This is a genomic window from Bradyrhizobium sp. 159, from assembly GCF_023073795.1.
Lineage (GTDB): Bacteria > Pseudomonadota > Alphaproteobacteria > Rhizobiales > Xanthobacteraceae > Bradyrhizobium.
Genome location: NZ_JADPKE010000096.1, coordinates 1 through 115,343, shown reverse-complemented (window position 1 = coordinate 115,343; position 115,343 = coordinate 1). Strand labels below are relative to the sequence as shown.

The window sequence follows — 115,343 nt, the reverse complement described above, 5'->3', positions numbered from 1 at the left end:
GTCGAGGAACTCGGCGGCCTGGACATCCTCGTCAACAATGCCGCTCATCAGGCCACGTTCAAGGACATCGCCGACATCAGCGACGAGGAATGGCAGCGGACCTTCGAGACCAACATCCACGCGATGTTCTATCTGACCAAGGCCGCTGTCCCGCATATGCGCCCGGGCGCCGCGATCGTGAACACGGCCTCGGTGAACTCCGACATGCCGAACCCCAGCCTGCTCGCCTATGCCACCACCAAGGGAGCCATCCAGAATTTCACCGGCGGACTTGCCCAGATGCTGGCGGAGAAGGGCATTCGGGTCAACGCCGTCGCCCCGGGTCCGATCTGGACGCCGCTCATTCCCTCGACGATGCCGGAGGATAGGGTCAAGAACTTCGGCAAGCAGGTTCCGATGCAGCGCGCCGGCCAGCCGGCCGAGCTCGCCACCGCCTACGTCATGCTCGCCGATCCGCTCTCGAGCTACACATCAGGGGCGACCCTGGCCGTCACGGGCGGCAAGCCGTTTATCTGACCGGCGACGTCAATGATTGCAATGACGAGGTTGAGAGCGCATGGCTGCTCTCCTCTCGTGCCCCGGACGCAGCCCCATTTCAGCGATGCGCTGCAGAGCCGGGGCCCATCTTGCCGCATCGTATTGTCCGCCTTCTAGGTCCCAGCTCTGCGCTACAACGCTCAAAGCGTTGCAGCTTGTCCGGGACACGCGAGTGAGCGGCGACGATGTTGTTTTCGCGCTCACCCGCGCTCCCGTTAGCTGCGATACCACGCCCCCAGATTCCACGTTATGGTGTCCCACCCCGAGATGTCGACCATGAGGTTGTTGACGCCGGCGTTGACGATGTTGCGCGAGAGCAGCGGCAGGAACACGTTGGCTTCACAGAAGATCTCGTCGACCTTGATCAGCAGTGCGGCGCGCTTGACCGGATCGAGCTCGTTCTGCGCGGCCTTATAAGCCTTGTCGGCCTCGGGATCGGAGTAGCGCGAGTTGTTGCGGCCGAGCCATTTGTTGTCCTTGCTGGCGATCTCCCAGGAGACGCACTGGTTCAAGAACCGCTCCGGATCGGGCTGCGGCTGCGTCGTGTTGTACATCTCCATATCGGCATAGAATTTCGAGTAGGTGTCGGGGTTGCCGACGTCGGAGGAAAAGAACACCGATGCGGTGACCGATTTGAGCTCGATCTCGATGCCGGCCTTCTGGCAGGCCTGCTTGATGATGGCCTGGGTCTTCTGGCGCGGAGCGTTGGTCGAGGTCTGGAAGACGTATTTGAGCTTCTTGCCGTCCTTCTCGCGGATGCCGTCCGCGCCCTTCTTCCAGCCGGCCTCGTCCAAGATCTTGTTCGCCTTGTCGACATCGAACTCGTATTTGAGCTTGCTGGACTTGAACTGCGGAGGCTGGTTGACGAAGCTCGCGGTCGCGATGCCGCCGCGGCCGTAGATGAATTTCTGGATCGACTCGCGGTCAATCAGCAAGTTGATCGCGCGGCGCACGGCCGGATCGGACAGCGTCGGGTGCTTGGTCTTGACGCTGGAGCGCTCGCCGTCGACCTCGGTCCACGGGTCGGTCGTGTTGAGGATGATGAACTCGACATTGCCCGACACGGTGACGTCGACCTTGCCTTTGCCGCTCGCCTCCATGCGCTTGAGCACCTCCTCCTCCACCTGCATGTTCCAGGCATAGTCGTATTCGCCGGTCTGCAGCACCGCGCGTGCCGCGGACACCGCGTCGCCGCCGCCCTTGACCTCGAGCGTGTCGAAATGCGGCTGGTTCTTGACGTGATAGTCGGGATTGCGTTCGGCGCGGATCATGTCGCCCGGCTTGAACTCCACGAATTTGTAGGGGCCGGTGCCGACCGGCTTCAGATTGCCGGGCGCTTCGCGCGACTTGGCGCCGGCATAGTCGCCGAAGTGATGCTTTGGCAGGATCTGACCGACCGAGCCGACGAACGGGTCGGCCCAGAACGGCGTCGGCGCCTTGAAGGTCACCTTGACCGCATGGTCGTCGATCTTCTCGACCTTGATGTCCTTGTAGGAGCCCGTGGTGTAGGCGGCGGTTGCGAGATCCGCGGCGTACTGCCAGGTGAAGACGACGTCGTCGGCGGTGAAGGGCTTGCCGTCATGCCATTGGACGCCCTGCTTGAGCTTCCAAATCACGCTCATGCCATCCGCCGCGAGGCCGCCGTTCGCCTTGGTCGGAACCTCGGCGGCAAGGCAGGGGATGAGATTGCCGTCCTTGTCCCAGCCGGCGAGCGGCTCAAAGAAGACGCGTGAGGCGATCTGGTCCTTGGTGCCGCTCGCGAAATGCGGATTGAGCAAAGTGGGAGCCTGCCAGAGCAGGAGCTTGAGCGGGCCGCCGCCGCCCGCCTTCGTTGGCTTGTACGGCAGCGTGGCATCCGCCATCGCCACATCGTGCCAGACCAGGATTTGGCTCGCGATCGGCGCTGTGATTCCGATCGCGGCTACCCTTTGGATGAACGAGCGTCGCGACAGCGTGCCTTGCTTCACCTCCGCGATCAGATTGCGGATTTCATTCTCGTTCATCGGATGCTCCCCACTCGTCCCAAGAAAAAAGTCGTCACCAGAAGTGACGCAGTCTAGCTCAGGAGGTGAGCGTGCGGGAGTCGAAGATGTCGCAGTGGTTTGGTCCGAGCAACGCGACCTTGGCGGCTCCGAGGCGGAGCCGCCAACGCGTCGTCAAGCGGCGTTGGAGGCCTTGGCATTGACGCCCTTGCGCAGCGCCACCGTGTTGAGCTTGGTGTTCGCGGCCTTTTCCTCGTTCAGATTGGTGGTGAGGAAGCGCACGATCTCGTCGTGGCCGAGCTCTTCGGCCCATGCGATCAGCGTGCCGTAGCGGCACATCTCGTAGTGCTCGACAGCTTGCGCGTTCGCGACGATGGCGGCGTCCAGCACGGCCTTGTCCTCGATCTCCCCGGCGGTCTCGTCGGCCTCCTTGATGAGACCGTCGATCCCCGGGCAGTGGGTTCCGCTCGGCTCCTTGCCGAGCTTCGCGAAGACCTTGTCGAGCCGCTCGACCTGCTTGCGCGTCTCTTCCAGATGGGCCTTCAGGCCGGCGACGAGGTCCCTGTTGGTGGCCTTCTCGATCATCGTCGGCAGCGATTTCAGGATCTGCTGCTCGGCATAATAGATATCCTGGAGACCATGGATCAGCAGGTCCTCCATCGATTTGATGTCCTTGGTGAAGAAACCCATAAAAGACTCCTCTTTAACAATGATGGCAGGGGAACGCCGCAGCGGGCCGGCTGTTCCCGCCTGGCTCACCAAGACGAGAGTCGGGATGAGCGGCGAAAGAGCGCGGGCGCATTCGTTCCCCACATCGGATCGAAAGGAGAAACCTTCTCCGCATCAGCCGGCCAAAAAGGATTTCAATTTCATTGATTTCGCGCGGCGGAGAAGCGAATACGGTTCCAATCGTTGCCGCAAGACCATGGAGACCAAGATGTCGTTTCGCCTGCCCCTGATTCTCTCGACCGTGCTCGCCGCCTGGTCGGCGGCGGCTGCCGCCGAGACCATCAAGATCGGCGTGACGCCGGGACCGCACGCGCAGATCTTGGAAGCGGTAAAGCCGATCGCCGCCAAGCAGGGCCTCGACATCCAATTGATCGAGTTCTCCGACTATGTCGTGCCGAACGCGGCGCTCGATGCCGGCGAGATCCAGGCCAATTCATTCCAGAACCAGCCTTACCTCGACAACCAGAAGGCCGACCGCGGCTACAAGATCGAGGCCGTCGCGCTCACCGTGAACTTCCCGATCGGCGTGTACTCGAAGAAGCACAAGGCCTTCTCCGATATTCCCGACGGCGGCAAGATCTCGATTCCGAACGATCCAACCAATGGTGGTCGCGTGCTGCTGCTGCTGCGCGACAAGGGCGTCATCAAGCTGAAAGAGGGCACCGGCTTCAAGCCGACCGTGCTCGATATCACCGACAATCCCAAGAAGCTGAAATTCATCGAGGTCGATGCAGCGCAGGCGCCGCGCGCACTCGACGACGTCGACGCTGCCGCGATCAACACCAATTATGCAACTCAGGCGGGCCTCGATCCCGTCAAGGATCCGATCCTGCGCGAGGACCCGAAGGGGCCCTATGTCAACCTGATCGCCGTCCGCAGCGCGGACAAGGCCAAGCCTTGGGTCAAGACCCTCGTCGACAGCTACCACACGCCGGAGGTCAAGGAGTTCGTCCTGACCAAGTTCAAGGGCGCGGTGCTGCCGAGTTGGTAGGCAACCTGCTCAGCAATAATCCCACGCAGCGGTGATCCCGGCGGGCAGCCCTGCGCAATGCCCGCTTGTCTGGAGCTGCGGCAACCGACATCATCGGCTCGTGGCCATCCTCGCCCGACAGGGGTCGTATGAAACGCTTTGCAAACCCGAAACGACTGGGATTTTTCACGCGGCTGCTCGATGAGGCTCCGCCGGCCGAGCGATATCGCTACGCGGCCGAGCAGATCGTGCGCGCGGAAAAGGCGGGGCTCGATTCCGCCTGGATTGCCCAGCATCATTTTCACGAGCGCGAAGGCGGCCTGCCGTCGCCCTTCGCCTTCCTCGGCTACGTCGCCGCGCAGACCTCGCGCATCCGTCTCGGCACCGGCATCGTGACATTGCCGCTGGAGAATGCGGTGCGGGTGGCGGAGGATGCCGCGGTGCTCGATCTCCTCTGCAATGGCCGTTTCGAGCTCGGCGTCGGCACCGGCGGCAACCCGTCGGCCTTCGCGGCCTTCGGTCTCGACAGTGCGCAGCGCAACGAGATCTTTGCCCGCAATCTGGAGGTCGTCCGCGCGGCGTTGGTCGGCAATCCTCTTGATGGCGGGGACACGCTCTATCCGCAACGGCCGGAATTGGACAAGCGCATCTGGCAGGCCACATTCTCGGCCGCGGGCGGCGCCCGGGCAGGCAGGGCGGGCGATGGCCTATTGCTGTCGCGCACCCAGCCGCGGACCAAGGAGGCGCCGAAGGCCACGCTGGCCGAGATCCAGAATCCGATCATTGATGCCTATCTCGAAGCGCTGCCGCCAGGATGCGAGCCGCGCATCATGGCCTCGCGCAGCGTCTTCGTCGCCGACGACCGGGCTGAGGCGATGCGCCTTGCCGATATCGGGCTGCGGCGCGCGCTGCCGCAATTTCTCAAGGGCGGCCACGCCAGGCCCGGCGAAACTCTGGAGGAGATGATCACCGCGTTCGACACTCATGTCGGCGCAGCCGACGACGTCATCGCCTCGCTGCGCAGCGATGCCACGCTGGAACGAGTGACCGATCTGGTGTTCCAGGCGCATTCGGTCGATGCGCCGCATCCCTATATCCTGCGCTCGATCGAGCTGGTCGCGGAAAAGGTCGCGCCGGCACTGGGCTGGACCCGGGCGGCGCCCGCTGTGGCCATGGCGGGCTGATTGGAATCAACGGAAATCACGTCGCAAGGTTTGAATGATGGGAACGCAAGATATCATCGACACGCTCGCCGGCATCGAACCGGAATCAGCTCTGGATGCCATCCGCGCACGCCGCCTTCAGGCCCGCGAGAACGCGCAGAAGAGCTATCTCGCGCTGTTCGAGCCGATCGATGCGAGCGAGTTCTCGCTTGCCGAGCGTGCCGCGGTCGCGGCCTTCGTGACCGGACTTCATGACGAGTCTCCCGTCGCAGCGTTCTATCGCGAGAAGCTTGCGGCGAATGCGGAAGGCGCGCCTTTGCTCGACGCGATCAAGGCCGAGATCGAACGCGGCAAGACCTCAGGCCCGTATGGGGCGTATCCAGCCGGACCATTGTCAGTCGAGAACACGGCCGGGTTGATCTACCGCGTGAGCGCCGAGGGCAAGCCCGTCCTTGGCGCCCGGCTCGTTGCGGCGCTCGAGCATGCGCATCTGTTGGTGTTCCGTCCGCGCGATGCCGCCTCGGCCGACATGAAGGCGCTGCTCGTCGCCGGCTGGTCGAACACCGGCATCGTCACCTTCTCTCAGCTTGTTGCGTTCCTGTCGTTCCAGGTGCGCGTCGTCACCGGCCTGCGCGTGCTCGGCGCTTCGCTCGGGCCTACCGCGGCCGGAGCGTAAGGAGACTGCACATGAGCGCTGCAAACACTGTCAATCCGCCCGTCGTCTTCACCCAGGACGAGCTCGGCTGGGTGTCGTGGATCGATCCGCTGCCCGAGGGCGAGCTGACCGAGCGGCATTTCGCTGGCCTCGTCGATCGCGCCCGCGCCAAGTCGGAATATTTTCGCCTGCTGGTGCGCGACCCTGAGGTGCTCGAAGCCCGCACCAAGACCGACAAGGACATTTTCTACAACGTCGCCGACGGCCTGCCGCGCGCCGAGCGCGAGCTCGCGGCGGCTGCGACGTCGCGCTACAATGGTTGCATCTATTGCGCATCCGTGCATGCGCGGTTTGCCAGCACCTATTCCAAGCGCCGCGACGACGTGCAGCGCCTGCTTGAGGAAGGGGTTAAGGCCGACCTCGGCGAGCGCTGGAATGCCGTGGTCAAGGCGTCGGTGGCGCTGAGCGCAACGCCGATCGCGTTCGGCCCCGACAACGTTGAGGAGCTGCGCCGCGCCGGTCTCGACGATGCCGAGATCGTCGATGTCATCAACGGCGCGTCGTTCTTCAACTGGGCGAACCGGCTGATGCTGTCGCTCGGCGAGCCCACTAAATAAGCAGGGTCACTGGCACATAAATTGCCGCTTGTTCGTAACACCTGAATGGATGGAGCCGTGCATGAGCAACATCGATCGTAGGTCCCTGGTCAAGGGCTCGCTTGCCGTCATGATGGCGGGAGCCGCCATCTCGCGCAGCGCATTCGCCCAGTCGTCCGAGCCGATCCTGCTCGGCGTCAGCGGTCCCCTGACTGGGCCTAACGCCCAATACGGCGCGCAGTGGAAGCAGGGCTTTGATCTCGCGCTCGACGAGATCCACGCCGCCGGCGGCATCAACGGCCGTAAGCTCGCCTACCAGTTCGAGGACAGCCAGAGCGATCCGCGCCAGTCGGTGGCGATCGCGCAGAAGTTCGTCTCCGATCCCCGCATCGTCATGGAGCTCGGCGATTTCTCGAGCCCGGCCTCGATGGCGGCCTCGCCGATCTATCAGCGCGGCGGCCTGGTGCAGTTCGGCTTCACCAACTCGCATCCCGATTTCACCAAGGGCGGTGACTTCATGTGGAGCACGTCCGTAAGCCAGGCCGACGAGCAGCCGCTGCTGGCATCCTATGCCGTGAAGCGGCTCGGCTTGAAGAAGCTGGCGGTGCTGCACCTCAACACCGATTGGGGCCGCACCAGCCGCGATCATTTCGTCAAGGCGGCCAAGGAATACGGCGCCGAAATCGCGGTCACCGAAGGCTATATCGCGGAGGAGCGTGATTTTCGCTCCACCCTGGTGCGCGTGCGCGACGCCAATCCCGACGGGCTGATCCTGATCTCCTATTATTCCGACGGCGCGCTGATCGCGCGCCAGGCGCGCCAGGTCGGCCTGAAGCAGACCATCTGCGCGGCGAGCTCGGTCTACTCGCCGAAATTCCTGGAGCTCGGCGGCGAGGCGGTCGAGGACGTCCATCTCGGCACGCGCTATTTCCCGGAAGACCCGCGGCCCGAGGTGAAGAAATTCATCGCGGGCTTCAAGGCCAAGTACAACGGGCAGGAGCCCGACGCCTTCAACGCCTATTCCTATGACGCGATGAACATGGCCGCTGCCGTCCTCAGGATCGGCGGCACCGATCGCCGCGCCATCCGCGACGCTTTCGCCAAGGTGAGAGACGTCTCCAGCGTCATTTTCGGCTCGGCGACGTTCGACGTCGAGAGCCGCCGCGTCAAGGGCGCCATGAATGCCGAGCTGGTCGTGCGCAACGGCAAGTTCGCACTCTGGGACGGCAAGCCAACCTGATAATGATGGCCGGAGCGATCGCTCCGGTCCCCTTCCTCTGATTGGAAATGCTGCGTGGCTTCCTGGCTCGACTACACGATCAATGGTCTGATCGTCGGCAATGTCTACGCCCTCGTTGCGGTCGGGCTCGCGCTGATCTTCGGCGTCAGCCGGCTGATCAACTTTGCGCAAGGCTCGATCTATCTCGTCGGCGCCTATATCGGCTGGGTCGCGGTGGTGCAGCTGCATACTCCGCTGCCGCTCACCATCATCGTGGTCGCGGTCGCGGCCGCGATCGTCGGGTTGATCATCGAGCGGTTCGGCCTCCGTCCGCTGCAGAACTCGGTACGTATCGCGCCGCTGTTGGCGACGATCGGCATCAGCTTCGTGCTCGACCAGCTGGTGATGCTGACCTTCTCGCCCAACCCGCGCGCGCTCCCGAGCCAGCTGCCGGACGTCCGCTTCCAGGTCGGCAACGGCACGATCGGGCCGCTGGATCTACTCATCGCCGGCGTCGGCGTCACCAGCGCGCTGCTGCTGTTCGTCTTCCTGCGCTACACCAAGCTCGGCTGGGCGGTGCGCGCTACCGCGCAGGACCGTGACGCCGCCATGCAGATGGGCGTCGACGTCAACCGCGTCAATCAGGCCGTATTCGGCATTGCAGCGGCGCTCGGCGGGGTCTCCGGCATGCTGGTCGGCATGTACTACAATCAGATCGATACCGCGATGAGCCTTCAGGCCACGCTCAAGGGCGTGGTCGCGGAAGTCGTCGGCGGCGCCGGCAACGTGCCAGGCGCGGTGGTCGGTAGCCTGCTGCTGGGATTGGTCGAGAGCTACGGCGTCGCCGTGTTCGGTACCAGCTATCGCAATCTGTTCGCGTTCCTGTTGTTGGTCGTCGTGCTCGTGCTGCGGCCGAACGGGCTGTTCGCCAGTGCGCGGCAGGCCCCGCCGGAGCCGCTCACCGGCACCTTCATCGCGCCGAGCCGTCCTGTGCGCATTCCGCGCTGGGCCTTGGTGGTTGCAGTCGGTGGGTTCGCGATCCTGCCGCTGTTGCCGGTGTCGTTCTACGTGCTCCAGACGCTGATCAATGCCTGGCTGCTCGGCATGCTCGCGCTCAGCCTGACGCTGGTTGCGGGGACGGTGGGTCAGGTCTCGCTCGGCCATGCCGCGCTGCTGGCGATCGGCGCCTACACCGCCGCGCTGCTGTCGCTGACCTTCTCTGTGCCGGTCGGCCTCGCCATCATCGGTGGTGGCCTGATGAGCGCTGCGCTCGGTACGCTCCTGATCTCGCCGTCGTTCCGCCTGCGCGGGCACTACGTGTCGATCGCAACGCTCGCCATCGGCGAGATCGTGTCGCTGGTGATCCTGAACTGGGAGAGCGTCACGCGCGGCCCGATCGGCATCTCCGGCATTCCGCCGCTATCGCTGTTCGGCTACGACCTGATCAGCCCATCGTCGGTCTATTGGTTCAGCCTTGCGGTGATGGTCGTTCTGGCGCTGCTGCAGGGGCGTCTGCTGACCTCGCATCTCGGCCGCAGTTTTCGTGCCATCCGCGACGACGACATCGCCGCGCGCGCCTATGGCCTCAGCCTCAACCGCTACAAATCGCTCGCCTTCATCTTTGGCGGCTTCGCTGCCGGTGTCAGCGGCGGCATCGCCGCGCATCTCTATTCCTACATCAACCACGAGACCTTCAACACGCAGCAATCCATTCTGGCGCTGACCGTCGTGATCCTCGGCGGCCTCGGCAATGTCGTCGGCGCAATTCTCGGATCGGTGGCGCTGGTTGGGCTGCCCGAGGTCTTCCGGATCGCGGCGGAGTATCGAATCCTGATCTACGGCATCGTGCTGCTGCTGCTCGTGCGGTTCAGGCCGCAGGGGCTGCTGGGGACGATCTGATGGCGGAGCAGCACCTGCCCATGTTGTCCCTGCGCGGGCTGACCCGTCGCTTCGGAGGTCTCACAGCAGTCGATGCCATCGATCTCGATCTCGCCAGAGGCGAGCTGATCAGCATCATCGGCCCGAACGGCGCCGGCAAGACGACGCTGTTCAATCTCGTGACCGGTCTCGATCGGCCCGACGCCGGTACTGTCAGCTTCGCAGGGCAGGACATCACCGGCCTGTCGCCGGAGCGGCTCGCAGGCCACGGCATCGCGCGCACGTTCCAGCTCGGTCGCGTCTTCGGCAATCTCAGCGTGATGGACAACGTCCTGATCGGCGCGCATACGCGGCTGCGTGCGGTGAAGCCGGCCGTGCCGGTGATCGGCCCGCTGCTGGAGCTGGGCCTTGCGCTGCTGCGGCCCTCCAGCGTCAAAGCGGAGGAGGAGCGGCTGCGCGAAGAGGTGAAGACCATTCTCGCCCGCTTCGGCGAACGGCTGCTGCCGCGGATCGAACAGCGGGCCTATAGCCTCTCTTACGCCAACCGCCGCCGCATCGAGATCGCGCGTGCGCTGGCGCTGAAGCCGCGGCTGCTGCTGCTGGACGAGCCGACCGCCGGCATGAACCCAACTGAAACTGCGGAGATGCAGGCCCTCGTCGCCGAGCTCAAGGCGGAGGGGCTGACCATCCTCCTGATCGAGCACAAGCTGGAAATGGTGATGCGCCTGTCGGACCGCGTCATTGTCATGGACGAGGGCAAGAAGATCGCGGAAGGTCCGGGCGAACAGGTGCGGAGCGATCCCAAGGTGATCGAGGCCTATCTCGGCCATGGTCTCTCCGGAAAGGCGGAGCAGGAGAGCGCGGCATGACGAACTCTTCGATGGAGCCGTTGCTGGCATTGTCCGATGTCAACACCTTCTACGGCCAGGCGCAGGTGCATTTCGACCTCTCGATATCGGTCCCGCGCGGTCACATCGTCTGCCTGCTCGGCGGCAATGCCAGCGGCAAGTCCACGACAATGAAGATCATTCTGGGCTTGGTGAAGCCGCGCTCCGGTGATGTGACGTTCGACGGTGCCTCGCTCATCGGGCTGACCACGCCGCAGATCGTCCGTCGCGGCATCGCCTCGGTGCCGGAGGCGCGGCGGCTGTTCGCGGACATGAGCGTGCGCGAGAACATCCTGATGGGCGCCTTCGTGCGCAACGACCGCGATGTCGTGGCCCAGGATCTCGACAGGATGCTCACGCTGTTCCCGAAGCTCGGCCAGCGGCTGTCGCAGCGCGCCGGCTCGCTCTCCGGCGGCGAGCAGCAGATGGTGGCGATGGCGCGGGCGCTGATGAGCCGTCCCCGCATGATCGTGATGGACGAGCCGACCATGGGTCTGTCGCCGCTCTATGTCGATCGCGTGCTTGAGCTGATCCGTACCATCAACCAGGACGGCGTCTCAGTGTTCATGGTCGAACAGAATGCCAGCCTTGCGCTCGAGATCGCACATGAAGCCTACGTGCTCCAGACCGGCAAGATCGTGCTCTCCGGCCCGGCGCGGACACTGAAAGACGATCCTCGCATCCGCGACGCCTATCTAGGCGGTTCCGAGGCGGCGTAGAGCGAGCCCGATCTCATGGTTCGAGACGGCCGCTATGGCGGGCTCCTCACCATGAGGACCCAGGGCTTGGTCGCAAAACAAGGACCTCATCCTGAGGGCCGCGCGAGCGGGCGTCTCGAAGGATGGCTGCAAGCACTGCTGCAGAACCGTGTCGCCCCTCGGGGATTGCACTGGTCAGTGTGATCATCTTGTGAAAAGATCATACCGGTGGCGCGACGGGGCGTGCAACGGACGGAATGGTTGTCGTGACGAAATGGTCTTTGCGGGCGGTCGAGCCCGGAGCTGCGCTGCTGTTCGGCGGGCTCATCGCCGCCAACATCGCCGCGTGGACCTGGGCCTTCGCGCTGTTCGGCGACCGGCCGACGGTGATGGCGACCGCGCTGCTGGCCTGGGTCTTCGGGCTCCGCCACGCCGTCGATGCCGACCACATCGCCGCCATTGATAACGTCGTGCGCAAGCTGATGCAGGCGGGCGGCGCGCCGCGTAGCGTCGGCCTCTATTTCGCGGTGGGCCATTCCACAGTCGTGGTGGTCGCGACCATGCTGCTCGCGCTCGGCGTGGTGAGCCTTGGCGGTGACAGCCTGCTCAAGGAAATCGGCGGCCTGATCGGCACGTCGATCTCGGCGCTGTTCCTGCTCGTGATCGCGGCCATCAATCTCGCGATCTTCGCAGGCTTGTGGCGGACGTTTCGCCTGGCGCGCGAACGGGGCGTTCACGACGCCGCGGGCCTCGATGCGCTGCTCGCCAATCGCGGCATCCTGGCGCGGCTGCTTGGCCCGATGTTCCGCCTGGTGACGAAACCCTGGCACATGTATCCGCTCGGCTTTCTGTTCGGCCTCGGCTTCGATACCGCGACCGAGATCGGCCTGCTCAGCATTTCCGCCAGCGAAGCCGCGCGTGGTACCTCGCTCGCCGATGTCCTGGTCTTCCCGGCGCTGTTCGCCGCCGGCATGGCGTTGGTCGACACTGCCGACTCCACGCTGATGGTGAGTGCCTATCGCTGGGCCTTCGTCGATCCCTTGCGCAAGCTCTGGTACAATCTCACGATCACGGGGGCTTCGGTCGCGATCGCACTGTTGATCGGCGGCATCGAAGCGCTTGGCCTGATCAGCGATCGTCTCGGCTTGTCCGGCCGCGTGTGGGCGGTGGTCGATGGTCTCAACGAGTCGCTGGCGAATGTCGGCTTCGTCGTGATCGCGCTGTTCGCGGTCGCCTGGCTCGTCTCCGCTTTGCTCTATCGCCGCATGTTCGCGGAGGACGGGCGCAATGCGGCGCGCGGCTTCGATGCGGCCGAGGCAGCGTCGGTGATGAGACGCTAATCCGGGCTTAGAGCGCGGCCGCGGTTTGCGCCGGCGCCGCCGGCAAATCATCGCCGTTGGGATTGCCCGGCGCCGTCGCCCAGGCGAGCTCCACCAGCGTCACGATCCGGCGTCCGGCGCCGTCGAGCTGGCAGACGATCAGGCCTTGTTCCTCCATATAGCTGAGCAGGCGCTGCGCGCGGCGCAGTGAATGCGAGCCATAGGCGCGCGCGATCGCGGCATCGCCGGGACACGGCCAGCCTTCCTTCGCCGCCCTCGCGATCATCATGAACACGCCCTGCATGTCGTCGGGCAGGATCGAGGCGCGCAGCGACACGTCCTGCCAGGCGTCGTCCTCAGCCAAATCGGTGCCGAGCCCGGCGCGCGCGTGCGTCAGCATGCGGCGGAATTCGTTGAGGTCAGGCACCGCCGCGCCGAGCCCCTCGATGCGGCAGCGGACCACGAATTCCTGATAGAGCACGCCGATGGCGCGGAAGCCGGCATCGGGCCCGGCGAGCACGGCACGAAGGGTACGATCCACGCGCTCGCGCCGTTCAGCGAGCTCTTCAGCGCTGACCGGCAGCGCGATCGGTTCCGCACGCGATTCCGGCGTAGCTGCCGCTTTCGCGGCGCGGAGCTGCTCGAGCAGATCCGGCGCCGGCCGGCGCTGCGGCCGGCTGGCGTCGGGCGGCGGCGCGGCCAGGATCACGGCGCGCGCGTCTTCCAGCATCGCTTCCGGCAGCGGCATCAGCCGCGGCGTGGAATTGCGCGGACAGGTAGCGGTCGGGCCGATGTTCAAACGCAGGGGACGGCGCGATAGCGCAGGTCCCAGCGCCATGAACTGGCCACGCTCGAGATCGCGAAAAGCTTCGGCCTGCCGCCGCTCCATGCCGAGCAGGTCGGCGGCGCGCGCCATGTCGATGTCGAGGAAGGTCCGGCCCATCAGGAAGTTGGAGGCTTCCGCCGCGACGTTCTTGGCAAGCTTCGCCAGCCGCTGGGTCGCGATGATGCCGGCGAGCCCGCGCTTGCGGCCGCGGCACATCAGATTGGTCATCGCGCCGAGCGACAGTTTGCGCGCTTCGTCCGAGACCTCGCCCGCAACCGCCGGCGCAAACAGCTGTGCCTCGTCGACAACCACCAGCATCGGGTACCAATGGTCACGATTGACGTCGAACAGCCCGCCGAGGAACGCCGCGGCGCGCCGCATCTGGTTCTCGGCATCGAGCCCCTCGAGATTGAGCACGGTGGAGACACGATGCAACCGCGCGCGCTCGCCGGCGACCTGAAGGCCACGCTCGGTGTGATCTTCGGCCTCGATCACCAGATGGCCGAAGCGGCCGGCCAGCGTGACGAAGTCGCCCTCGGGATCGATAATGGCCTGCTGCACCCAGGGCGCGCTCTGTTCCAAGAGCCGCCGCAACAGATGTGATTTGCCGGAGCCCGAATTGCCTTGCACCAGGAGGCGGGTCGCCAGCAGCTCCTCGAGGTCCATGGCCGCCGCGGCGCCTGCCGTGGTCTGCCCCATCTCGATCGCAACCGTCATGTCCCCGACTCAAGTCCCGTCATTCGCGGACACGGGCTTATCAACCCCGCCGGGGCGCGTCGAGCGCTACCGCGCGAATCAGGCCGCGTTGCCCACGGCGGAGTTCAGGCGTGATGCGACAACCGTAAAAGCGCGGGCCGATAGGGCGGATGCGGATCGTCGTCCTCGTTCTCGGGAATGGCGCAGGAGCCGAATTCCTGCCTGATCCGGTCGATCTCGGCGATGCGCTCATGCAGCCGCTGCAAATGCTCGGGCGACGTCGCCCGCCAGAATCGGAAGGTGTCGGCGGTGAGCGGAAGGAACGCGGTGCCGAACAGCGTCGGATCCGGAACAATGGTGCGTCCGAGCAGCAGGAACCGCTCGGTGCCGGACACGACGAGGGTCGCATAGCCGCGGTTTCCGATCCGCCTGACGCCGTTCAGCGACCATTCGGCAAGCTTGCTGAAATACGGCTCCTCGCGCCAGCGGTCGGGACAATCGTTGTCCACCGTGACGTTGACGGCGTCGTGGCTGAAATGCACCACGATGCCCGACTTCGCCGGAAACCAGTCGTCGTCGAGATGGCCCTGCAGCCAGGCACAGACGAACGACCGGCACATTTGCGGGCGGCGATCGTAGATGGTGCATCCGGTGCCGGCCTGCCAATGTTTGCAGAGCTGGTTCACCGGCTTGTCGACCCCGGCGACTTCGAGGATATCGCAGCAGGCGTTGCACGATCCGCATTGCCGGGCAGGGCGCGCCGCCTTCGGCAGGCCGGTCGCGCGAAAGCCCTGGCCGTCGCGCACCAGCAGCTTCTGCTTCTCCAGTGCGGTCAACGCCCGCTCGATCTTGAGACGAGACAGTCGGGTTGCGTCGATCACGCCCTTCATCGTCGTCGCGCCTGCCTCGACCGCGCGGACGACGCTCAGCATCGCCTGATCCATTGTTGTTCTTGTTCTGGTTCTCTCAGCCGCGCATTGCGATTGCGCCGGACAACAGTCCGGCAAACAGGTCAACACTTGACCTAAAAGATATGTTGCTCATCTCTCTGTCGGCTGGGCAATAAGCCGAGCCTGTCCCGCGTGCATGCAACGTCTGCGCGAATGACGGGCCAGCACGTAAAGGAGAGCTCATTCGCGTCGAATCGGCTCGCTTTGCTCGCGAAGTGCCGGGGTATGACGGGCGGCATGCCGTCGTCTCACGCAGTCGTGATGTCAGCGGCCTGCGCGTCGGCGCGATGTGAAGGCGACCGGATCGCGTGACAATCGAGATGCGACGACTGTCGTTGAGTTTGCGCCACACCGGAACAGTGCCGTACGCCGAACCTGTAGTGATGCTGGTTCAGATTCCACGGCGGGCGCGGCGTGGGTGACGTTTGGTGCAACGCTCGGCCGTGGCGCCCGTCGTCTTGGGCATCCCGACCTGGTCACGCGCACCGGCGCGATCACGCTGGTCGCGGTGACCGGCCTGATCTGGATTCGATTCGCTCGCAGCGCGTGAGGGCCGGTGTCGCTGGAAGCGGCGCTCCTACTGCGCGCCGGATCCGCCCTGCACGATCTTCTCGTTGAGCTTCTGGTCCACGGTGTCGACCGTGCGGTCGATCTCGGCATTGGGCACACCGAGCTGATGCGAGATCAGCTTCACCAGCAAGTCGACGCGCTCGATGAACGGCGCGCCGCTCGCGACCGCGCGGGCGGCCGACGATGGCTTGAGCAGGCTTTCGGCGGCCTTGGCATATTTCGCGAACGGCACCTGGTCCTGCGGGTCGGCGCCGAGGCGGCGGGCGATGGCATCGACATGATCGTAGATCGTCTGCGACCGCGCGAGATCGCCATGCACTGCGTCGCGGATCGACTGCGGCTCATTCGGCGTGATGCAGCGGTAATTGCCAGTCAGCAGCATCGACCATTTCGCCAGCGGCACGAACAACGAGTCGAACACCTTCAGCTTCACCGGCACGTCGTGGCCCTCGAGGGTCACCGCGTCGATGTCGCCTTCGAGCTCGCGCAGCAGCTTGTTGTGCTTCTCGTCTGCGAATACCGATGCCTTGAAATTCGTGGGCAGGCCGACATGGAGCACGTTCGCCGCCTCTTCCGGCGGACGGAACGCCTGCGGGTCGGGCGAGCACAGCGTCACCAGCCCCGGCTCGAAGCGCTCCCACACCTGCGCATTGGTGTAGGCCTCCTCGAGATCCATGTCTGCGAGCGCCGGAATCCGCTTCAGATAGGGCAGCGGCGGCATGTTCATGATCGACAGGCACGGCAGCTTCGCCGCGGCGATCTTGACCATGAGAACGCGCACCGTGTGGTTGGTGTATTGCGGCTCCTGCATCGCGAGGCCGACCAGGTCGTAGCGGGAGAGGTCGACATTGGCCGGCGTCACCGCGTCGAGCTTGCCGGGCAAGTCACGCGAGAAGATCGCCCGGTGCACCGCCTCGTCGCGCAACTTGATGCGCACCTCGGTACCGTCCCGATTGATCAGCTCCGCGGTCTTGGCGCGACACACCAGGGTCACGTTATGCCCAGCCATCAAGAGCTTCGTGCCCAGCAGGGAGCCGTAAGAAGCTCCGAGAATCAGGATGTTACGCGCCATATTTCGTCCCTTGGCAATCGTGCAGCTTTTGTCCCCTCCGCCGTCCGGAGGGCGAATTGCGGGCATGTAAAGCGAAGTGCGTGGGGATGGCAACTGGGATAATGCATACAAGAAGGCACCGATAGACCGGATGGCGCGAAAGCGAATCCGGAGGCGCTCGCCCGGGCGGGCACCTTCTATCGCCGCATATCCCGGCTCAACCGAGAGGGGCGATCATGTGTCGCGATGAGCGCAAGACGTACGGCGTCCCGAGCTGACGTTAGATGCTAAAGGGCGGCCCGTTCGGCCGCCATTTAGATTTCCGAGCGCCGATCTCACTTCACCATCGCGCCGTAAACGATGTCCTGGACCTGTTCGCGATAATATTTCCTGAGCTCGCCCGGCGCCGCCGTTCCCACGACGACGACGAGACGCTCCTTGGGATCGCAGACGAACTGCGTCCCGAAGGCGCCATTCCAGGTGAACTCGCCGGGATTGCCGGGGACCGACGACAGGCCTTCGCTGGTGCGGACCGCAACCGAAAGGCCAAAGCCGAAGCCGCCGCGATGCGGCTCGATGTTCGCTACGTTGTTCTTGATCTCGGGACCGAGCTGGTTGGCCGTCATGTGATGCACGGTCTTGGGGGAGAGAATGCGCTGGCCGTCCAGCTCGCCACCATTGAGCAGCATCTGCCCGAAACGGGCATAGTCACCGATCGTTGCGAACGCGCAGGCACCGCCACAGTCGAATTTAGTCGGCGTGTCCAATAGCTTGATCGCCTGGGGCTTGCCGGTCAGCGGATCATTGGCGAACGGGCGGGCGAGGCGAGCGCGCTGTGCGTCCGTCGGGTGGAAGGTCGCGTGCTTCATTGCGAGCGGCTGCCAGACGTTGGCAGCGAGATAGTCGCCGAGCTTCTGCTCGCTCACCTTCTCGACCACAGCACCAAGCACATCGATCGAAAAACCGTATTCGAACTCAGTCGAGGGCTGATGCGCCAGTGGCAGTTTTGTGATGCGATCGATGAAGGCCTGGGTGTCGCCTTCGATCGCAGGCGCTATGCCATCGGGATCTTGCCGCGCCACCGGACTGGAGCTGTCGGGGCGGCCGCCATACATCAGCCCGGACGTATGCCGGTAGAAATCATGGATGAAGATCGGCGAGGCCTGCGGCTCGAGCTTGAGTGATCCGTCTGCCTGATGCACGCCGACCTTCATGTCGGCAAAGGCCGGATAGTAGTCGGACAGCTTGGCCTGAAGCGGCAACTGGCCTTTTTCCATCAGCGTCAGGCCCGCGACCGCTGCCATCGGCTTGGTCATCGAGGCCAGCGCGAAGATCGCGTCGACAGGCATCGGCGTGCTCTTGTCTGGATCAAGCATGCCATAAGCTTTGTAGTGCACGAGCTTGCCGTCCCGCGCCACCGCGACGACCGCGCCGGGTACGCGCTTGGCGGCGATCTCGCGCGCGAAGAAACTGTCGAGGCGTGCAAGGCCCTGTTTGGAGAAGCCGACATCGTCGGGATTGGCTTCGGGTAGCGGCGCGGCATTGGCCGTACCGAACGCGATGGCGGCAGCCGCCGCCGCGATCATTGTGATCGTCTTGTTCATCGCGTCCTCCCAAAGGCGCGAGCTCGTTATGCAGGGACTGGCGGAATGCCGAGATCACACGTCCGCGAATGAGCGGAGTCAGGCGCGGGCAGAACATGTCTGGAACGCGCCGGAGATGCCGGAACCTATCGTCCTTCGCCGGCGCGCCACAGCGCATCGAGGCCGTGCCGGTAGGTCGGGTGAGCAAGCGTGACGCCGAGCTCGCGCTTAAGTTTCGCGTTGGAGACCCGGGCGCTGCTGGCATAGAAGCTGCGGGCCATCGCCGACATCTCGGCTGTCGCGAACGCTTCCTCGGGCGGCGGTGCAACGCCCATCAGCTGCGCGGCGTAGGCGATCACGTCCTGCGGCGGCGCGGGCTCGTCGTCGCACACGTTCCAGGTGCCGCCGTTCGGGTGACGGACAGCGGCCATGATCGCGCTCGCGATGTCGTCGACGTGAATGCGGTTGAAGACCTGTCCCGGCTTGATGATGCGCCGGGCCTTTCCCGCACGCAAGGTCACGAGCGCATTGCGGCCGGGGCCATAGATGCCCGCAAGCCTGAGGATCGCGGCAGCGCCGCCTGTTGCATCCGTCCAGGCTTGCTCCGCCGCGAGCCGCATCCGCGTGCGTTCGAACATCGCGTGTGGCGGCGTGCTCTCGTCGAGCCATCCGCCGCCCTGATCGCCATACACGCCGATGGTCGAGAGATAGACGACCTTGCGGCGACCTGCCGCCACTACGTCCGCAAGGCCGGTGACTGCGGGATCGCCGGAGCTGCCGGGCGGGATCGATATGAGAAGGACGTCGGCGTCGCTGATGCGTTCGACCGTGGTGCGATCCAGATCACTTCCGGAAAAGGCTTGCACCTCGATGCCGGCGAGATCATCCCGCTGCCCGGGATCGCGCACGGTACCGGCGACGTGCGAGAAGGCGCCGCCGAACCTGCGGACGAAGTGCCTGGCGCTATAGCCGATGCCAAGAATGAAGAGCCGCATGCCTCTGCCGTGCTGGTCGGAGTTCCCGTCGCGCTAGCTGCGCGCCTCTCCGCTCATAAGAGATTTTTGGGGCCGGCAAAAGATATTGCAATTTGTCTCATCTGCGGCCGCGGGCGATGGTCACCCGGGCGATAGGAGAAATCATCGATCATGCAGGCAGAAGCATCCGCCACGCCGTTAGCATGCAATGCTGCCGACCTGATCCGGCGCGCCGCCGCGCTCATCTTCGATGTCGACGGCACGCTTGCCGAAACGGAGGAGCTGCACCGGCAGGCGTTCAATCATGCCTTCTCGCGCCACGGGCTCGGCTGGGAATGGGATCGCGCCATCTACAAGGACCTGCTGCGGGTGACCGGGGGCAAGGAACGTATGCGCGCCTACCATGCAAGGCTGCGGACCGCCCAACCATTGGCGGACGAGGACATCGCGGAGCTTCATCGCATCAAGACCGCTCATTATGCCGAGTTGGTCGAGACCGGCTGCTGTCCGTTGCGGCCAGGCGTGGCGGAGCTGCTCGCCGCGGCGAGGGCGCGCGGCCAGCGGCTCGCGATCGCGACCACCACTTCTCACGGCAATATCGACGCACTGCTCTCGCAGGCGCTGGGGCTGGGCTGGGCCAGGGTTTTCGACGCGATCGTTGCCGGCGACGACGTGCGGCACAAGAAGCCTGCACCGGACGTCTATCTCGAGGTCCTGGCACGGCTGAAGCTGACTGCGCACGACTGTGTGGCGATCGAAGACTCCGCTAATGGCCTGATCGCGGCCTCACGAGCCGGCATACCGGTTCTGATCACGCGCAGCATGTTCTTCCGGGACGATGATTTCAGCGCTGCGCGGGCCGTGCTGGACGATCTGTCGAGGCTTGGATGAGGTGCTAAACAAAAAACTCGCAAAACAACCCCATGCACAGTAGATCACGCCGGCGTGATCATCGTCTTCAATGGACGCGGTGGCTCGGGCTATCCTCTTCGGCCTGCTCGACAATCTGCGCGATCGGGCTCGATTGGTGATGCACCAGGCGCCAGCCGTCGCCGACGCGGCGGAAATGGTTCGCCGCGGCCAAAGCGGTGCCGTCGACGATCTCGATGCAGAGCACGCGCGCGCTGTCGCCGTCGACGATGGCCTGCGGTTCGGCGCACACGATCTGCGGCCGCTCCGGGTTCTGCAGGATGTCGCGCCAGCTTCCGATCACGGTGGCCCGCCCGATAATGGCCGGCCAGCCGGGATGGATGCAGGAAATGGCGTCATCATCCGCCCACATTCGCTCCATTTCGTCGAAATTGCCGGTCGAAAAGGCGGCGTAGAAGGCCGCGTTCGCGGCGATGACCTTGCTGTCTTTTGCCATGCCTCCCGGGTGCGGCAATGGCAGGCAAAAATCAAGCGCGACTTCCGTCGGCTTTGACCGCGGTGCAGCATTCAAGATGCTGCGCTTTGTGGTCACGCCGAAACGTGCGCCGCCACCGCCCGCCGTGCGCCATCTTGATAGAGACGGCCGAGCGCCGCAGTCACGGCCTCGCGCAGGCGCGGCTCTGCGCCAAGAGGTCCGAACACCTTCGCGACCCCGAGCATTGCGGGCGCGAGCCGCTCGGCGATGGGACCTGCCTCGCGCGCCAGTGCGGCGAATTCGCCGGCGAGCGGATCGCGCACGTCAATCGCGCGGCCCTGCTCGTCGAGCCCGGTGACGTAGCGCATCCAGCCGGCCACCGCGAGCGCATGGGTTGCGATCGGCAAATCCTTGCGCAGGCGATCCTGCATCGCGCCGAGCAGGCGCTGTGGGAGCTTTTGCGAGCCGTCCATCGCGATCTGCCAGGTGCGGTGGTGAAGTGCAGGATTTGCGAAGCGCTTGAGCAGCGAGGCGCGATAGGCGGCGAGGTCCGTGCCTGAAGGCATTGTCAGCGTCACCGCGGCCTCTTCCATCACCTGCGCGGCAAGACGGGCGAAATGCGGGTCCTGCATGGTGTCGGCGATGGTCTCGTAGCCTGAGAGATAGCCGAGATAGGCCAGCGCCGAATGGCTGGCGTTGAGCAGCCGCAGCTTCATCAGCTCGAACGGCTTGACGTCGCTGACGAGCTCGACGCCTGCGGCGGCGAGATCGGGCCGGCCCGCGGTGAAGCGGTCCTCGACCACCCATTGCGTGAACGGCTCGGTCATCACGGGCCATGCGTCGTGAAAGCCCAGCGCGGATGACACCGCATGCCGGTCGGCATCCGTGGTTTCCGGCACGATGCGGTCGACCATCGTGCAGGGGAAAGCGACTGCATCCGCGATCCACTTGCCGAGCTCCTTCGACCGCAGCGCGGCGAACTGCGTCACGATCCGCTGCACGGTTTGGCCGTTGGCAGCGAGGTTGTCGCAGCACAGCACGGTGAAGGGTCGAAGACCCTGCGCCCGCCGGCGCGCCAACGCGGCCACAATGAAGCCCGGAGCCGAGCGCGGTGCGTCGACATTGTTGAGATCGTGCACGATGTCGGGATGCCGCTCGTCGAGATCGCCGGTTTGCGGCGTGTGGCAATAGCCCTTCTCAGTGACGGTCAGGGACACGATGCGAATGGCGGGATCGACCATCCGCCCGACCAGCCGTGCCGGATCCTCGCGAGCGACGACGCTGTCGAGCAGCGCGCCAATGACGCGGTGCTCGGTGCCTTCGGCCGATCGTATGGCAACGGTGTAGAGGTGATCCTGTGGGGCGAGGGCGTCGCGCGTGTCCGGGCTGCGCAGGCTCGCGCCGACGATACCCCAGGACGCGCTGCCGGCGGCAAGGCAGTCGTCGATAACGACGGCCTGGTGTGCACGCTGAAACGCTCCCAAGCCCAGATGCACGACGCCCGGCGTGACGCGCGAACGGTCATAGGCCGGGCGGCGGATGCCGGGCGGCAGCCGCTCGAGATTGGTGCGGCCAAGGCGCGTTGAACGAAGGCGCATGGACGTCTCCCCTTTGCTTTGCCGCTGCTTGACATGGCGCCTGTCCTCGGTCAATGCTCCGGTCAATTGGTAAGACCAATTTTCCAAAATTGGCCAGTCGCGGGTCCACGAGGTGACTCGCGACCCGTTCGGGAGGACCAGCGTGCCGCTGGAAGCTGTGGAGGCGAGACGGCTCTATCGCCAGGTCGCCGATCAATTGCGAAGCCTGATCGACAGCGGCGAGTACGCCGTCGGCAGCCGCTTGCCGACCGAGCGCGAGCTCGCCGAGCAGCTCAGGGTATCGCGGCCGACGGTGCGCGAAGCTTTGATCGCGCTCGAGGTCGAAGGCCGCCTCCGCATCCGGGTCGGGTCCGGCATCTACGTGATCGAGCCCGCCGCCGTTGCGGCACCAGCACCCGCATCCGTCATCGAGGGCCCGTTTGAGCTGCTGCGCGCCCGCGAATTCCTGGAAAGCGCCGTCGCCGAAGAGGCCGCGCGCGTGGCGACCAAGGACGACATCGCCCACATCGATGCGTCCCTTGTCTCGATGGAGAATGTCGAGCATCCCGGCGAAGCCTCGATGGTCCATGATCGCGCGTTTCACATCGCGATCGCCGGGAGCCTCGGCAATGCCGTTCTGGTGCGCGTGGTCGGCGAGCTGTTCGACCAGCGCCTCAATCCCTATTTCGCTCAGCTTGCGCATTATTTCGAGAGTCCAGGCACGTGGCGCACGGCGCTCGACGAACATCGCGCGGTGCGCGATGCAATCGCGGCGCATGATCCGCAGGCCGCGCGCGATGCCATGCGCAATCATCTGGCGCGCTCCCAGGAACGCTTCGCGCAGAATTTTGGCGCCGAGAACGCGGTGGGATCCTCGTCCGGACCCAGCCGCACGGAGCGAGCCGGGGCAAAACCGTCAAAACCGAAACATGCGCCGAAGAAGCGGGCTGCGAGCAGCAGCGCACGGCGGCGATGAGATTGGGCGGCTCGCTTCCGCTTTGGGGCGGGCGAACAAGAAGCAGACTTGAACGATGGAGGAAAAGTCGATGTTGAAGAAGATGACGATTGCCGCGGCGCTCTCCGCCGCCGCGCTGCTGGCTGCGACCAATGCAGGCATGGCGCAGACCAAGCTCAAATGGGCCCATGTCTACGAGACCTCGGAGCCGTTCCACACCGCATCGGTCTGGGCCGCGCAGGAGATCGGCAAGCGCACCAATGGCCGCTATCAGATCGAGGTCTATCCGGCCTCCCAGCTCGGCAAGGAAGCCGACATCAACCAGGGGCTCGCGCTCGGTTCGGTCGACATCATCATCTCCGGCTCCAGCTTCGCGGCCAAGAGCTTCCCGCCGATCGGCGTGACCTACTATCCCTACACTTTCCGCAACGCCGACCATCTTCTCGCCTATACCAAGAGCGACATCTTCAAGGAGCTCGCCAAGGGCTACGAGGACAAGAGCGGCCATCACATCGTCGCGGTGACCTATTACGGCGTGCGCCAGACCTCGTCGAACAAGCCGATCAAGACCTGCGCCGACATGAAGGGCCTGAAGATGCGCGTGCCTGACGTGCCGGCCTATCTCGCAATGCCGCGCGCCTGCGGCGCCAACACCGCGCCGATCGCGTTCGCCGAAGTCTATCTCGCGCTCCAGAACGGCACCGTCGAGGCGCAGGAGAATCCGCTGACCACGATCGAGGCCAAGAAGTTCTACGAGGTGCAGAAGCACATCGTGCTGACCGGCCACATCGTCGACCACCTCAACACCGTGATTGCGGGCGCGCTGTGGAAGAAGCTCAGCGACGACGACAAGAAGATCTTCACCGATGTCGCGCAGGAAGCGGCCGCCAGGGCCACCGAGGAGATCAAGCAGAACGAGGCCAAGCTGGTCGCCTTCTTCAAGGAGAAAGGCTTGAGCGTGACCGAAGTCGACAAGAACGAGTTCCGCGACACCGTGCTGAAGAACGTTGCGTTCGAGACTTTTGGTTACCGCAAGGCCGACTGGGAAAAGATCCAGGAAGTCAAATAGCAGTGGCTGTCATTCCGGGGCTCGCGAAGCGAGAACCCGGAATCTCGAGGTTCCGGGTTCGACGCTGACGCGTCGCCCCGGAACGACGTTGAGGTCCATTGAGGAGCAACCCATGTCGACCGCCGAAATCCACCGGCAGATCACCGCGGACGAGATCGCCCATACCTTCGAGGAAGAGGCGACGCCGAAGGTCGATCTCGGCATCTACGCGCTCGAGGACTGGCTGGCGCTCGCGATCTTCTGGGTGATGGCGCTTGCCGTCTTCCTCCAGTTCTTCACCCGTTACGTGCTCAACGACAGCTACGCCTGGACCGAAGAGATCGCCACCTATTGCCTGATCGGCGTGGTCTTCATCGGCTCCTCGATGTGCGTGCGGCTGTCGCGCCACATCCAGGTCGATCTCGTCTACCGCTATCTGCCGCAGCCCGTGGCGCGCACGCTGTCGACGGTGATCGACCTGATCCGGATCGTCTTCTTCGGCTACGCCATCAAGCTGGTCTGGGTCTATATCCAGATCATCGGCGACGAGCAGATGACCACGATCAATCTTCCCAAGGACTACGTATATTATGCCGTGCTGCTCGGCTTCGTGCTGATGTTCGCACGCTCGGTGCAGGTGGCAATGCAGAACTGGCGGCAGGGCTACTCGGTCCTCGAACGTCCCGGTGCCTACGACGGATCGGAAGGATAGGACCATGCTGCTGTTGCTCGGAGGCTTTCTCATCCTGATGCTGCTCGGCGTTCCCGTGGCGATTGCCATGGCCGCGTCGTCGCTGCTCTACATCCTGGTCAGCGGCGTGACGCCCGACGTCACGCTGGCGCAGCGCATGATCGCCGGCGTCGAGAGCTTTCCGCTGCTCGCCGTGCCGTTCTTCATCCTGGCCGGCAACCTCATGAACATCGCCGGCGTTACGGGGCGCATCTACAAATTCGCCGTTGCGCTGGTCGGCTGGATGCGCGGCGGCCTCGGCCACGTCAACATCATCGGCTCGGTGATCTTCTCCGGCATGTCGGGCACCGCGATTGCCGATGCCGCCGGTCTCGGCACCATCGAGATCAAGGCGATGAAGGACCACGGCTACTCCACCGAGTTTTCGGTCGGCGTCACCGCGGCCTCGGCGACGCTCGGCCCCATCATCCCGCCGTCGCTGCCCTTCGTGATCTACGGCATGATGGCGAACGTCTCGATCGGCGCGCTGTTCCTCGGCGGCGTTATTCCCGGCGTCGTCCTGACCCTGTTCATGATGGCCACCGTCACCTACTTCGCGCACAAGAACAAATGGGGCAGCGATACGCCGTTCTCCTGGCCGCAGCTCGGCTCGGCCGGGCTTGAGATCGTTATCGTGCTGTCGTTCCCGCTTGCGATCTGGCTGATGACGCTCGCCGGCATGTCGACCAACATGGCGGTAGTGATCGGTCTCGGCACGCTGCTGGTGATCGACTGGTATTTCGACTTCTCCGCGGTGATGGCGCTGATGGCGCCGGTGATCCTGATCGGCGGCATGACCCTCGGCTGGTTCACGCCCACGGAAGCCGCCGTCGCCGCGGTGATCTGGTCGCTGTTCCTCGGCCTCGTGCGCTATCGCACGATGACGTTCCAGACCGTCGCCAAGGCGACCTTCGACACTATCGAGACCACGGCCTCGGTGCTGTTCATCGTCACGGCAGCCTCGATCTTCGCCTGGCTGCTGACGGTGTCGCAGGCGGCCCAGATGTTGTCGGACTGGATGCTCAGCATCACCCACAACAAATGGGTGTTCCTGGCGCTCGCCAACGTCCTGATCCTGTTCGTCGGTTGCTTCATCGACACCACGGCGGCGATCACCATTTTGGTGCCGATCCTGCTGCCGATCGTGCTCAAGCTCGGCATCGATCCCATCCATTTCGGCTTGATCATGACGCTGAACCTGATGATCGGACTGCTGCACCCGCCGCTCGGCATGGTGCTGTTCGTGCTCGCCCGCGTGGCAAAACTCTCGGTCGAGCGTACGACGGTGGCGATCCTGCCGTGGCTGGTGCCGCTGATGCTCGCGCTGATCGCGATCACCTACATTCCCGAACTGACCCTCTGGCTGCCAAAATACATGGGACTTTCCAAATGACTTCCACTGCTCTTGCCGCAACCCTGTTCGGGCCCGAAGACCTGCGCATGATCGAGCATTCGCTTGACAAGCTCAGCGACGGCATGGTGCGCGTCCGGTTCGGCGCCGGCGGCATCTGCGGCTCGGACATGCACTATTTCCGCCACGCCCGCACCGGCGATTTTGTCGTGAAGTCGCCGCTGGTGCTCGGCCACGAGATCTCCGGTGAGGTCGTGGAGATCGCCGGCGCCGCAGCGAACCTGAAGATCGGTGACCGCGTCGCCGTCAATCCGTCGCGCTGGTGCGGCCATTGCGTCGCCTGCCGCGAGGGGCGGCCGAATCTCTGCGAGAACATCTACTTCATGGGCTCGGCCTCGAAGACGCCGCACATGCAGGGCGGATTCGCCAATTATTTCGACGCGATTCCCGCGCAGTGCGTGAAGATACCGGACCACGTCTCCTATCAGGCCGCGGCGCTGGCCGAACCGCTCGCGGTCTGCCTGCACGCGGTCGCGCGCGCCGGTAACATCGAGGGCAAGCGCGGCATCATCTTCGGCGCCGGCCCGATCGGGCTTCTGACCATGCTGGCCGCGCGTCGCGCCGGTATGACTGATGTCACGGTGGCCGACATTGCGCCGGCGCCGCTGGCCTTCGCAAGCCGGCTCGGCGCCTCGCATGTCGAGAACCTTTCGGGCGGCGAAGAGGGTCTGAAGGCGCAGGCCGCATCGCGTCCCTATGATGTCGCGTTCGAGGTCTCCGGAACGGCCGCGGGCCTTGCGAGCGCAATCGGGATCGTGCGGCGCGGCGGTGTCGTGGTGCAGATCGGCAATCTGCCGGGCGGGCAGATCCCGACGCCGTCGAACGCTGTGATGGCGAAGGAGATCGACCTGCGCGGCTCGTTCCGCTTTGGCTTGGAGTTCATGACGGCGGTGGAACTGATTGCGGACGGCAGCGTCGACGTGCTGTCGCTGGTCACCGCGGAGCGGCCGCTATCGACCGCGCCCGATGCGCTCAGGCTGGCACTCGACCGCTCGCAAAGCGTCAAGGTCGTGCTGACCGCGAATTGATCGGAGACAACGCATGATGCTGGAAGGATGGCGCTGGTACGGGCCGGACGATCCAGTCTCGCTCGACGACGTCAGGCAGGCCGGCGCGACGGACATTGTCTCGGCGCTGCATCAGGTGCCGATCGGCGAGGCCTGGACGCGCAAGGCGGTCGAGGAGCGCAAGAACTTCGTTGAGAACGGGCAGCCCGGCCGCTCGCAACTGACCTGGTCGGTGGTGGAATCAATTCCGATCCCCGACGACGTCAAGCGACTCGGGGCTAAGGCGACGAAGTCGATCGAGGCGTGGATCGCGAGTCTCGAAGCGGTGGCCGCTTCGGGCATCAAGATCATCTGCTACAATTTCATGCCTGTCGTCGACTGGTGCCGCACCGATCTGGAATGGGAGCTGCCGAACGGCGCCCGCGCCATGCGCTTCGACCAGGACCGCTTTGCCGCCTTCGAGCTGCATATCCTCAAGCGTCCTGCTGCGCTTCAGGAGTATTCGCCGGAGCAGCAGGCCCGCGCGAAACAGCTGTTCGACAAGATGAGCCAGGCCGACATCGACTATCTCGTGATGGTCATTGCCAGCGCGCTGCCGGGCTCGACCACCGAGCCGATGACCATCCCGCAATTCCGCGATCGGCTCGAGACGTATCGCGACATCACGCCGAAGATCCTGCGGCGGCATCTTGCCGAATTCCTGGGCCGTGTCGCGCCGGTCGCCGAGCAACTCGGTGTATCGCTGACGCTGCATCCGGATGATCCGCCGCGCCCGCTGTTCGGCCTGCCGCGCGTTGCCTCGACGGCCGAGGACTACCAGGCGCTGTTCGACGCCGTGCCGTCCAAGGCCAACGGCATCTGCCTGTGCACTGGATCGCTCGGCGTGCGCGCCGAGAACGATCTGCCTGCGATGGCGGAGCGCTTTGGCCCTCGCATCGCCTTTGCCCATCTGCGCGCAACAAAGCGCGAGGCTGATGGTCTCTCCTTCTACGAGTCCGATCACCTCGACGGCGACGTCGACATGATCGCAGTGCTCAAGGCGCTGCTCAAGGAGAATGCGCGGCGCTCTCCGGACAAGAGGATTGTTTTCCGTCCCGACCATGGCCACCGCATGCTCGACGATCTCGCCGCCACCAAGCGCACCAATCCCGGCTACACCGCCATCGGCCGCCTGCGCGGCCTCGCCGAGCTCCGCGGCGCGATCAGGGCGATCCAGCATCGGTAGAGGCTCGCTTCTCATCCGTTAGCGAGGCGTTTATCCACACCGTCATTGCGAGCCAACGGGTCCGCGCGAAGCGCGGCCCGATGACAGGCTTCCGCGAAGCAATCCCGAGTCTTTCCGCGGAGGGATTCTGGATTGCTTCGCTGCGCTCGCAATGACGTGGAGAGAGGGGGCTTCACCCCAGCACCGCCTGCCTGGTGGCGTGCTGCCGTCGCCGGGACTTGATACAGATTCACCCGATCGCGAAATCGGCGGCCGTCTCGGCGTGGATTGCGGTCGTGTCGAACGTCTCGACCGACGTGTCATCAGGGCCGACCAGCATCGTGATCTCGGTGCAGCCGAGGATGATGCACTCCGCGCCGCGCTCGACGAGCGCCGCCATTGCCTCTTGATAGCAACGGCGCGAGGGTGCAGCGACAGTCCCGAGGCACAGCTCGTCGTAGATGATGCGGTTCACCTCGGCGCGCTCGTCCGCGGGAGGAATCATGGCATCGAGATCGTGCGCGCGCAATCGGTCGATGTAGAAGTCTTCCTCCATCGTGAACCTGGTGCCGAGCAGTCCGACCCGCCGGTATCCCTTCGCCCGGATCCGCTCCGCCGTCGCATCGCCGATGTGAATGAACGGCACGGTGACGCTCGCCATGATCTCGGGCGCCAGTTTGTGCATCGTGTTGGTGCACAGCACGATCGCCCGCGCGCCGGCGCTTTCAAGGCGCCGCGCGATCTCGGACAGGCTCGTCGCCGCCTCCCGCCAGCGGCCGGCATACTGCATCTCCTTGATCTCCTGAAAATCGTAGGAATACAGCAGCAGCGGCGCCGAATGCAGCTTGCCCACGCGGTCGCGGACCCGCTCGTTGATGAGCCTGTAATAGAGCGCAGTGCTCTCCCAGCTCATGCCCCCGATCAGGCCGATGGTTTGCATTCCGGTGCTCCAGGCGAGTCAATTTGACCGGATCGTAGTGGAAGACCTCTAAGCTCGCCATCACGACGATCGCGAAGCCCTTGATCATCTGCGGGTCCACTCCAGGGGTGGCCGTCGCACGGGGCTGAAGTGCAAACGGCAGGGACCGGCATGACGGCTGCGCAGGCGGCGAGAAGCCTTTCGATCTTGCGCGCTTTCGCGGCCTGTCCTACCCCAGTTCCCGAATAGAGTGCATCGCCGAAGCCTTGAGGGAGCCGTCATGACCATTCGCAACACCCGCACCGGGGGCCAGATCCTGATCGATCAGCTCGTCGCCCAGGGCGTCGAGCGCGTCACCTGCGTGCCGGGTGAGAGCTATCTGGCGGCCCTCGATGCGCTGCACGACAGCCCGATCGATGTCGTGATCTGCCGCGCCGAAGGCGGCGCTGCGATGATGGCGGAGGCCTATGGTAAGCTCACCGGCCGCCCCGGAATCTGCTTCGTCACGCGCGGGCCCGGCGCGACCAATGCCAGCCACGGCGTCCACATCGCGATGCAGGATTCGACGCCGATGATCCTGTTCGTCGGCCAGGTCGATACCGGCATGCGCGAGCGCGAGGCGTTCCAGGAGCTGGACTACAAGGCCGTGTTCGGCACCATGGCGAAATGGGCCGTCGAGATCGATCGCCCCGACCGCATTCCAGAGCTGGTCGCGCGCGCCTTCCGTGTCGCCATGCAGGGCCGCCCTGGTCCCGTCGTGATCGCGCTGCCGGAGAACATGCTGACCGAGACCGCGGCGGTTGCCGATGCCATGCGCATCGAGCCGGCGGTGAGCTGGCCGGCGCCGGCCGACATCGAGAAGCTCGGCGACATGCTCGCCGGTGCCAAGGCGCCGCTCGTCATTCTCGGCGGCTCGCGCTGGACGGATGAGGCGACCAGGAGCGTCGCCCGCTTTGCCGAGCGCTTCGACCTGCCGGTCGCGACCTCGTTCCGCCGGGCTTCGCTGATCGACGCCGACCATTCGCATTACGCCGGCGATCTCGGCATCGGGCCGAGCCCGGGCCTGAAGGCGCGCATCGAGGGCGCCGACGTCATTCTGCTCATCGGCGGCCGCATGTCGGAGATGCCGTCCTCGTCTTACACGCTGCTCGGCATTCCGGTTCCGCAGCAGAAGCTGATCCACGTGCATCCGGGCTCCGAGGAGCTCGGCCGCGTCTATCAGCCGGCGCTTGCGATCCAGGCGACGCCCGCTGCGTTCGCGGCGGCCGTCGAGACGCTGAAGCCCGCCGGAACGGTGGCCTGGAAGGGCGAAGCGGCGAAGGCGCATGCCGATTATCTCGCCTGGACCGAGAAGGCGCGCGAGCTGCCGGGCACGTTCCAGTACGGCCAGGTCATGACCTGGCTGCGCGACCGCCTGCCCAAGGACGCGATCGTCTGCAACGGCGCCGGCAATTATGCCGGCTGGATCCATCGCCACCACCGCTTCCACAGCTTTGCCGCGCAGCTCGCGCCGACCTCGGGTTCGATGGGCTATGGCGTGCCGGCGGGCGTGCTGGCAAAACGGCAATATCCGGATCGCGTCGTCGTCGCCTTTGCCGGCGACGGCTGCTTCCTGATGAACGGCCAGGAGTTCGCGACCGCCGTGCAGTATGACGCACCGCTGATCGTCATCATCGTCGACAATTCGCAATACGGCACCATCCGCATGCACCAGGAGCGGGATTATCCCGGCCGCGTCGTCGGCACCCAGCTCAAGAACCCTGATTTCGCGATGTACGCGAAAGCGTTCGGCGGCCATGGCGAGCGCGTCGAGCGCACCGAGCAGTTCGCACCGGCGTTCGAGCGCGCGCTCGCCTCGGGCAAGCCGTCGATCCTCCACTGCATCATCGATCCGCGCGCGATCTCGGTCGGCAAGGACTTTGTGCCGACCGTGAAGGCTTAGGCGATGGCGACCGGTCGCCACGTCGCCATCATCGGTGCCGGCGCGATCGGCGTGATCAGCGCCATCGAGGCGCTGCGCGAGGGACATCGCGTCACGTTGATCGATCCGGGCGAGCCCGGTGGCGAGCAAGCGGCGAGCTATGGCAATGCCGGCTGGCTCTCCTCGCATTCGGTGATCCCGCCGGCCGAGCCGGGCGTCTGGAAGAAGGTACCGGCTTATCTGATGGATCCGCTCGGGCCGCTCGCGATCCGCTGGTCTTATCTGCCGAAAGCGCTGCCCTGGCTGATCAAGTATCTGCTCTCGGGCTGGACCGAGACGCGGGTCGAGAAGACGGCGTTTGCGCTGCGCGACCTGCTGAAGGACGCACCGCTGCTGCACAAAAAGCTCGCGGAAGAAGCGGGCGTGCCTGAACTGATCGAGCGCAACGGCGTGATGCACGTGTTCCCGTCGCGCGGCAATTTCGATAGCGATCTCGGCTGGCGCCTGCGCAAGCGCGTCGGTGTCGAATGGCTCGAGCTTAACGCGGACGAGATGCGCCAGCGCGAGCCGGACCTGCATCCGCGCTACACCTTTGGCGTGGTGGTGGAGGAGGCCGGCCGCTGCCGCGATCCCGGCGCCTATGTCGCAGCGCTCGCCAATCACGCGCTCGCCAGCGGTGCGAAGCACGTGCGCGCCAAGGCGACAGGGCTAAAACTCTCCGGCGACAAGCTCGTCGCCGTCGTCACCGAGACCGGCGAGATCGCGTGCGATGCCGCAGTGGTGGCGGCGGGCGTCCGCTCGAAGCAACTTACTGCGTCCCTCGGCGATCCGCTGCCGCTCGAGACCGAACGCGGCTATCACGTCATGATCGAGAACCCGGAATCGGGGCCGCGCAGCTCGATGATGGCGTCCGATGCCAAGATGGTGGTGAACTGGACCGACAGGGGCCTGCGCGCTGCCGGCACGGTCGAGATCGCCGGCCTCGAAGCCGCGCCAAACTGGAAGCGAGCCGAAATCCTGCGCAACCACCTCATCAGCATGTTCCCCAAGCTGCCGAAGGACATGCCAGCCTCGCGCATCAAGACCTGGTTCGGTCATCGTCCGAGCATGCCGGATGGACGGCCCTGCATCGGCCATGCGCGGGCCTCACGCGATATCGTCTATGCCTTCGGCCATGGCCACATCGGCTTGGTCGGCTCGGCGCGTACCGGCCGTCTGGTCGCGCAGCTCCTCAGCTGCAAGCAGCCTGAGATTCCGCTTGCGCCGTTCGCACCCGATCGTTTCCTCTGAGATCGTACCATGACTCCTCCAGCCAATTCGTCCTCCCGCATTGCCCGTGGCGGCAAGGCCATCTATGGCGCGCCGCTCGGTATTTTGATGCTGGAAGCGCGCTTTCCGCGCATCCCCGGCGACATGGGCAACGGCACGACCTGGCCGTTCCCCGTGCTTTATCGCGTGGTGAGTGGCGCTTCGCCGGAGAAGGTGGTGCTGAAGGGCGCAGCCGGCCTGCTGCCCGATTTCATCGATGCCGCGAAAGACCTGGTGCGGCTCGGGGCCGAAGCCATCACCACCAATTGCGGCTTCCTCTCGTTGTTCCAGAAGGAAATCGCGGCCGCCGTCGGCGTGCCGGTTGCGACCTCGTCGCTGATGCAGGTGCCGTGGGTGCAGGCGACCTTGCCGCCCGGCAAGCGCGTCGGCCTCGTCACGGTGTCGGGCTCGACGCTCTCGCCCGCCCATCTCGAAGGTGCCGGCGTGCCGCTCGATACGCCGCTCGTCGGCACCGAAAACGGCAAGGAGTTTTTTCGCGTCCTGATCAAGGCCGAGAAGGACGACATGGACGTGGCGCAAGCCGAGCGCGACGTGGTCGAAGCCGGCAAGCAGCTCGTCGCGGAGAATCCGGACGTCGGCGCCATCGTGCTCGAATGCACGAACATGCCGCCTTACGCCGCAGCGCTCCAGGCCGAGGTCGGGTTGCCGGTCTATGACATCTATTCCATGATCACCTGGTTTCATGCCGGACTGCGGCCGCGCATCTTTGCGTGAACGCGTCCGTGAGATCGTCACAAGTCCTGGAGTGAACCCATGAAGCTATCCGGCAAGGTCGCCGCCATCACCGGCGCGGCGCGCGGCATCGGCAAGGCTTGCGCGAAGAGATTCCTGGACGACGGCGTCAAGGTCGTCATCTCGGATGTCGATGCCGACGGCTTGGCCGCCACGGCGGCCGAGTTCGGGCGGCCGGATGCCTTGCGCACCGTGGTCGCCAATGTCGCCGCGCGCACGGACGTGGATCATCTTGTCGCAATTGCTGCCAAGGAATTCGGCCGGCTCGACATCATGGTCAACAATGCCGGCGTGGCCCGCAATCAGGACATTCTCGATATCTCCGAGCAGGATTTCGACGACGTCATCGCCATCAATCTGAAAGGCGCGTTCTTCGGCGTGCAGGCGGCGGCGAAGCAGATGATCGCGCAGGGCGGCGGCGGGGTCATCATCAACATGTCCTCGGTGAACGCGCTGCTGGCGATTCCGACGCTCGCGACCTACGCCATCTCCAAGGGCGGCATGAAGCAGCTCACCTCGGTCGCCGCGGTCGCGCTCGCCCCGCACAACATCCGCGTCGTCGCGGTCGGGCCGGGCACGATCCTGACCGACATGGTGGCTTCAGCGATTTATACGTCGGAGGATGCGCGCAAGACCGTGCTATCGCGCACGCCCGCCGGGCGCGGCGGCGAGCCGAGCGAGGTCGCCTCGGTCGTGGCGTTCCTGGCCAGTGACGATGCCTCCTACATCACCGGGCAGACGATCTATCCGGATGGCGGCCGGCTGATCCTGAATTACACGGTGCCGGTGAAGCAGAAATAGGGCTGGAAAGGTCGTCCCACACGCGCTGTATCGCTCGGCTTGCCGTCTTCGCTGACGCTTCGCCGGCCCAATACTGAGGTGCCCGGCGAAGCCCTTGGCGGAGCCGGGACCGGGCGATCCAGTACTCCGTGACTCCTGCGATTGAACCGAGAGGCCGCAACGTACTGAATGCCCCGCCTTCGCGGGGCATGACAGCAGTGGTGAGGCGGCGGTTTGCCTGTTACTCCGCCGCAACCGTCATCCCATGTCCGAGCCGCTTCGAGATGGCGCTGGCGCAGTCGCGCAGCGCATGCGCGATCGGGCTGTCCCAGCGCGCGTCGAACGTGCCTTCCGGGCCCATCGCGGTGATGACCAGCGCGACGTGGCCGGAATGATCGAAGACCGGTGCTGCGAACGCATTGACGCCGGGCAGAGGATCGCCGAGCGCGCGGGCGAGGCCATGCTTGCGGACCTCGGTGAGCATCTCGGCGATCTTCGCGCCTTTCACCACGCGCTTGGGATTGTAGCCGACGCCGTGGCGGTCGAGGCCGCTCTCCAGCGCGGCACTGATCGTCCTCTCCGGCAGGAATGCCGCGAAGGCCCGGCCGGTCGCGGTCTCCAGCAACGCCATCACCGAGCCGGCCCGCATCACGATGTGGACGGGCTGGGCCGGCTCTTCCAGTTGCACTACGGTGGGACCGTGCGTGCCCCAGACCGCGAGCGAGACCGCGTGGCCGATCTGGCTTGCGAGGGCCGCGATCCTGGGACGTGCGATGCGCACACCGGAGAGGCGGCGCAGGCTGATCAGGCCGAGCTCCAGCGCCAGCGCGCCGATCTCGTAGCGGCCGGTGGTCTCGTCCTGCTCGATCAATCCGATGCGTGAGAAGCTGGCGAGATAAGGATGCGCCTTGGCCGGCGTCATGCCGGCTTCGCGGGCGAGATCGCGCAGCATCATCGGCTCGCTGCTCCTTGCGAGCGCGCGGAGCAGTTCTCCGCCGACCTCGATCGACTGGATGCCGCGGCTTGCCCTCTTCATGCGCCTCCTGATGTGCGTCCGCTTACGCCGCCTCGCGCTTAGCGGCGCTGTCGGCAAGGTGTCGTCCGGCAATGTAGCCGAAGGTCAGCGCCGGCCCAAGCGTGATGCCGGCGCCGGGATAGTTGCCGCCCATGATGCTCGCCATGTCGTTGCCGGCGGCATAGAGCCCCGGAATCACCCGGCCTTCGGCGTCGAGCGCGCGCGCGTTCTCGTCGGTGACGATGCCGGCATAAGTGCCGAGATCGCCGATCACCATCTTGATGGCGTAAAACGGGCCGTTCTCGATCGGCGCGACGCAGGGATTCGGGCCGTGCAGCGCATCGCCCTGGTAGCGATTATAGGCCTTCGAGCCCTTGCCGAAGACGGCATCCTGGCCCTGTGGCGCGGTCGCATTGAATTGCTTGATGGTCTCGGTGAACGCCTTGGCATCGATCCCCGCCTTCGCCGCGAGCGCTTCCAGCGTGTCGCCACGCATGAGGTAGCCGGTCTTGAGGTGATGCCCGAGCGGCATCGGGAAGGGCGGCACGCAGCCGAGACCGTATTTGCGCAGCGTCTTGTGATCGCAGACCAGAAACGCCGCGATCTCTTCGCCGGGCTTGGCCGCCTTCACCATGGCCTGGACGAAGTCGTGATAGGAATTGCCCTCATTGGTAAAGCGCTTGCCGTCGCGCATCACCGCGATCACGCCGGGCTTGGCGCGGTCGATGAAATGCGGCATCACGCCCTTTGAGCCGTCCTTGCGTGTGGTCAGCGACACCGGCACCCAGGCGGCAGCGTTCGGCAGGCGATCCTCGACCTGCCCGCCGGCACTTTCCGCAAGGCGCAGGCCGTCACCGGTGTTGCCGGTCGGTCCCGGCGAATAGTGCTCATTGCCCGTCGGCGCATGTGGAAACATCTTTCTGCGCCGCTCGACATCGTGCGGAAAGCCACCGCAGGCAAGCACGACGCCCTGGCGCGCGCGGACGCGCACATCGCGTCCCTCGCGCGAAACGATCGCGCCGGTCACGGTACCGTTCTCGACCGAGAGCTCGCGCACCGGCGAGGACAGCCACATCGGAATCTTCAGGTCGAGCGCGGATTTCGCCAGCCGCCCTGCGAGCGCATTGCCGTTGGTGAGCGTCATGCCGCGGCCGTAGCGCAGCACGTCCACGAGATGACGTGACAGGCGCTTGGCGACATAGGCCGCGGAGGTCAGCGACTTCGTCACGCGCATGAAGTGGATGATCTCCTTGCCGGAGCCGAGCATCATGCCGAACACGGTCAGTTCGGGCAGGGGCATGCCGAGGGTCTTGATGAGGTCGCCGAGTTCGCGGCCGTCGAATGGGCGCGTGACCATCGAGCGGCCGCCCTGCACACCGCCGGGCGCCTCGGCATGGTAGTCGGGAAACACCAGCGGCATGTCGAAGCGCAGCGCGGTCTTGGCGGTAAAGAAATCGACCGCTTCGGGGCCGGCGCTGAGGAATGCATCGACCCGCGCGGCGTCGTAATTGTTGCCGGCTTCGTGGCGGAGATAGGTGCGGGCCTGCTCCGGCGTCTCCTCGATGCCGTAAGCCCTGGCAAGCGAGGTGCCGGGAATCCAGAGCCAGCCGCCGGAACGGGCGGTGGTGCCGCCGAAGCGCGGCTCCTTCTCGACAATGAGCACGTCGAGGCCGCGATAACGCGCGGTGATTGCCGCCGACATGCCGGAGGCGCCCGATCCGGCCACGAGCACATCGCACTCGTAAGTCTCAATTGTGCTTTGGTCGCTGCCGGTCATCTGGATCTCACTTCTTCAGGAGCGGACATTTGGACTCGGAGACCGGGCGGAAGGCGTCCTCGCCCTTCACGGTCTTGACGATGTCCAGATAGTCCCACGGCTCCTTGGACTGCTCGGGCGACTTCACCTTGGCGAGATACATGTCGCGGATGACGCGACCGTCCTCGCGCAAGCGTCCGCCATGGACGAATGTATCCTCGACCGGCAGCTCGCGCATCTTGGCCATGACCTTGGCCGAATCGTCGCTTCCAGCGGCCTTGATGGCCTTGAGATAATGCAGCACCGAGCCGTAGACGCCGGTCTGGATCATGGTCGGCATCACCTTGGTGCGCTCGTAGAACTTCTTCGACCAGGCCCGGGTCGCCTCGTCCATGGCCCAGTATGAGGCCGTGGTCATATAGGTGCCCTGCGCGGCCTTGAGGCCGATCGCGTGCACGTCGGTGTCGAACATCAACAGGCCGACCAGCTTCTGGCCGCCCTGCACCAGGCCGAATTCGCCCGACTGCTTGATGGCGTTATCGGTGTCCTGGCCGGCATTGGCGAACGCGACCACGTCGGACTTCGAGCTCTGCGCCTGGAGCGCGAAGGAGGAGAAATCGGCGGTATTGGTCGGGTGCTTGACGCCGCCGAGCACCTTGCCGCCCATCTCGTTGATGAAGCGGGTTGCGTCCTTCTCGAGCTGCTGGCCGAAGGCGTAGTCGGCGGTGATGAAATACCAGGACTTGCCGCCTTCCTTGATCACGGCGGAGGCCGTCACCTTCGACAGCGCGTAGGTGTCGTAGGTGAAATGCACGGTGTTGGGGCTGCACAGCTCGTCGGTCAACGAGCTCGCGCCGGGGCCGGAGAGCAGAGCGATCTTGTTGCGTTCGCGCACCATGTTGTGAACGGCGATGGCGATGCCGGAATTGGGGATGTCGACGACAGCGTCGACCTTGCCGTTGTCGAACCAGCCGCGCACGATCTGCACGCCGACGTCGGTCTTCATCTGGTGGTCGGCGCTGATGATCTCGATCGGTTTGCCGAGCACGGTCGGCCCGAATTCCTCCACCGCCATCTTGGCGGCTTCGACCGAGCCAGGCCCGCTGTTGTCGCGGCCCCAGCTCGACAGGTCCGTCAGCACGCCGATCCGGACCGCGTCGTCCGAGACTTGTGCAGTAGCAGCAGACGTCATGGCCGCGAGCATGGCGCAGGCCAAAAGCCCTCTCATCGTCGTTCCCTCGCTTATTGGCCGCTTGGCGCGGCTGGTCGTTGTGGCTGCAGGTTAGATAATAGCAAATGAGTTTGTCAATGGCGAATGAGAGGTCGGATTCGGCAGTCAGGGTCCGTGCAGGACATGAGTTTGGAGCATCGGTGCTCATTCCAGCGCGATTTGGCCATGATGCGCACCGGAATCGACGGCAGGGCACGGCAGCGACAGGGTCTCTGCGCCAGCGGAGAACTCGACGACCGCGCATGTTGGCACGCTCGCGGTGTTCTCGGCTGATCGGCGGCGCGATCATCGGGCACTATGGCGGCCGGCTCGGCCGCCTCATCGTCGCGGCGAGCAGGCGGGATTTGCCGCGTTCGGAAACACCAGGAAGGTGATGGTCGCCGGCGCGAGCCGGATTGCTCCTGCCGGTGCTGCGTGCGCGTCAAGCCGGGGCAATCTGCCATCGGCGGTCAGCGCGAGCGTCTTGTCGTTCAGCTGCACAACCGTGCCTTGCAACCGCGCGGCATGCAGTGCGTACCGCTCGGCTGAGGCCGAGAGCGTCAGCGGGCGCGAGGCGCGGCGCGACGTGTTGATCGCGAGCAGCGACACCGCACCTGCCATGGTCGGATGGCAATGGGCGTAGAGATGAAGATCTGGTGAAGCGGCCCTGCGTGCATCGAGCACGATCGGTCCCATCAGCCGCCGCCAGAGCAGCGCAGCCCAGTAACTCGGCCGCGGCCGGAAGGTGGCTTCGTCGAGCAGACCGTAGTCGCTGGCAGCGAGGGTGTTGTGCATCACCACCTGGACGCCGGCCTTCGCCAGGCGTCCGAGCTGGTCGAGATAGCGGAACGTGTCGAGAAACGTCCGGTCCCATCGGTTGCCGCCGCAGGCCGCATCAGCCGTCTCAGTCAGCCAGATTGGCTTGCCCGGCTCGAATGTGTCGCGCAGCGCCTGGTAGGTCGCGCGTGTCGCATCCGTGCGTGCCAGCCATCCCTCCGAGAGCGCCTGCGCCGGATCATCGTGCCCGCCGCAGCGCGGCGAGATCGTGTTGTAGTGGTGATAGGAGAAGCGGTCGACCCCCGAACCGGATGCAGCGAGCAGATCGCGCGTCGTGATGCCCGCCCCGGATGGCGATGGCGCGTCGCCAACGGAGCCTGGACCGAGGATCAAGGTCTCAGGCGCCTCGCGCCGCACCCAGTCGCGGAAGATCTTGAAGTCGCGGCCATAGGCGGTCGCGTCATAGCCGGCCGGTGCGCCGTTGGTCGCTGCGAGTGTCGGTTCGTTCATGAATTCGGCGGCGGCGATGCGGCCGCCCAGCGCGCGCGTGGTGTCGATGAGCTGCTGCGCCTGATCCGGTTTCCACACGCCATCGGCATCGCGGCTGCCAGGACTGATCGCAAACGAGGTGACGATCTCGGCATCGACCGCGCGCGCGAACTCGACGACGCCGCGCCACTGGTCGTGGCTGAGGACGGAGTTGAACCCCGGCGGCGGCTTTCCCGGCGGGTCGGCCAAGAACGTCGCATTGGCCCAGGTGCCGCTCACGCGCAGATAGGCCGGCGACAAGGCGGCGGCGAGCAGGCGCAGGCGTGCATTGGTCAGATCGATCGGCGGTCTTGCGCTGTAACGATCCCGCTGGTCGAAGGTCCGTGCCGTTCGCGGATAGGGCTTCCAGAACCGTCCGCCGGTCACCTCCACCATCTCGATGTTGTAGGACTGAAAGCGCGTATCGACCGTTCCGATCGCCTTCAATTCCGCCGCCACGACGGGCCCGTCGCCGGCGCGCGCCGCGCACATCGTTGCGGCTGCGAGCAGCGCAATCGTCAGCGCGCATGCCGCTGCGCGACCGGTTGGGTGCGTTCCGTATCCCCCGCTGTCGTATGCGGCCCGGTGCTTCGTCATGCGTTGCCGGTCCGGATGCATAAGAGGCAACCCTGGTCTTTGCCAAGCTCGCCAATTTATCTCTATTTTACCCCGCGATCGATCCCGGGGGCTTCCGGGCCACCCGCCGCCGGTGGTCGCGGGCAGGGAGGGGGCGGGCCGTCAGCCGAGCATCAACCAGGGTGGGGCACAAAAAATTTGTGGCAGCCCCCTTGAAACTGATATCGCTTTTTCTAAGTCGTTTTTCGCCGCGAGAGCGGTGTGCCGGATGCCAGAATCGGGTCCGGCACGGGCGCCGGGCTGGTCTTTTCGGACCCGTCTGAAATCCCCGCCGTGCGCTCCTTCGTATCCATCTTGCTCTTTGGAGGACTTGGTTATGAGGACCAGTTTCGACTTCGCGCCCCTGTGGCGCTCCACCATCGGCTTCGACCACCTGGCTGACCTCGTCGACAGCACGCTGCGCCAGGCGACCGAGGACAATTATCCTCCCTACAACATCGAGCGTTCCGGCGAAGATCATTACCGGATCAGCCTTGCCGTGGCGGGCTTCGGCGCCAACGACATCACGGTGACGGCCGAACAGAACGCGCTCACGATCGAAGGCAGAAAGCCCGAGGGCGCCCCGCGCGAGTACCTCTATCAGGGCATCGCCGCGCGTCCTTTCCGGCGCGTGTTCAACCTCGCCGATTATGTCCAGGTGAAGCAGGCCTCCTTCCAGGACGGGCTCCTGATCATCGACCTCGTCCGCGAGGTTCCGGAAGCCATGAAGCCGCGCCGGATCGCGATCAACGGCGGCACACCTGCGGCATCGCAGATCGAGCAGAAGAAAGCAGCCTAAGCATTCGATCGGGCGAATGGCGGAACGCGGCGCTAGGATGCGCGCCGCGCTCCCCAATGCATGGAGGAGAGAACCATGGCTTTTCGTGATCTCATTCCCTGGTCGAGGAACCAGGAGCTCGCGCCTGCGCGCGATAACTTCGATCCGTTCCTGACGCTTCATCGCGAGATGAACCGTCTGTTCGACGATGTCTTCCGCGGCTTCGGCGGGACCAGCCTGTCGCCGCTGATGGAGGGCCGTTTCGGCTGGCCAAAGGTCGAGCTCAGCGAGACCGACAAGACGCTGACCGTTTCGGCCGAACTTCCCGGACTGGAGGAGAAGGACGTCCAGGTCGAGATCGCCAATGGCGTCCTGACGCTCCGCGGCGAGAAAAAAGCCGAGCGCAACGGCGAAGGCAGGTACTTTACCGAGCGCTATTATGGTGCTTTCGAGCGGCAGATCCCGCTGGAGGGCGTCGAGGAGGACAAGGCCGAGGCGTCGTTCAAGAATGGCGTCCTGACCGTGTCGCTGCCGAAGTCGGAAAAAGCACGCGAAGGCGTCAAGCGCATCGCGATCAACACTCATTAGCATCAATCGCGGACGGCGGCGGTCGGCGCCGCCGTCCACCGTCAACAAACCCGTCCCTTGGAAAGGAGCATGAGGGGAGGACCGATGACCAACGTGAACACCAATGCCGGCACTCTCAGCCCGCTGTTTCATCCCGCTGCCCATTACGACTCGCCTGCCGACGTCCTGAATGCAGAGGAGCTCTCCACGCCGGAGAAGCGGATCATCCTGTCATCCTGGGCCTCGGACATGTACGCGGTCGAATCCTGTCCCGCGCTGCGCGAGATACCAGGCATGAGCCACACCGTACGGCTCGCCGATATTCTGACGGCGTTGCGCCGGCTCGACGGCGACAATGACAATGACGACCCGCCCCGCGGGGGCGGCGTCCCGATGCGGTTGCGGCGGCCCTGGGCCGCCGCCGAGAGGCAAGCCGCATGATGCTCACGCACACTGTTCTGACGCTCGTGCTGATCGGTCAGGCGTCGGCGGCCTTCGCCGTTCCTTATCTGGCCATGCACGGTCTCATCGCCGCGCCGCGTGACTGAGGCCACAAAGTTCTTTCATTCAAATCCTGGGCTAGGCGGCAGGTGACGAAGATGAATGCTGTGCGTTTGCTTTCGCTGGCGTTGCTGTTGCTGACGCTCACGGCATCGCAGCCCGCCGCTGGCCAAATTCCGGACCTGAAGACGGGCGGCTCTGTGCCGACCCTGGCGCCGCTGGTGCGTCAGGTGACGCCGGCCGTGGTCAACATCTCCGTGCATGGCCGCGTGCGCGAGGACAATCCGCTCTATCGCGACCCGCTCTTCCGCGAGTTCTTCGACGTCCCCCGGCAGATCGAGAAGGAGGTCAACGCGACCGGCTCTGGGGTCATCGTCGATGCCCAGCGCGGCTACGTACTCACCAACAATCACGTGGTCGAAGGCACCTCCGCCGTTCAGATCACCACCAAGGACGGCCGGCAGTTCTCGGCGAAGGTCATCGGCCGCGATCCGCCGACGGACGTTGCGGTGCTCCAGATCCAGAGCCCGGCCGGGCTCAAGGCGCTTTCCTTCGGCGACAGCGACGCGCTCGAAGTCGGCGATTTCGTGCTTGCGATCGGCAACCCATTCGGCCTCGGCCAGACCGTGACGTCCGGCCTCGTCAGCGCGCTGGGCCGGACCGGACTCGGCAAGCAGGGTTATGAGGACTTCATCCAGACCGATGCTGCGATCAATCCCGGCAATTCCGGCGGGGCGCTGGTCAGCTTGCGCGGAGAACTGGTGGGCATCAACTCGGCCATCATCTCGCCTGCCGGCGGCAATGTCGGCATCGGATTTGCAATTCCCGTCAACATGGCGCGGAAGGTGATGGAGCAGATCGTCGCCAAGGGCCGCGTCGAGCGCGGCCGGATCGGCATTTCGCTGAAGGACTTGCATCCATCAGTCAACAAGGGATTCAACGAAGGCGCCGTCATCGCGGACATTGCGGCGGATTCGCCGGCGCAACAGGCAGGCCTGCGCAAGGGCGATATCATCACCAGGGCCGACGACCGCCCGATCCGCACCGCCGCCCAGCTCCGCAACACGATCGGCCTTGCGCGCATCGGCGAGGAAGTCAAACTCGTCCTGCTGCGCAATGGCGCCCCGCTAACGGCGGTCGTGAGAGTCGCTCCCGCGCCCGAACCAAGCAGTGCCGCCGCTGGCAACCGTTTCGTCCGTTAGCGGGTTCGCACCGCGCGGTATCCAGCAAGCCGCGCCGATCCATGTTGCTGGCACACCAAATATCGACTATCAGCCGGATCGGCGCGCATGACGCTGCCCAAGCAAAGGCAAAGGGAGCATCCGAGATGACCTCACCCACGCGACGTGATTTGCTCGCAACCGCTGCGGCGGCTACCGCCGTTTCGATGACCGGGGTCGCACCGGCCGCCGCGCAGGCCGGACCCAAGCCGATCTTTCCGGTGCCGATGGTGACGATCCCGATCGTCGGTGAGACCCAGGTGTTTCAAGTGCGTCGCATCTACTGCATCGGGCGCAATTACGCGGCGCACGCGATCGAGCGCGGCTCGGATCCGAACCGCGAGCCGCCGTTCTTCTTCCAGAAGCCGACCGACGCGATTCAGAACGTCGCGATCGGCGAGGTCGCCGATCATCCCTATCCGTCGCTGACCAAGAACTATCATCACGAGGTCGAGCTGGTTGCGGCGCTGAAATCCGGCGGCACCAACATTCCGGTCGAGAAGGCGCTCGACCATGTCTATGGCTATGCGCTCGGGCTCGACATGACCCGGCGCGATCTTCAGAACGGCATGGCCGCGGAGAAGAAGCCCTGGGAGATCGGCAAGAGCTTTGATCATGCGGCCGTGCTCGGTCCGATTCACCCGGCAAGCAAGACCGGCCATTTCGAGAAGGGTGCGATTTCGCTGGCAGTCAACGGCGCCGTCCGGCAGAACTCCGATCTCAGCAAGATGATCTGGAGCGTCGCCGAGCAGATCGCAAAGCTGTCGGAAGCGTTCGAGCTGAAGGCGGGCGACATCATCTATTCCGGCACGCCGGAGAATGTCGGCCCGGTGGTGAAGGGCGACGTGCTGTTGTGCAAGCTCGAGGGCCTGCCGGACGTGTCGATCAGGATCGTCTAGCAGTTGCGCTGAGTGGCCCGCGTGGAGCCCCGGTTGACGGCGCAAGAGCTGCGAACGCCGAGTTCCATCGATTGCCCTTGGTTGGCCGGCAAGCGAACTTGGTACGGCCATATTTGAGCAGGAGTGATCTGCCGCGAGGGAGGCGCTCCGATGAACAAAGCTGTGATCACCGCTATTGCAATGCTGGCTTGTGTGCCGGCGAGCGCAGTTGCGCAGGAGCGCGCGGGCGATGCAGCGCTCGGCGCCTTATCCGGTGCGGTCGTACTTGGCCCGGTCGGAGCCGTCGCCGGAGCGTTGGTTGGTTACACCGCCGGACCTACGATCGCCCGGTCCTGGGGCCTGAGTGGTTCGCAGTCGGCAAGACACCGGCAGCCGCCACGTCGCGCTGCCGCGACCCGCGTCCCACCGCGCACGCGCGAGGCGATGGCTGCCAATGGCCAGACGAGCGCTGCCGGCAACCCGACCCCGCCGGTTCAAGCCGCGCCTGCCGTGCCGGCGCAGACCTCGGCTCCGCCCGTTCAGGGGTTCGACTGACGGCGCGGCTTCAACCGACACACCTTCGGCAGGTTGAAGGTCGCCCGCGCGGTCAGCCGAAGTGACGGCGATCTAGGGTTGGCCCAGGATCTTCTTCGCGGCGCGAAGATGCGGCTTGTCGATCATCTGGCCGTCGAGCCGCAGCGTGCCGGCATTCGGATTGCTCGCGAATGCCGCGATTACCTTCTCCGCCCATGTGCGTTCGGCCTCCGTCGGCTCGAAGGCCGCGTTGACGACATCGACATGCTTGGGATGGATCAGCGCCTTGGCTGCAAAACCGTCGCGCCGTGCCGCGCGCGTCTCGGCGTCGAGGCCGGCGAGATTGTCAATGTCGGTATAGACGGTGTCGATCGGCGCAACCTCGGCCGCGGCCGCCGCCATCAGGCAGAGATCGCGCGCGAGCCGATAGGGGCTGTGGAACACGCCGCCCGAGGCTTTCTCGGTGGCGCCGAGCGAAGCCGAGAGATCTTCGGCACCCCACATCAGTCCAGCGAGGCGAGGGGAGCAGCCTTTGTAGCTGCCAAGCCCGAAGATGGAGCCGGCGGTCTCCGTCGCGACGCAGACGATGCGCGTCGCGCCGACCGCGATGCCGGCCGCCGCCTCGAACGCTTCGAGCCAGGTCGCCACCTGCCGCACATCGTCGCCGCCTTGCGATTTCGGCAGCACGATGCCGTCGGGCTTGCCCGGCATCACCGTGGCGAGATCGACGAGCGTCATGCCGGTGTCGAGCGCGTTGACACGGACATAGAGCTGGTGCGGGCCGCGAGAGCCCTTCAGCATCGCCAGCGTCAACCCGCGCGCCTGCTCCTTCTTCTCGGCGACGACGGAATCCTCGAGGTCTATGATCAGCGCGTCGGCCTTGCCTTCGCTCGCTTTCTCGAATTTGCGCGGGGAATCACCCGGCACGAACAGCATCGAACGCATCAGACCGGCCTCTTGTGCATCATCGCCATGCGCCGGCATTTGCCGACGATCTCGTCGTTCTGGTTGAGGGCGTGGTGCTCGAACTCGACGATGCCTGCCCTCGGGCGCGATTTCGATTCCCGCAACGAAAGCACCTTCGTCGTCGCCCGCAACGTGTCGCCGTGGAAGACCGGCTTTGGAAAAGTGACGTCGGTCATGCCGAGATTGGCAACAGTGGTCCCGAGGGTCGTATCATAGACCGTCATGCCGATCATGATACCGAGGGTGTAAAGACTGTTGAAAATGCGCTGGCCGAACTCGGTCTTCTCGGCGAAATGCGCATCGATGTGCAGCGGCTGCGGATTGAGCGTCAGCAGGCTGAACATGGTGTTGTCCATCTCCGTGACGGTCCGGGTCAGCGGATGCCTGAACTCCTGGCCTACGGAGAAGTCCTCGAAATAAAGTCCGGCCATCGCGGTTTCCCTCCTTGCGAAATAACGACGCGCTCGCACCGTCGCGCCGCATGACCCTATGCATGGTACACGCACTTGGCAGGCAAATTCACGTATCTGTACTGAGTTTTTCGAGCTAAAGAACGCAAGCGAGGGAAGGTCCGGCGCGGCAATCTTCCATCGCCGTTTGGGTGGGCTCAAAGATCGGGCACGTGAGTCGCCGCGGCTCCTAGCACGGAGATCAAGAACATGGATTTCGCGCTCACCGATCAGCAGGAAGCCATTCGCGACGCCATCGCCAAGATCTGCGAAGGCTTTCCCGATGCCTATTGGCTGAAGAAGGATCACGACGGCGGCTTCCCGCACGACTTTCACAAGGCGCTGGCAGATGCCGGCTGGCTCGGCATCTGCGTGCCGGAGGAGTATGGCGGCTCCGGGCTAGGCATTACGGAAGCCGCGATCATGATGCGCACCATCGCGGAATCAGGTGCCGGCATGTCCGGCGCGTCCGCGGTGCATATCAACGTGTTCGGACTCAACCCCGTCGTCGTGTTCGGCACCGAGGAGCAGCGCAAGCGCATGCTGCCGCCGATGGTCGAGGGTCGCGAGAAAGCCTGTTTCGCGGTTACCGAGCCCAACACCGGTCTCAACACCACCCAGCTCAAGACCCGCGCGGTCGCCAAGAACGATCGCTACATCGTCAACGGCCAGAAGGTGTGGATATCGACCGCGCAGGTCGCGCACAAGATCCTGCTGCTGGCGCGCACCACCCCGCTGGAACAGGTGCGCTCGCCGACCCACGGCCTCAGCCTGTTCTACACCGATTTCGACCGCAACAAGATCAAGGTCCACGAGATCGAGAAGATGGGCCGCAAGATCGTCGATTCCAACGAGCTGTTCTTCGAGGATTTTGAAATCCCGATGGAGGATCGGATCGGCGAGGAAGGCAAAGGCTTCGAGTACATCCTCGAAGGCATGAACCCGGAGCGTATCCTGATCGCGGCGGAAGCGGTCGGTCTCGGCAAGCTCGCGCTATCGCGTGCGACCGAATACGCCAAGACGCGTGTGGTGTTCAACCGGCCCATCGGCAAGAATCAGGGCATCCAGCATCCGCTGGCGGTGAACTGGGTCGAGCTCGAGGCGGCCTGGCTGATGGTGATGTCGGCGGCCTGGCAATACGACAAGCGCATGCCCTGCGGCGCCGCCGCCAATGCGGCAAAGTATCTCGCTGGCGAGGCAGGCTTCTCGGCTTGCGAGCAGGCGGTGATGACCCATGGCGGCTTCGGCTATGCCAAGGAATTCCATGTCGAGCGCTATTTGCGCGAGATCCTGATTCCGCGCATCGCGCCGGTCAGTCCGCAGCTCGCGCTCAGCTTCATCGCGGAAAAGGTGCTTGGCCTCGCCAAGTCTTACTGAGCGACCTCGGGCGCAAGCTCAAAAGGCTGTTCCTATTCAGCGGCGATCCGTTCCATGGCCATGGCACGAAGCCTGGCGCGCTGAATCTTGACGCCATTGGCGCTGTCGGTGACGGGGAAGGCATCCACGACATAGACCCGCGCCGGCACCTTGTAGCCGGCGAGCCGCTCGCGCACATGGGCGATCAGCGCTTCCTGTCGTGGTGGCTCTCCAGCTGGAATCACGAAGGCGACGCAGCGGGCCTGTCCCTTCAGGTCGATCGCGACCACCTGGGCGTCGGCAACACCCGCGCACGATTTGAGCTCGTCTTCGATCTCGCCGGGCGCGACCAGGAAGCCGCCGAGCCGCATCGCATCGCCGGCACGGGTCGCGTAAACGAACGAACCATCGCCGCGCAGCCGGCCGATGTCGCCGGTGCGGAAGAAGCCATCGGCGGTGATCGCTTCCCGCGTCGCCTCGGGATTGTTGAAGTAGCCGAGGAAGCACGACGGCGCGCTGATCTCGATCTCGCCGGAGACGCCCTGGGCCGCAAGCTCGCCGGTCTCGACATCGCGGATGCGGATTTTCGCGTCCGGCGACATCGGCCAGCCACCGCCTTCGATGCGATCGGCCAAGGCATCGCTGCCGCGGCCGATCGAGAACAACGCCTGCACCTCGCTCGAACCGTACAAGCCGAACAGCGGCATGCCGCGCACTTCGGCCTCCGCGGCCAACTCGCGCCAGCCGGGCTGGAATGCGGCGAAGCCGCAGATTTCGAGATGCGGAAACGGTCGTGGTGCATCGGTGAGCGCGAGGATGCGGCGGAACATCTCGTCCGAGCCGAACGAATGCGTGATCCTGCACTCGCCGAGGATCCTCACGGCCGGCGCCGCCTCGAAAGCATCGAGTACATGGATGGTCGCGCCCGCCGCGATGAAACCGAGCAGGCTCGTCATGCCAAAAGTGCCGCATAACGGCAGCATCGCCAGCAGCGAATGGCGCTGCGGATCAAGCTGCAGCGCCTTGGCGACGGACGCGGCATGCGTGGCCAGCGTCCGCTGCGAATGGGCGACGAGCTTCGGGCCCTTGGTCGTGCCCGATGTCGTGTACAGCAGGACGGGCAGATCGACGTCCTCCTGAGCCGGCGGGGCAGGCGGATAAAACCTGTCGAAGGCATCGAACCGCACACTCGGCCATTGCGCGGGGATCGCGGTCTTGCCCACCACGGCAAGCTGTTGCAGCGCGGGCACCTCGTCCTTGGCGACACCGGCGAGAATGGCGGCAAAATCGATCGAGCGGAACGCGGCCTCGACCACCATCAGCTTGGCACCGGACACGCGGAGCAGATGCGCGACCTCCGCACTGCGATAGCGCGTATTGACGGCGGCGACGACCGCGCCCAGGCGGCCGGCGGCGAACAGCAGTGCGAGCCATTCGATCCGGTTGACCAGCCAGACGGCGACGACGTCGCCCCTCCCGATGCCCTGCGCGGCCAGCCAGGCGGCGGTCTGCTCGATCCTTCCTGAGAGCTCCGCACGCGAGATCGGCGTGCCATCGAACACGAGGACGCGACTGGCGGTCTCGGTCGGGAGCAGCGATTGCAGCGAACATCTGTCGATCAGCATGCAATCGGAGTAACCCGATCGTGCAAAGCTGTCTACTTGGTGCCGAACATCCGATCGCCGGCATCGCCCAGGCCCGGCACGATATAGCCGTGGTCGTTGAGCCGCTCGTCGATGGCGGCGGTCCAGACCGGCACGTCGGGATGCTCGCTCTGGAACTGCGCGATGCCCTCGGGCGCGGCCAAGAGGCAGACGAAGCGGATGTCGCGGGCACCGCGCGCCTTGAGCAGGGACGCGCCGGCGCAGGCCGAATTGCCGGTGGCCAGCATCGGATCCATCAGGATCACGGTGCGATCGGACAGGTCCTGCGGCGCCTTGAAGTAATATTCCACGGCCTGCAACGTCTCGGGGTCGCGGTAGAGCCCGATATGAGCGATGCGCGCCGAGGGCATCAGCGCCAGCATGCCGTCGAGGAAGCCGACGCCCGCGCGCAGGATCGGCGCCAGCGTGAGCTTCTTGCCGGCGATCTTCGGCGCCTGCATCGGGGCGATCGGCGTCTCGATGTCCACCAGCTCCAGCGGCAGGTCGCGCGTCACCTCGTAGCCGAGCAGCATCCCGATCTCGTTCAGGATCTCGCGAAAGCTCTTGGTCGAGCGGTCCTTCTCGCGCATCAAGGAGAGCTTGTGCTGGACCAGGGGGTGGGCGACCACGTTGACGCTGCTTGTGCTCATAAAACCGCTCTACACGGTTCCGTGAAATTGCGCCAGATCGGCCGAGTCTTTTCCGCGGGATATGCCGCCTCAACTGGGCATCGCGTACTGCGCTGCGTGCCCGGTTGCTCGCCTCATAGGCAGATGTGGTCTATTCGCGGTCGATCGCCATGCGCATGGCCCGTGAGCAGCTAGGCGCCGAGCCTGCGTGCCAGAAGCGTGATCACGAGCGTCAGGATCGCGCCCCAGATCAGGTTCAACGCTTTGGTCAGGACGGTGGTGGTGATCACGTGCTCCAGGTGTCCCTTGAAGGGATGCATGCTACTTGTCCGGGGCGGGCGCCGCGCCGATGCGCATGCCGAGCAGCAATGCAGCCATCGCCGCCAGGATGATGATCTTCAGTCCGATCATGCGTTATCTCGCGAGGCACAGAATTGCTGTCCTCAGCGCGATCAGCGCTGTGGGCACGCTGCCCATCGAGAGGACGGCGAGCCCATGCCGGACGATACGTTTGAGCCGGGCTCTGCGCAGATTCGACATCCGCGGCCACCGTTCTACGCTCCGAAGGGGTCGCTCAAAGCCATGAGTGAGCGTCGACATTTCTGGTGTCCTTCCATTAGGAGCGTCTAGCCGAAATTGTCGCAGGTGATCGGCTGGTAGAGTGGCTCTCGCAGCGGACGGACAGAAGAAACGCTCGGTCGCGGCACGTCCGCGACCGAAGCCCGAACCTCGATGAAGGCCGACAGCAAAGCCAGCGCGAGATCGGCATGGCGCGCCTCGACCGCGGTGTCGAGCCAGTCCGGCAACTCGCGTTCGCGCGACAGCGCACAATGCCACTCGCCGTCGTCATAGGCGATGCGGCGGACCTGCCACCTCGGCAGCTCGAGCTCCACCAGCGCCAGCGCCGCATCGGCCCAGGCCTCGACGTCGATCAGGCGCATGATCCGTGTGGTGCGTTCGCTTTGCCCGAGCGAGGGAACGCGCCGGCAGGCGTGCTCGATGATGTCTAGCATCAGCGGCCGTGTCATCGCCGGTGTCGCGCGAAGCCGCTGGCTGAGGGAAGGCAGGTCAAGGCGTCGGAGTGAGGCGGTCATATCAAGCCTCCTGGAATTTACGTCGGTCAGTCGGCCGGCATGCCAAGATGGCCGGGAGGGCATTTGAAAGCGAGATGAGGATCGGGCGAGAGATATATGGATTTCATAAGTGCATGGAGTCTTCCGGGTAGGAGCGACAGATGCGACTGTCGGCTGCGCCGCAGGTGGAGACTTATAGAAGCAGGGCTTTTTGGAAACCCCGGAGTCCACCTGACGTAACGATCGGCAGCGCAAACGATGATGGGATTGCTTCGCTGCGTGCCTGTCCGGAACGATCGCCTGGAATGATATGTCGGTTTCGCGGCCGGCGGGCACGACGTGCCGGCTTTTATGAGATTCCTATAACGTCGCCATGGGCCTCATCTCGAAAACCTATGCCCGTGGTGTCACTTCAGCGCGGTCAAAAGTCCCGGCCGGAGCCCCGAGGAAATGCGCCTGCGTTTCCTTCGAGCTCGTCGGATCCCCGAGAAGCGGTTGCGCCTGACATCAGGGCGCAACGAGGAGTATCTCCATGATGGACATTCTGATGCTGGCGCTGGCCTTCGGCCTGTTCGCGCTCGCGATCGGCTACACCTATACCTGCGAACGGCTGTGACGGAGCGGATCATGATCTTCGATTATGCCCTCGCCGGTGCCGTTTCGTTCGGCCTCCTGGCCTATCTCACCTACGCGCTGCTGCGGCCCGAGCGGTTCTGAGCCGTGCTGCTGATTCTCGAATTGTTGCTGGCGGACGCCATGCTCGTCGCCGGCCTGCTGACGGTGCTTCTGCCTCTGCTACGCCGGCACCATGCCTGAAGGGTTGATTCCATGACTATGATCGGTTGGCTCCAGATCATTCTGTTTTGCGCCATTATCGTTGCGCTCGCAAAACCGCTCGGCGGGTACATGACGCGCGTGTTCAACGGCGAGCGCACCTTCCTCTCGCCGGTACTGCGTCCGATCGAGGCCGGCATTTACAGGATTTCCGGCGTCGACGAGAAGCGCGAGCAGCATTGGCTGACCTACACGGTCGCCATGTTGCTGTTCCATGTCGGCGGCTTCCTCATCATCTACGGCGTGATGCGCCTTCAGGCCGTGCTGCCGTTCAATCCGGCCGGGCAGGGCGCGGTCGCCGAGGATCTCTCCTTCAACACCGCGGTCTCCTTTATCACCAACACCAACTGGCAGAACTACGGCGGCGAGAGCACGCTGTCCTATCTCGTGCAGATGCTCGGCCTGACGCACCAGAACTTCCTGTCGGCCGCGACCGGCATCGCGCTGGCGATGGCCTTGATCCGCGGCTTCTCGCGCGCCTCGATGCGCACGGTCGGCAATTTCTGGATCGACGTCACCCGGTGTACGCTCTACGTGCTGCTGCCGATCTGCGTTCTCTATGCGCTGTTCCTGGTCTGGCAGGGCATGCCGCAGACGCTTGGGCCGTATATCGAGGCGACAACGCTCGAAGGCGCCAAGCAGACCATCGCGGTCGGGCCGGTCGCTTCCCAGGTCGCGATCAAGATGCTTGGCACCAACGGTGGCGGCTTCTTCAACGCCAACGCCGCGCATCCCTTCGAGAACCCGACCGCGCTGTCGAATTTCGTGCAGACGCTCTCGATCTTTGCACTCGGCGCCGCACTCACCAACGTGTTCGGCCGCATGGTCGGCAACCAGCGCCAGGGCTGGGCAATCCTCTCCGTGATGGGCGTGCTGTTCCTGGCTGGCGTCGCCATCACCTGTTGGGCGGAAGCAAACGGCACCGCGACGCTCCATGCGCTGGGCCTGACCGGCGGCAACATGGAAGGCAAGGAGGTCCGGTTCGGCATCATCGCATCCTCGCTGTTTGCCATCGTCACCACGGCCGCTTCGTGCGGCGCAGTCAACGCGATGCATGACAGTTTTACCGCGCTCGGCGGCATGATCCCGCTGATCAACATGGAGCTCGGCGAAATCATCGTCGGCGGCGTTGGCGCCGGCATGTACGGCATGCTGCTGTTCGTCATCCTCGCGATCTTCGTCGCGGGCCTTATGGTTGGCCGCACCCCGGAATATGTCGGCAAGAAAATCGAGGCGCGTGAGGTCAAGATGGCTATGCTGGCGATCCTGGTGCTGCCGCTGATGATCCTCGGCTGGACCGCCGTCGGCGTGGTCTATCCGACGGCAGTCGCCTCCATGGCGAATGCCGGACCGCACGGCTTCACGGAAGTGCTCTACGCCTTCACATCGGCGGCCGGCAACAACGGCTCGGCCTTCGCCGGGCTCACCGGCAACACCTTGTTCTACAACCTGACGCTGGCAAGCGCGATGTTCGTCGGCCGCTTCTTCATGATCGTCCCGGCCATGGCGATCGCGGGCTCGCTTGCGGAGAAGAAATCGATCCCGGCGTCCGTGGGCACGTTCCCGACCACCGGAGGCCTGTTCGTCGGCCTCGTGGTCGGCGTCATCCTGATTATGGGCGGCCTGACCTTCTTCCCGGCGCTCGCGCTCGGCCCGATCGTCGAACATCTGGCGATGAACGCCGGCAACCTGTTCTGATTGTTGGAGTGACCTCCATGGATACGATGAAACTGCAAAAACGCGCGCCGATGTCGGCAATGCTTGATCCCAGAATCGTGATGCCCGCGATCCGCGCCTCCTTCGCCAAGCTCGATCCGCGTCTGATGGTGAAGAATCCCGTCATGTTCGTTGTCGAGGCCGTTGCAGTGCTCACGACTGTGGTCTTCCTGCGCGACCTCGTCATTGGCGGCGCGAACCTCGGCTTCACCTTCCAGATCATCGTCTGGCTCTGGTTCACGGTGCTGTTCGCCAATTTCGCCGAAGCCGTGGCCGAAAGCCGCGGCAAGGCGCAGGCCGAATCGCTGCGCAAGACCCGCACGGAAAGCCAGGCCAAGCTCCTCACTGGTGCTGGCGAGAATTTCAAGCTCGTGCCGGGCACGAGCCTGCAAGTAGGCGACATCGTGCTGGTCGAGGCCGGCGACACCATCCCTTCCGACGGCGAGGTGATCGAGGGCGTCGCTCCGTCAACGAGGCCGCCATCACCGGCGAGTCCGCGCCCGTGATCCGCGAATCCGGCGGTGACCGCTCTGCGGTCACGGGTGGCACGCAGGTGCTGTCGGACTGGATCCGCGTCCGTATCACGGCAGCCCAGGGCTCGACCTTCATCGATCGCATGATCAAGCTGGTCGAGGGCGCCGAGCGGCAGAAGACCCCGAACGAGATCGCGCTCAACATCTTGCTCGCCGGTCTCACTGTCATCTTCGTGTTCGCCACCGTCACCATCCCCAGCTATGCGGCCTATGCCGGCGGCTCGATCTCGGTGATCGTGCTGGTCGCGCTGTTCGTGACGCTGATCCCGACCACCATCGGCGCGCTGTTGTCGGCGATCGGCATCGCCGGCATGGACCGTCTGGTACGCTTTAACGTGCTGGCGATGTCCGGCCGCGCGGTCGAGGCGGCCGGCGACGTCGACACACTGCTGCTGGACAAGACCGGCACCATCACGCTCGGCAACCGGCAGGCGACCGCCTTCCGTCCCGTGCGCGGAGTGACCGAGCAGGAGCTGGCGGATGCAGCTCAGTTGGCCTCGCTCGCGGACGAGACTCCGGAAGGCCGTTCCATCGTGGTGCTGGCGAAGGAGAAATACGGCATTCGCGGCCGGGACATGGCCGAGCTTGGCGCGACCTTCATCCCATTCACGGCGCAGACCCGCATGAGCGGCGTTGATGCCGGTGGCGCGTCGGTGCGCAAGGGCGCTGTCGACGCCATGCTGAACTATGTTGGCGGCGGCGCGCCGCTGGCGATTGCCTCCGGCAACGTGCCGCGGGCGACCCAGCCGGCCGCCCTGTCGGATCTCGGTCGCGAGATCCAGACTATTGCCGATGATATCTCGAAGGCCGGCGGCACGCCGCTCGCGGTCGCCAGGGACGGCAAGCTGCTCGGTGTCATCCAGCTCAAGGACATCGTCAAGGGCGGCATCCGCGAACGCTTCGCCGAGCTGCGCCGCATGGGTATCCGCACCATCATGATTACAGGCGACAACCCGATGACGGCGGCCGCGATCGCGGCGGAAGCGGGCGTCGACGACTTCCTGGCGCAGGCCACCCCCGAGGACAAGCTCCGGCTGATTCGCGATGAGCAGGCCAAGGGCAAGCTGGTCGCCATGTGCGGCGACGGTACCAACGATGCGCCGGCGCTCGCGCAGGCCGATGTCGGTGTCGCCATGAACACCGGCACCCAGGCCGCCGTGAGGCCGGCAACATGGTCGATCTCGACTCCAACCCGACCAAGCTGATCGAGGTGGTCGAGATCGGCAAGCAGCTCTTGATGACGCGCGGTGCGCTGACCACGTTCTCCATCGCCAACGATGTCGCCAAGTATTTTGCGATCATCCCGGCGATGTTCCTGGCGTTTTACCCCCAACTCAACGTGCTCAACGTCATGAGCCTGTCGAGCCCGCAGAGCGCCATCCTGTCGGCGATCATCTTCAATGCCCTCATCATCGTGGCGTTGATTCCACTGGCGCTGAAGGGCGTTGCCTACCGCGCTGTCGGTGCCGGCGCGCTGCTCCGCCGCAACCTCTTGATCTACGGCCTCGGCGGCATCGTTATTCCCTTCATCGGCATCAAGGCTATCGACCTCGTCGTCACCGCCTTGCATTTGGCTTAACACCGTCATTGCGAGCGAAGCGAAGCAATCCAGAGATACTTCCACGGTCGAAAGGCTGGATTTGCTTCGTCGCTTCGCTTCTCGCAATGACGAAACAATTAGGAGAAACACATGCTCAGAGAAATTCGCCCCGCCATCGTGCTCTTGCTGGTGCTCACCGCCATCACGGGCCTTGCCTATCCGCTCGCAATGATTGCCATCGCCGGCACGTTGTTTCCGGTGCAGGCGCAGGGCAGCCTAATCGAAAGGGACGGCAGGGTGGTCGGATCCGCTCTGATCGGGCAGGAGTTCAAGCACGACAAATATTTCCACGGTCGTCCCTCGGCGACGCTGGCGCCCGATCCCAATGATTCGACCAAAACTGTGCCGGCGCCCTACAACGCTGCCAATTCGGGCGGCTCCAATCTCGGCCCCACCAGCAAGGCGCTGGCCGACCGGCTGAAGGAAGACGTGGACAAGCTGAAGGTAGAAAATCCATCCGCGCCGATACCGGCGATCTGGTGACGACGTCAGCTAGCGGTCTTGATCCCGACATCTCGCCGGAAGCGGCGCAATTCCAGGTGCCGCGCGTGGCGAAGGCACGGAATGTGCCGGAGGACCAGGTCAGGCAGCTCGTGACTGCCAATACCGAGGGCCGTTTGCTGGGCCTGATCGGCGAGCCCCGCGTCAACGTGCTGGCGCTGAATCTCGCGCTCGACCGCGCCGCGAAGTAGTCTAGGCTCAGCACGCCGGGATGATTATATTGGCCTGATGGTTCAACCGCGCCGCGATCCCGAACAACGTCCGTCGCCCGATGCGTTGCTGGAAACCGCGCGTCGGGCAGAAAGCGCGAGCGGCAAGCTGAAGATCTTCGTCGGCGCCGCCCCGGGCGTCGGCAAGACCTACGAGATGCTGCAAAGCGCCCACGCCAAGCGCAAAGCCGGCATCGACGTCGTGGTCGGCTTCGTCGAGACCCACGGCCGGGCCGAGACCGAGGCGCTGGTTCGTGGGCTCGAAATGGTCCCCCGCAAGAGGATCGACTACCGCGGCCAGATCGTCGAGGAGATGGACCTCGATGCCGTGATCGCGCGGCGGCCGCAAATTGCGCTGGTCGACGAGCTCGCCCACACCAACGCGGTCGGCAGCCGCCACCCCAAGCGCTATCTCGATGTCGAGGAACTGCTCTCCCATGGCATCGACGTCTATACCGCCGTCAACATCCAGCACATCGAGAGCCTGAACGACGTCGTCGCCCAGATCACCCATGTGCGGGTGCGCGAGACGGTGCCGGATTCGGTGTTCGATCGCGCCGATGCGATCGAGCTGATCGACCTCACGCCCGACGACCTGATCCAGCGGCTGAAGGAGGGCAAGGTCTATGTGCCGAGGCAAGCCGAGCGGGCGCTGGAGCATTATTTCTCGCCGGGCAACCTGACCGCTCTGCGCGAACTCGCGCTGCGGCGCACGGCCGAGCGGGTCGACGAGCAGCTCCTCACCCACATGCAGGCGAACGCCATCGCCGGTCCTTGGGCTGCGGGCGAACGTATCCTCGTCTGCGTCAGCGAGGATCCGCGCGCGGCCGGGCTGGTGCGCTATACCAAGCGGCTGGCCGATCGGCTGCATGCCCCGTTCACCGCGCTCTCGATCGAGACGCGCCGCTCGCTCCAGCTTTCCGACGAGGAGCGCGACCGGCTGGCCGATACGCTGCGGCTTGCCGAATCGCTCGGCGGCGAGGCGCTGACGATTCCCGCTGTGGGCCGCCGCATCGCCGACGACGTCGTGAACTTCGCACAAGGCAACAACGTCACCCAGATCGTGATCGGCAAGTCGACCCGCTCGCGCTGGTTCGAGATAGCGCGCGGCTCAGTCGTGCATGACCTGGTGCGCCGCGCCGGCAACATCACCGTCCACGTCATCGCCGGTGACGAGCTGCCCGGCGAGGCCGTGCCCAAGACCGCGGTACAGACCGCTGCGCGCGCGGAGCCGTTCAACCCGCTGCCCTATCTGAAGGCGCTCGGGATCGTGCTGATCGGGCTCGGCGCCGCGGAGCTGGTCCAGCCCCGGTTCGGCATCGAGAACGTCGACCTCGTGCTGCTGACGGCGGTGGTCGCGGTTGCGGTCCGCTACGGCCTGTGGCCGTCGCTGCTCGCGACCGCCGCGGCCTCGCTGTGCTACAATTTCTTCTTCCTGCCGCCGATCTATACCTTCACGATCACCGACCCGACCAACGTTGCCGCCTTCGTGCTGTTCGTGGTGGTGGCGATGATCGTCTCCAATGTCGCGGCACGTGTGCGCATCCAGGCCGACACCGCGATCGGCCGGATCCGGATGACCGAGCAGCTCCATGCCTTCAGCCGCAAGCTCGCCGGCACCGGCACGCTCGACGATGTGTTGTGGGCAACCGCCTATCAGATCGCGCTGATGCTGAAGGTCCGCGTCGTGTTGCTGCTGCCGGAAGAGGGCCTGCTCACGGTGAAATCCGGCTATCCGCCGGAGGATGAGCTCGATCAGGCCGACCTCGCCGCCGCCAATTGGGCCTGGAGCAACGACCGCACCGCAGGTCGCGGCTCGGACACCCTGCCGGGTGCGAAACGGCTGTTCCTGCCGATGCGCACCGGCCGTGGTCCGATCGGCGTCATCGGCATCGACAACGACCGCACCGGCCCGCTATTGACCCCGGACCAGCGCCGGCTGCTCGATGCGCTGGTCGACCAGGGCGCGCTCGCAATCGAACGCGTGCTGCTGGTCGAGGACATGGATCGCGTCAAGCGCACTGTCGAATCCGAACGGCTGCGTTCGGCGCTCCTGACCTCGATCTCGCACGATTTGAAGACGCCGCTGGCCTCGGTCCTCGGGGCGGCCTCCACCATGCGCGACCTCGACGGCGCGCTCTCGGACACCGAGAAGCGCGACCTGCTCGCGACCGTGATCGACGAGTCCGAACGGCTCAACCGCTTCATTGCCAATCTGCTCGATATGACCAAGCTCGAATCCGGCGCCATCGTGCCCAATACGGCGCTGCACGATCTCGGCGAGATCGTCGGTAGCGCGCTGCGGCGAGCGGCCAAGATCCTCGCTGCTCACAAGGTCGAGCTTGTGCTGGCGGCCGATGTGCCGATGCTCGAGCTCGATGCCGTGCTGTTCGAGCAAGTGCTGTTCAACCTGCTCGACAACGCCGCGAAATACTCGGCGCCCGACACCACGATTGCGATCCGCAGTCAGCGCGAGCGGGATCAGATCGTTCTCCAGATCGCCGATGAGGGCGGCGGCATCCCACCCGACGAGCTCGAGAGCGTGTTCGACAAGTTCTATCGCGTGCAGAAGGGTGATCATATCCGGCCCGGTACCGGCCTCGGCCTCGCCATCTCCCGCGGTTTCGTCGAGGCGATGCGGGGCACGATCTCGGCCGCCAACCGCAGCGACCGGAGCGGCGCGATCCTCACCATCCGTCTGCCCGTCCCAGTGCAGACCCACGCGTTGGATACCGCCGCATGAGTGCTGCCCCGATCAAGGTCCTGGTCATCGACGACGAGCCGCCGATCCGTAAACTGCTGCGGATGGGGCTGACGACGCAGGGCTATGAGATCCTGGAGGCGTCGAACGGCAAGATCGCGCTGGACAAGCTTGCCGAGGAGCCGGCGCTGATCATCCTCGATCTCGGCCTGCCCGACGTGCAGGGCCACGAGCTGCTGCGCACCATCCGCGCCCGCAACGAGGGGGTGCCGATCGTGGTGCTGTCGAGCCGCGGCGACGAGGCCGGCAAAGTGCAGGCGCTCGATCTCGGCGCCGACGATTACCTGACCAAGCCGTTCGGCATGGAAGAGCTTCTGGCCCGCTTGCGTGCCGCGCTGCGCCACCAGCTTCAAGTCAAAGGCGAGCGCCCTGTGTTTCGCACCGGCGATCTCTCCGTCGATCTCGTCCGCCGCATCGTCAAGGTCGGCGAGCGCGAGGTGAAGCTGTCACCGAAGGAATACGATCTCCTTCGCGTCCTGGTGCAGCACGCCGGCAAGGTGCTCACCCACCGCTTCCTGCTGAGGGAGCTCTGGGACGAGCTGACCGACGCGCAATATCTGCGCGTCTATGTCCGCCAGCTCCGCCAGAAGATCGAAGCCGACCCGGAACGGCCGCACTATGTGCTGACCGAGACGGGAATCGGATACAGGCTGAAGGCGGGCGATTAGACCAGCCGTCATTCCGGGAGCGATGCTTTGCGTCGCGCCGGAATGACAGTCAACCCGCCTTGCGATGCCTTGCCGTCGACCGGTGCGCCTTCTTCGCGCTGCGATGGCGCCCGGTCGACCGGCGCGCGTGGGGCTTCGCCGATGTCTTCCCGCCTCCGCGCCCCTTCAGGCTCTGCTTCAGCGCGTCCATGAGGCTGACGACGTTGCTCGGCCGCTCCTCGGGCTCCGGCAGCTCGATCTTCTTGCCGCTGGCCTTGCGCTTCACCAGCGCCTTCAGCGCGTTCTCGTACTCGTCCTTGAATTCGCTGGGGTCGAAATGCGCGGCCTTGCTGTGCAGGATGTGACCGGCGAGCTCGACCATGTCCTTGGTGATCTTCGGGCTCTTGATGTCATCGAAGAACTGGTCCTCGTCGCGCAGCTCGTACGGATAGCGCAGCGTGGTGCCGAGCAGGCCCTTGCCGAGAGGCTCGATCGCCATCACGTGCTCGCGATTGGTGAGCACGATTTTTGCGAGTGCCACGCGGTCCTGATCCTTCATCGCGTCGCGGATCACGGCAAAGGCGTCGGCCGCGGCCTTGCCGTCGGGCGCGATGTAATAGGGGTGGTTAAGGTAACGCTTATCGATCTCCTCGCGCGGCACGAAGCTCTCGATGTCGATGGTGTGGTTGCTCTCGATCTGCACCGCTTCGAGCTCCTCCGGCTCGATCTCGACATACTTGCCCTTGCGCAGCTCGTAGCCGCGGCCCTTCTGGTCGCTCTCGACGACGTCGCCGGTCTCGGAATCGATCATCTGCTGCTTGAGCCGGTTCCCGGTCTCGCGGTTGATGAGATGAAATCGCGTCTTCTCGGCGGCAGTTGCGGCGGGGTAGAGCACGACGGGGCAGCTGACCAGCGAGAGCTTCAACGTTCCCTTCCAATAGGCACGCGGGGCCATTCCATTCTCCAGCGTTTTCAAGGCGTTTTGGAACCCCAACCCGGCCATGGGGTTTTGGTTCCGGGTGGGACTTTGGCCGTGATAGGCTTGAATGCCCAAAGAGAAGCGGGACCGGTCGTGCTGCAAAAACTCTCCACTTACCGACAGAAGCGTGATTTCGAGAGAACGCCCGAGCCATCGGGCAAGACCGCCGTGGCGCCGTCGAAGCAGCGGCGCTTCGTGATCCAGAAGCACGATGCGAGCCGGCTGCACTACGACCTCCGACTCGAGTTCGGCGGTGTCTTCAAGTCCTGGGCCGTGACGAAGGGGCCCTCGCTCGATCCGCACGACAAGCGGCTGGCGGTCGAGGTCGAGGACCATCCGCTCGACTATGGTGATTTCGAAGGCACGATCCCCGAAGGCCAGTATGGTGGCGGCACCGTGATGCTGTGGGATCGAGGCTATTGGGAGTCGGAAGATCCGGAAGCCGGCTTCAAGAAGGGCGATCTCAAGTTCACCCTCCATGGCGAGAAGCTGCAGGGAAGCTGGGTGCTGGTGCGCATGCGCAACGACCGCACCGGCGGTAAGCGGACAAACTGGCTGCTCATCAAGCATCGTGACGAATATGCGCGCGAGGGCAACGACAACGATATCCTCGAGCAAGACAAGTCCGTTGCTTCTGGCCGCGCGATGGAGCAAATCGCTGAAGGAAAGGGGCGCGCGCCCAAGCCCTTCATGCTAGCCAAGGGGCCGAAGAGCAAGGCCGACGCAGTCTGGCAGTCCAACCGCACCGAGGAGACGAAAGGGCGCACAGTGAAGCCCGCGCCGCGCACGGCGTTGAAGGCTAGACCGACGGCGAAGAAGACAGCCGCGACAGCAGCGAGCGCCAAGAAGGTCTCGGAGATGCCGGACTTCGTGGCGCCGCAGCTCTGCACGCTGGTCGAGCGGCCGCCGGCCGACGGGGGCTGGTGCCATGAGATCAAGTTTGACGGCTATCGCGTCCAGCTCCGGGTCGAGGACGGTGAGGCGACGCTCAAGACGCGGAAGGGTCTCGACTGGACCGGCAAATTCGCCTCCATTGCCGAGGAAGCGGGGGCGCTGCCGGACGTGCTGATCGACGGCGAGATCGTCGCGCTCGACCACAACGGCGCGCCGAACTTCTCCTCGCTTCAGGCTGCGTTGTCGGACGGCAAGACCGACGAGCTGATCTTCTTTGCCTTCGACCTCCTCTTCGCCGAGGGCGAGGATTACCGTCGGCTGCCGCTTGGCGAGCGCAAGGCGCGGCTGAAGGAGCTTCTGGAATCACGCAAGCGGAAAACGAGCCAGATCCGGTATGTGGAGCATTTCGAGAGCGGGGGCGATGCCGTGCTGCAATCGGCCTGCAAGCTTGAGCTCGAGGGTGTGGTATCGAAGAAGCTGGATGCGCCGTATCGCTCCGGCCGCACCGAGAGCTGGGTCAAGTCGAAATGTCGCGCCGGCCATGAGGTGGTGATCGGCGGCTACAAGACCACGAACGGCAAGTTCCGCTCGCTGATGGCGGGCGTGCAGCGTGGCGATCATCTCGCCTTCGTCGGCATGGTCGGCACCGGCTTTGGGGCGGACAAGGTTAAGCGCCTCATGCCTTCACTGAAGGCCATGGAGGCCAAGCAAAGCCCCTTCGGCGGCAAGAACGCGCCGAAGAAGACCCGCGAGGTGCACTGGCTGAAGCCGGAGCTCGTCGCCGAGATCGAGTTTGCCGGCTTCACCGCCGACGGCAATATCCGTCAGGCCGCGTTCAAGGGACTGCGGCAGGACAAGCCGGCCAAGGAGGTTGAGGCGGAGACGCCGGTCGATACCGAGCTCGCCGAACCCTCGGCCAGAGGAGCGAAGCGCGCAAAAGCGCGGCCAGGTGCGCGGTCGGCCCCGGGCGGCAGCAACGCCGAGGTCATGGGCGTCGTCATCTCCAAGCCGGACAAGAAGCTGTGGCCCGACGACGGAAACGGCGATGCCGTGACCAAGCTGGACCTCGCGCGCTATCTCGAAGCCGTCGGCGAATGGATGATCGTGCACCTCAAGGGCCGGCCGTGCTCGCTGATCCGCGCCCCTGACGGCATCAAGGGCGAGTGCTTCTTCCAGCGCCATGCCATGCAGGGGACGTCGAACCTCCTGGAGCTCGCAAGAGTCTCCGGCGACCGCAAGCCGTATTTGCAGATCGATCGGATTGAAGGGCTCGCGGCGGTGGCGCAGATCGGCGGCGTCGAGCTGCATCCCTGGAATTGCGCGCCCTATGCCTATGACACGCCGGGCCGGCTGGTATTCGATCTCGATCCGGCGCCCGACGTCGAATTCGCCGACGTCGTCGAGGCGGCCAAGGAGATGCGGCAGCGGCTGAGCGATATCGGCATGGACAGCTTCTGCAAGACCACAGGCGGCAAGGGCCTCCACGTGGTGGTGCCGCTGCTCCACGGCGCGCGCGAGAAGGTGAGCTGGAAGGAGGCCAAGGCGTTTGCGCAAGGCGTCTGCCAGTGGATGGCCGATGACGATCCCGAACGCTATCTGCTCAACATGTCGAAGAAGCTGCGCAAGGGAAAGATCTTCCTGGACTATTTGCGCAACGACCGCATGTCGACCGCGGTTGCCCCACTGTCGCCGCGCGCGCGCACCGGTGCCACGGTGTCGATGCCCGTGACTTGGGCGCAGGTGAAGAGCGACCTCGATCCGAAGCGATATACGATGAGCACGGTGCCGGGCCTGCTGGCGAGATCCAAAGCGTGGGAGGGCTACGATGATGCCGCCGCATCGATCAAGGCGGCGATCAAGAAGCTGGCGGGAAAGGTGAAGTAGATTTGTGCTACCGCGCGTCGCGCGCAGGGTGGGCACGCTCGCCTGCCCACCCTACACGATCCGTCTTCGGCTATATGCGTCCCATCAGGAGCAGGATCAGCAGGATGATGATGACGAGTCCGAGGCCGCCGCCGCCGTAATAACCGGTGCCGTAGAACGGTCCGCCGCCGATGCCGCTGAAGCCGCCGAGCAGGGCGATGACCAAGATGATCAGAATGATCGTGCCGATAGACATGCGAATCTCCTCCAGCCCTTTCTTGAAAGGGTCGTCTGACCTGTCCCGTTATCCGGGGGCAACTTGCCGCAGGTTTTAAAGTTCCGGCTTCGCAATGCGGGTTCCGGCTTCAGCAGTTTGGAACTTTTGCCTTTCCATGCGGCATGATGAGGTGAGGATCAGCAGCAGGGTCACGGCCATGGCAGAACCGCTCGTCGTCTCAATTCCGCATCGTCTCGGCCGCGACGAGGCGGTACGCCGCCTCAAGACGGGGCTTGGCCGCGCCGCGGCAAGCATTCCCGTGATGCAGGTCGAGGAGGAGCGTTGGAGCGGCGACTGCATGAATTTTCGCATCCGCGCGCTCGGGCAGATCGCGACCGGCCAGGTCGACGTTGCCGAAGATCACGTCCGGGTCGAGGTGGTGCTGCCCTGGCTGTTGCAACGCTTTGCCGAGATGGCCCAGGGCGCGATCAGGAAGCGCGGACAGTTGCTGCTGACCAAGGACGGAAAGTAGCCTCAGGCGCGCACGCGCTGCCGCATCGGCCTCGCTGCACTGGCGGTGCGCGCCTCGATGACGGTCGCGGGAAGATCGCGCAGGGCCTGCGCGAGCGGCAGTTCATCGCCTGCAAGGCCAGCCGCGGTGTAGCCGGTGATATCGACGGTTGCATCGAAGCCTTCCAGCGCCGGCCATTCCCGACCTCCTTGCGTGAACGGCGCGAAGTGACGCCCGACCGCGACGATCGCGGCCGCCGGGCCATGACGGCGGGCGAAGGCGATGACGTGCTCAGCATGCCCGCCGCGAACCTCGAGTGGCTGATAGTCACCCTGGACGAAGATGTCGGGGAGTCGGTTGCGCAGCTTGAGGACATGACGGGTCCAGGCCAGCTTGAGCCGGCCGTCCGGCCAGACCTTGATCAGGTCGCTCCAGTTTGGAGCTTCCAATGACGTCAGCGCCCTGCGGCGCGCGGCAAAGTCCACCGGCCGCCGGTTGTCGGGGTCGACCAGCGACAGGTCCCAGAATTCGGTGCCTTGGTAGAAGTCTGGCACGCCTGGCAGCGTCGCCTTGAGCGTGAGCTGGCTCAGCGAGTTCAACATGCCGAGCAGTGCGACGCGGCGGGCCAGGGTCTGCAGAGCCTCCAGGAATTCTGCGGACTGGGCGGGGTCGAGGATCTTGTCGATGAAGCTGTTGACCCCGTTTTCATACGCTTCATGCGGATTGAGCCAGCTCGTCTCCTCCTTGCCTTCACGCGCGGCCTTGAGGGCATAGGCCTGGATGCGCTCGACGAAATCAGGACCGACCGGCCCCTGGAGCGGCCAGGCTCCGAGCAGGGTCTGGTAGAGCATGTACTCGAATGTCGCCGACGGCGCGCGGAAACTATCTCGGTGGGTGAGATGTGGCGCGTTCAACACCTTCCAGCGCGCCACCGCGCTGGTCCATTCGCCGGGAATCTCGCTGAGCGCCGCGATCCGCGCGCGGGCATCCTCGCCGCGCTTGGTGTCGTGGGTGGCCGTGGCGGTCATGCCGTGCGGCCATTCCCTGGCACGGGCCTGCATGGCCTGATGGAAAGCGGGAATAGTGAGGCCGATGCTCGCGGGATCACCGCCGACCTCGTTCAGCGCGAGCAGCCGGTGGAACTGGTAGAACGCGGTGTCCTCCAGCGACTTCGCCATCATCGGTCCGGTGAATTGCTGCACCTTCAGCGCGAAGCGGCGTACGCGCGGCGCGCTGTGTGGGGGACGCCTAGGTTTGAGCAGGTCCATGGTCAGAGCGTCGCGCAGGAAGTCGAAAATGCCATCATCCGCGGCGAACCATTCCCCGCGGGCGCGTTCGATGGTCTCATCGATCAGCTTGCGATCGTGTGCGGTCGGCGCGCTCGTCGTGAGGTAAGTGCGGTAGACCGGGAAATGCAGCACATAGAGCTCGAGGGCCTGGCGCAAGCTGTCGGCGGAGAAGTCGCGCGTCGAGTAATGCCCGTTGGCGATGCGCGCCAAAAGGCGCGTCAGCACGGTGAACTCGCTGGTGAGCAGCGTCTCCAGCACCCGCCGCTTGGCGTCCTTGACGTAAGGCGCAAGCCGGGGCGGCCGGTTGCTGATCTGCCGCCAGGTCTCGTCCAACGCCGTCAGCCCCTTGGCGTCGACCAGCACCTGGGTGATGACGTTCATCCATTCATAGCCGGTGGTGCCCTGGACCCCGGCGAAATGCGGCAGGCGCTCGTGCTCGCACAGGATCTTCTCGACCACTGTATAGAATGGCTTTGTGTTGCCTTGGGCGTCGCGGACCAGCCGGCGCAGCCGCTGGCAATATTGCGCGGGATCGCGCAGGCCGTCGATGTGATCGAGACGGATGCCTTGCAGTCTGCCGTCGGCGATGAGCTGTTTGACCAGCCGGTGCGTGGCGGCAAACGTGCCGGGATCCTCGACGCGCAAGCCGGCGAGGCCGTTGATGTCGAAGAAGCGGCGATAGTTGATGTCGCTGGAGGCGAGGCGCCAATGCCCGAGCTTGTAGTGCTGGCGCTCGAGCAGATGATGCAGCGCCAGCGTCTGGGCGGGACGGTCCTTGGCAGCGCGATAGGCGGCAAGACCGCGCGCGATGATGTCGGCAGCACCCGCAATGTCCTTGAGCTCTGCCTTGAACGCGGGAGCTTCCTTGCGGTTGGGACGGCGCAGTCCGGTGTAGCGCGCCGCGAGCGCGAGCAGGCGCTTGCCGGGCTCCGTTTCCCCCGCATCCGCATCCTTGACGATCATCCGCAGCACTTCGCCATAGCGCTCCGGCGCGACGGGTAAGCGGTGCTCGAAATACCAGGCGGAAAGACTGCCCTGGTCCGGATCATAACGCAGCTCGATCTCGCCGCGCTCGAGCGCCTCGCCATAGGACGCGCCGAGAATCGGCAGCAGCACGCCGCCGCGGGCGCGGAAGGCCAGTTGATCCCAGTCGATGTCGAATGAGACCGCATGCGGTGAAGCCTGGCCCCACTCGAGCACGTCGAGCCACCAGGGATTGTCGGCAAAATGCACGCCGACGTGATTGGGCACGAAGTCGATGATGAGTCCGAGGTCGTGCTCGGTCAAGGTCTCGCTCAGCCGCGCGAAGCCGGTCTCGCCGCCGAGTTCGGGGCTGAGCTGGCTGTGATCGACTGTGTCATAGCCGTGGGTCGAGCCCTTGCGAGCCTTCATCACCGGGGAGGCGTAGAGATGCGTGATCCCGAGCGCCTTCAGATAGGGCACAACCGCGGCGGCCTTGTCGAAGCCGAAATCCGCGGTGAGCTGGAGCCGGTAAGTCGCGAGCGGAATGGCCGGAGGCATGCTAACCTCCGAGACGCCAGACCACCGACCAGGGCGGAAGCCGCTCGCCGGCCTCGCCGCCCCAGATCGGCGTGCCCGAATTGAGGTTGGAATACGCGATATCCTTGTCCGAGAGATTGGCGGCCAAGCGCAGAGTCGTGCCGTCACCCATTCGCCAATGCGCGGTGAGCAAGCCCGTATCCGCTGCCTCGGCATCGCCGAAACTCGCTCCTTTCAGGCGGGGCATGACCTCCTGGCGGCGGACGGCGAGCAGCTCGCGCACCAGCGCGAGTCGTGCCTTCTGTTCGGAGGTGCGGCCGGTCCAGTCGAGCACGGCCGATTGCAGCGTGGCCGGATCGAGCGGATCCGGTACCTCGTCGCCATATTTCTCGTAAGCCCAGGCATATTCCTGCTTGCGCCCCTTGCGGACGGCATCGGCAAGGCCGCGCTGAAAATCGCAGAAGAACGGGAAGGGCGCTGTCGAGCCCCATTCCTCGCCCATGAACAGCATCGGGATCATCGGTGCGAGAAGCGTCACCGCGAGCGCGGCTTCGATCTGCTTTGATCCTGCCAGGCTCTCGAGCCGGTCGCCGAGTGGGCGGTTGCCGATCTGGTCGTGGTTCTGGAGAAAATTGACGAAGGTCGCCGGCGGCAGCTCGCCGCTCGGCTCGCCGCGCGGCTTCTTGCCCCAGAATTCCGAGATCTCGCCCTGGTAGACGAAGCCCGATGCGAGCGCGCGCGCAAGATCCATGCGCGGGGTCTGGTAGTCGGCATAGTAACCGGCGAGCTCGCCGGTCAGCATCACGTGCCAGACGTGGTGATAGTCGTCGTTCCACTGACCACGATATTTGCCGTTCGGCGGCTCCTGGGCGGCATCGAGCAGGCTCGCACGGTTGTCGCCGTTCTCCAGCACGAGATGGATGTGCCGTCCCGTGGCCTTGGCGAGCTCGCCGGCGGCGACGCTGAGGTCTTGCAGCATCGACTGCTCGCCGGGCACCGCCATGATGTGGTTGGCGGCATCCAGCCGCAGGCCATCGAAGCGGTAGTCGCTGAGCCAGGACAGCGCGTTCTCGACCGCGAATGCGCGCACCTGCGGCACGCGATAATCGATCGCGCTGCCCCAGGGCGTGTGTGCCTCGGTAAAGAAGGTCGGCGCATAGCGGCCCAGGTAATTCCCCTCGGGACCGAAATGATTGTAGACGACGTCGAGGAACACCATGAGCCCGCGCAGATGTGCCTCGTCGATCAGCGTCTTCAGGTCTTCGGGCCGGCCATAGGTGCTGTCGGGCGCATACCACAGCACCCCGTCATAGCCCCAGCCGCGGCGGCCGGCGAAATCGGCCAGCGGCATCAATTCCAGGGCAGTGATGCCGGTCGCTGTGAGATGATCGAGCTTGTCGATCATGGCGCGGTACGTGCCCTCCGGCGTGAAGGTGCCGACATGGGTCTCGATCAGCACCGTCTCTTCCCAAGGGCGGCCGCGCCAATCGCGCGCGCGCCAGGCGAAGGCATCGTGATCGATCACTTCGCTCGGGCCAAACACATCCGCGGGCTGGAATGCCGAGGCCGGATCGGGCACGTCGATCTCGTCGTCGATCCGGAATTTGTAATCGCTACCGGCGCGCAGCCCGGCAATGTCGGCCACGTACCAGCCATCCTGCCGGCGCTGCATCGCGTGCCTTCTGTCGAGCAGGAGGTCGACGCGGCGCGCGCCGGGCGCCCACAGCCGGAACGACACGCCGTCCTTGGTCGGCCTCGCCCCGAAGGATGGCCTCATAGCGCCCCCGCGAAGGCGAGCACGGATCGCGGCGGCGCTTTGCTGTCGCTTCCGGGCAGGAAGTCGATCGAGTTCAGCCTGGCCTCGGTCGTGTTGAGGATCTGCTGCCAGCTCTTGTATTCGGTCATTTTGGGCAATTTGAATGCGATCTCTTCAGGAGCGGCGTTCAGAACGATAAAGATCGCGGCGCTGCCCGGTTCCATCGGTCCCATCACATAGGAGAGAAACCGCCCTTCCGGGAATTTCCAATCGTTCTCCGTCATCTCGTCGCCGGCCGGCGTCAGCCACAGCGCACCGTAGGAGATGCCGTCTTTCGGGCGGCCATCGAGCCAGCGATGGCTGCGCAGTTGCGAGAACCGGCGGCGGATGTCGGCGAGATGGGCGACGAAATCGACCATGTCGTCGTCCTCTTTGCCGAGATTGTCCCAATTGATCCAGCCGATCTCGTTGTCCTGGCAATAGGCATTGTTGTTGCCGGTTTGCGAATTGCCGACCTCGTCGCCGGCGAGGATCAGCGGAACGCCTTGCGCCAGCATCAGGCAGGCCAGCACGTTCTTGCGAAGCTGCCGGCGCAGACCGAGGATCTGGAGGTCGTCAGTCGGGCCCTCGACGCCGCAATTGTTGCTGTGGTTGTCGTTGGAGCCGTCGCGATTGTCCTCGCCGTTAGCCTCGTTGTGCTTCTCGTTGTAGCTGAAGAGGTCGGCGAGCGTGAAGCCGTCATGCACGGTGATGTGGTTGATGCTGGCGCGCGGCCGTCTTCCGTCATGGTTGAAGAGGTCGGATGACGCCGTCATACGGCTGGAGATGTCGCCAATCAGGCTGCCTTCGCCGCTCCAGTAGCGGCGCATGGCGCTGCGGTAGCGATCGTTCCATTCCGACCATTGCGAGGGGAAGGCGCCGACCTGGTAGCCGCCGAGCCCGAGATCCCACGGTTCGGCGACGAGCTTGACGGTCGCCAGCACGGGATCCTGCCGGACCGCGGTCAGGAACGAGCTACCGCGATCAAAACCGTTCGGGCCGCGCGCCAACGTGGTGGCGAGGTCGAAACGGAAGCCGTCGACGTGGCAGACCTCGACCCAGTAGCGAAGCGAATCCATCACCATCTGGAGCACGCGCGGATGGGTGAGGTTCACCGACGAGCCGCAGCCGGTGAAGTCGTCGTAATAGCGCGGGTTCTCGCGGTTCAGCCAGTAATAGGAGGCGTTGTCGATGCCGCGGTAGCACAGTGTCGGCCCGAGGTGATTGCCCTCGGCGGTGTGGTTGTAGACGACGTCCAGCATCACCTCGATGCCGGCGTCGTGCAGCCGCGCGACCGTTGTGCGGAAGGAATCGAGCGCGTTGTCCTGCGCGTAGCGCGGCTCGGGCGCGAAGAAGGACAGCGTATTGTAGCCCCAGTAATTGGCGAGCTTCTTCTCCACCAGGATGCGGTCGTCGACGAAGCTGTGCACCGGCAGGAGCTCGATCGTGGTGACGCCGAGCCTCTTCAGATGCTCGATCATCGCCGGCGATGACAGACCGCCATAGGTGCCGCGCAGGTTCGGCGGCACGTCATCGCGCTTCTGCGTCAGGCCCTTGACGTGGGCCTCGTAGATGATGGTGTCTTCCCAGGGGATGTTGGGCCTGATCTCACGCCGGCCCCAGTTGAAGGTCTCGTCGACGACGACGGCCTTTGGCATGCCGCGCGCATTGTCGCGCCGGTCGAACGACAGGTCCTCGCGTGGTGAGCCGGTGCGGTAGGCGAAATGCGCATCGCTCCAGACCAACCGTCCTGCAAGCCGCTTGGCATAGGGGTCGAGCAGCAGCTTGTTGGCGTTGAAGCGGTGGCCGTGCTCGGGCTCGTAGGGGCCGTGCACGCGGTAACCGTAGAGCTGGCCGGGCGAGACGTCGTTGAGATAGCAGTGCCAGACGTCTTCGGTCCTCTCAGGCAATTCGATGCGTTCGAGCTCGCGGCGGCCCTGTGTGTCGAACAGGCAGAGCTCGACCTTCTGCGCGTTGGCGGAGAACAGCGCGAAATTGGTGCCGCGTCCGTCCCAGCTTGCGCCGAGGCGTGCGGGCGATCCAGCAGTCAGGCGCATGTGTCAGCTTTCCGGAACGAGGAAGATTGCGGCAAGCGGCGGAATCGTGAGGCGGAGCTCGCCGCCCTCGGCGTGAACTTCGCCGATGTTGCCGACATTGCTGCCGCCATAATGGGCGGAATCCGAGTTGAGCACTTCCTTCCACTTGCCGCCAAAGGGCACGCGTACGCGGTAATTCTGATAGACGTTCGGCGAGAAGTTGACGATCACCAGGCATCGCGCCTGTTCGTCGAAACCCTTGCGCAGCCAGGCGAAGACGTTGCGGTTGGCATCGTCGGTGATCAACCATTCGAAGCCGGCCTGGTCGCAATCCATCTGATGCAGCGCCGGCACCGCGCGATAGAGCCGGTTGAGATCGCGGATCAGCGCCTGGATGCCGGAATGGTACTTGTATTCGAGCAGGTGCCAGTCGAGCGACTGGTCGTGGTTCCATTCGCGGCTCTGCGCGATCTCCGCGCCCATGAACAACAGCTTCTTGCCGGGATGGCCGAACATGAAGCTGTAATAGGCGCGCAAGTTCGCAAAGCGCTGCCATTCGTCGCCGGGCATGCGGCCGAGAATCGAGCGTTTGCCGTGCACGACCTCGTCATGAGACAGCGGCAGGATGAAGTTTTCCGAGAACGCATAATGAAGGCCGAACAGGATCTCGCCGTGATGGTGCTTGCGGTAGATCGGATCCTTGCTGATGTAGCTCAGCGTGTCGTGCATCCAGCCCATGTTCCATTTGTAGCCGAAGCCGAGCCCGCCGAATTCGACCGGGCGCGAGACCTGAGGCCAGGCGGTGGACTCCTCAGCCGCCGTGGTCGCCTGCGGGAAGCGGGCGAAGACTTCCGTGTTGAAGCGGCGCAAGAAGTTGATCGCCTCGATGTTCTCCCGCCCGCCGTACTGGTTCGGAATCCACGCTCCGGGCGGCCGGCTGTAATCGAGATAGAGCATGGATGCCACCGCATCGACGCGCAGCCCGTCGATCGCGTAGCGCTCCAGCCAGAACAGCGCGTTCGACACCAGGAAGTTCGTCACTTCGGTGCGGCCGTAATTGTAGATCAGCGTGCCCCAATCCAGATGGCGACCCTGGAGCGGGTTGGCGTGCTCGTAGAGCGCGGTGCCGTCGAAGCTGCCGAGGCCATGCGGATCGTCCGGGAAATGGCCGGGCACCCAGTCGAGCAGCACGCCGACGCCCTCGCGATGGCAGGCATCGACCAGCGCGGCAAAATCCTCCGGCGTGCCGAAGCGGCTGGTCGGCGCATAAAGGCCGGTGGGTTGGTAGCCCCACGAGCCGTCGAAGGGATGCTCGCTGACAGGCAGGAATTCGAGATGGGTGAAGCCCATGTCGCGCGCGTAGGCCGGTAGCTGCTCGGCCAACTCGCGATAGGTGAGCCATTCATTGCCGTTCTTGCGCCGCCACGAGCCGAGATGGACCTCGTAGATCGACATCGGCGCCGACAGCGCGTTGATGCCGTCGGGCGCCGGCCGTGGCCGCGGCAGATGCGCCTCGTCGAACACGATGGAGGCGGTCTTCGGCCGCACCTCGCTCGCGAACGCCAGCGGATCGGACTTCAGCGGAAGCAGATGGCCGTGCGGGCCGATGATTTCGAACTTGTAGTGATCACCAACCTTCGCATGCGGGATGAATAGTTCCCAATAGCCGCTGCCGCGTACGCGCATGGGATGGCGCCGGCCATCCCAGAAATTGAAATCGCCGACCACGGAGACGCGCCGCGCATTCGGCGCCAGCACCACGAAGCCGATGCCATCGACACCTTCGTGCCGCATCGGATGGGCGCCGAGTTTGTCGTAGAGGCGCTGGTGGGTACCTTCGCCGAGCAGATAAAGGTCGAAATCGGTCAGGATCGGCGGAAAGCGGTAGGCATCCTCGAACTCGACGACGTTGCCTCCGAATTTTGCGCGCAGCTGATAACGTTTCGAGGCGTTAGGCAGCGCCCCGATGAACAGGCCGGAATCGTGCACGCGGTCGAGCGGGGCGACTTCGCCATGCTCGCCGACCACCTCGACATTGGAGGCTTCGGGCAGAAAGGCGCGCACCACGCTTCTGCCGCCCTCGGGGTGCAGCCCGAGATAGTGGAACGGATCGGAGTGGCGGCCCTCGATAATCGCGTAGGCCTCGGCAGGCAGTTTAGGCATGGGCTTCGCCCTCGGCACTGGACAGAATGCGAAGCAGTCCGGTCAGCGGCGCATGGAGCCCCTCAGGCCGGTGGGACAGCTCGTACTCTACTTCGTCGAACGCTTGATCAAGCAGGAAGAACCTTAACAGGCCTTGCGCGGATTGCGGATTGTCCGGCCACAGCCGCCGATCGGTCATGGCTTCGCGATAGGCGGACAGGAAGGTTGCAGTGGCGCGCTCGCGCCATTCGTCGAGCGCGGCCGTGAGCCGGCCCTGCTCGTCGGAGGCGCCCGTGAGCGCGCGACCGAGAGCCGTGTTAACCGAAACATCAATCGAGTGGATCAGGCCCGCGACGTCGCGCGCGGCCGGCGCCTTGCGCCGCTTGTCGGCCAATGGAACACGCGGATCGCCGTCGAAGTCGATGATGAAGATATCGTCCTTCACGATCAGAGTTTGCCCGAGGCGGAAGTCGCCATGATGACGGATGTTCAACCCGCCGATCCCGGAAGGCAATAGCGCATTCAGTCGGTCGGGCAGGGTCGCGCGCGTCTCCGTGAGCTGATCGATCAGCGGGCGGTCCGCCTCCCGCAGGCCGTCGCGGCTCTCGGCCAGCCGGTCGAAAAGCTGCTCGGCGCGCGCCTTGAGGTCGGATACGAGGCGCTTGACGTACGCGGAGCCGATCGGCTCCGGAGCGAGATCGTCCGGCGTTGCCGCGGCCAGAGCGACGTGCAGTTCGCCAAGCCGCCGTCCGATCTGCGCCACGAAGTGCAGATAAGGTGCCTGCTCCTGGGTCTCGCGCAGCGTTTCGCCCGCTGGCAATACGCGCTGCTCGTCGATATAGCGATCGAGATAGCCCGTTGTCATCGTCCAGCCGTCGCCCTGGTTCTCGACATAGGCATGCAGCACGCCGAGCGTGCTGCGCTGCTCGCCCTCGACCAGCTCGACGCTGCCCAGCAGCGGCGGCGTATTGGCAAAGCGTGCGACCTCCGTTAGATAATGGCCGATCTCGATCTCGGGACTGACGCCGCTTTCGAGCCGCCGATAGATCTTGGCGACGTATTGGTTGTCGACCAGCGCCGTGCTGTTCGACTGTTCGATCGCGCGGATGCGTTCGGGCTCCTTGATGATGTAATCGGCAAACCGGCTGGTTGCCTTGAACTCCAGCCGCAGATTGTTCTCCTCCACCACCAGATTCTGCGACAAATTGCGCAGGAACAGGCCGATGAAGATCTGGTCGGTCGCGACATCGAGCAGCGTGCCTTCGCGCGCGCCCTGTCGCACGGCGGCGAGCGCCTTCGGATTGAAGCGCTCGCGGTCGAAACGCACCCACTCGATCTGCAACGGCAGCACGTAGCGTGTCGCCACGTCTCCTTGCTTGGTCTCGAAGAACGCGATCCAGGGCCGGTTGTCGCCGATGTCGCAGAACGGCACCGCCGATGTCAGCGCGGTCTTGATGTGCTTGGCATTGTGCTCGGGATACCACCGCGTCCGCGACAGGAATCCCGGCAGCACGTCGCGCTCGAACACGCCACGCTCGCGGGCGAGCGACACCCAATTCGAGTTCACCGGCACCACCAAGGTCTCGAACTCCGGCACCGCGCGCGGCGTCACCGGCTCGGACTTGTCGCGCTCCTGAAGCTGGAACCAGTAGAAGCCGTAGGGCCCAAGCGTGATCATGTAGGGCAGTTCGCCGATCGGAGGGAAGCGCGTACGGCCGAGCATTTCCTGCGGGATGCGGTCCTTCCAGGGCGACAGATCGAGCTCGGTCGCCTGCGCGGCGCGCGACAAATTGGCGACGCAGAGGATCACCTCGTCGCGATATTGCCGGACATAGGCCAGCACAGCGCGGTTGGCGGGGCGGATGAAGGTCATGGTGCCGCGGCCGAAGGCGAGCGTCGACTTGCGCACCGAGATCAGCCGCTTGGTGGCGCTGAGCAGTGAAGACAGGCTGCGCGACTGCGCCTCCACATTCACCGCCTCATAGCCGTAGACCGGGTCCATGATCAGCGGCGCATAGAGGCGGGCCGGATCGCAGCGCGAGAAGCCGCCGTTCCGGTCCGGGCTCCACTGCATCGGCGTGCGGACGCCGTTGCGGTCGCCGAGATAGATGTTGTCGCCCATCCCGATTTCGTCGCCGTAATAGATGATCGGCGTGCCGGGGAAGGACAGCAGCAGCGAGTTCATCAGCTCGATCTTGCGGCGGTCATTGTCCATCAGCGGCGCAAGACGTCGGCGAATGCCGACATTGATCCGCGCGCGTGGGTCGTTGGCGTAGGTGGTCCAGAGATAGTCGCGCTCGACGTCGGTGACCATCTCCAGCGTAAGTTCGTCATGATTGCGCAGGAACAGCGCCCATTGGCAGCTCGCCGGGATGTCCGGAGTCTGGCGCAGGATGTCGGTGATCGGGAAACGGTCCTCCTGCGCGATCGCCATGTAGATGCGCGGCATCAGCGGGAAGTGGTAGGCCATGTGGCACTCGTCGCCACGGCCGAAATATTCCTGCACATCCTCCGGCCATTGATTGGCCTCGGCCAGCAGCAGCTTGCCCTTGGAGTAGGCGTCGAGCTCCTGGCGCAGGCGCTTGATGATCGCATGCGTCTCGGGCAGGTTCTCGTTCGAGGTGCCCTCGCGCTCGCACAGATAGGGAATGGCGTCCAATCGGAAGCCGTCGACACCGGCATCCAACCAGCGCTTCATCACCTGGATGATGGCGCTCACCACGCGCGGATTGTCGAAATTGAGGTCCGGCTGGTGCGAGAAGAAGCGGTGCCAGTAGAAGGCGCCAGCCTCGGGATCCCACGTCCAGTTCGACTTCTCCGTGTCGGTGAAGATGATGCGCGTGCCCTGGTATTTCTGATCGGTGTCGCTCCAGACGTACCAGTTGCGTGCGCTCGAGCCCGGATGGCTGCGGCGCGCGCGCTTGAACCATTTGTGCTGGTCCGAGGTGTGGTTGACGACGAGCTCGGTGATGACGCGCAGGCCCCGCTTCTGCGCCTCCTGGATGAAGCGCTTGAAATCCTTCATCGTCCCGAAATCGGGGTTGACCGCGCCGTAATCGGCGATGTCATAGCCGTCGTCGCGGCCGGGCGAGGGGTAGAACGGCAGCAGCCACAGCGCGGTGACGCCGAGCTCCTGGAGATAGGGCAGCTTCTCGGTCAGCCCGGCGAAGTCGCCGATACCGTCATTGTTGCTGTCGGCAAAGGCCTTGACGTGGAGCTGGTAGATGATGGCGTCCTTGTACCAGAGCTCATCCACGATCTCGGCAGCCTCGGCTTTCCTGGTGTCGACGGAAGACAGAACATTCATGGCGTGAACCCTTACGCCAGGCCGCGGAACAGGAGCGCCGGATCGCGATCGGGATCGATACGCAACCTGACCCCGCCCCATTCGATGCCGGACCGTTCGCCGGTGAGGAGGTTTTCGAGTGCGGCAACATGATGTCGCTGCCCGCTGGCGTCAACAGTGACGTCACCGAGCGGCAGCCAGAATTCGCGCGCATGGCGCGACAGCGCGATTACGACGACGACGGTGTTGGCAGGCTCGGCGGCCTCCTTCACGAAGGCAATGGTTTCGCCGTCCTCGATGCCGAGGAAGCGCAAATTGGCCGTTTGCTGGAGCGCCGTATTCTCGTTGCGGACGCGATTGAGCGCGGTGATGTAGGGCTTGATGTTGCCGGGCGTGTCCCAGTCGCGCTGCTTGATCTGGTATTTCTCGGAATCCAGATATTCTTCACGGCCGGGGATCGCCGTGTGCTCAAGCAGCTCGAAGCCACTGTAGATGCCGTAACTGCCCGACAGCGTCGCGGCCAGCGCAAGGCGCGACTTGAATGCCCAGGCTTCGCCGCTCTGGAGGTGAAAGGGCAGCAGGTCGGCTGTGTTGACGAATAGGTTCGGGCGATAGAAGTCGCGTTCGGGATAACGGGTCAGTTCGCCGAGATATTGCTCCAGCTCCCACCGCGAGGTGCGCCAGGGGAAATAGGTGAAGGACTGCGCGAAGCCGAGCTTGGCGAGCCCCTTCATCAGCTTCGGTCGGGCGAAGGTCTTGGAGAACAGGATCACTTCGGGATGTCGGCGGCGGATGTCGCGGATCAGCCACTCCCAGAACGGAAATGGCGCGGTGTCGTGATTGTCGATGGCGAAAATGGTCACACCATGGTCGATCCAGAACAGCATGGCATCGCGAAACGCGTTCCACAGCCCAGCCCTGTCGACGGAGTTGAAATCGGGGATGACGATATCCGAATAGGCGCCATCCACCGTCCGCACGGAGCGATCCGGCCGCCACCTGAACCATTCCGGATGCTGCGTCAGCCAGGGATGGTCCGGGGAGCATTGCACGGCGAAGTCGAGCGCGAGCTCGAGACCGTACTCCAGGCAGGTCGCAACCAGTGCGCGGAAATCCTCGATCGTGCCGAGCTCGGGATGCAGCGCGTCGTGTCCGCCTTCCGTGGTGCCGATCGCATAGGGCGAGCCGGGATCGCCTTCACCCGCCACCGGCGCATTGTTGCGGCCCTTGCGACGGGTGTGGCCGATCGGGTGGATCGGCGTGAAGTAGAGCACGTCGAACCCCATCGCGGCGATGTCGGGCACGCGGGCGATGCAGTCTCTCAGCGTGCCATGCCGGCCGGGGATCCGGCTCTGGCTGCGCGGCATCATCTGGTACCAGGCGCCAAAGCGTGCCCTATCGCGGTCGATGATCAGCGGAAAAGAAGCTGAGCGGGTGAGGTCGGGCCGCGACTGGCTCTCGGCCATGGCTTCGCCGAGCTCGGTTGCGAGCAGCGGGCCGACGTCGCCGCTCTGAAGAAAATTCTCGCACTGCCTGAGGATAACCAGTGCTGCGTCTTGCTGCGCGCCATGCGCCTTGGTCAACAGGCCGGCGCCCTCGATGGCGTCGAGGGTGACGTCCGCACCGGAGCGTTGCTTGCGCGCGATGCCGTGGGACCAGGTGGCGAACTCGTCGGTCCAGGCTTCGATAGCGTAGATGTATTGCCCGGCCTCGGTCGGGACGAAGGCGCCCGACCAGCGGTCATTACCGTGATGGGTCATCGGCTCACGCTGCCATTCGCGGTCCTGCTCACGGCGCCATAGCAGCGCGGCGCCGATCACGGCATCACCGTCACGATAGATGTCGGCCCAGACATCGACCCGGTCGCCCGCGATCCGCTTCACTGCAAAGCGGCCGCCATCAACCAAGGGATAGACGTCTTCGATGAGGAAAGCGCTGCCGGCTGCGGCACTTTCGACAGTTTGAATTGTCTTGTTCACGGTGATGCCATTGACAAGAAAGCAGGGGCCCGTTTCCCTTGTCGGGAACCTACGCTTGAGACCTATATAGAAAGCCGCTTGTGTGTCATTAGTTCCCCCTGGGAACGGCAGGCGCAGTTTGTGAGTTAAGCCCGACTAACGTCTTCCGCTGCCTCGTTAAAATCGATGCCCCCGGCGAGTGGGTGGCTTGCAAGCTGCGTGCCGAATGGATCTTTTAGCTCAAGCCCGGATCAAGGGCGTTCAATCTGAATTCGTTGATGCCTTGGGAAAGCTGCGGGTCACCGACCCCGTGGCCCTCAAATCGATCCTCGACGCCCTGCCGGAAAAGCGGGTTTACCGCTTCGTCGGCGGGCCGGTCGTGGTGCGCGCCTTAGGGCATCCGCGAACGGAATTGGCGGCCATCGGTGCGCCACCCCTGCAATGGAAGTTGACGGCAAACGGCAAAATGATCGCGCAAGGCGAGACGCGCGAGCCCGTGATCGCCTGGCCTGCCGGCCTGCCGCTCGGCTATCATCGTTTGACTCTGACCGACGCGGAAGGCGTGACGGAAGAGGTGCCGATGATCGTGGCGCCCGAGCGCGCGTTCGGCGGCGATTTCGACCGCGGCTGGCTGCTTGCCGTGCAGCTCTATAGCGTCCGCTCCAGCCGCAATTGGGGCATCGGCGATTTTACCGACCTGGCCGATCTCGTCCGGCTCGCCAAGCAATTGGGAGCCGACGGTGTCGGGCTCAATCCGCTGCATGTGCTGTTCGACGATCACCCGGCCGATTGCAGTCCCTATTCGCCGAACAGCCGCCTGTTTCTCAATCCGCTCTATATCGACGTCGAGGCGATCCCGGAATTCTCGGCCGACCTCGTGCCGGATGCCGCCGCGACTGCAGCGCGGCTGCGCGAAGGCGACCGTGTGCCCTATACGGACATGGCGGCGTTGAAATGGCTGGGCCTGCGCGCTGCCTACAACAGTTTCGTGACGAGCGCGGGCGAAGCGCGCCGCAAGGAGTTCGACGCTTTCCGCGCCGCCCGCGCGCCGCTGTTGTCCCGCTTTGCCTGCTTCGAGGTGCTGCGTCATCGCTTCGCCGCGCCATGGTGGGAATGGCCGGTGGAATGGCAAAAGCCTGACGATGCGCAATGCGCCGAGCTGCGCAATGGGGCCGACAAGCGCGACGTCGAGTTCGTCGAATTCGTGCAATGGACGGCTGACAGCCAGTTGCACGCGGCCAAGGAGCTGGCGAGCCAGCTCGGCATGCGGGTCGGACTCTATCTCGACGTTGCCGTCGGCGTGCAATCCAACGGCTTCGATGCCTGGAACGAGCAGATGGCGATTTCCCGCCATCTCGCCGTCGGTGCGCCGCCCGACGTGCTCAATACCGTCGGCCAGGACTGGGGCCTTGCCGGCTTCAACGCGGGCGGCCTGGAAGCTCAATCCTTCGTGCCGTTCGCCGACATGCTCGCCGCCTCCATGCGCCATGCTGGGGCCATCAGGCTCGATCACGTGCTCGGCTTGAAGCGGCTTTATCTGGTGCCGCGCGGCTTCAAGCCCGACAACGGCGCCTATGTGCAGATGCCGTTCGAGGCCCTGCTGGCGGCGGTGGCGTGCGAGAGCGCGGCCCATAAATGCATCGTGATCGGCGAGGACCTCGGCACCGTGCCGGAAGGCTTCCGCGAGATGATGCAGGATTTCGGCATCTGGTCCTACCTCGTCATGATGTTCGAGCGCGACGATACCGGCCATTTCCGCAACGTCGACCACTACCGGCCCAACGCACTCGTCACGCTGAACACCCATGACCTGTCGACCTATGCCGGTTGGCGCTCGTTCGGCGATCTCAGGATGAAGCGCTCGCTCGGTATCGATCCCGGAGAGAACGATCAGGCGCGCTGGGATGCGCTCGGCAGGCTTGACGAGATTCTGCGCCAGAACGGCATCAATGCGAACGACCTCTATTCGGTGCTCGCCTTCCTGTCGCGCACGCCGTCGCGGCTGCTCGCGGTGTCGCTGGAGGATCTGCTCGGCGTGATCGACCAGCCCAACATTCCCGGCACGATCGACGAGCATCCGAACTGGCGCCAGCGGCTCCCTGTTACGCTCGACAAGATCGCGTCCAAGATCGATCTCGCGGCTTTGAAGGCCGCGACGCGGGAACGTTCATTGAATGGCGGAAGCTGAAATCTAGGGCTCGACGACTTTGTCTCAGAAGATCGAGGACTATGCGCTGATTGGCGATTGCGAGACGGCCGCGCTTGTCGGGCGCAACGGCTCGATCGACTGGCTGTGCTGGCCGGCCTTCGATTCCGACGCCTGCTTTGCCGCGATCCTCGGCACCCACAGGAACGGCCGCTGGCTGATTGCACCGAGCGAGGATGTCACGGCTACGTCGCGCCGTTATCTTGGCGATTCACTCATCCTCGAAACCCGCTTCGAGACGGACAGTGGCACGGTCGCGCTGATCGACTTCATGCCGCCGCGCGGCAAGGCGTCTGACATCGTGCGGCTGGTCCGCGGCATCAGCGGTGCGGTGAAGATGCGGATGGAGCTCGTGATCCGCTTCGGCTTCGGCGCCGACATTCCCTGGGTGCGGCGGATCGACCATTCCCTGATGGCAATTGCTGGCCAGGACATGACTGTGCTGCGCACGCCTGTTGAGACCCGCGGGGAGAATCTGACCACAGTTTCCGACTTCAAGGTGACGGCCGGCGAGACCGTACCGTTCGTGCTGACCTACGGCCCCTCGCATCTGCCGCCAGTCGAGTCGATCGATCCAGAGATCGCGCTCGAGGAGACCGAAAGGTTCTGGCAGGACTGGTGCAGCCACTGCACCCGCGATGGCAACTATCACGATCTCATCATGCGCTCGCTGATCACGCTGAAGGCGCTGACCTTCGCCCCGACCGGCGGCATCGTCGCGGCACCGACCACGTCATTGCCGGAGAAGCTCGGGGGCAGCAGGAACTGGGACTACCGCTTCTGCTGGCTGCGCGATGCCACCTTCACGCTGCTGGCGCTGATGAACTCGGGCTACACCGAGGAGGCCTTGGCGTGGCACAATTGGCTCCTGCGCGCCGCCGCCGGCTCGCCGTCGAACATGCAGATCATGTACGGCATCTGGGGCCAGCGCCGGCTGTTGGAATGGGAGGCGGGCTGGCTCGACGGCTATGAGGGCGCCAAGCCGGTGCGCATCGGCAATGCCGCGCATGCGCAGCTTCAGCTCGACGTCTATGGCGAGTTGATTGACGCTTTCCACCAGTCGCGCATGGCCAAGCTCAAGCTCGACGAGGAGACCTGGGCGCTGGAATGCGCGGTGCTCAATCATCTCGCCGAGGTCTGGGACCGGCCCGATCACGGCATCTGGGAGCGCCGCGGCCAGCCCAAGCACTACGTCTTCTCCAAGGTCATGACCTGGGTCGCCTTCGATCGCGGCATCAAGAGTGCCGAGACCTTCGGCTTCAAGGCGCCGCTGTTGCACTGGCAGGCCTTGCGCGAGGCCATTCATCGTGACGTCTGCAACCACGGCTTCGATGCGGGCGAAAACACGTTCGTCGAGTCCTACGGCTCGAAGCTGCTCGATGCCAGCGTGCTGCTGTTGCCTGCCGTCGGGTTCCTGTCGCCATTGGATCCACGGATCCGCGGCACCATCGCCGCTGTCGAGAAATGGCTGATGCGCGACGGCTTCGTGCTGCGGCATGACCCGCGCGAGCTGCCGGCGGGGCAGCCGCCGCTCGAAGGCGCGTTCCTGGCTTGCACGCTGTGGCTGGCCGATGCTCATGTGCTGTCGGGCGATCTCGACAAAGCACAAGTGTTGTTCGATCGCGTGGTGGGCATTGGGAACGATGTCGGGCTGCTGGCGGAGGAATATGATTCCGTGGCACGGCGCCAGACCGGCAACTTCCCGCAGGCGCTGACCCACATCGCGCTGATCAACACTGCGCATAATCTGTCGGCGGCCAGGCAGGAGAGCGAGAAGCCGGCCGTGCAGCGCTCGCAGTAGTGACGCAGCGGGCGCCTGCCGAGAGTAGGTTAATTGCTTCCGCTACGGAGGTGCGCTCCCTCTCCCGCTTGCGGGGGGTGTCTCCGCTGGGCGAAAACAGTTAAGAGGAGAGAACCCTCACCCGCCGCTACGCGGCGACCTCTCCCGCAAGCGGAGAGGTTGAAACCAGCTGGCGGCAAACTCAGCCCACCCCATTCCGCTTCAAGATCATCTCTATCGCCTCCGCAAAACCGTCCTGCTCGTTGGTCGCGGTGACGTGAGTGGCGTGGTCCTTGACGTTGTCAGCGGCATTACCCATGGCAATCGAGACGCCGCTGACGCGGAACATCGCGAGGTCGTTTTGCATATCGCCGATGGTGGCGACCGCGTCGGTGGAAATGCCGAGGCGATTGGCCATCGCCTGCACGAAGGTGCCCTTGTTGAAGCCGGGCGGGGTGATGTCGAGATAGTAGGTTTGCGAACGTACTGCTGTGGCCTCGTTGCCGAGCGCCTCCTGCATCGCGTTCTCGCACCGCTCAAGGCCGGCGGCATCGGCACTGGCGCCGACGATCTTGCAGGCGCTCGCAAGGTACGGCGAAAAATCCGTCACGATGGTCGGATCGGCGCGGATCGTGCGCTGCTCATGCGCGACATAGCTGCCCTCGGGATTGTCGATCAGCCATTTGTCGGTGGTGAAGAGCCAGACGTCGGCGCCGTATTCGCGGAGGATCCGCAGCGATCTCTCGGCCGCGCCCGCCGGGATAAGGTGCTGCTCGACCGGTTTCATCTCGGGATCGACGATCGAGGAGCCGTTGAACGGCCCGACCGGAAGCCAGAGCGCCAGCGGCTCGATCAGGAAGCGCATGCCGATCGCGGGGCGGCTGGAGGTGATGGTGAAGCCGATGCCTGCCTGGTGCAGCCGCTGCACGACAGACCTCGCGCGCTCCGTCAGCGTCTTGTCCTTGGTCAGCAGCGTGCCGTCGACGTCGGAGACGACCAGTGAGATTTTCGTCATGGCAGGACCTTAATTCAGGTTTTCTTATTCAGATATCTTGGCCTTAGCGCTTCGCCCCGCCCAACCTCAATTGCCGCACCACGCCGTCCACGATCGCCTCGACGGATTCGTCGATCGAGACGGTGATGACGTGCTCGCCCGCCTCCGGCGGCTCCAGCGTGTTGAACTGGCTGGTCAACAGCTCGGGCGGCATAAAATGACCCTTGCGGTGGGCGAGCCGCTCGGCAATCAGCTCCTTCGTGCCTTTCAGGAAGACGAAGCGGACGTCGTCGCGTCCGCGCAGCAGCACGTCACGATAGGCGTGTTTGAGCGCCGAGCAGGCGATGATGACGTGCTCGCCGCGTCCGCAGACCCGCGCGATCTCGTCGGCGATGGCATTGAGCCAAGGCCAGCGGTCTTCGTCGGTGAGCGGATGGCCCGCCTTCATTTTCTCGACATTGCTGGCGGGATGAAAGCTGTCGCCGTCCTTGAAGCGCCAGCCGAGGCGCTCGCCGAGCGCCGCCGCAATCGTGCTCTTGCCCGAGCCAGACACGCCCATCACGATCAATGCACAAGGTGCTTCAACGCCCGCCACGAATTCCCTCCGGAAGCGCGGCCTGGTCGACCAGCCAGACGGTCTCACCATTCGAACGCGCGCGCAACGCCGGCAGAGTCTCGCCATTGAGGAGGCGCGTCAAGATCGGCCGCTTGTCGTGCCCGGCGATCCCGAACAGCATTTCGCGGCAGGATGCCAGAACGGGCAGGGTGAGCGAGACCCGCGGGACGAACGGCGCGACACTGGCCTTGGGCACCCCGACGACCCAGCGTTCGGTCTCCTCGACTTCGGAATAGCCGGGAAACAGCGAAGCGGTGTGGCCGTCCGGGCCTACGCCCATCAGGACCATGTCGAACAGCGGCCGTGCCGCATCGAGCCGGTCAGCGCCATAGAAGGCTTGCAGCTCGCGTGCATAGGCCTCGGCGGCGCGATCAGGATTTTCGGCCGTGGTCGGGATCGGGTGGATATGGCCTGAGGGCGCACTGCGATCGAGGAAGGTCGCGCGGGCGGCCGCCATGTTGTTGAGGGGATCGCTTTCCGGCACGAAACGCTCGTCGCCGATGAACCAGTGTACGCGCTCCCACGGAATTCTTTCGCGCCAGGCATCGCTGCCGAGCAATTGATAGAGCTTCCTCGGGCTGGAGCCGCCGGTGAGGCAGATTGCGATGCGCGAGGGATTGGCGGCGATCCGCGCCATAACCCGTTCGGCCGCGGTAAGCGCCAACGCCTCGGCGTCGGCCGCGACGATCAGCTTCGGCTGCTCGGCTGCTTCCATCACGAGTACTTCCGCCAGCTTCGTCCGTCGCGCCGGAGCAGCTCGTCCGCGCAGGCCGGGCCGTCGCTGCCGGCTTTGTAGGTCTCGATGCCGTTGGTGCCCGCGCTTTGCCAGGCGTCCAGGAACGGCTGCACCGCATCCCACCCGGCCTCGATGCCGTCGGCGCGCTGGAACAGGATGTTATCGCCGATCATGCAGTCGTAGATCAGTGTCTCATAGCCGGTCGAGGGATCGGCGTGGAAATAATCGCCATAGCGGAACTTCATCTCGACGCCGTCGACGGTGACGCTCGGTCCCGGGATCTTGGCGTTGAACTGGAGCTCGATGGTCTCGGTCGGTGCAATGCCAATGGTGAGAAAGTTTTGCGACAGGCGATCGACCGTCGTGCCTGAGAACATCGACAGCGGCGCCTGCTTGAACTTGATCGCGACCTCCGTGCGCTTGTGGCCCAGCGCCTTGCCGGTGCGCAAATAGAAGGGCACGCCGGCCCAGCGCCAATTGTCGATCATCAGTTTGAGCGCGACATAGGTCTCGGTGGTGCTGCCGGGCTTGACGTCCGCCGTCTTGCGATAGTCCGGAATCTCCTCGTCGCCGATGCGGCCGGCGAGATATTGCGCGCGCACCGAGCTCCTCAACGCTTCCTGCTGGCTCGGCCGCTGGATCGCGGTGAGAACCTCGGCCTTCTCCGAGCGGACCGAATGGGCGTCGAAACGGCTCGGCGGCTCCATCGCCACCAGCGACATCAACTGGAACAGATGGTTCGGTACCATGTCGCGGAGCGCACCGGTGGCATCGTAGAAGCCGCCGCGATGGCCGACGCCGAGCTTCTCCTCTACCGTGATCTGAACGTGGTCGATATGGTTGCGATTCCAGATCGGCTCGAACATGCCGTTGGCAAAGCGCAGCACCAGGATGTTCTGCACCGTCTCCTTGCCGAGGTAATGATCGATCCGGTAGATCTGGTGCTCATCCATGATCTTCAAAAGTTCGGCGTTCAGCGCGCGCGCCGAGGCGAGGTCGGTGCCGAACGGCTTCTCGATCACGAGGCGCCTCCAGGTGCCGTTCTGCTTCATTAGGCCGGTGCGGCCGAGCTCGCGCGCGGTCGGCGCGAAAGCCGCTGGAGGGGTGGCGAGATAGAACAGCCGGTTGCCGCCGGTGCCTTCTGAACATTCCAGCGTGTCGAGATGCTCGCCCAAGCGGTCGAACGACGGCGGATCCTTCGCATCGGCCTCGACGAAGGTCACGCATTGCAGCAGCTGTTTTGCGACGACGTCGTCAACCGGGCGCGTTGCAAACTCGCGCAGGCCCTTCATCAGGCTGTCGCGCAGCTCGTCATCCGATTGAGCCTTGCGGCCCACGCCGACAACGCAGAATTTCTCCGGCAAAAGGTCTTCGGCGGCGAGATTGTAGAGCGATGGCATCACCAGCCGATGGGTCAAATCTCCGGTCACGCCAAAGATGACGAAGGCGCAATTTTCCGGCTTGCGCTTTGGCTGCGGGTCTTTTGTCACGAATTGTTGGCCTTCGCTTGAGTACGTTTCACTGCAGCTTCGAACTATTTGGACTTCGGCACGCCGGTCTGCTTCGGCTCCTTGTGGCCGCCGAACCCGGCGCGCATTGCGGACAGAATTTTCTCGGCGAAGGTGTGTTCCTTGCGGGAGCGGAAACGTGTGTAGAGGGCCGCGGTCAACACTTCGGCAGGCACCGCCTCGTCGATCGCCGCATTCACGGTCCAGCGTCCTTCGCCGGAATCCTCGACGAAGCCGGAATATTCCGCCAATGCCGGGCTGTCGGCGAGCGCCGTCGAGGTGAGGTCGAGCAGCCAGGATGGGATCACGCTGCCGCGCCGCCACACCTCGGCAATGTCGGCGAGATCGAAATCGTAACGGTGGTCCGCCGGCAGCGCCTCGATATTGGCGTTCTTGAGGATATCAAAACCTTCAGCATAGGCCTGCATCAGACCGTATTCGATGCCGTTATGGATCATCTTGACGAAATGGCCGGCACCGACAGGGCCGGCATGGATGTAGCCCTGCTCGATGCGGGGATCGCGGCCCTCGCGCCCCGGCGTGCGCGCAATGTCGCCGGCGCCGGGCGCGAGCGCGGCGAAGATCGGATCGAGCCGGTCCACCACCTGCTTCTCGCCGCCGATCATCATGCAATAGCCGCGGTCGAGCCCCCAAACTCCCCCGGACGTGCCGACGTCGACATAGTGGATGCCGCGCTCCTTCAGCGCCTTGCCGCGGCGGACGTCGTCCTGCCAGAAGGTGTTGCCGCCGTCGATGATGACGTCGCCCGCCTGCATCACGCCCGCGATCGTCTCGATCGTGGTCTCGGTGATACGCCCCGCAGGCAGCATCACCCAGGCGGTGCGCGGCCGCTCGAGTTTCGAGATGAATTCCTCGAGCATCGCGGAGCCGATCGCGCCATCTGCGGCAAGGCCGGCGACGGCCTTGGCGTCCTTGTCGTAGACCACGGTCGAATGACCGTGACGCATCAGGCGGCGAACGATGTTGCCGCCCATCCGGCCGAGGCCGATCATGCCGAGTTGCATGTGAGAGCTTCCTTTAGTCCAATGCGTCGTTAAGCGCCGTGTTGAGCGCCGCGAGACCTTTCTTGAGCCCGCCCTTCAGGTGGACGCGCAGCGCGCGTCGGCCCCGCTCGGTGAGCACGTCGAAATCGCCGCGCGCCTGCGCCGCCTTGATCACCCCAAAGCTCGCCTTCTGGCCCGGCACCGGCAGATCCTTGGCGTCGTCGGCGGTGATCTGGAGGAACACGCCGCTATCTGGCCCGCCCTTGTAGGCCTGCCCGGTGGAGTGCAGAAAGCGCGGTCCGAATTCGGCGCAGGTCGCGACATGCCGCTTCTCGCGCACTTCGAGCCGCATGGCCTGAAGTGCGTCGATGGTGGTCTTGTCGCGCGCGATGTAGCCGAGCAGGGCGACATAGTCGCCGTGGCCCGAGCGCGACAGATGCGCCTTCAGCCATGAGGTAAGGTCGCCATTGGCGCCGGCGGCGCGCAGCGCCGTGGCGTTGGCTTCATCGGTGTAGAGGTCAGCTTCATCGGTGCTGACCACCGGCTGCTCGGCCGGCAGCGCGCCGGTCTTCTCGAACTCTGAAGTGAGCTCGCGGGTCTTGATCTTGGCCGCTTCCACGTCCGGCTGGTCGAACGGGTTGATGCCGAGAATGCTGCCGGCCACGGCCGTCGCCATCTCGAAGCGGAAGAACTCCTGGCCGAGATGGTCGATCGACTTCATGACGATCCGCACCACGGGATGGCCGGCGGCTTCGATCGCGGCAAGCTTGGAATCATGGGCCGCGTCCGCCTCGCCTTCGATGCGGATGTCGATGAAGAAGCGGTCGTCGCCGTAAATCGCGGGTTCGCCCAGCGGCTCGCCCTCGATCGGGATCAGGCCCTTGCCCTCCTTGCCGGTCGATTCCGCGATCAGCTGCTCGGCCCAGGCGCCGAAATCGGCGATCTTCTTCGATGCCAGGATCGTCACCTTGTCGCGGCCTTCAAGGCCGGCGAGGCCCATGGCGAGGCCGAGCTGCACGCCCGGGTTCTCGGATGGCGGCACGTCCGGTCCGCAGGAGCGGGCCATCGCCAGCGCATGCTTGATGAAGGTCTTGACGTCTATGCCTGCGGTTGCCGCCGGCACCAGGCCGAACGGCGAGAGCACCGAATAGCGGCCGCCGATCGTGGGTTCGCCGTGGAAGATGCGGGCGTAGTTCAGCTTCTTCGCGGCTTTCTCCAGCGACGAGCCCGGATCGGTCACCGCGATGAAGCGGTGGCCGGTCTTCACCTTCGGCCCAACCGCCTTGGCAACCCGCTCATGGAAATAGTCCTTCATCGCGTTCGGCTCGGTGGTGCCGCCGGACTTGCTGGAGACGATGAAGACGGTGTTGGCGATGTCAATCCTGGCCTCCATCGCCCGCACTTCGGCCGGGTCGGTGGAATCCAGCACATGCAGTTTTGGGAAGCCGGGCTTCTTCCCGAAGGTTTCGGCCAGCACCTCCGGCCCGAGGCTCGAACCGCCCATGCCGAGCACGACGGCGTCGGAGAATTTCTGCCCCTTCACGCGGCCCGCATAGTCCTCGTAGTCGGCGATGTCGGCCCTTGCCGCGCTGTCGAGCCAGCCCAGCCATTTGTCCTCGTCGGTGCCGGTCCAGACCGACTTGTCGCGCGCCCACAGCCTGCGGATCTTGGCAGATGCGCGCCATTCCTCGGTGCTCTTGGCCAGGCTCTTGCCGAGCCCGTCGCCGAGCGAGAGCAGCTGGCGGTCGAGCGCCGGGCCGAGCACCACGGCCCGCTTGTGCGCGACGGCGCCATAGAGCTTGTCGGCGGCATCGGCAAACTGCTTGACCCCGTCCTTGACCAGCTCCTCGGTGATCGCATCGAGCGAAATGCCGGAGCGCTCCAGCTCCTCGAGCACGCGGCGGGCGTCGTCGACATTCTCTTCCAGGCTGTCGCGCGGCTTGCCGTGATCGCGGAACGCGTCCAGCGTCGCCGGCGGCACCGTGTTGATGGTGTCGGGGCCGATCAGTTCCTCGACATAGAGGACATCGCTGTAATCCTTGTTCTTGGTGCCGGTGGACGCCCACAGCATGCGCTGCGGCTTGGCGCCCTTGGTGGCGAGCTTGTCCCAGCGTGGCCCCGAGAACAGGCGCTTGAAATCCTGATAGGCGATCTTGGCATTGGCGATCGCGACCTTGCCCTTGAGCGCGGCGAGCCGTTCCTTTTCGGAGGGATCGTTGGCGCGGGCGATCTTCTCGTCGAGCTGCTTGTCGACCACCGAGTCGATCCGGCTGACGAAGAAGCTCGCGACGCTCGCAACATGCGACGGGTCGCCGCCGCCGGCGACGTATGTCTCCAGACCGGCGAGATAGGCCTCGGCGACCTTCAGGTAGACGTCCCTGGAGAACAGCAGCGTGATGTTGATGCTGATGCCGTCGCCGATGAGCTGTTCGATCGCCGGCAGGCCCTCCGGCGTCGCCGGTACCTTCACCATCAAATTCTTGCGGTTGACGTCCTTCCAGAGCCGCCGCGCCTCGGTGACCGTGCCGGCGGTGTCCATCGCCAGATAGGGCGAGACCTCCAGGCTGACATAGCCGTCGCCTCCCTTGAGGCGGTCGTAGACCGGGCGCAGCACGTCCGCGGCATTCTGGATGTCCTCGACCGCAACGGCTTCGAACAGGTCGGCCACGGTACGGTCGCCACGCTTCAGCGCCTTGCCGATCGGTGCATCGTACTCGTCCGAGCTGCCGATTGCCTTCTCGAAGATCGAGGGATTGGAGGTGACCCCCTTGACGCCGTCGGTGTCGATCAGTCGCTTCAGGTCGCCCTTGGCGATGAAGCCGCGGGCCAGGAAGTCGAGCCAGACGGCTTGTCCGTGCTTTTCCAGTTCTTTGACGGGATTCATGATGTTTATCTATCTCCAAGCCTGCGGGCGAGGGGTTTCCGCGCCGGTCCTGACGCGCTATCCTCTAGCTTACATGCGCCCGCGAGGGAACCAATCAAGGGGATGGGAGTCATACCCTCAGGTGTAACTCCGCCGCGATCGTGGCGATCCAGGCGACAGTCGGCGGCGACATCGAGTGCCAGCGGCGGACTCCGATCCGTCCGTCGCGTGGCGGCTAATGACTGTGCTGAGGAAGCATGCAGCACATTGTGACGGTCTCATGCTCGCGCTTGCCAACCTCCGCAATCCGTCGTGCTGGCCACGAGCATCGAGGCTGCCGCGATCTTGAAGTGACGTAACCCGTGACGCACTGCGGCTGGTGATCGCGGCGCGCAGAAATCCGTGCGTGGCAATCGCATCGTCTTCCATCGGAGAGCCGTTCGACCGATTTGGATACGTCGCTGCACGCTTGCCCGATTGCTGCCGCCGGTCCGCGCACCGCATTGCAGCAGGAAGATGAACGCGGCGCTCAAGGCTTCGCCGTACAAGCGTCATAAGATCGCCGCTGGCAGACCGCTATGCTGCAGCGCCGGATGAGCTTTCTCCCCGGTAATGCCCGGATGTTGCGAGCAAGTGACATTTTCTGGAAATGAGCCAATATGGATGTAGATTCGCTCAAATTACAGGCATGTGCCTGTTCGTAACTCAACGAGTGCCTACGTTGTGCGTTGCGTCGAGCCGGCACCCGGGTGTCCAATGATCGTCATGTGCTCACGCTGATTCGAAACGGCCTGAGGAACGGTCCGGTAACTGCATTCGTTTCAGCTTGTAGCGGAACTCACGCGGAGAGGGATCATGTACAACGATTCTCTATTCAACGCTTTCGCTCGGTCGTTCGAGGCGAGAAGCCAGCACGACTTATCGATGGCGGAATATCTGGAATCGTGTCGAAGCGATCCCATGAAATACGCGAACGCGGCCGAACGCCTGCTAGCTGCCATCGGCGAACCCCAGACGATTGACACGGCCAAGGACCCACGCCTTGGCCGTATTTTTTTGAACCGCACGATCCGCACCTATCCGGCCTTCGCCGGCTTCTACGGAATGGAAGAAACCATCGAGCGGATCGTCGGTTTCTTCCGCCACGCCGCGCAAGGTTTGGAGGAGCGCAAGCAGATCCTTTATTTGCTCGGCCCGGTCGGCGGCGGCAAATCCTCGCTCGCCGAGCGGTTGAAGTCGCTGATGGAAGTGCACCCCATCTACGTGCTGAAGGCCGGCGATGAACTTTCGCCCGTGTTCGAGAGCCCACTCAGCCTGTTCGATCCCGATCAGCTCGGGCCGATGCTGGAAGAGAAGTACGGAATTCCGCGCCGGCGCCTCACCGGCCTGATGAGCCCGTGGTGCTACAAGCGGCTGGAAGCCTTCGGCGGCGATATCTCGCAATTCCGCGTCGCCAAGATCCAGCCGTCGCGGCTTCGGCAGATCGCGATCGCCAAGACCGAGCCCGGTGACGAGAACAACCAGGATATCTCCTCGCTGGTCGGCAAGGTCGACATCCGCAAGCTCGAGACCTATGCGCAGAACGATCCGGACGCCTACAGCTATTCCGGCGGCCTCAATCGCGCCAACCAGGGCGTGCTCGAGTTCGTCGAGATGTTCAAGGCGCCGATCAAGATGCTGCATCCGCTGCTGACCGCGACGCAGGAAGGCAACTATATTGGCACCGAGAACATCGGCGCGATCCCCTTCACCGGCATCATCCTCGCACATTCCAACGAAGCTGAGTGGGCGAGCTTCAAGGCCAACAAGAACAACGAGGCGTTCATCGACCGGATCTGCGTCATCAAGGTGCCGTACTGCCTCAGGGTCACCGAAGAGCAGAAGATCTACGAGAAGCTGATCCAGGGTTCCGAGCTCGCATCGGCTCCTTGCGCGCCGTCGACACTGGAGACGCTGGCGCGGTTCTCGGTGATGTCGCGCCTGCGCAAGCACGAGAACTCCACGCTGTTCGGCAAGATGCGGGTGTATGACGGTGAGAGCCTGAAAGAGTCCGATCCGAAGGCGCGCAGCGTCCAGGAATATCGCGACGCCGCCGGTGTCGACGAGGGCATGGACGGTGTCTCCACACGCTTCGCCTTCAAGGTCCTGGCTGCGACCTTCAATCACGACCCGCAGGAGGTCGCCGCCGACGCCGTGCACCTGATGTACGCGCTGGAGCAGGCGATCCGCCGCGAGCAGCTTCCGGAGGAAACCGAGAAACGTTATCTCGAGTTCATCAAGGCGGAGCTCGCGCCGCGCTATGCCGAGTTCATCGGCAACGAGATCCAGAAGGCCTATCTCGAATCCTACTCCGATTACGGCCAGAACCTGTTCGACCGCTACGTCGATTACGCCGACGCCTGGATCGAGGATCAGGACTTCAAGGATCCCGACACCGGCCAGCTGCTCGATCGCGAGCTTTTGAACCAGGAACTGACCAAAATCGAGAAGCCGGCGGGCATTGCCAACCCGAAGGACTTCCGCAACGAGGTCGTCAAATTCTCGTTACGCTCGCGGGCCCAGAACGGCGGCAAGAACCCGACCTGGACCTCCTACGAGAAGATTCGCGATGTGATCGAAAAGCGGATATTCTCTCAGGTCGAGGATCTGCTTCCGGTCATCTCCTTCGGGTCCAAGAAGGACGGCGAGACGGAGAAGAAGCACGGCGAGTTCGTCGCACGCATGGTGGAGCGCGGCTACACCGAGCGTCAGGTTCGCCGGCTCGTCGAATGGTACATGCGCGTGAAGCAGGCCGGTTGAGGCGGATGGGAAAGTGGCCATTCACATTATTGACAGGCGCCTGAATCCAGGCGGCAAGAGTCTTGAGAACCGGCAGCGGTTCTTGCGTCGGGCCAAATCCCTGGTGCAGGGCGCCGTCAAGAAGACCTCGCAGGAACGCGACATCAAGGACGTCCTGGAGGGTGGTGAGGTCACGATCCCGCTCGACGGAATGCACGAGCCGCGCTTCCGCCGGGAGGGCGGCACGCGCGACATGGTGCTGCCCGGAAACAAGAAGTTCGTCGAGGGCGACTATCTCCAGCGCTCGGGCCAGGGCAGCGCCAAGGATTCCGGTCCGGGCGAGGGCGACAGCGAGGATGCCTTCCGGTTCGTGCTGAGCCGCGACGAGTTCGTCGACCTTTTCCTCGACGACCTCGAACTGCCCGATCTTGCCAAGCGCAAGATCGCGCAGACCGAGAGCGAGGGCATCCAGCGCGCCGGCTACACCACCTCGGGCTCGCCGGCCAACATCTCGGTGAGCCGGACGGTTCAGCTCGCACTCGCCCGCCGCATCGCGCTCCGGCGTCCCCGCAAGAGCGAGATCGAGGAGCTGGAGGCCGAGATCGCCGCCTGCACCGACGAGGAGGTTCGCGTCGAGTTGCTCGACAAGCTCGCAAAGCTCAAGGCGAAATCCAAGCGCATCCCTTTCATCGACCCGCTCGACATCCGCTACCGCCGCTTCGAGACGGTGCCGCGGCCGGTGGCGCAGGCCGTGATGTTCTGCCTGATGGACGTCTCGGGCTCGATGTCCGAGCACATGAAGGATCTCGCCAAGCGCTTCTACATGCTGCTCTACGTATTCCTGAAGCGCCGCTACAAGCATGTCGAGATCGTCTTCATCCGGCACACTGACCGCGCCGAGGAGGTCGACGAGCAGACCTTTTTCTACGGCCCGGCCTCGGGCGGCACGCTGGTCTCCAGCGCGCTCCAGGCGATGCACGAGATCGTGCGCGAGCGCTTCAATCCGGCGGACTGGAACATCTATGCCGCGCAAGCCTCCGATGGCGACAATTCCTATTCCGACGGCGAGCTTACGGGCCTGCTGCTGACCGACAAGATCCTGCCGGTCTGTCAGTTTTTTGCCTATCTCGAGGTCGGCGAGTCCGGCGGCAGTGCCTTCGATCTCTCCGACTCCTCGCTCTGGACCCTTTACGAGCGCCTGCGCAGCAGCGGCGCACCGCTCTCGATGCGCAAGGTCTCGGAGCGCAGCGAGATCTTTCCGGTGTTCCACGACCTGTTCCAACGCCGCGAAACCAGCCAGGAGAAGGCCGCTCCATGACGGAACGCTTGTTCGAAGGCGCGGATTGGGATTTCCACACCTTGCAGCGTATCACCGATGCCTGCGAGGAGGTGGCGTTGCAGGATCTCGGGCTCGACGTCTATCCGAACCAGATCGAGGTCATCACCGCCGAGCAGATGCTGGACGCGTACTCGTCGGTCGGCATGCCCCTGTTCTACAAGCACTGGTCGTTCGGCAAGCATTTTGCGTTCCATGAGGCGTCCTATCGCAAGGGCCTGATGGGGCTCGCCTACGAGATCGTGATCAACTCCTCGCCCTGCATCTCCTACCTGATGGAGGAGAACACGGCGACGATGCAGACGCTGGTGATCGCGCACGCGGCCTTCGGCCACAACCATTTCTTCAAGAACAATTATCTGTTCAAGCAGTGGACCGACGCCGACGGCATCCTGGATTATCTCGACTTCGCCAAGAATTATGTCGCGAGCTGCGAGGAGCGCTACGGCCGCATCGAGGTCGAGCGCACGCTCGACGCTGCGCACGCGCTGATGTCGCACGGCATCGACCGCTATCCCGGCAAGAAGAAGCTCGATTTGCGCGCCGAAGAGAAGCGGGCAGGGCGCCGCCGTCAGCATGAGGAGGAGGTCTTCAACGATCTCTGGCGCACGGTCCCGAAGGGGGTCGCCAAGAGCCGGTCCGCACTCAGCGTCGAACGCCGCCGCAAGCTGCTCGGCTTGCCGCAGGAGAATTTGCTGTACTTCCTGGAGAAGAGCGCACCGCGGCTAGCCCCGTGGCAGCGCGAATTGCTGCGCATCGTCCGCCACATCGCGCAGTATTTCTATCCACAGAGCCAGACCAAGGTCATGAACGAGGGGACGGCGACCTACGTCCACTACCGCATCATGACCAAGCTGCACGAGCAGGGCCGCATCACAGACGGCAACTTCCTCGAGTTCCTGGGGTCGCACACCAACGTGGTGTTCCAGCCAGAATTCGACGATCCGCGCTTCTCCGGCTTCAATCCCTATGCGCTCGGCTTCGCCATGATGCAGGACATCGAGCGCATCGTCACCAGGCCGGAAGATGAGGACCGCGAATGGTTCCCCGATATCGCCGGCAAGAACGACGTGATGGGCGTGCTGCGCGACGTCTGGGCCAATTACCGCGACGAGAGCTTCGTCGGCCAGTTCCTGAGCCCGAAGCTGATGCGGCACTTCCGCATGTTCCACCTGCATGACGATCCCGAGGAGCGCGCGGGGATCCGGGTCGACGCCATCCACGATGAGCGCGGCTTCCGCCGCGTCCGCCGCGAGCTGGCACGGCAGCACGATGTCGGCTACATCGACGCCAATATCGAGGTCGTCGACGTCGATCTCTCCGGCGACCGCCGGCTGATCCTGCATCACCACGTCATCAAAGGCTCGCAGCTCAACGAGACCGACGCCAAGCGCGTGCTCCAGCACCTGGCCGATCTCTGGACGTATGACGTCGCACTGATCGAGGTCGACGCCAACGACAAGGTCCTGCGCGAATATGTCGTGAGCCCGCGCCCGATCACCGCGGCGGCCTGAGGCGGTTTGGTACGCGCGACGCCTGATTGGCTGAGACTCAGCTAGACGCCGGCGAAGGTGCGCTCCTCCCCGCTTGCGGGGGAGGATTGGGGAGAGGGTGTCTCCGCAGTGGGACTCCCCCAAGACGAGAGAGCCCTCACCCGGCGCTACGCGCCAACCTCTCCCGCAAGCGGAAGAGGTTGAAGCGAGCCCGCGGCTGCTCAAGTGACCAACATGGCCGTTGTATTCTAAGCCGGCCGCTTCACCGGTCTCTTCTTCACCTTGCTCGCATTCAGCTCTACCGCCGCGCGGATCAGTGCCTTCAACGCTTTCTCGTTGAGCTTCTCGCCCTCGCGAATATCGATCGCGCGCCGCACGTTTCCGTCGAGGCTGGAATTGAACAGGCCCGCCGGATCCTCCAGCGCCGCGCCCCTGGCGAACGTCATCTTGACCACAGCCTTGTAGGTCTCGCCGGTGCAGATGATGCCGTCGTGCTCCCACACGGGAACGCCGCGCCACTTCCACTCCTCGACGACATCAGGATCGGCCTCCTTGATCAGCTCGCGAATTCGCCCCAGCATCTCGCCGCGCCAGTCGCCAAGCTCCTTGATCCTGCCATCGATCAGCTTGGAGGGTGAAGCTTCAGTCGAGTCTGTCGTGCTGTGCTTCGTCGCGCTGCCAACGTTTTTCATCATCTCGCCTCGTTCAGGCGTTGCTGCGGCTGACATAGGGCAGCGCGAACAAATATAGCCCGGTCGCAAGCAACGGAATGAGCGGGACGAGCGCCAGGAAGCCGATCCAGAGCGCCTGGACCTGCATGGCCATGGCGACGATGTTCGCGATGACGGCGAGCGTGAAAGCCATCGACAGCCAGCGATGAATCTGTCGAATCCAGATATGCGTGCTCATTGGGACCTCCTTTTTTGAAATGGATCGGGATGGACGCCGACGGAGCTAGCCTGCCCGCGCCAGCAGCTCGTCCAGCTTGGCAAAGAACTGCTTCCAGCCGGCATGCGCGCCGCCATAAGCCTGCTTCTGCGTCGGGCTGAAGCCCGCCTGCTCGACACGCAAATGAGTGCCTGCGCCCGTCGGCGTCAGCGTGAAGGTGACGACGCTTTTCAGGTCGAACGCCGCATCCTGATGCGAGAAATTCCAGGTGTAGGCGAGCGTCTTTTCCGGCTCGATAGTGAGCACCTCGCAATCCAGCACGCCGCCCCATTCGCCGCGAAGATTGAAGCGGTGGCCGACGACGGGCTTGAAGTCGTTCTTCATCAGCCATTCCTCGATCAGATGCGGCTGCGTCAGCGCGCGCCAGATTCGCTCCGCCGGGGCGGCAAATTCGCGCTCGATCACTACGGAGCGCGTTTCGCTTGAGGCTTCGTTCATTGGTCCATCCTCGTCAGGAGATCGTCGAGGGCGTCGAGCCGCCTCTGCCAGAATCCGGCCATCTGGCTGGTCCAGTCGATCAGCGGATTGAGCGCGCCGGGACGCGCGCTGTAATGGGTCTGGCGTCCCTCGTGGCGGTCGCGCACCAGCCCGGCCTGCTTCAAGGCGCCGAGATGTTTCGAGACCGCCGGCTGTGACACGCCGGACCGCGCGGTCAGTGCTCCGACCGTCTGCTCGCCCTCGCGGCACAGCCGCTCGAAGATCGCCCGCCGCGTCGGATCGGCGAGCGTCCTGAATAGGAGGTCGTGAGCGGCGGACATGGAAGATCCATAACTCATAAGTTATGATAGACTCATAACCCCAGAGTTATGGATGCGTCAAGTGCGATGCGAATGAGTGAGAAGTCGGCACCGGGGCTCCCTCTAACCTCTGCCGCTTGCTTGCAGGAGAGGTCGACGCGAAGCGTCGGGTGAGGCCCTCAACCTGCTGCCCGCGCTGGCTTCGGTGGCGGCTTGTGCACGCGAGGGCTCAAGCGCCGTGCCCAGCGCCGAGACGGCGCTCCACGAGAGGTTGCGGCGGTTCACGGCGATCTCGCTCGACTGACCGAATTCGCCGGAGACATATCAGTTCAGTCGTGACGCAATGCGGCGAGTTCCTTGCGGTCGGTCGCGAGAGAGGCGCACTCGCTCGTGTCGGTACGGTCGAGGCGGAAAATCCTATCGTCCGCGCTGGCCACCAGCGATTGTTCGGCCTCGTGGTCCGGCTTGTTGTTCTGCCAGACCCGCACCCGTTCGAGCCGCACGATTGCCGACTTGTTCGCCGCAGCCGAGGCGCACCTCGTTGCCGCTCTTGGTGAACACGGCGTGGCGACACGAACCGCTGGAATCGAAATCGCCGGGGCGGTGACGGTACCTGAAGCCGAGGCGGAAGGAATTGTGGAGCTCCTGGTCCTCCTCGATCTCCGCGGAGATCAGCAGCTTCATCGCGACGACCTTCTGCTTCGGGTGCCGCGCCAGGTGCTCGGTATCGTAGCGCCGCACGAAGCAGGCATAGGCCTTGTTGCCGGGCGCGCCGGCATACATGCGCGCATTGAAGGTTTCGGCTTCGGCCTTGCTGGCCTCACGGATGTCATCGGCCTCGTCGGCACCGGCGACGCTGCTCAGCGCAGCCAAAGTCAGGGTAGCAACGATGGGGAGCTTCATGAGGCCCTCGAGCGCGTGACAACTCGACCGCAGCAGGACAGAACTGCTGTCTGTTAGACGCAGGGCGAGGCGCATCGCGTTCAAGCTGCGCAAGCCGCTCGCGCGACCATCCGCGGCGCGGGCTCGGCCCTGTGCTTTCGCGCCGGGCCTTAGTCATCGGCGGGATCAAGAAGGTTCAAGCGGTGTTGCGCTTCGGTCCTTCGGAACTCGATGCTGGCGATTGCTGCGACATTGTCTCGGTTCGTCAATGTGGTAGCGTTCACAGAACGACGGCCTTCGCTGTCGTAAGCTGGGGCTGCCTTGTAAGTTTGTGGAGTCCCCCCGCAATGGGCGAAATTCGCAACTTCAGATCCGGAAATCAGGATGGGCCGCCCCCGCACGGCCCCATGCCCCGTCGTCTCGCGGCGATCATTGTCGGTGACATCGCCTCCTACAGCCGCATGATGCAGGCTGACGAGGAGGGAACGCATGCCCGGGTCAAGCGGATCGAGCGGGATATCATCCAGCCCAGCATCGTCGAGCACCACGGAAGTCTGGTGAAGACGACGGGCGATGGTTTCATCGCCATTTTCGACAGTCCTGTTGAGGCCGTTCGATGCAGCATTGTCATTCAACAAAACCTCCTCGGCCGCAACGCCTCGCTTCCGAAGCATTCGCGGCTCGAATACCGAATTGGCGTCAATCTCGGCGACGTGATCGTAGAGCCGGACGATGTCTACGGCGATGGCGTCAACATTGCCACACGCATAGAGGGCATTGCCGAGCCCGGTCAGGTCTATATTTCGGGCGCGATCTACGAGCAGATCAAGCACAAGGTGGTGTGCGGCTATGAGTCGCTTGGGGACCGCAAGGTCAAGAACATCACCGATCCGGTGCGCGTCTATCGCGTGCTGCCGGACGCAGATGCTGTCGGCAGGACGCGAGGCCGGCGCGAGAATGTCCTGATGTTCCTCCTGAGCATTACCGTCATGGTGATCGCCACAGGCGTGCTCTGGTATTTCTTGGCGCAGCCCGGCAGGATCGACGAGCAGGCCGCCACGCCAACCGCTTCTCCGGCCGCATCACCGATCCCCCAGCCGCTGCCGCGCGAGGCGGCGACCCAGACGCCGCAACCATCTCCGTCATTGGCTGCGTCGCCGTCACCGGCACCCAGCCCATCGGCGGCGCCGCCCCGCGAACCCGGGATGATCGCCATTCGCGGCGGCAGCTTCGCGATGGGAAGCAATGACGATCCGACCGAACGGCCTGTCCACCAGGTCACGGTCAAGCCGTTCTCGATCGGCAAATATCCGGTGACGGTGCAGGAGTGGAACGAATGCGCCGCCGCCAAGGCGTGCGGATTCACGGCCACCGGCAAGGACGATGCCCCGGTCAGCAATGTGAGCTGGACCGATGCGCAGCAATATGTCACGTGGCTTGCGCAGGCGACGAAGAAGCCCTACCGGCTTCCGAGCGAAGCCGAATGGGAATATGCGGCGCGCGGCGGAACGCAGACGAAATATTGGTGGGGCGACAAGCTTCAGCCGGGCATGGCCGGGTGCAAGGATTGCGGTGATCTTGCGGCCGAGCAGCCGGCCAAGGTCGGCAGCTTCAAGCCGAATCCATTCGGGCTCTATGACATGGGCGGCGGCATCGATCAGTGGGTCGAGGACTGCTGGCACAGGACCTATCAGGGCGCGCCGAGCGACGGCTCGGCGTGGAGCAGCGGAGATTGCAGCTCTCATGTCCTGAGGTCGGGCTCTTGGAAGAACGACTCAAGATATGTGCGGCCGTCAAACCGCGATGGTTACGACACCAATGTCCGTTACCCCACGCATGGATTCCGTGTCGCACTCAGTCCGTAAGTGCAGGAGTCAATTTGATGAAGATCATTTCCTGTGTCGCACTGGCGGCGGCCATCGCATTGCTCCCGGGCGCAGCCTGTGCGCAGGGCAAGACCGCGCCGAAGGATGCAAAGCTGTACTTCATCACGCCGCGCGACGGGCAAAAGATTCGCGGTGCATTCTGGGTCCGGTTCGGCTTGCGCAACATGGGCGTGACGCATGCCGGCGACGACTACCAGAACGCCGGTCATCACCATCTGCTGGTCGACGTCAACGATCCCATCGATCCCAAGGAGCCGATCCCGCAGGATAAGTCGCACTTGCATTTCGGTGCAGGGCAGACCGAAACCATGCTCGACCTTCCACCGGGGACTCACACGCTCCAATTGGTGCTCGGCGACGCCAAGCACTATCCGTTCGAGCCCCCCGTCGCGTCGGAGAAGATCACGATACGCGTCCGGCCGACGGTCTCGGCGCGGAGCAAATGATCACCGCAGGCTGGCATTGATCTTGTCCAGCACTGCCGAGCCTGGGCAGAGCGTATCCGCCTCCAGCGAGTTGAGCGGCGTCTCGACGGTGTTGAGGTGCTCGTGCAGATCGTCTGCGTCGGGGTCAACATAGAGCAGGCCGGTGACGATCTGGCCCTTGGCGGCGTGCTTCTGCAGGAATGTCATCGCGCCGAGACGGTCGTGCGGGTCGTAATCGGCATCGATCTTGCGCAGGGCGATCTTGCTACCGTCATGCTGCTCGACCAGCTGCACCGTGCCCGGCGCATAGTCCACCGCGATCGGATCGCGGCCGACCAGCACGTCGAGCCGGTTCACCGCGTCGTTGTGCTCCCGGACATAGTCGAAGCTCTTGGTCGAGCCGGCGTGATTGTTGAAGGCGATGCAGGGGCTGATGACGTCGATGAAGGACGCGCCCTTGTGCCGGATTGCGGCCGCGATCAGCGGCACGAGTTGGCTCTTGTCGCCGGAGAACGAGCGCGCGACGAAGGTGGCTCCGAGTTGCAGCGCGATCGCGACGAGGTCGATGGCATTGTCGGTGTTGGTGACGCCTTTCTTGGATTTCGAGCCACGGTCTGCCGTCGCCGAGAACTGGCCCTTGGTCAGGCCATAGACGCCGTTGTTCTCGACGATATAGGTCATGTTGACGCCGCGCCGGATCGAATGCGCGAACTGGCCGAAGCCGATCGAGGCGGAATCGCCGTCACCGGAGACGCCGAGATAGATCAAATCGCGGTTGGCGAGATTGGCGCCGGTCAGCACGCTGGGCATGCGGCCGTGCACGGAGTTGAAGCCGTGTGAGTTGCCGAGGAAATAGTCCGGCGTCTTCGATGAGCAGCCGATGCCGGAGATTTTTGCGACCCGGTGCGGCTCGATCGAGAGCTCATAGCAGGCCTCGATAATCGAGGCGGTGATCGAATCGTGGCCGCAGCCGGCGCACAGTGTCGAAATCTTGCCTTCGTAATCGCGGCGGGTGTAGCCGAGCTCGTTCTGCTTCAGTCCGGGATGATGGAATTTCGGCTTAGCAATGTAGGTCATGACACGGCCTTGCGGAGCGGAGTCACCTTGAGGTGATCCTGATGGTCGCCAATGGCTTTTGCGATGAAGCGGGCGGTGATCGGGGTGCCGTCGTAATGCACGATCGGCACGAGCCGGACCGGGTCGATGCCGTTCTCGTTGACGATGAGCTGGCGCAGCTGGCTGTCGCGGTTCTGCTCGACCACGTAGACGAAGTCGTGCTCGGCGAGGAAGCTGGCGACGCTGGAGTGGAACGGGAAGGCGCGGATGCGCAGGCGGTCGAGCTGATGCCCGCGCGCTTCCAACAGCCCGATGGCTTCGTCCATCGCCGGCGAGGTCGAGCCGAAATAGATCACGCCGTATTTGGTCGGCCGTTCCGCATTGGCCTGCAGCGGCCGCGGGACCAGGTCTTGCGCGGTCTCGAACTTGCGGACCAGGCGCTGCATGTTGTCGGCATAAACCGTGCCTTCCTCGGAATAGCGCGCGTAACGGTCACGCGAGGTGCCGCGGGTGAAGTAGGAGCCCTTGGTCGGATGTGTGCCGGGATAGGTGCGGTAGGGGATGCCGTCGCCGTCGACGTCGAGATAGCGGCCGAAATCGCGGCCTTCCTCCAGCATTTCCGCCGTCATCACCTTGCCGCGGTCGTATTGCCTTGAATCGTCCCACTTCAGCGGACGGCAGAGGCGGTGGTTCATGCCGATGTCGAGATCGAGCATCAGGAAAATCGTGGTCTGGAGCCGCTCGGCGAGGTCGAACGCGGCAGCCGCGAACTCGAACGCTTCCGCCGGATCTTCCGGGAATAGCAGCACATGCTTGGTGTCGCCATGGGAAGCATAGGCACAGGCGATGATGTCGCATTGCTGGGTCCGGGTCGGCATGCCCGTGGAGGGGCCGGCGCGCTGGATGTTCATGATCACGGCCGGAATCTCGGCGAAATATGAGAGGCCGATGAACTCGGTCATCAAGGAGATGCCGGGGCCGGAGGTCGCGGTGAAGGCGCGCGCGCCGTTCCAGGAGGCGCCAATGACGATACCGATCGAAGCCAGCTCGTCCTCGCCCTGCACGATCGCGTATTTCGCCTTGCCGGTCTCAGGATCATGCCTGTACTTCTTGCAATGGACGGTGAAGGCCTCCGCCACCGACGACGACGGCGTGATCGGATACCAGGCGCACACCGTGGCGCCACCATAGACGGCGCCGAGCGCGGCGGCGCTGTTGCCCTCTATGAAGATGCGGTCGCCGACCTTGTCCGATTTCTTCACGCGCAGCCCGATCGGGCATTTCAGGTTCTGGAGTGCCCAGTCGCGGCCGAGATGCAGCGCGTGGACGTTGGAGGACAAGAGCTTCTCCTTGCCCTTGTACTGCTCGCCGATCAGCTGCTCGATCAGTTTCGGATCCATGTCGAGCAGCGCGCTGAGTGCGCCGAGATAGATGATGTTCTTGAACAGCTGGCGCTGGCGCGGATCGGTGTAGGTCGAGTTGGTGATCGCGGTGAGCGGCACGCCGATCACGGTGATGTCGTCGCGGAATTTGGTCGACGGCATCGGCTTGGTGGAATCGTAGAACAGATAGCCGCCGGGCTCGATGCCCGCGACGTCCTTGTCCCAGGTCTGCGGGTTCATCGCCACCATCATGTCGACACCGCCGCGGGCGCCGAGATGGCCGTCTTCCGTCACCCGCACCTCGTACCAGGTCGGCAGGCCCTGGATGTTGGAGGGGAAGATGTTGCGTGGGGAGACCGGAACGCCGTGGCGCAGGATCGCGCGCGCGAACATCTCGTTGGCGCTGGCTGAGCCCGAGCCGTTGACGTTGGCAAAGCGGACGACGAAGTCGTTTACGCTGCTGATCGGCTTTTTGTCGGGCATGCTGAACCTGCGTGGGTCATCTCGATGAAATATTTCTGCATGTCCCAGGCGCCGGTGGGACAACGCTCCGCGCACAGCCCGCAATGCAGGCAGACATCCTCGTCCTTAACCATTACGCGCCCGGTCTTAAGATCCGAGGAGACGTAGAGGTCCTGGTCCGGATGCGGCGCGGGCGCCTTCAGGCGCTGGCGCAGGTCGCTTTCCTCGCCGTTATAAGTGAAGGTGATGCAATCCATCGGGCAGATGTCGGCGCAGGCATCGCATTCGATGCAGAGCGAGGTCGAGAACACGGTCTGTACGTCGCAGTTCAGGCAGCGATGCGCCTCGCCGAGCGCGAGCTTGACGTCGTAGCCGAGCTCGACCTCGGCACGGATGTCCTTCAGCGCGACGACCTTGTCGCGATGCGGCACCTTGAAGCGCTTGTCGATGGAGATGTCGTTGTCATAGCTCCATTCGTGGATGCCCATCTTCTGCGAGGAGACGTGCACCTCCGGCAGCGGGCGATCTTCGATAGCCTCGCCCGAGAGCATCTTGTGGATCGACAGCGCGGCATCATGGCCGTGCGCGACCGCCCAGATGATGTTCTTCGGGCCGAACGCCGCATCGCCGCCGAAGAAGACTTTTGGATTGGTCGAGACGAAGGTCTTCGGATCGACCTTGGGCATGTGCCATTTGTCGAACTCGATGCCGCAATCCTGCTCGATCCACGGAAAGGCGTTCTCCTGGCCGACCGCGACCAAGACGTCGTCGCATTCGAAGGTCTGGCCGGGCTCACCTGATGGAACGAGGTTGCGGCGGCCTTTGGCGTCGTATTCGGCCTTCACTTTCTGAAAGGTGATGCCAGTGAGCTTGCCATTGTCGTGGATGAAAGCGACGGGAACGAGGAAGTTGAGGATCGGAATGTCCTCGTGGAGCGCGTCCTCCTTCTCCCAGGGCGAGGCCTTCATTTCCTCGAAGCCGGAGCGCACGACGACCTTGACGTCTTCGCCGCCGAGGCGGCGAGCGGTGCGACAGCAATCCATCGCGGTGTTGCCGCCGCCGAGCACGATCACGCGCTTGCCGACCTTGTCGGTATGACCGAACGACACCGAGGCCAACCACTCGATGCCGATATGGATGTTGGCGGCTGCCTCTTTCCGGCCGGGAATGTCGAGCTCGCGGCCGCGCGGCGCGCCGGAGCCGACGAAGATCGCGTCATATTTCTCCGCAAGCAGCGCCTTCATGCTATCGATGCGATGGCCGCCTCTAAACTCGACGCCGAGACCCAGGATGTAGCCGGTCTCCTCGTCGATCACGGAATTGGGCAGGCGGAATTTCGGGATCTGCGTGCGCATCATGCCGCCCGCTTCCGGATCGGCATCGAACACAGTGCAGTGATAGCCGAGCGGCGCAAGATCGCGCGCCACCGTCAGCGAGGCGGGACCGCCGCCGACCAGCGCAACGCGCTTGCCGTTCTTCGGCGCGGGTCGCGGCAGGCGCTGCTTGATGTCGTCCTTGAAGTCGGCGGCGACGCGCTTGAGGCGGCAGATCGCGACCGGATTCTCCTCGACGCGTCCGCGGCGGCACGCCGGTTCGCATGGACGATCACAGGTGCGTCCCAGAATTCCGGGAAACACGTTCGATTTCCAATTGATCATGTAGGCGTCGCTGTAGCGGCCTTGTGCGATCAGTCGGATGTATTCGGGAACCGGGGTGTGCGCAGGACAGGCCCATTGGCAATCGACCACTTTGTGAAAGTAGTCGGGGGCCGCGATATCGGTCGGTTTCATTCCTACCCTGTCCGCGCAGGCTCAAAGACCCCGCGGCCTTTTCTTGAGCTTGGCGGACGCTTATTGCGTCTCGATCTGGTTTCTGAATGGCATCATTGGGTTAGCTTATTAGAACGGCTCCGAAGTACAACGGCAAATTTGCGCGATCACCGCCTTTCATAGGAGCCACGCGCGCACAGCATCAACGCCGCGCGCGAGGTGCGTGCGGTGCAACATGTTGCGATGCGTGTGAGCGCTAGTTGCGCGCAAGGTCACTCTTCGCGAGGTCCCACATCAGGCAATAGGTGCCGACGGAGATTGGAAGCGGAAAGGGCGCCGCCGCGGGGTCGGTGAAGCGCTCGGCGATCACGGCCGAGACCGCGCCGACATGGGTGCCGTCGATCAGCACGAACCAGTCGCGCGCGCCTTCATGGCGTATCGCTGGAATTTCCGCCGTTGCACCCGACAATTCGGGCTCGCTCTCCAGGAGGTGCATGGAGACGATGCCGTCGCACGTGTCCGGCGCCAGCTTGCCTTGCAGTGCATCACGCCATGGCGCTGCGTTGTCGGGCCTTGGCCGCAGCCGCACCACGCCGAGCGCGGCGCCGCGTCCGGTGCCGTTGCTGATGGTGATGCGCGCGACGACGCGAAGCATGTCCTTGAAACGCGCCATGCTCTGCCGCGACCAGTCGGTCGGGCTCGCAAGCCGCGCGCGGTAGGCCGGGCTGTCGAGCACGTCGAGCGTGGCGGTCGAATACAGGCAGAGATATTTGGGATTGGCGGCATGCGCGACATAGCGCCGCGCCTCGAGGAATCCGTCGATCGCGACGCGCTCTTCCAGATGCTCGCGATCGTACCAGCGGTTGAAATCGGCCTCGTCGGCCGCCTCGATGTTCATCGAGGTCAGCAGCATGCCTTTCCCGGCGAGCGGCATTTTTCTTATCCTGTTATCGCGCGGTCTTCGAGGCGAGGTCTGCGATCGACTTCATGACCGCGTCTCTCACGCCGGCATCATAGAGCGAATGGCCGGCTTCTTCCACGATGCGAAGCTCGGAACCCGGCCAAACTTTCGCGAGCGCCTGCGACGTCTCGGGCGGGCACAACAGATCGTAGCGGCCCTGGACGATTATGCCAAGGATGCCTTTGAGCCGCCCCGCATTGCGCAACAGCTGGCTCTCGGTCATGAAGCTGTCGCTGACGAAATAATGCGCCTCCATGAATGGGGTCGCGGGCAGCGTGCGCCACACGTTCAGCGATGCGAGATCGAGCCGCGTCTTTGCGGGCTTGTGCTCGGACAAGGTGCGCTCGGTGTCGTGCCAGGCCCGCGCGGCCGGACCGTGCACGGCGGGATCAGCATCGAGGATGCGGCGCCAATAGGCCTCCACTGGCCGCGCGCGCTCTTCGAGCGGCAGCACGCCAAGAAAATCCTCGTAGAGCGCAGGATGGAACTGCGACAGGCGCGACGTGAACGCCGCTTCGACCTCCGCCCGCGTGCCGAGGAACGTCGCGCGCAGCGCGATGCCAGAGACGCGCTCGGGATGCGCCTCTGCATACGCCAGCGCCAGCGTCGCGCCCCAGGAGCCGCCGACCACGATCCAGCGGTCGAAGCCGAACTTCTCGCGGATTTTCTCGATGTCGGCGATGAGGTGCGCCGTCGTGTTGTGCTCGCGCGATCCCTTCGGCCGGCTGCGGCCGCAGCCGCGCTGGTCGTGCAATACCGCGCAGAAGCGGTCGGGATCGAACAGGCGGCGATGATCGGGCTGGCAGCCGCTGCCGGGTCCGCCATGCAGATAGACCGCGGGAATGCCGTCCGCGCGACCGACGCTCTCGACATAGAGCTCGTGACCGTCGCCGACATCGAGCATGTCGGACGTCAGCGGCGCAAAGGGATCGGCACGTCTGGCGGATGCGGCCGCGTCGGCGTCAGGTCCCATTCTCGGATTCCAGAGTGCCGCCGGCGAAGTTGCGATAGAGGAAGCGGTTGGTCTCGCCCTCGGCCTCGCGCTCGGCCTGCTTGAAGATGGTCTCGTGCAGCGGCGACAGCGCGCAGGCCGGGTCGGTGTTGGCGGCATCGCCAGTCAGCGCGAAGGCCTGGCAGCGGCAGCCGCCGAAATCGATCTCGCGGAATTCGCAACTCTTGCACGGCTCCTTCATCCAGCCGGTGCCGCGATAGCGGTTGAAGCCGTCGGAGTTCTGCCAGATCCAGGCGATCGAGTGATTGGAACGCACGGATTCGAACTCGAGCCCGGTGATGCTCTCGGCGGCGTGGCACGGCAGCACCTTGCCGGCGGGCGAGATGTTGAAGAACTGCCGGCCCCAGCCGCCCATGCACTTCTTCGGCCGCAGCGCGTAATAGTCGGGAACGACGTAGTCGATCGTAAGCCGGCCCTTGAGCCGCTCGCGCGCCTCCTCGACGATTTCAGTGCACTCGTCGAGCTGCGCCACCGTCGGCATCAAGGCGGCGCGATTCTTCAGCGCCCAGCCGTAATATTGCACGTTGGCGACCTCGAGCCGGTCGGCATCGAGATCGACCGCCATCTGAATGATGTCGGGGAGCTGATGCAGGTTCTGCCGGTGCATGACCGCGTTCACGGTGAGCGGCAAATCGAGCTCACGCGTCCACTTCGCCACTTCCAGCTTCTTGCGGTGGCCATTCCTGTAGCCGGCGACTCGATCGGCGAGGCCTTCCTCCACGCCCTGAAAACTGATCTGTACATGGCAGAGCCCGGCATTCGCGAGATCGCTCAGCCGCTCGCGCGTCAGCAGCACGGCCGAGGTGATCAGGTTGGTGTAGAGGCCGACATCGCTCGCGTGCTTGACCAGTTCGACCAGGTCCTTCCGCGCCGTCGGCTCGCCGCCAGAGAAGTGGACCTGGAGCACGCCGATCTCTGCGAGCTCGCTCAACACCTTCTTCCACTCATCCGTGGTCAGCTCCTTGCCCGCGCGGTCGAGCTCGACCGGATTGGAACAATAGGGGCATTGCAGCGGACAGCGATGGGTGATCTCGAGCAGCACCGCGAGCGGAATGCCAAACGTCTCCGCCGTCGAGCGCTGCTTCTCCAGCACCGCGAGGCTGTCGCTGGCGTCTGGCGGGATGGTAGGAATGCCGAGCACATCGCTCATGGCGTCTTCTCCCGGGCCTCAGTGAGAAAGCCCTTCTCGGCGAGATCCTGGAGCATGACGATGACGTCGGCGAGGATCGCCTCGCGCGGCGCGGCGTATTTCGCCGCCAGCCGATCGGCGATCTCGCCGACATTGCGCTGGCCGTCGCAAAGCTGCAAGACCTCGACTGCGATCTCGTCCGGCGCCAGCACCCGTTCCGGTGCTAGGATTACCCAGACCTTTCGGGTCTCGTCATATTTGAGCTTGGCGTGCCGCGGCAGCACGGGGCGGCTTGCCTCGCTGACGCTGATGTTCCGCGGCCCGGCCATTACAGTTCCTCTTCAGCTCGCTTTGGGCACGAAGGCGCCCGGTGGAATGTGGCCCTCGACATAGGCATGATAGAGTGCATCGAGCTGCACCCACAGCACATTGGTTTTGAAGATCAGCGCATTGCAGACCTGCGCGCGTTGCTCCGGCGTCTTCGCGTGCGCCTTGACGTAGTCGAGCGCAAAGCCGGCGTCGCGCGGCGCCTGCGCCAGGCGCCGTTTGAAGTAGCTCATGATATCGGGATTGACGAAGTCGTAGTGCTCCAGCATGCCGGAGATGCGCTCTTCGTGCAGGTTGGGCGCGAACAGCTCGGTGAGCGAGGAGGCGATCGCCTCCAGCGGGCTCTTCTCGCGGCAATAATGGACATAGGCCTCGACCGCAAAGCGCGTCGCCGGCAAGATGCCTTCCGTCGATTCCACGTAAGTCGTGTCGAGCCCGAGGCCTTCGGTCAGCTTCAGCCAGCGCTCGATGCCGCCCTCGCTACCGAGATCGCCGTCATGGTCCTCGATGCGGTGGCGCCATTCCAGCCGTGTGGCGCGGTCGCGGAAGCGCGAGATCACCACCGCGTCCTTGATCGGGATCGTGCTCTGGTAATAGTAGCGGTTCAGCGCCCAGGCCTGCACCTGGCCCTTGTTCAGCTTGCCGCCGTGCAAGAGCTTATGGAACGGATGCAGGCTGTGATAGCGCGTCGCCCCGATATGGCGCAGCGTCGCCTCGAGCTCCTCGGCCGAGTTGAGCTTGATGTCCTTGCCGATCGAGAGCGCGGTCATTCCTGTCAGTGACGCGGCATTCACAGCACGATCTCCGTTCCGTCAGCGGGTATTTGCCAGCCCGCCTCTTCAGTGGCTTTCCGCTCGGGTGAAGCGGGCAGCAGTGCCGGGTTCGAGTTATTGATATGCAGAAATATCTTCCTGTCGATAGCGAGATCGGCAAGCCGCGCGATCGCGCCGTCGTCGCCGGACATCGCGACATGGCCCATGCTCTTGCCGGTCTTGTGGCCGAGCCCGGCCCTGATCATCTCGTCGTCGCGCCATACCGTGCCGTCGAAGAACACCAGCGCTGCGCCGTCGATCTCGCCCTTGAGCGCGTCGGTCACCTCGGCGCAGGCGGCGATGAAATAGAAGCACTTGCCGGTTGTCTTGTCCGTGACCTTGAGGCCCAGCGTGTCGCCGTCGCCGGTCGCCCCGCCGGGATGCGCCTTGCCTTCCAGATACCAGGCCGATTTGCCTGATACCGCAAACGGCAGCACCTCGATCCCCGAGCGCGCGCCGTCAGGCAGCCGCGGCTCGAACGGCTCGCCGATTCCGATCGATTGGCGCCTCACGTTCTTCTCGTTCAGCACGTTGAAGATGCTGTTGGCTTTCAGGATCGCCAACACCTTCTCATGCGCATAGACCGTGAAAGGCGAGCCCTCGCGCATCGACAGCAGGCCTGCGACCGCGTCCACTTCGCCGTTGGTGAGGATCACGCCCGCAATCGGCGTATGGCGCAGCGCGCCCGCCCTCGGGTGCAGCTGCGGCGTGGCGTTCAATTGCTGGCGGAGGTCGGGGGAGGCGTTGATCAGGAACCAGTGCTCGCCGTCGCCGCTGAAGGCGACCGACGCCTGGGTTCGCTGAAACTCATGGCCGCTGGCACGGGCTGCTCGGCAGCCCTCGCAGCCGCAATTCCATTGCGGCACTCCGCCGCCGGCTGCGGCGCCCAGGACGACGACGCGAAGCATGATCCGTCTCCTGGAGGGAACGCTGCGAGGTGGATCTCGGGTCGACACCGAACGCCGACACACATCGTGTCTTCCGGCAACCTATTGTGACCGAAAGATCCACCTGCGCTGAACGCAATCGCCTACCGCTTACTTGCGGGTGGCGCTCACATACATGTTGATTTCCATGCCACAGGGCACTTCGACGATTTTCGGGGCTTTCCAGGCCATTTTGGCTCTCCATTTTCGCGAAATCGGACGTATCCGCCCGCTGGTAAAGTAATGCGGGCGCAAAAGTTCGCCAGTGAAATTTTCCCGAGAAGCCCATGTTGCATCGCGAAAAATGTCGGGGAACGTCACTTCTGATGAACCTGCCTTGCGCATGGCGCATTCGGTCGCGAACCCTGTCCTGATAAAGCGGTTGTGAGTGCAGTGCAGCTTTCAATCCGGTACCGGCGACCCGAACTGGAACTCGGTAATGCCCAGATATTTCTTCAACACCCGTATCGGCGACGAGTTGATCGTGGATCCCGACGGCGAGGATCTGCGCAATCCCGATCGCGCCTGGGAGGTCGCGCGCCAAATGATCCTGGAGGTGGTGAAGTCGGAGGGCGCCCAGCCGGCCCTGCTCGAGGCCGTCATCGAGGTGACCGACGACGACGGGGAAATCGTGCTGGAGTTTCCCTTCACCGAGGCGCTGCTGGACATACCCGACCAGTCCGCGACGCGGCATTAGACGCTCGCGAGCAGCCCGGTCGGCCAATCCAATCCGCACTAGCACCCGGCCTTCATCCCTGCGAAATCCGCATGGCTTTGCCGCCTTCTCGGCGCTAAAAGACCTCGGTCATACGGAGCATGTCATGCAAGATCTCTGGCGCCTGTCGGCCGCCGACCTCGCCACTCTCGTCAAGTCCAAAAAGGTGTCCGCCAGGGAGGCAGCTCAAGCTGGTCTCGCCCGCCTGGGCGCCGTCAATCCCGCGCTCAATGCGGTGATCGACCACCGCCCGGACGACGTGATCAAGCAGGCTGACGCGGTCGATGCCGCCATTGCGCGGGGCGAGGACCCCGGTGTTCTCGCCGGTGTGCCCGTCACCATCAAGGCCAATGTCGACCAGGAGGGCTTTGCCACCACCAACGGCTTAAAGCTCCAGCGCGACGTGATCACGCGCGAGGACAATCCGGTGGTCGCCAATTTCCGGAAATCGGGCGCCATCCTGCTCGGCCGCACCAATTGCCCCGCCTTCTCCTATCGCTGGTTCACCACCAATCTGATCCATGGCGACACCAAGAACCCCCGCGATGCCTCGCTGACTCCAGGCGGCTCCTCCGGCGGCGCCGGCTCGGCGGTTGCAGCCGGCATCGGCCACATCGCCCACGGCACCGACATTGCCGGCTCGATCCGCTATCCCGCCTATGCCTGCGGCGTGCACGGCCTGCGGCCGACGCTCGGCCGCATTCCCGCTTTCAATCCGGCGCTGCCGGAGCGCCCGATCGGGCCGCAGATCATGGCCGTGTCCGGCCCCCTGGCGCGCACCGTCAACGACTTGCGAATTTCACTCGCCGCGATGTCGGCCCGCGACGTCCGTGATCCCTGGTTCGTGCCGGTGCCGCTAGAAGGCCCGGCCAGGCCGAAGCGCGCCGCGCTCTGCCTCAATCCGGGCGGCCTTGCTACCGCGCCGGAGGTGAAGGCCGCGGTGAGCGATGCCGGCAAGCGACTGGAGCGCGCGGGCTGGACCGTCGACATCATCGAGGACACGCCGCCGATGCGCGAAGCGGTCGAGTGGCAGATCAAGCTCTGGCTCGGCGATGGCTATGAGGCGCAGCTTGAGATGGCCGAGCGCGAGGGCGATCCCGGCGCGCTGGCGTGCCTGCGCAGCAACCGCAGCAGGGTCACACCAATGGACCAGGCGAATTACGCGAAGGCGCTGACCCGAAGAGCCACGTTGACCCGCGAATGGATGCTGTTCTTCGAACAATATGCGGTGCTGCTGACGCCGGTCTCTGGCGAGCTGCCGTTCCCCGATCATCTCGACCGCAAGGGCGATGAATCCTTCAAGCGCGTCTGGGAAGCGCAGCTGCCACAGATCGCGATTCCCTTCATGGGCCTGCCAGGCCTCGTGGTCTCCACCGGTCTCGTCGGCAAGGCGCCGGTCGGCGTGCACATCGTCTCCGGCCGCTATCGCGAGGATCTGTGCCTGCTCGCGGGCGAGGCGATCGAGGCCGGCGGCGTGCCGCCGTCGCCGATCGATCCCGTGGGCTAGCGATGACTGCCATCTATGACTTCAAGGCCAACTCGCTTGCCGGCGAGGAGGTGCCGATGCGCCGCTTCGAGGGGCAGGTGCTCTTGATCGTCAACACCGCGAGCAAATGCGGCTTCACGCCGCAATATCGCGGTCTGGAGGATCTCTATCGCGATCTGTCGCCGCGCGGCTTTTCGGTGCTCGGCTTTCCCTGTAACCAGTTCGGCGCGCAGGAGCCGGGACAGGCGAGCGAGATCCAGGAATTCTGTTCGACCCACTACGATGTCACCTTCCCGCTATTTGAGAAGATCGACGTCAACGGCGCCAATGCGCACCCTCTGTATGAGTACCTGAAACGGCAGCAATCGGGACTTCTCGGCGCCTCCATCAAATGGAATTTCACCAAATTCCTGGTGGACCGTGCCGGCAAGGTGGTCGCGCGATACGCGCCGACCGCGCGGCCCGAAGGATTGCGGAATCAAATCGAAACACTGTTGTGAGCGAGACAATCATGAGCGACGAATTTCCAGACCGCCTGTCGGTCGATCCGAACAGCCCCTATTACAACGCGGACATCCTGGCGCGCGACGTCGGCATCCGCTTCAAGGGCATCGAGAAGACCAACGTCGAGGAATACTGCATCAGCGAAGGCTGGGTCCGCGTCGCCGCCGGCAACGCCAAGGATCGCTATGGCAACCCGCTGACCATCAAGGTGCATGGGCCGGTGGAGCCGTATTTCCGGGATAAGAAGTAAGCACGCCGTTCGCCCCATACTCTGTCGTCATGCCCGGGCTTGACCCGGGCATCCACATTTTCGAACTGCTCCGTGGCAAAGACGTGGATGGCCGGGTCAAGCCCGGCCATGACGAGCGGAGAGATCCAGCCAGGAAGACCCCCATGTCCGTCCGCATCGTCGACGTCCGCGAGATCACAAAGCCGATCTCCTCGCCGATCCGCAATGCCTATATCGATTTTACCAAGATGACGACGAGCTTGGTTGCCGTCGTCACCGACGTCGTGCGCGAGGGAAAACGCGTCGTCGGCTACGGCTTCAACTCCAACGGCCGCTACGGGCAGGGCGGCCTGATCCGCGAGCGCTTTGCCTCGCGCATTCTCGAAGCCGATCCGAAGTCGCTGCTCGATGCCGCGGGCGACAATCTCGACCCCGATAAGGTCTGGGCCGCGATGATGACCAACGAGAAGCCGGGCGGCCATGGCGAGCGCTCGGTCGCGGTCGGCACCATCGACATGGCGGTGTGGGACGCGGTGGCGAAGATCGCCGGCAAGCCGCTGTTTCGCCTGCTTGCCGAGCGTCACGGCGTGACCGCCAATCCGCGCGTCTTCGTCTATGCCGCGGGCGGCTATTATTATCCCGGCAAGGATCTCTCGATGCTGCGTGGCGAGATGCGCGGCTATCTCGATCGCGGCTACAACGTCGTGAAGATGAAGATCGGCGGCGCGGCGATCGACGAGGACCGCAGCCGCATCGAGGCGGTGCTGAAGGAGATCGGCAAGGACGCGCAGCTCGCCGTCGACGCCAACGGCCGCTTCAACCTCGAGACCGGCATCGCCTACGCAAAAATGCTGCGCGATTATCCCTTGTTCTGGTACGAGGAAGTCGGCGATCCCCTCGACTACGCGCTGCAAGCCGCGCTCGCCGAGTTCTACCCGGGCCCGATGGCGACCGGCGAAAACCTGTTCAGCCATCAGGACGCCCGCAACCTGATCCGTTACGGCGGCATGCGCCCCGACCGCGACTGGCTGCAATTCGACTGCGCGCTGTCCTATGGCCTGTGCGAATACCAGCGCACGTTGGAGGTGCTGAAGACCTACGGCTGGTCCCCCAGCCGCTGTATCCCGCATGGCGGCCACCAGATGTCGCTCAACATCGCGGCCGGCTTGGGCCTCGGCGGCAACGAAAGCTACCCCGACCTGTTCCAGCCTTACGGCGGTTTCCCGGACGGCGTCCGCGTCGAGAACGGCCACATCACCATGCCCGACCTCCTCGGCATCGGCTTCGAAGGCAAGTCGGACCTCTACAAGGAGATGAAGGCGCTGGCGGGGTAGTGTTGGGTTGAGGCGCGACGGCCGCGCTACAATCTCCGTCGTTGCGAGCGCAGCGAAGCAATCCAGAATCCTTCGGCGGAAGCAGTCTGAATTGCTTCGTCGGTTCGCTCCTTGCAATGACGAGGTGGTGATAGCGTGCGCTTTGTCGCGCCACTCGCAGCCTGTGCTCGCAATCGCCTCTTGGTTGTGATAGCCTTCTCTCGCAAAAGAGGGTGGTCATGAAGCAGCCCTGCGTCTACATGTTAGCCAGTCGCCGCAACGGGACGATCTACACGGGCGTCACCTCGAATCCGCCGCTTCGTGCGTTCGAGCATCGCGAGGGTCTGGTGAAGGGGTTCTCGTCAAAGTACGGTTGCAAGCTCCTCGTCTGGTACGAGCTGCACGCGACGATGACCGACGCGATAGCACGCGAGAAGCAGATCAAGGGCGGTAGCCGGGCCAAGAAGCTCGCGCTGATCGAGAGCGCTAATCCAGACTGGATGGATTTGTACGAGACGCTGATCTGACCGCAGGGGGGGCGGCTGGGCGAGACAGTCGCCACGCACCCTGTCATTGCGAGCGCCAGCGAAGCAATCCAGAATCGTTCCGCGGCAGCGGTCTGGATTGCTTCGTCGCAAGGGCTCCTCGCAATGACAGTGGAGAGAGCGAGAGCCACGCGGACGCCTTGGTCCTCCGCGAACGGCAGGTCGGGATAGGCGAGTTGCTGCAAGGCCCTCCGTCATTGCGAGCGAAGCGAGGCAATCTAGAGTCTCTCTGCGGAGGGAGTCTGGATTGCTTCGTCGCAAGGGCTCCTCGCAATGACAGTGGAGAGAGCGAGAGCCACGCGGGCGCCGTGGTCCGGCCCGAACGGCAGGTTGGGACAGGCGAGCTGCTGCAACGCACTCCGTCATTGCTGTCGATGTTCAATAATTCGCTGATTGGATCGCGGTGGTCTTGGTAGTGGCGAAGGCCTTGGGAGTTTGTCCTGCCAAGGCCTGATGGGGTCTGTGGTTGTTGTAGTATACGAGATAGTCGAACAGTTCGTTGGCGAAGTGGTCGAG

Annotated in this window: 96 protein-coding genes and 3 pseudogenes (1 of these 99 running past the window's edge); 50 read left to right on the top strand and 49 right to left on the bottom strand. The window is 64.4% G+C overall.

Annotated elements, in window-relative coordinates:
- A protein-coding gene (locus IVA96_RS30300) for an SDR family oxidoreductase (protein ID WP_247278598.1) crosses the window boundary here: on the top strand, nt 1–516 show its 3' portion. Its footprint begins 342 nt before the window's first position; 516 of the gene's 858 nt are visible here — the last part of the coding sequence; the start codon falls outside the window, past its left edge; its stop codon occupies nt 514–516.
- 236 nt (nt 517–752) lie between these two features.
- Here IVA96_RS30300 and IVA96_RS30295 read toward each other — a convergent pair whose 3' ends face one another.
- Together IVA96_RS30295 and IVA96_RS30290 are read right to left on the bottom strand one after the other, a co-directional pair.
- A complete protein-coding gene (locus tag IVA96_RS30295; protein ID WP_247421039.1) occupies nt 753–2,540 on the bottom strand; it encodes a peptide ABC transporter substrate-binding protein in 1,788 nt (595 codons plus the stop codon).
- 153 nt (nt 2,541–2,693) lie between these two features.
- Entirely contained in the window at nt 2,694–3,209 is a 516-nt protein-coding gene (locus IVA96_RS30290; RefSeq protein ID WP_247421036.1) for a ferritin-like domain-containing protein, read from the bottom strand.
- A gap of 235 nt (nt 3,210–3,444) precedes the next feature.
- Between IVA96_RS30290 and IVA96_RS30285 the strand changes: the two genes are divergently transcribed.
- From IVA96_RS30285 to IVA96_RS30245, 9 genes are all read left to right on the top strand, one after another.
- Nucleotides 3,445–4,239 (top strand): MetQ/NlpA family ABC transporter substrate-binding protein, encoded by a 795-nt coding sequence (locus tag IVA96_RS30285; RefSeq protein WP_247421104.1) that lies wholly within the window; start codon nt 3,445–3,447, stop codon nt 4,237–4,239.
- Nucleotides 4,240–4,367: 128 nt separating this feature from the next.
- Nucleotides 4,368–5,402, top strand: a complete 1,035-nt coding sequence (locus IVA96_RS30280; protein ID WP_247421032.1) for a putative FMN-dependent luciferase-like monooxygenase — start codon at nt 4,368–4,370, stop codon at nt 5,400–5,402.
- Between the two features lie 37 nt (nt 5,403–5,439).
- Nucleotides 5,440–6,057 (top strand): CMD domain protein, encoded by a 618-nt coding sequence (locus IVA96_RS30275; protein WP_247421103.1) that lies wholly within the window; start codon nt 5,440–5,442, stop codon nt 6,055–6,057.
- Nucleotides 6,058–6,068: 11 nt separating this feature from the next.
- Nucleotides 6,069–6,653, top strand: a complete 585-nt coding sequence (locus IVA96_RS30270; RefSeq protein ID WP_247421030.1) for an alkylhydroperoxidase domain protein — start codon at nt 6,069–6,071, stop codon at nt 6,651–6,653.
- Nucleotides 6,654–6,714: 61 nt separating this feature from the next.
- Entirely contained in the window at nt 6,715–7,872 is a 1,158-nt protein-coding gene (locus tag IVA96_RS30265) for an ABC transporter substrate-binding protein (protein WP_247421028.1), read from the top strand.
- Between the two features lie 54 nt (nt 7,873–7,926).
- Complete coding sequence (locus tag IVA96_RS30260) at nt 7,927–9,750, top strand: ABC transporter permease (protein ID WP_247421026.1); 1,824 nt, start codon at nt 7,927–7,929, stop codon at nt 9,748–9,750.
- On the top strand, nt 9,750–10,598 hold the full coding sequence (locus IVA96_RS30255) for an ABC transporter ATP-binding protein (protein ID WP_247421024.1): 849 nt from the start codon (nt 9,750–9,752) through the stop codon (nt 10,596–10,598). Before IVA96_RS30260 ends, IVA96_RS30255 begins: the two co-directional genes overlap by 1 nt.
- Nucleotides 10,595–11,335, top strand: a complete 741-nt coding sequence (locus IVA96_RS30250; protein WP_247421022.1) for an ABC transporter ATP-binding protein — start codon at nt 10,595–10,597, stop codon at nt 11,333–11,335. The genes IVA96_RS30255 and IVA96_RS30250 overlap by 4 nt, the downstream gene beginning before the upstream one ends.
- A 236-nt stretch (nt 11,336–11,571) precedes the next feature.
- Complete coding sequence (locus tag IVA96_RS30245) at nt 11,572–12,654, top strand: HoxN/HupN/NixA family nickel/cobalt transporter (RefSeq protein WP_247421021.1); 1,083 nt, start codon at nt 11,572–11,574, stop codon at nt 12,652–12,654.
- 7 nt (nt 12,655–12,661) lie between these two features.
- Here the strand turns inward: IVA96_RS30245 and IVA96_RS30240 are convergent, their stop codons facing one another.
- Nucleotides 12,662–14,176 (bottom strand): ATP-binding protein, encoded by a 1,515-nt coding sequence (locus IVA96_RS30240; protein WP_247421019.1) that lies wholly within the window; start codon nt 14,174–14,176, stop codon nt 12,662–12,664.
- Between the two features lie 104 nt (nt 14,177–14,280).
- On the bottom strand, nt 14,281–15,099 hold the full coding sequence (locus IVA96_RS30235) for a YkgJ family cysteine cluster protein (protein WP_247421017.1): 819 nt from the start codon (nt 15,097–15,099) through the stop codon (nt 14,281–14,283).
- 424 nt (nt 15,100–15,523) lie between these two features.
- On the opposite strand from IVA96_RS30235, the gene IVA96_RS35670 reads away from it, so the two are divergent.
- The gene (locus tag IVA96_RS35670; RefSeq protein ID WP_256464591.1) at nt 15,524–15,655 is read left to right on the top strand and encodes a hypothetical protein; all 132 of its coding nucleotides are present in this window, start codon (nt 15,524–15,526) and stop codon (nt 15,653–15,655) included.
- Between the two features lie 27 nt (nt 15,656–15,682).
- Here IVA96_RS35670 and IVA96_RS30230 read toward each other — a convergent pair whose 3' ends face one another.
- The 3 genes from IVA96_RS30230 to IVA96_RS30220 all read right to left on the bottom strand — a co-directional run bounded on the left by IVA96_RS30230 (nt 15,683) and on the right by IVA96_RS30220 (nt 19,304).
- The gene (locus tag IVA96_RS30230) at nt 15,683–16,747 is read right to left on the bottom strand and encodes a 2-dehydropantoate 2-reductase (RefSeq protein ID WP_247421016.1); all 1,065 of its coding nucleotides are present in this window, start codon (nt 16,745–16,747) and stop codon (nt 15,683–15,685) included.
- 314 nt (nt 16,748–17,061) lie between these two features.
- On the bottom strand, nt 17,062–18,330 hold the full coding sequence (locus tag IVA96_RS30225) for a serine hydrolase domain-containing protein (protein WP_247421015.1): 1,269 nt from the start codon (nt 18,328–18,330) through the stop codon (nt 17,062–17,064).
- Nucleotides 18,331–18,455: 125 nt separating this feature from the next.
- Nucleotides 18,456–19,304, bottom strand: coding sequence for an SDR family oxidoreductase (locus tag IVA96_RS30220; protein ID WP_247421012.1), 849 nt, complete (start codon nt 19,302–19,304; stop codon nt 18,456–18,458).
- Nucleotides 19,305–19,454: 150 nt separating this feature from the next.
- On the opposite strand from IVA96_RS30220, the gene IVA96_RS30215 reads away from it, so the two are divergent.
- Nucleotides 19,455–20,174: an HAD family hydrolase gene (locus IVA96_RS30215; RefSeq protein WP_247421009.1), complete on the top strand. Its 720-nt coding sequence runs from the start codon at nt 19,455–19,457 to the stop codon at nt 20,172–20,174.
- A gap of 67 nt (nt 20,175–20,241) precedes the next feature.
- Here IVA96_RS30215 and IVA96_RS30210 read toward each other — a convergent pair whose 3' ends face one another.
- Nucleotides 20,242–20,649 carry a nuclear transport factor 2 family protein gene (locus IVA96_RS30210; protein WP_247421003.1) on the bottom strand — a complete coding sequence of 136 codons (408 nt, stop codon included), beginning with the start codon at nt 20,647–20,649 and terminating at the stop codon, nt 20,242–20,244.
- A 92-nt stretch (nt 20,650–20,741) separates the two neighbouring features.
- Nucleotides 20,742–22,226: a mannitol dehydrogenase family protein gene (locus tag IVA96_RS30205; protein ID WP_247421001.1), complete on the bottom strand. Its 1,485-nt coding sequence runs from the start codon at nt 22,224–22,226 to the stop codon at nt 20,742–20,744.
- 142 nt (nt 22,227–22,368) lie between these two features.
- Here IVA96_RS30205 and IVA96_RS30200 point away from each other — a divergent pair, with 142 nt between their 5' ends.
- The 6 genes from IVA96_RS30200 (at nt 22,369) to uxuA (ending at nt 28,581) form a co-directional block, all read left to right on the top strand.
- A complete protein-coding gene (locus IVA96_RS30200) occupies nt 22,369–23,181 on the top strand; it encodes a FadR/GntR family transcriptional regulator (RefSeq protein ID WP_247420998.1) in 813 nt (270 codons plus the stop codon).
- A 70-nt stretch (nt 23,182–23,251) separates the two neighbouring features.
- On the top strand, nt 23,252–24,229 hold the full coding sequence (locus tag IVA96_RS30195; protein WP_247420995.1) for a sialic acid TRAP transporter substrate-binding protein SiaP: 978 nt from the start codon (nt 23,252–23,254) through the stop codon (nt 24,227–24,229).
- Between the two features lie 112 nt (nt 24,230–24,341).
- Entirely contained in the window at nt 24,342–24,920 is a 579-nt protein-coding gene (locus IVA96_RS30190) for a TRAP transporter small permease (protein ID WP_247420994.1), read from the top strand.
- A gap of 4 nt (nt 24,921–24,924) precedes the next feature.
- The gene (locus tag IVA96_RS30185; RefSeq protein ID WP_247278305.1) at nt 24,925–26,331 is read left to right on the top strand and encodes a TRAP transporter large permease; all 1,407 of its coding nucleotides are present in this window, start codon (nt 24,925–24,927) and stop codon (nt 26,329–26,331) included.
- Complete coding sequence (locus tag IVA96_RS30180; RefSeq protein WP_247420990.1) at nt 26,328–27,377, top strand: L-idonate 5-dehydrogenase; 1,050 nt, start codon at nt 26,328–26,330, stop codon at nt 27,375–27,377. Before IVA96_RS30185 ends, IVA96_RS30180 begins: the two co-directional genes overlap by 4 nt.
- Nucleotides 27,378–27,390: 13 nt before the next feature.
- Entirely contained in the window at nt 27,391–28,581 is a 1,191-nt protein-coding gene (gene uxuA / locus IVA96_RS30175; protein WP_247420988.1) for a mannonate dehydratase, read from the top strand.
- Nucleotides 28,582–28,810: 229 nt separating this feature from the next.
- Here uxuA and IVA96_RS30170 read toward each other — a convergent pair whose 3' ends face one another.
- Entirely contained in the window at nt 28,811–29,500 is a 690-nt protein-coding gene (locus IVA96_RS30170) for an aspartate/glutamate racemase family protein (RefSeq protein WP_247420986.1), read from the bottom strand.
- A gap of 259 nt (nt 29,501–29,759) precedes the next feature.
- Between IVA96_RS30170 and IVA96_RS30165 the strand changes: the two genes are divergently transcribed.
- The 4 genes from IVA96_RS30165 to IVA96_RS30150 are packed head-to-tail and all read left to right on the top strand — an operon-like array spanning nt 29,760 to nt 34,262.
- Nucleotides 29,760–31,421: a thiamine pyrophosphate-binding protein gene (locus tag IVA96_RS30165; RefSeq protein ID WP_247420984.1), complete on the top strand. Its 1,662-nt coding sequence runs from the start codon at nt 29,760–29,762 to the stop codon at nt 31,419–31,421.
- A gap of 3 nt (nt 31,422–31,424) precedes the next feature.
- The gene (locus IVA96_RS30160) at nt 31,425–32,690 is read left to right on the top strand and encodes an FAD-dependent oxidoreductase (protein ID WP_247420982.1); all 1,266 of its coding nucleotides are present in this window, start codon (nt 31,425–31,427) and stop codon (nt 32,688–32,690) included.
- Between the two features lie 9 nt (nt 32,691–32,699).
- Nucleotides 32,700–33,443: an aspartate/glutamate racemase family protein gene (locus IVA96_RS30155; protein ID WP_247420980.1), complete on the top strand. Its 744-nt coding sequence runs from the start codon at nt 32,700–32,702 to the stop codon at nt 33,441–33,443.
- A 39-nt stretch (nt 33,444–33,482) separates the two neighbouring features.
- Entirely contained in the window at nt 33,483–34,262 is a 780-nt protein-coding gene (locus tag IVA96_RS30150) for an SDR family oxidoreductase (RefSeq protein ID WP_247420978.1), read from the top strand.
- A gap of 220 nt (nt 34,263–34,482) precedes the next feature.
- Here the strand turns inward: IVA96_RS30150 and IVA96_RS30145 are convergent, their stop codons facing one another.
- The 4 genes from IVA96_RS30145 to IVA96_RS30130 all read right to left on the bottom strand — a co-directional run bounded on the left by IVA96_RS30145 (nt 34,483) and on the right by IVA96_RS30130 (nt 40,124).
- Complete coding sequence (locus IVA96_RS30145) at nt 34,483–35,277, bottom strand: IclR family transcriptional regulator (RefSeq protein ID WP_247420976.1); 795 nt, start codon at nt 35,275–35,277, stop codon at nt 34,483–34,485.
- Between the two features lie 22 nt (nt 35,278–35,299).
- Entirely contained in the window at nt 35,300–37,033 is a 1,734-nt protein-coding gene (locus IVA96_RS30140; RefSeq protein WP_247420974.1) for an FAD-dependent oxidoreductase, read from the bottom strand.
- 7 nt (nt 37,034–37,040) lie between these two features.
- Nucleotides 37,041–38,240, bottom strand: a complete 1,200-nt coding sequence (locus IVA96_RS30135) for an ABC transporter substrate-binding protein (protein WP_247420970.1) — start codon at nt 38,238–38,240, stop codon at nt 37,041–37,043.
- A gap of 321 nt (nt 38,241–38,561) precedes the next feature.
- Complete coding sequence (locus IVA96_RS30130) at nt 38,562–40,124, bottom strand: hypothetical protein (RefSeq protein ID WP_247420967.1); 1,563 nt, start codon at nt 40,122–40,124, stop codon at nt 38,562–38,564.
- A gap of 355 nt (nt 40,125–40,479) precedes the next feature.
- Here IVA96_RS30130 and IVA96_RS30125 point away from each other — a divergent pair, with 355 nt between their 5' ends.
- The 6 genes from IVA96_RS30125 to IVA96_RS30100 all read left to right on the top strand — a co-directional run bounded on the left by IVA96_RS30125 (nt 40,480) and on the right by IVA96_RS30100 (nt 44,641).
- Nucleotides 40,480–40,941: an Hsp20 family protein gene (locus IVA96_RS30125; protein WP_247278317.1), complete on the top strand. Its 462-nt coding sequence runs from the start codon at nt 40,480–40,482 to the stop codon at nt 40,939–40,941.
- Between the two features lie 75 nt (nt 40,942–41,016).
- Nucleotides 41,017–41,508: an Hsp20/alpha crystallin family protein gene (locus tag IVA96_RS30120; protein WP_247278318.1), complete on the top strand. Its 492-nt coding sequence runs from the start codon at nt 41,017–41,019 to the stop codon at nt 41,506–41,508.
- Nucleotides 41,509–41,592: 84 nt separating this feature from the next.
- Nucleotides 41,593–41,928: a hypothetical protein gene (locus IVA96_RS30115; protein WP_247420964.1), complete on the top strand. Its 336-nt coding sequence runs from the start codon at nt 41,593–41,595 to the stop codon at nt 41,926–41,928.
- A gap of 158 nt (nt 41,929–42,086) precedes the next feature.
- Nucleotides 42,087–43,190 (top strand): trypsin-like peptidase domain-containing protein, encoded by a 1,104-nt coding sequence (locus IVA96_RS30110; protein ID WP_247420962.1) that lies wholly within the window; start codon nt 42,087–42,089, stop codon nt 43,188–43,190.
- Nucleotides 43,191–43,315: 125 nt separating this feature from the next.
- Nucleotides 43,316–44,107, top strand: a complete 792-nt coding sequence (locus IVA96_RS30105; protein ID WP_247278321.1) for a fumarylacetoacetate hydrolase family protein — start codon at nt 43,316–43,318, stop codon at nt 44,105–44,107.
- Nucleotides 44,108–44,257: 150 nt separating this feature from the next.
- Nucleotides 44,258–44,641, top strand: coding sequence for a hypothetical protein (locus IVA96_RS30100; RefSeq protein WP_247420960.1), 384 nt, complete (start codon nt 44,258–44,260; stop codon nt 44,639–44,641).
- Between the two features lie 72 nt (nt 44,642–44,713).
- On the opposite strand, the gene IVA96_RS30095 is transcribed toward IVA96_RS30100, so the two are convergent.
- A complete protein-coding gene (locus IVA96_RS30095; protein WP_247420958.1) occupies nt 44,714–45,565 on the bottom strand; it encodes a CoA ester lyase in 852 nt (283 codons plus the stop codon).
- Nucleotides 45,565–46,017 carry a MaoC family dehydratase gene (locus tag IVA96_RS30090; RefSeq protein WP_126255091.1) on the bottom strand — a complete coding sequence of 151 codons (453 nt, stop codon included), beginning with the start codon at nt 46,015–46,017 and terminating at the stop codon, nt 45,565–45,567. Before IVA96_RS30090 ends, IVA96_RS30095 begins: the two co-directional genes overlap by 1 nt.
- Before the next feature lie 228 nt (nt 46,018–46,245).
- On the opposite strand from IVA96_RS30090, the gene IVA96_RS30085 reads away from it, so the two are divergent.
- A complete protein-coding gene (locus IVA96_RS30085) occupies nt 46,246–47,412 on the top strand; it encodes an acyl-CoA dehydrogenase family protein (RefSeq protein ID WP_247278324.1) in 1,167 nt (388 codons plus the stop codon).
- A gap of 32 nt (nt 47,413–47,444) precedes the next feature.
- Here the strand turns inward: IVA96_RS30085 and IVA96_RS30080 are convergent, their stop codons facing one another.
- The 4 genes from IVA96_RS30080 to IVA96_RS30070 form a co-directional block, all read right to left on the bottom strand.
- On the bottom strand, nt 47,445–49,016 hold the full coding sequence (locus tag IVA96_RS30080) for an AMP-binding protein (RefSeq protein ID WP_247420956.1): 1,572 nt from the start codon (nt 49,014–49,016) through the stop codon (nt 47,445–47,447).
- Nucleotides 49,017–49,048: 32 nt separating this feature from the next.
- Nucleotides 49,049–49,684, bottom strand: a complete 636-nt coding sequence (upp, locus tag IVA96_RS30075) for a uracil phosphoribosyltransferase (protein ID WP_130216606.1) — start codon at nt 49,682–49,684, stop codon at nt 49,049–49,051.
- A 170-nt stretch (nt 49,685–49,854) separates the two neighbouring features.
- A complete protein-coding gene (locus tag IVA96_RS35665) occupies nt 49,855–49,983 on the bottom strand; it encodes a hypothetical protein (protein ID WP_256465495.1) in 129 nt (42 codons plus the stop codon).
- Nucleotides 49,984–50,289: 306 nt separating this feature from the next.
- Entirely contained in the window at nt 50,290–50,757 is a 468-nt protein-coding gene (locus IVA96_RS30070; protein WP_247420954.1) for a hypothetical protein, read from the bottom strand.
- A gap of 606 nt (nt 50,758–51,363) precedes the next feature.
- Here IVA96_RS30070 and IVA96_RS30065 point away from each other — a divergent pair.
- From IVA96_RS30065 to IVA96_RS30040, 6 genes and pseudogenes are all read left to right on the top strand, one after another.
- On the top strand, nt 51,364–51,453 hold the full coding sequence (locus IVA96_RS30065) for a K(+)-transporting ATPase subunit F (RefSeq protein WP_049823729.1): 90 nt from the start codon (nt 51,364–51,366) through the stop codon (nt 51,451–51,453).
- 111 nt (nt 51,454–51,564) lie between these two features.
- The gene (gene kdpA / locus IVA96_RS30060) at nt 51,565–53,268 is read left to right on the top strand and encodes a potassium-transporting ATPase subunit KdpA (protein WP_247420953.1); all 1,704 of its coding nucleotides are present in this window, start codon (nt 51,565–51,567) and stop codon (nt 53,266–53,268) included.
- Between the two features lie 17 nt (nt 53,269–53,285).
- Nucleotides 53,286–55,398, top strand: a pseudogene (gene kdpB, locus IVA96_RS30055) (potassium-transporting ATPase subunit KdpB).
- Nucleotides 55,399–55,509: 111 nt separating this feature from the next.
- A pseudogene (locus IVA96_RS30050) lies at nt 55,510–56,111 on the top strand (K(+)-transporting ATPase subunit C).
- 37 nt (nt 56,112–56,148) lie between these two features.
- Nucleotides 56,149–58,872 (top strand): sensor histidine kinase KdpD, encoded by a 2,724-nt coding sequence (locus IVA96_RS30045; protein WP_247420952.1) that lies wholly within the window; start codon nt 56,149–56,151, stop codon nt 58,870–58,872.
- Nucleotides 58,869–59,558 (top strand): response regulator transcription factor, encoded by a 690-nt coding sequence (locus IVA96_RS30040; protein WP_247420951.1) that lies wholly within the window; start codon nt 58,869–58,871, stop codon nt 59,556–59,558. The genes IVA96_RS30045 and IVA96_RS30040 overlap by 4 nt, the downstream gene beginning before the upstream one ends.
- Before the next feature lie 49 nt (nt 59,559–59,607).
- On the opposite strand, the gene IVA96_RS30035 is transcribed toward IVA96_RS30040, so the two are convergent.
- Nucleotides 59,608–60,492, bottom strand: coding sequence for a Ku protein (locus IVA96_RS30035; RefSeq protein WP_247420949.1), 885 nt, complete (start codon nt 60,490–60,492; stop codon nt 59,608–59,610).
- A gap of 117 nt (nt 60,493–60,609) precedes the next feature.
- Between IVA96_RS30035 and ligD the strand changes: the two genes are divergently transcribed.
- A complete protein-coding gene (gene ligD / locus IVA96_RS30030; protein WP_247421102.1) occupies nt 60,610–63,294 on the top strand; it encodes a DNA ligase D in 2,685 nt (894 codons plus the stop codon).
- A gap of 70 nt (nt 63,295–63,364) precedes the next feature.
- Here the strand turns inward: ligD and IVA96_RS30025 are convergent, their stop codons facing one another.
- The gene (locus tag IVA96_RS30025; RefSeq protein ID WP_084298933.1) at nt 63,365–63,529 is read right to left on the bottom strand and encodes a DUF3309 family protein; all 165 of its coding nucleotides are present in this window, start codon (nt 63,527–63,529) and stop codon (nt 63,365–63,367) included.
- A 178-nt stretch (nt 63,530–63,707) separates the two neighbouring features.
- Between IVA96_RS30025 and IVA96_RS30020 the strand changes: the two genes are divergently transcribed.
- Entirely contained in the window at nt 63,708–64,022 is a 315-nt protein-coding gene (locus IVA96_RS30020; protein ID WP_247295929.1) for a polyhydroxyalkanoic acid system family protein, read from the top strand.
- Nucleotides 64,023–64,024: 2 nt separating this feature from the next.
- On the opposite strand, the gene treY is transcribed toward IVA96_RS30020, so the two are convergent.
- The 6 genes from treY to IVA96_RS29990 are packed head-to-tail and all read right to left on the bottom strand — an operon-like array spanning nt 64,025 to nt 78,028.
- On the bottom strand, nt 64,025–66,811 hold the full coding sequence (treY, locus tag IVA96_RS30015; protein ID WP_247420946.1) for a malto-oligosyltrehalose synthase: 2,787 nt from the start codon (nt 66,809–66,811) through the stop codon (nt 64,025–64,027).
- A gap of 1 nt (nt 66,812) precedes the next feature.
- Nucleotides 66,813–68,567 carry a malto-oligosyltrehalose trehalohydrolase gene (gene treZ / locus IVA96_RS30010; protein WP_247420941.1) on the bottom strand — a complete coding sequence of 585 codons (1,755 nt, stop codon included), beginning with the start codon at nt 68,565–68,567 and terminating at the stop codon, nt 66,813–66,815.
- The gene (gene glgX, locus IVA96_RS30005) at nt 68,564–70,642 is read right to left on the bottom strand and encodes a glycogen debranching protein GlgX (protein WP_247420940.1); all 2,079 of its coding nucleotides are present in this window, start codon (nt 70,640–70,642) and stop codon (nt 68,564–68,566) included. The genes treZ and glgX overlap by 4 nt, the downstream gene beginning before the upstream one ends.
- A gap of 3 nt (nt 70,643–70,645) precedes the next feature.
- A complete protein-coding gene (gene glgB / locus IVA96_RS30000) occupies nt 70,646–72,784 on the bottom strand; it encodes a 1,4-alpha-glucan branching protein GlgB (protein WP_247420937.1) in 2,139 nt (712 codons plus the stop codon).
- A complete protein-coding gene (gene treS / locus IVA96_RS29995) occupies nt 72,777–76,070 on the bottom strand; it encodes a maltose alpha-D-glucosyltransferase (RefSeq protein ID WP_247420934.1) in 3,294 nt (1,097 codons plus the stop codon). The genes glgB and treS overlap by 8 nt, the downstream gene beginning before the upstream one ends.
- Before the next feature lie 11 nt (nt 76,071–76,081).
- Complete coding sequence (locus IVA96_RS29990) at nt 76,082–78,028, bottom strand: maltotransferase domain-containing protein (RefSeq protein WP_247420931.1); 1,947 nt, start codon at nt 78,026–78,028, stop codon at nt 76,082–76,084.
- Nucleotides 78,029–78,233: 205 nt separating this feature from the next.
- Here IVA96_RS29990 and malQ point away from each other — a divergent pair, with 205 nt between their 5' ends.
- Both malQ and IVA96_RS29980 read left to right on the top strand, forming a co-directional pair.
- Nucleotides 78,234–80,195: a 4-alpha-glucanotransferase gene (malQ, locus tag IVA96_RS29985; RefSeq protein WP_247420928.1), complete on the top strand. Its 1,962-nt coding sequence runs from the start codon at nt 78,234–78,236 to the stop codon at nt 80,193–80,195.
- A gap of 19 nt (nt 80,196–80,214) precedes the next feature.
- Entirely contained in the window at nt 80,215–82,014 is a 1,800-nt protein-coding gene (locus tag IVA96_RS29980; protein WP_247420926.1) for a glycoside hydrolase family 15 protein, read from the top strand.
- A 181-nt stretch (nt 82,015–82,195) separates the two neighbouring features.
- Here IVA96_RS29980 and IVA96_RS29975 read toward each other — a convergent pair whose 3' ends face one another.
- From IVA96_RS29975 to IVA96_RS29950, 6 genes are read right to left on the bottom strand one after another with little or no spacing between them, the layout of a single operon-like run.
- Nucleotides 82,196–83,008 (bottom strand): HAD family hydrolase, encoded by an 813-nt coding sequence (locus IVA96_RS29975; RefSeq protein ID WP_247420924.1) that lies wholly within the window; start codon nt 83,006–83,008, stop codon nt 82,196–82,198.
- Nucleotides 83,009–83,051: 43 nt separating this feature from the next.
- Nucleotides 83,052–83,582 (bottom strand): gluconokinase, encoded by a 531-nt coding sequence (locus IVA96_RS29970; RefSeq protein ID WP_247278344.1) that lies wholly within the window; start codon nt 83,580–83,582, stop codon nt 83,052–83,054.
- A complete protein-coding gene (gene pgl / locus IVA96_RS29965) occupies nt 83,569–84,318 on the bottom strand; it encodes a 6-phosphogluconolactonase (RefSeq protein WP_247421101.1) in 750 nt (249 codons plus the stop codon). Before pgl ends, IVA96_RS29970 begins: the two co-directional genes overlap by 14 nt.
- A complete protein-coding gene (gene zwf / locus IVA96_RS29960) occupies nt 84,318–85,829 on the bottom strand; it encodes a glucose-6-phosphate dehydrogenase (protein ID WP_247420922.1) in 1,512 nt (503 codons plus the stop codon). Before zwf ends, pgl begins: the two co-directional genes overlap by 1 nt.
- 44 nt (nt 85,830–85,873) lie before the next feature.
- Nucleotides 85,874–86,872, bottom strand: coding sequence for a phosphogluconate dehydrogenase (NAD(+)-dependent, decarboxylating) (gnd, locus tag IVA96_RS29955; RefSeq protein ID WP_247420920.1), 999 nt, complete (start codon nt 86,870–86,872; stop codon nt 85,874–85,876).
- A gap of 13 nt (nt 86,873–86,885) precedes the next feature.
- Complete coding sequence (locus tag IVA96_RS29950) at nt 86,886–89,735, bottom strand: bifunctional transaldolase/phosoglucose isomerase (protein ID WP_247420918.1); 2,850 nt, start codon at nt 89,733–89,735, stop codon at nt 86,886–86,888.
- A gap of 834 nt (nt 89,736–90,569) precedes the next feature.
- Between IVA96_RS29950 and IVA96_RS29945 the strand changes: the two genes are divergently transcribed.
- Genes IVA96_RS29945 through IVA96_RS29935 form a run of 3 tightly spaced genes read left to right on the top strand, consistent with a single transcriptional unit; the run spans nt 90,570 to nt 95,342 of the window.
- The gene (locus IVA96_RS29945) at nt 90,570–92,513 is read left to right on the top strand and encodes a PrkA family serine protein kinase (RefSeq protein ID WP_247278348.1); all 1,944 of its coding nucleotides are present in this window, start codon (nt 90,570–90,572) and stop codon (nt 92,511–92,513) included.
- A 19-nt stretch (nt 92,514–92,532) separates the two neighbouring features.
- Entirely contained in the window at nt 92,533–93,810 is a 1,278-nt protein-coding gene (locus tag IVA96_RS29940; protein ID WP_247278601.1) for a YeaH/YhbH family protein, read from the top strand.
- Nucleotides 93,807–95,342 carry a SpoVR family protein gene (locus IVA96_RS29935; RefSeq protein ID WP_247278349.1) on the top strand — a complete coding sequence of 512 codons (1,536 nt, stop codon included), beginning with the start codon at nt 93,807–93,809 and terminating at the stop codon, nt 95,340–95,342. The genes IVA96_RS29940 and IVA96_RS29935 overlap by 4 nt, the downstream gene beginning before the upstream one ends.
- Nucleotides 95,343–95,569: 227 nt before the next feature.
- On the opposite strand, the gene IVA96_RS29930 is transcribed toward IVA96_RS29935, so the two are convergent.
- From IVA96_RS29930 to IVA96_RS29910, 5 genes and pseudogenes are all read right to left on the bottom strand, one after another.
- Nucleotides 95,570–96,013 carry a DUF1801 domain-containing protein gene (locus IVA96_RS29930; RefSeq protein WP_247421100.1) on the bottom strand — a complete coding sequence of 148 codons (444 nt, stop codon included), beginning with the start codon at nt 96,011–96,013 and terminating at the stop codon, nt 95,570–95,572.
- 13 nt (nt 96,014–96,026) lie between these two features.
- Complete coding sequence (locus tag IVA96_RS29925; RefSeq protein WP_247278350.1) at nt 96,027–96,230, bottom strand: hypothetical protein; 204 nt, start codon at nt 96,228–96,230, stop codon at nt 96,027–96,029.
- A 45-nt stretch (nt 96,231–96,275) separates the two neighbouring features.
- Entirely contained in the window at nt 96,276–96,707 is a 432-nt protein-coding gene (locus IVA96_RS29920) for an SRPBCC domain-containing protein (RefSeq protein WP_247278351.1), read from the bottom strand.
- Nucleotides 96,704–97,027, bottom strand: a complete 324-nt coding sequence (locus tag IVA96_RS29915) for a metalloregulator ArsR/SmtB family transcription factor (RefSeq protein ID WP_247420916.1) — start codon at nt 97,025–97,027, stop codon at nt 96,704–96,706. The genes IVA96_RS29920 and IVA96_RS29915 overlap by 4 nt, the downstream gene beginning before the upstream one ends.
- A 308-nt stretch (nt 97,028–97,335) precedes the next feature.
- Nucleotides 97,336–97,909 (bottom strand): annotated as a pseudogene (locus IVA96_RS29910) (hypothetical protein).
- A gap of 326 nt (nt 97,910–98,235) precedes the next feature.
- On the opposite strand from IVA96_RS29910, the gene IVA96_RS29905 reads away from it, so the two are divergent.
- The gene (locus IVA96_RS29905) at nt 98,236–99,753 is read left to right on the top strand and encodes an SUMF1/EgtB/PvdO family nonheme iron enzyme (protein WP_247421099.1); all 1,518 of its coding nucleotides are present in this window, start codon (nt 98,236–98,238) and stop codon (nt 99,751–99,753) included.
- A 17-nt stretch (nt 99,754–99,770) separates the two neighbouring features.
- Nucleotides 99,771–100,220 carry a DUF4399 domain-containing protein gene (locus IVA96_RS29900; RefSeq protein ID WP_247420913.1) on the top strand — a complete coding sequence of 150 codons (450 nt, stop codon included), beginning with the start codon at nt 99,771–99,773 and terminating at the stop codon, nt 100,218–100,220.
- On the opposite strand, the gene IVA96_RS29895 is transcribed toward IVA96_RS29900, so the two are convergent.
- From IVA96_RS29895 to pqqA, 10 genes are all read right to left on the bottom strand, one after another.
- On the bottom strand, nt 100,221–101,276 hold the full coding sequence (locus tag IVA96_RS29895) for a 2-oxoacid:ferredoxin oxidoreductase subunit beta (RefSeq protein WP_247420911.1): 1,056 nt from the start codon (nt 101,274–101,276) through the stop codon (nt 100,221–100,223). It abuts the gene before it with no gap.
- Nucleotides 101,273–103,120 (bottom strand): 2-oxoacid:acceptor oxidoreductase subunit alpha, encoded by a 1,848-nt coding sequence (locus tag IVA96_RS29890; RefSeq protein WP_247420908.1) that lies wholly within the window; start codon nt 103,118–103,120, stop codon nt 101,273–101,275. The genes IVA96_RS29895 and IVA96_RS29890 overlap by 4 nt, the downstream gene beginning before the upstream one ends.
- The gene (locus tag IVA96_RS29885) at nt 103,090–104,889 is read right to left on the bottom strand and encodes an FAD-dependent oxidoreductase (protein WP_247420905.1); all 1,800 of its coding nucleotides are present in this window, start codon (nt 104,887–104,889) and stop codon (nt 103,090–103,092) included. The genes IVA96_RS29890 and IVA96_RS29885 overlap by 31 nt, the downstream gene beginning before the upstream one ends.
- A gap of 235 nt (nt 104,890–105,124) precedes the next feature.
- Nucleotides 105,125–105,802 carry a DUF4286 family protein gene (locus tag IVA96_RS29880; protein ID WP_247420902.1) on the bottom strand — a complete coding sequence of 226 codons (678 nt, stop codon included), beginning with the start codon at nt 105,800–105,802 and terminating at the stop codon, nt 105,125–105,127.
- A gap of 13 nt (nt 105,803–105,815) precedes the next feature.
- Nucleotides 105,816–106,802, bottom strand: coding sequence for a prolyl aminopeptidase (pip, locus tag IVA96_RS29875; protein WP_247420900.1), 987 nt, complete (start codon nt 106,800–106,802; stop codon nt 105,816–105,818).
- On the bottom strand, nt 106,792–107,991 hold the full coding sequence (gene pqqE, locus IVA96_RS29870) for a pyrroloquinoline quinone biosynthesis protein PqqE (protein ID WP_247420897.1): 1,200 nt from the start codon (nt 107,989–107,991) through the stop codon (nt 106,792–106,794). The genes pip and pqqE overlap by 11 nt, the downstream gene beginning before the upstream one ends.
- Nucleotides 107,988–108,299 (bottom strand): pyrroloquinoline quinone biosynthesis peptide chaperone PqqD, encoded by a 312-nt coding sequence (pqqD, locus tag IVA96_RS29865; RefSeq protein ID WP_247278361.1) that lies wholly within the window; start codon nt 108,297–108,299, stop codon nt 107,988–107,990. Before pqqD ends, pqqE begins: the two co-directional genes overlap by 4 nt.
- 12 nt (nt 108,300–108,311) lie before the next feature.
- The gene (gene pqqC / locus IVA96_RS29860; protein WP_247420894.1) at nt 108,312–109,091 is read right to left on the bottom strand and encodes a pyrroloquinoline-quinone synthase PqqC; all 780 of its coding nucleotides are present in this window, start codon (nt 109,089–109,091) and stop codon (nt 108,312–108,314) included.
- Nucleotides 109,088–110,017, bottom strand: coding sequence for a pyrroloquinoline quinone biosynthesis protein PqqB (gene pqqB / locus IVA96_RS29855; RefSeq protein WP_247420891.1), 930 nt, complete (start codon nt 110,015–110,017; stop codon nt 109,088–109,090). The genes pqqC and pqqB overlap by 4 nt, the downstream gene beginning before the upstream one ends.
- Nucleotides 110,018–110,146: 129 nt before the next feature.
- On the bottom strand, nt 110,147–110,227 hold the full coding sequence (pqqA, locus tag IVA96_RS29850) for a pyrroloquinoline quinone precursor peptide PqqA (RefSeq protein ID WP_007595659.1): 81 nt from the start codon (nt 110,225–110,227) through the stop codon (nt 110,147–110,149).
- A 247-nt stretch (nt 110,228–110,474) separates the two neighbouring features.
- On the opposite strand from pqqA, the gene IVA96_RS29845 reads away from it, so the two are divergent.
- From IVA96_RS29845 to IVA96_RS29820, 6 genes are all read left to right on the top strand, one after another.
- The gene (locus tag IVA96_RS29845) at nt 110,475–110,732 is read left to right on the top strand and encodes a hypothetical protein (protein WP_028177529.1); all 258 of its coding nucleotides are present in this window, start codon (nt 110,475–110,477) and stop codon (nt 110,730–110,732) included.
- A 124-nt stretch (nt 110,733–110,856) separates the two neighbouring features.
- Nucleotides 110,857–112,257 (top strand): amidase family protein, encoded by a 1,401-nt coding sequence (locus IVA96_RS29840; RefSeq protein WP_247420889.1) that lies wholly within the window; start codon nt 110,857–110,859, stop codon nt 112,255–112,257.
- Nucleotides 112,258–112,259: 2 nt separating this feature from the next.
- A complete protein-coding gene (locus IVA96_RS29835) occupies nt 112,260–112,736 on the top strand; it encodes a glutathione peroxidase (protein ID WP_247278365.1) in 477 nt (158 codons plus the stop codon).
- Nucleotides 112,737–112,747: 11 nt separating this feature from the next.
- Nucleotides 112,748–112,990 carry a DUF3297 family protein gene (locus tag IVA96_RS29830; RefSeq protein ID WP_212431912.1) on the top strand — a complete coding sequence of 81 codons (243 nt, stop codon included), beginning with the start codon at nt 112,748–112,750 and terminating at the stop codon, nt 112,988–112,990.
- Between the two features lie 143 nt (nt 112,991–113,133).
- Nucleotides 113,134–114,303: a mandelate racemase/muconate lactonizing enzyme family protein gene (gene tarD, locus IVA96_RS29825; protein ID WP_247420888.1), complete on the top strand. Its 1,170-nt coding sequence runs from the start codon at nt 113,134–113,136 to the stop codon at nt 114,301–114,303.
- Nucleotides 114,304–114,521: 218 nt separating this feature from the next.
- Nucleotides 114,522–114,809, top strand: coding sequence for a GIY-YIG nuclease family protein (locus IVA96_RS29820; protein ID WP_247420887.1), 288 nt, complete (start codon nt 114,522–114,524; stop codon nt 114,807–114,809).
- The last annotated feature ends 534 nt before the right edge of the window (nt 114,810–115,343 follow it).

Coding starts and splice junctions, on each gene's coding strand:
- tarD (WP_247420888.1), top strand. CDS start 113,134: ATGTCCGTCCGCATCGTCGACGTCCGCGAGATCACAAAGCCGATCTCC.
- IVA96_RS30120 (WP_247278318.1), top strand. CDS start 41,017: ATGGCTTTTCGTGATCTCATTCCCTGGTCGAGGAACCAGGAGCTCGCG.
- IVA96_RS29905 (WP_247421099.1), top strand. CDS start 98,236: ATGGGCGAAATTCGCAACTTCAGATCCGGAAATCAGGATGGGCCGCCC.
- IVA96_RS30090 (WP_126255091.1), bottom strand. CDS start 46,017: ATGGCCGGACTTTATTTCGAGGACTTCTCCGTAGGCCAGGAGTTCAGG.
- IVA96_RS29885 (WP_247420905.1), bottom strand. CDS start 104,889: ATGAAACCGACCGATATCGCGGCCCCCGACTACTTTCACAAAGTGGTC.
- IVA96_RS30185 (WP_247278305.1), top strand. CDS start 24,925: ATGCTGCTGTTGCTCGGAGGCTTTCTCATCCTGATGCTGCTCGGCGTT.
- IVA96_RS30100 (WP_247420960.1), top strand. CDS start 44,258: ATGAACAAAGCTGTGATCACCGCTATTGCAATGCTGGCTTGTGTGCCG.
- IVA96_RS30095 (WP_247420958.1), bottom strand. CDS start 45,565: ATGCGTTCGATGCTGTTCGTGCCGGGTGATTCCCCGCGCAAATTCGAG.
- IVA96_RS30250 (WP_247421022.1), top strand. CDS start 10,595: ATGACGAACTCTTCGATGGAGCCGTTGCTGGCATTGTCCGATGTCAAC.
- IVA96_RS29830 (WP_212431912.1), top strand. CDS start 112,748: ATGAGCGACGAATTTCCAGACCGCCTGTCGGTCGATCCGAACAGCCCC.
- IVA96_RS30035 (WP_247420949.1), bottom strand. CDS start 60,492: ATGGCCCCGCGTGCCTATTGGAAGGGAACGTTGAAGCTCTCGCTGGTC.
- IVA96_RS30070 (WP_247420954.1), bottom strand. CDS start 50,757: ATGACCGCCTCACTCCGACGCCTTGACCTGCCTTCCCTCAGCCAGCGG.
- IVA96_RS30290 (WP_247421036.1), bottom strand. CDS start 3,209: ATGGGTTTCTTCACCAAGGACATCAAATCGATGGAGGACCTGCTGATC.
- IVA96_RS30045 (WP_247420952.1), top strand. CDS start 56,149: ATGGTTCAACCGCGCCGCGATCCCGAACAACGTCCGTCGCCCGATGCG.
- IVA96_RS29880 (WP_247420902.1), bottom strand. CDS start 105,802: ATGCCGCTCGCCGGGAAAGGCATGCTGCTGACCTCGATGAACATCGAG.
- IVA96_RS30025 (WP_084298933.1), bottom strand. CDS start 63,529: ATGTCTATCGGCACGATCATTCTGATCATCTTGGTCATCGCCCTGCTC.
- IVA96_RS30115 (WP_247420964.1), top strand. CDS start 41,593: ATGACCAACGTGAACACCAATGCCGGCACTCTCAGCCCGCTGTTTCAT.
- IVA96_RS30125 (WP_247278317.1), top strand. CDS start 40,480: ATGAGGACCAGTTTCGACTTCGCGCCCCTGTGGCGCTCCACCATCGGC.
- IVA96_RS30165 (WP_247420984.1), top strand. CDS start 29,760: ATGACCATTCGCAACACCCGCACCGGGGGCCAGATCCTGATCGATCAG.
- IVA96_RS30205 (WP_247421001.1), bottom strand. CDS start 22,226: ATGCGCCTTCGTTCAACGCGCCTTGGCCGCACCAATCTCGAGCGGCTG.
- IVA96_RS30295 (WP_247421039.1), bottom strand. CDS start 2,540: ATGAACGAGAATGAAATCCGCAATCTGATCGCGGAGGTGAAGCAAGGC.
- IVA96_RS29900 (WP_247420913.1), top strand. CDS start 99,771: ATGAAGATCATTTCCTGTGTCGCACTGGCGGCGGCCATCGCATTGCTC.
- kdpA (WP_247420953.1), top strand. CDS start 51,565: ATGACTATGATCGGTTGGCTCCAGATCATTCTGTTTTGCGCCATTATC.
- IVA96_RS30080 (WP_247420956.1), bottom strand. CDS start 49,016: ATGCTGATCGACAGATGTTCGCTGCAATCGCTGCTCCCGACCGAGACC.
- glgB (WP_247420937.1), bottom strand. CDS start 72,784: ATGCCTAAACTGCCTGCCGAGGCCTACGCGATTATCGAGGGCCGCCAC.
- IVA96_RS29840 (WP_247420889.1), top strand. CDS start 110,857: ATGCAAGATCTCTGGCGCCTGTCGGCCGCCGACCTCGCCACTCTCGTC.
- IVA96_RS30085 (WP_247278324.1), top strand. CDS start 46,246: ATGGATTTCGCGCTCACCGATCAGCAGGAAGCCATTCGCGACGCCATC.
- IVA96_RS29890 (WP_247420908.1), bottom strand. CDS start 103,120: ATGCCCGACAAAAAGCCGATCAGCAGCGTAAACGACTTCGTCGTCCGC.
- pqqE (WP_247420897.1), bottom strand. CDS start 107,991: ATGAGCGATGTGCTCGGCATTCCTACCATCCCGCCAGACGCCAGCGAC.
- IVA96_RS29820 (WP_247420887.1), top strand. CDS start 114,522: ATGAAGCAGCCCTGCGTCTACATGTTAGCCAGTCGCCGCAACGGGACG.
- IVA96_RS29895 (WP_247420911.1), bottom strand. CDS start 101,276: ATGACCTACATTGCTAAGCCGAAATTCCATCATCCCGGACTGAAGCAG.
- IVA96_RS29950 (WP_247420918.1), bottom strand. CDS start 89,735: ATGAATCCCGTCAAAGAACTGGAAAAGCACGGACAAGCCGTCTGGCTC.
- IVA96_RS29845 (WP_028177529.1), top strand. CDS start 110,475: ATGCCCAGATATTTCTTCAACACCCGTATCGGCGACGAGTTGATCGTG.
- treS (WP_247420934.1), bottom strand. CDS start 76,070: ATGAATGTTCTGTCTTCCGTCGACACCAGGAAAGCCGAGGCTGCCGAG.
- uxuA (WP_247420988.1), top strand. CDS start 27,391: ATGATGCTGGAAGGATGGCGCTGGTACGGGCCGGACGATCCAGTCTCG.
- IVA96_RS30230 (WP_247421016.1), bottom strand. CDS start 16,747: ATGGCGCGTAACATCCTGATTCTCGGAGCTTCTTACGGCTCCCTGCTG.
- IVA96_RS35665 (WP_256465495.1), bottom strand. CDS start 49,983: ATGCATCCCTTCAAGGGACACCTGGAGCACGTGATCACCACCACCGTC.
- treY (WP_247420946.1), bottom strand. CDS start 66,811: ATGCCTCCGGCCATTCCGCTCGCGACTTACCGGCTCCAGCTCACCGCG.
- IVA96_RS29835 (WP_247278365.1), top strand. CDS start 112,260: ATGACTGCCATCTATGACTTCAAGGCCAACTCGCTTGCCGGCGAGGAG.
- IVA96_RS30140 (WP_247420974.1), bottom strand. CDS start 37,033: ATGACCGGCAGCGACCAAAGCACAATTGAGACTTACGAGTGCGATGTG.
- IVA96_RS30240 (WP_247421019.1), bottom strand. CDS start 14,176: ATGACGGTTGCGATCGAGATGGGGCAGACCACGGCAGGCGCCGCGGCG.
- IVA96_RS30150 (WP_247420978.1), top strand. CDS start 33,483: ATGAAGCTATCCGGCAAGGTCGCCGCCATCACCGGCGCGGCGCGCGGC.
- gnd (WP_247420920.1), bottom strand. CDS start 86,872: ATGCAACTCGGCATGATCGGCCTCGGCCGGATGGGCGGCAACATCGTT.
- IVA96_RS29920 (WP_247278351.1), bottom strand. CDS start 96,707: ATGAACGAAGCCTCAAGCGAAACGCGCTCCGTAGTGATCGAGCGCGAA.
- IVA96_RS29975 (WP_247420924.1), bottom strand. CDS start 83,008: ATGACGAAAATCTCACTGGTCGTCTCCGACGTCGACGGCACGCTGCTG.
- IVA96_RS30180 (WP_247420990.1), top strand. CDS start 26,328: ATGACTTCCACTGCTCTTGCCGCAACCCTGTTCGGGCCCGAAGACCTG.
- IVA96_RS30245 (WP_247421021.1), top strand. CDS start 11,572: ATGGTTGTCGTGACGAAATGGTCTTTGCGGGCGGTCGAGCCCGGAGCT.
- IVA96_RS30135 (WP_247420970.1), bottom strand. CDS start 38,240: ATGAGAGGGCTTTTGGCCTGCGCCATGCTCGCGGCCATGACGTCTGCT.
- IVA96_RS30195 (WP_247420995.1), top strand. CDS start 23,252: ATGTTGAAGAAGATGACGATTGCCGCGGCGCTCTCCGCCGCCGCGCTG.
- IVA96_RS29915 (WP_247420916.1), bottom strand. CDS start 97,027: ATGTCCGCCGCTCACGACCTCCTATTCAGGACGCTCGCCGATCCGACG.
- IVA96_RS30210 (WP_247421003.1), bottom strand. CDS start 20,649: ATGGCAAAAGACAGCAAGGTCATCGCCGCGAACGCGGCCTTCTACGCC.
- IVA96_RS30225 (WP_247421015.1), bottom strand. CDS start 18,330: ATGAACAAGACGATCACAATGATCGCGGCGGCGGCTGCCGCCATCGCG.
- IVA96_RS29930 (WP_247421100.1), bottom strand. CDS start 96,013: ATGAAAAACGTTGGCAGCGCGACGAAGCACAGCACGACAGACTCGACT.
- IVA96_RS29945 (WP_247278348.1), top strand. CDS start 90,570: ATGTACAACGATTCTCTATTCAACGCTTTCGCTCGGTCGTTCGAGGCG.
- glgX (WP_247420940.1), bottom strand. CDS start 70,642: ATGCGCCTGACTGCTGGATCGCCCGCACGCCTCGGCGCAAGCTGGGAC.
- IVA96_RS30215 (WP_247421009.1), top strand. CDS start 19,455: ATGCAGGCAGAAGCATCCGCCACGCCGTTAGCATGCAATGCTGCCGAC.
- IVA96_RS30020 (WP_247295929.1), top strand. CDS start 63,708: ATGGCAGAACCGCTCGTCGTCTCAATTCCGCATCGTCTCGGCCGCGAC.
- IVA96_RS30270 (WP_247421030.1), top strand. CDS start 6,069: ATGAGCGCTGCAAACACTGTCAATCCGCCCGTCGTCTTCACCCAGGAC.
- IVA96_RS30265 (WP_247421028.1), top strand. CDS start 6,715: ATGAGCAACATCGATCGTAGGTCCCTGGTCAAGGGCTCGCTTGCCGTC.
- IVA96_RS30280 (WP_247421032.1), top strand. CDS start 4,368: ATGAAACGCTTTGCAAACCCGAAACGACTGGGATTTTTCACGCGGCTG.
- IVA96_RS29935 (WP_247278349.1), top strand. CDS start 93,807: ATGACGGAACGCTTGTTCGAAGGCGCGGATTGGGATTTCCACACCTTG.
- IVA96_RS30285 (WP_247421104.1), top strand. CDS start 3,445: ATGGAGACCAAGATGTCGTTTCGCCTGCCCCTGATTCTCTCGACCGTG.
- IVA96_RS30155 (WP_247420980.1), top strand. CDS start 32,700: ATGACTCCTCCAGCCAATTCGTCCTCCCGCATTGCCCGTGGCGGCAAG.
- IVA96_RS30235 (WP_247421017.1), bottom strand. CDS start 15,099: ATGGATCAGGCGATGCTGAGCGTCGTCCGCGCGGTCGAGGCAGGCGCG.
- IVA96_RS30145 (WP_247420976.1), bottom strand. CDS start 35,277: ATGAAGAGGGCAAGCCGCGGCATCCAGTCGATCGAGGTCGGCGGAGAA.
- IVA96_RS30040 (WP_247420951.1), top strand. CDS start 58,869: ATGAGTGCTGCCCCGATCAAGGTCCTGGTCATCGACGACGAGCCGCCG.
- pgl (WP_247421101.1), bottom strand. CDS start 84,318: ATGGAAGCAGCCGAGCAGCCGAAGCTGATCGTCGCGGCCGACGCCGAG.
- IVA96_RS30170 (WP_247420986.1), bottom strand. CDS start 29,500: ATGCAAACCATCGGCCTGATCGGGGGCATGAGCTGGGAGAGCACTGCG.
- IVA96_RS30160 (WP_247420982.1), top strand. CDS start 31,425: ATGGCGACCGGTCGCCACGTCGCCATCATCGGTGCCGGCGCGATCGGC.
- upp (WP_130216606.1), bottom strand. CDS start 49,684: ATGAGCACAAGCAGCGTCAACGTGGTCGCCCACCCCCTGGTCCAGCAC.
- IVA96_RS30105 (WP_247278321.1), top strand. CDS start 43,316: ATGACCTCACCCACGCGACGTGATTTGCTCGCAACCGCTGCGGCGGCT.
- pip (WP_247420900.1), bottom strand. CDS start 106,802: ATGGGACCTGACGCCGACGCGGCCGCATCCGCCAGACGTGCCGATCCC.
- malQ (WP_247420928.1), top strand. CDS start 78,234: ATGGATCTTTTAGCTCAAGCCCGGATCAAGGGCGTTCAATCTGAATTC.
- IVA96_RS30065 (WP_049823729.1), top strand. CDS start 51,364: ATGATCTTCGATTATGCCCTCGCCGGTGCCGTTTCGTTCGGCCTCCTG.
- IVA96_RS30255 (WP_247421024.1), top strand. CDS start 9,750: ATGGCGGAGCAGCACCTGCCCATGTTGTCCCTGCGCGGGCTGACCCGT.
- treZ (WP_247420941.1), bottom strand. CDS start 68,567: ATGAGGCCATCCTTCGGGGCGAGGCCGACCAAGGACGGCGTGTCGTTC.
- pqqD (WP_247278361.1), bottom strand. CDS start 108,299: ATGGCCGGGCCGCGGAACATCAGCGTCAGCGAGGCAAGCCGCCCCGTG.
- pqqA (WP_007595659.1), bottom strand. CDS start 110,227: ATGGCCTGGAAAGCCCCGAAAATCGTCGAAGTGCCCTGTGGCATGGAA.
- IVA96_RS30110 (WP_247420962.1), top strand. CDS start 42,087: ATGAATGCTGTGCGTTTGCTTTCGCTGGCGTTGCTGTTGCTGACGCTC.
- pqqB (WP_247420891.1), bottom strand. CDS start 110,017: ATGCTTCGCGTCGTCGTCCTGGGCGCCGCAGCCGGCGGCGGAGTGCCG.
- IVA96_RS29925 (WP_247278350.1), bottom strand. CDS start 96,230: ATGAGCACGCATATCTGGATTCGACAGATTCATCGCTGGCTGTCGATG.
- IVA96_RS30130 (WP_247420967.1), bottom strand. CDS start 40,124: ATGACGAAGCACCGGGCCGCATACGACAGCGGGGGATACGGAACGCAC.
- IVA96_RS30220 (WP_247421012.1), bottom strand. CDS start 19,304: ATGCGGCTCTTCATTCTTGGCATCGGCTATAGCGCCAGGCACTTCGTC.
- IVA96_RS30190 (WP_247420994.1), top strand. CDS start 24,342: ATGTCGACCGCCGAAATCCACCGGCAGATCACCGCGGACGAGATCGCC.
- IVA96_RS30275 (WP_247421103.1), top strand. CDS start 5,440: ATGGGAACGCAAGATATCATCGACACGCTCGCCGGCATCGAACCGGAA.